At 45.4% G+C, this 115,343-nt stretch carries 98 protein-coding genes, 1 pseudogene, 1 CRISPR repeat array and 1 riboswitch (2 of these 101 running past the window's edge); of the genes and pseudogenes, 21 read left to right on the plus strand and 78 right to left on the minus strand.

What is annotated here, in order from left to right:
• From QP775_RS09430 to QP775_RS09465, 8 genes and pseudogenes are all read right to left on the minus strand, one after another.
• Positions 1-276: the beginning of a phosphoenolpyruvate hydrolase family protein gene (locus tag QP775_RS09430; protein ID WP_285105392.1), read on the minus strand. 945 nt of this gene lie to the left of the window's left edge; 276 of the gene's 1,221 nt are visible here — the first part of the coding sequence; it begins with the start codon at positions 274-276; its stop codon lies beyond the left edge, outside the window.
• 55 nt (positions 277-331) lie between these two features.
• Positions 332-706, minus strand: coding sequence for a hypothetical protein (locus QP775_RS09435; protein WP_285105786.1), 375 nt, complete (start codon positions 704-706; stop codon positions 332-334).
• A gap of 1,993 nt (positions 707-2,699) precedes the next feature.
• Positions 2,700-3,139: direct repeats of the CRISPR family, unit length 32 nt; unit sequence GTTTCTATCCACGCACTCGCATAGAGTGCGAC.
• A gap of 404 nt (positions 3,140-3,543) precedes the next feature.
• A pseudogene (locus tag QP775_RS09440) lies at positions 3,544-3,633 on the minus strand (helix-turn-helix domain-containing protein); the annotation flags it as partial.
• 242 nt (positions 3,634-3,875) lie between these two features.
• Positions 3,876-4,577, minus strand: a complete 702-nt coding sequence (gene sigK / locus QP775_RS09445) for an RNA polymerase sporulation sigma factor SigK (protein ID WP_028544861.1) — start codon at positions 4,575-4,577, stop codon at positions 3,876-3,878.
• A 448-nt stretch (positions 4,578-5,025) separates the two neighbouring features.
• Entirely contained in the window at positions 5,026-5,475 is a 450-nt protein-coding gene (locus QP775_RS09450) for a putative glycolipid-binding domain-containing protein (protein ID WP_285105788.1), read from the minus strand.
• A 109-nt stretch (positions 5,476-5,584) separates the two neighbouring features.
• Positions 5,585-6,316 carry a suppressor of fused domain protein gene (locus QP775_RS09455; RefSeq protein ID WP_285105395.1) on the minus strand — a complete coding sequence of 244 codons (732 nt, stop codon included), beginning with the start codon at positions 6,314-6,316 and terminating at the stop codon, positions 5,585-5,587.
• 180 nt (positions 6,317-6,496) lie between these two features.
• Positions 6,497-7,252, minus strand: a complete 756-nt coding sequence (locus QP775_RS09460; RefSeq protein ID WP_285105397.1) for a class I SAM-dependent methyltransferase — start codon at positions 7,250-7,252, stop codon at positions 6,497-6,499.
• 141 nt (positions 7,253-7,393) lie between these two features.
• Positions 7,394-8,440, minus strand: a complete 1,047-nt coding sequence (locus QP775_RS09465; RefSeq protein ID WP_285105399.1) for a lactonase family protein — start codon at positions 8,438-8,440, stop codon at positions 7,394-7,396.
• 523 nt (positions 8,441-8,963) lie between these two features.
• Between QP775_RS09465 and QP775_RS09470 the strand changes: the two genes are divergently transcribed.
• Together QP775_RS09470 and QP775_RS09475 are read left to right on the plus strand one after the other, a co-directional pair.
• Positions 8,964-9,425 carry a GreA/GreB family elongation factor gene (locus QP775_RS09470; RefSeq protein WP_239332810.1) on the plus strand — a complete coding sequence of 154 codons (462 nt, stop codon included), beginning with the start codon at positions 8,964-8,966 and terminating at the stop codon, positions 9,423-9,425.
• Entirely contained in the window at positions 9,415-9,630 is a 216-nt protein-coding gene (locus tag QP775_RS09475; protein WP_285105401.1) for a cation:proton antiporter regulatory subunit, read from the plus strand. The genes QP775_RS09470 and QP775_RS09475 overlap by 11 nt, the downstream gene beginning before the upstream one ends.
• Here QP775_RS09475 and QP775_RS09480 read toward each other — a convergent pair whose 3' ends face one another.
• Positions 9,631-9,771: a hypothetical protein gene (locus tag QP775_RS09480; RefSeq protein WP_285105403.1), complete on the minus strand. Its 141-nt coding sequence runs from the start codon at positions 9,769-9,771 to the stop codon at positions 9,631-9,633. It lies immediately after the preceding gene.
• A 44-nt stretch (positions 9,772-9,815) separates the two neighbouring features.
• On the opposite strand from QP775_RS09480, the gene QP775_RS09485 reads away from it, so the two are divergent.
• Both QP775_RS09485 and QP775_RS09490 read left to right on the plus strand, forming a co-directional pair.
• Positions 9,816-10,484 (plus strand): NAD-dependent epimerase/dehydratase family protein, encoded by a 669-nt coding sequence (locus QP775_RS09485; protein WP_285105405.1) that lies wholly within the window; start codon positions 9,816-9,818, stop codon positions 10,482-10,484.
• 331 nt (positions 10,485-10,815) lie between these two features.
• A riboswitch (cyclic di-AMP (ydaO/yuaA leader) is annotated at positions 10,816-10,971 on the plus strand.
• 63 nt (positions 10,972-11,034) lie between these two features.
• Entirely contained in the window at positions 11,035-11,451 is a 417-nt protein-coding gene (locus tag QP775_RS09490) for a hypothetical protein (protein WP_239332818.1), read from the plus strand.
• A gap of 108 nt (positions 11,452-11,559) precedes the next feature.
• Here QP775_RS09490 and QP775_RS09495 read toward each other — a convergent pair whose 3' ends face one another.
• The 3 genes from QP775_RS09495 to QP775_RS09505 form a co-directional block, all read right to left on the minus strand.
• Positions 11,560-12,204, minus strand: a complete 645-nt coding sequence (locus tag QP775_RS09495) for a DUF1796 family putative cysteine peptidase (RefSeq protein WP_239332820.1) — start codon at positions 12,202-12,204, stop codon at positions 11,560-11,562.
• Positions 12,205-12,288: 84 nt separating this feature from the next.
• Positions 12,289-12,711: a MarR family winged helix-turn-helix transcriptional regulator gene (locus tag QP775_RS09500; protein ID WP_285105409.1), complete on the minus strand. Its 423-nt coding sequence runs from the start codon at positions 12,709-12,711 to the stop codon at positions 12,289-12,291.
• 85 nt (positions 12,712-12,796) lie between these two features.
• Positions 12,797-13,720 (minus strand): GNAT family N-acetyltransferase, encoded by a 924-nt coding sequence (locus tag QP775_RS09505; RefSeq protein WP_239332824.1) that lies wholly within the window; start codon positions 13,718-13,720, stop codon positions 12,797-12,799.
• 487 nt (positions 13,721-14,207) lie between these two features.
• On the opposite strand from QP775_RS09505, the gene QP775_RS09510 reads away from it, so the two are divergent.
• The 5 genes from QP775_RS09510 (at position 14,208) to QP775_RS09530 (ending at position 20,510) form a co-directional block, all read left to right on the plus strand.
• The gene (locus QP775_RS09510; protein ID WP_285105412.1) at positions 14,208-16,439 is read left to right on the plus strand and encodes a M1 family metallopeptidase; all 2,232 of its coding nucleotides are present in this window, start codon (positions 14,208-14,210) and stop codon (positions 16,437-16,439) included.
• A 117-nt stretch (positions 16,440-16,556) separates the two neighbouring features.
• Positions 16,557-17,201, plus strand: coding sequence for a PAQR family membrane homeostasis protein TrhA (gene trhA, locus QP775_RS09515; protein WP_239332828.1), 645 nt, complete (start codon positions 16,557-16,559; stop codon positions 17,199-17,201).
• Between the two features lie 177 nt (positions 17,202-17,378).
• On the plus strand, positions 17,379-18,296 hold the full coding sequence (murB, locus tag QP775_RS09520) for a UDP-N-acetylmuramate dehydrogenase (protein WP_239332830.1): 918 nt from the start codon (positions 17,379-17,381) through the stop codon (positions 18,294-18,296).
• A 248-nt stretch (positions 18,297-18,544) separates the two neighbouring features.
• A complete protein-coding gene (locus QP775_RS09525) occupies positions 18,545-19,063 on the plus strand; it encodes a GrpB family protein (protein ID WP_285105415.1) in 519 nt (172 codons plus the stop codon).
• 346 nt (positions 19,064-19,409) lie between these two features.
• Positions 19,410-20,510, plus strand: coding sequence for an AI-2E family transporter (locus tag QP775_RS09530; protein WP_239332834.1), 1,101 nt, complete (start codon positions 19,410-19,412; stop codon positions 20,508-20,510).
• Between the two features lie 198 nt (positions 20,511-20,708).
• Here QP775_RS09530 and QP775_RS09535 read toward each other — a convergent pair whose 3' ends face one another.
• From QP775_RS09535 to pcp, 3 genes are read right to left on the minus strand one after another with little or no spacing between them, the layout of a single operon-like run.
• Positions 20,709-20,921 carry a hypothetical protein gene (locus QP775_RS09535; RefSeq protein WP_285105417.1) on the minus strand — a complete coding sequence of 71 codons (213 nt, stop codon included), beginning with the start codon at positions 20,919-20,921 and terminating at the stop codon, positions 20,709-20,711.
• Positions 20,922-20,964: 43 nt separating this feature from the next.
• A complete protein-coding gene (gene helD, locus QP775_RS09540) occupies positions 20,965-23,340 on the minus strand; it encodes an RNA polymerase recycling motor HelD (protein ID WP_285105419.1) in 2,376 nt (791 codons plus the stop codon).
• Positions 23,341-23,361: 21 nt separating this feature from the next.
• On the minus strand, positions 23,362-24,015 hold the full coding sequence (gene pcp, locus QP775_RS09545; protein ID WP_285105421.1) for a pyroglutamyl-peptidase I: 654 nt from the start codon (positions 24,013-24,015) through the stop codon (positions 23,362-23,364).
• A gap of 133 nt (positions 24,016-24,148) precedes the next feature.
• Between pcp and QP775_RS09550 the strand changes: the two genes are divergently transcribed.
• From QP775_RS09550 to QP775_RS09565, 4 genes are all read left to right on the plus strand, one after another.
• Positions 24,149-24,601 carry a DUF441 domain-containing protein gene (locus tag QP775_RS09550; protein ID WP_239332852.1) on the plus strand — a complete coding sequence of 151 codons (453 nt, stop codon included), beginning with the start codon at positions 24,149-24,151 and terminating at the stop codon, positions 24,599-24,601.
• A gap of 517 nt (positions 24,602-25,118) precedes the next feature.
• Complete coding sequence (locus QP775_RS09555) at positions 25,119-26,858, plus strand: ABC transporter ATP-binding protein (protein WP_285105424.1); 1,740 nt, start codon at positions 25,119-25,121, stop codon at positions 26,856-26,858.
• Positions 26,859-26,901: 43 nt separating this feature from the next.
• Positions 26,902-29,118 carry an ABC transporter ATP-binding protein gene (locus QP775_RS09560; protein ID WP_285105426.1) on the plus strand — a complete coding sequence of 739 codons (2,217 nt, stop codon included), beginning with the start codon at positions 26,902-26,904 and terminating at the stop codon, positions 29,116-29,118.
• A 155-nt stretch (positions 29,119-29,273) separates the two neighbouring features.
• Complete coding sequence (locus QP775_RS09565; protein WP_285105445.1) at positions 29,274-29,552, plus strand: hypothetical protein; 279 nt, start codon at positions 29,274-29,276, stop codon at positions 29,550-29,552.
• Between the two features lie 253 nt (positions 29,553-29,805).
• Here the strand turns inward: QP775_RS09565 and QP775_RS09570 are convergent, their stop codons facing one another.
• The 17 genes from QP775_RS09570 to QP775_RS09650 form a co-directional block, all read right to left on the minus strand.
• On the minus strand, positions 29,806-29,943 hold the full coding sequence (locus QP775_RS09570; protein WP_239332860.1) for a hypothetical protein: 138 nt from the start codon (positions 29,941-29,943) through the stop codon (positions 29,806-29,808).
• Between the two features lie 63 nt (positions 29,944-30,006).
• Positions 30,007-30,885 carry an SDR family oxidoreductase gene (locus QP775_RS09575; RefSeq protein WP_285105447.1) on the minus strand — a complete coding sequence of 293 codons (879 nt, stop codon included), beginning with the start codon at positions 30,883-30,885 and terminating at the stop codon, positions 30,007-30,009.
• A gap of 18 nt (positions 30,886-30,903) precedes the next feature.
• Entirely contained in the window at positions 30,904-32,709 is a 1,806-nt protein-coding gene (locus QP775_RS09580) for a methyl-accepting chemotaxis protein (RefSeq protein WP_285105449.1), read from the minus strand.
• Positions 32,710-33,038: 329 nt separating this feature from the next.
• Positions 33,039-33,815: an ABC transporter ATP-binding protein gene (locus QP775_RS09585; protein ID WP_285105451.1), complete on the minus strand. Its 777-nt coding sequence runs from the start codon at positions 33,813-33,815 to the stop codon at positions 33,039-33,041.
• Positions 33,812-34,828, minus strand: a complete 1,017-nt coding sequence (locus QP775_RS09590; RefSeq protein ID WP_285105453.1) for a FecCD family ABC transporter permease — start codon at positions 34,826-34,828, stop codon at positions 33,812-33,814. The genes QP775_RS09585 and QP775_RS09590 overlap by 4 nt, the downstream gene beginning before the upstream one ends.
• Positions 34,818-35,795, minus strand: a complete 978-nt coding sequence (locus QP775_RS09595) for an ABC transporter substrate-binding protein (protein ID WP_285105455.1) — start codon at positions 35,793-35,795, stop codon at positions 34,818-34,820. Before QP775_RS09595 ends, QP775_RS09590 begins: the two co-directional genes overlap by 11 nt.
• A gap of 172 nt (positions 35,796-35,967) precedes the next feature.
• On the minus strand, positions 35,968-36,570 hold the full coding sequence (locus tag QP775_RS09600; protein WP_239332872.1) for a DJ-1/PfpI family protein: 603 nt from the start codon (positions 36,568-36,570) through the stop codon (positions 35,968-35,970).
• Positions 36,571-36,769: 199 nt separating this feature from the next.
• On the minus strand, positions 36,770-37,567 hold the full coding sequence (locus QP775_RS09605) for an ABC transporter ATP-binding protein (protein ID WP_285105458.1): 798 nt from the start codon (positions 37,565-37,567) through the stop codon (positions 36,770-36,772).
• Positions 37,567-38,493: an ABC transporter permease gene (locus QP775_RS09610; protein WP_285105460.1), complete on the minus strand. Its 927-nt coding sequence runs from the start codon at positions 38,491-38,493 to the stop codon at positions 37,567-37,569. The genes QP775_RS09605 and QP775_RS09610 overlap by 1 nt, the downstream gene beginning before the upstream one ends.
• Positions 38,494-38,519: 26 nt before the next feature.
• Entirely contained in the window at positions 38,520-39,554 is a 1,035-nt protein-coding gene (locus QP775_RS09615) for an ABC transporter substrate-binding protein (RefSeq protein WP_285105462.1), read from the minus strand.
• Positions 39,555-39,944: 390 nt separating this feature from the next.
• Entirely contained in the window at positions 39,945-41,381 is a 1,437-nt protein-coding gene (locus QP775_RS09620) for an NAD-dependent malic enzyme (protein WP_239332880.1), read from the minus strand.
• A gap of 132 nt (positions 41,382-41,513) precedes the next feature.
• Positions 41,514-41,966, minus strand: a complete 453-nt coding sequence (locus QP775_RS09625) for a M20/M25/M40 family metallo-hydrolase (protein ID WP_285105465.1) — start codon at positions 41,964-41,966, stop codon at positions 41,514-41,516.
• A 263-nt stretch (positions 41,967-42,229) separates the two neighbouring features.
• A complete protein-coding gene (locus tag QP775_RS09630) occupies positions 42,230-43,768 on the minus strand; it encodes a copper amine oxidase N-terminal domain-containing protein (protein ID WP_285105467.1) in 1,539 nt (512 codons plus the stop codon).
• A 198-nt stretch (positions 43,769-43,966) separates the two neighbouring features.
• Positions 43,967-44,866, minus strand: coding sequence for a hypothetical protein (locus QP775_RS09635; RefSeq protein WP_285105468.1), 900 nt, complete (start codon positions 44,864-44,866; stop codon positions 43,967-43,969).
• A gap of 100 nt (positions 44,867-44,966) precedes the next feature.
• Positions 44,967-46,586 (minus strand): UDP-glucose--hexose-1-phosphate uridylyltransferase, encoded by a 1,620-nt coding sequence (locus QP775_RS09640; protein ID WP_285105470.1) that lies wholly within the window; start codon positions 46,584-46,586, stop codon positions 44,967-44,969.
• Between the two features lie 49 nt (positions 46,587-46,635).
• Positions 46,636-47,625: a UDP-glucose 4-epimerase GalE gene (gene galE, locus QP775_RS09645; protein WP_285105472.1), complete on the minus strand. Its 990-nt coding sequence runs from the start codon at positions 47,623-47,625 to the stop codon at positions 46,636-46,638.
• Positions 47,626-47,659: 34 nt separating this feature from the next.
• Positions 47,660-48,862, minus strand: coding sequence for a galactokinase (locus QP775_RS09650; protein ID WP_285105474.1), 1,203 nt, complete (start codon positions 48,860-48,862; stop codon positions 47,660-47,662).
• A gap of 302 nt (positions 48,863-49,164) precedes the next feature.
• Between QP775_RS09650 and QP775_RS09655 the strand changes: the two genes are divergently transcribed.
• Positions 49,165-50,139: an AraC family transcriptional regulator gene (locus QP775_RS09655; protein WP_239332894.1), complete on the plus strand. Its 975-nt coding sequence runs from the start codon at positions 49,165-49,167 to the stop codon at positions 50,137-50,139.
• Positions 50,140-50,203: 64 nt separating this feature from the next.
• On the opposite strand, the gene QP775_RS09660 is transcribed toward QP775_RS09655, so the two are convergent.
• The 6 genes from QP775_RS09660 to QP775_RS09685 form a co-directional block, all read right to left on the minus strand.
• The gene (locus tag QP775_RS09660; RefSeq protein ID WP_285105477.1) at positions 50,204-51,466 is read right to left on the minus strand and encodes an amidohydrolase family protein; all 1,263 of its coding nucleotides are present in this window, start codon (positions 51,464-51,466) and stop codon (positions 50,204-50,206) included.
• A 272-nt stretch (positions 51,467-51,738) separates the two neighbouring features.
• Positions 51,739-53,253, minus strand: coding sequence for an FGGY-family carbohydrate kinase (locus QP775_RS09665; protein ID WP_285105480.1), 1,515 nt, complete (start codon positions 53,251-53,253; stop codon positions 51,739-51,741).
• Between the two features lie 105 nt (positions 53,254-53,358).
• Positions 53,359-54,147: an NAD-dependent protein deacylase gene (locus QP775_RS09670; protein WP_285105482.1), complete on the minus strand. Its 789-nt coding sequence runs from the start codon at positions 54,145-54,147 to the stop codon at positions 53,359-53,361.
• A gap of 1,725 nt (positions 54,148-55,872) precedes the next feature.
• Positions 55,873-58,179: a thiamine pyrophosphate-dependent enzyme gene (locus QP775_RS09675; RefSeq protein WP_285105484.1), complete on the minus strand. Its 2,307-nt coding sequence runs from the start codon at positions 58,177-58,179 to the stop codon at positions 55,873-55,875.
• Positions 58,180-58,437: 258 nt separating this feature from the next.
• Positions 58,438-59,439 carry a 2-oxoacid:acceptor oxidoreductase family protein gene (locus QP775_RS09680; protein WP_285105487.1) on the minus strand — a complete coding sequence of 334 codons (1,002 nt, stop codon included), beginning with the start codon at positions 59,437-59,439 and terminating at the stop codon, positions 58,438-58,440.
• Between the two features lie 618 nt (positions 59,440-60,057).
• The gene (locus QP775_RS09685; RefSeq protein WP_285105489.1) at positions 60,058-60,255 is read right to left on the minus strand and encodes a hypothetical protein; all 198 of its coding nucleotides are present in this window, start codon (positions 60,253-60,255) and stop codon (positions 60,058-60,060) included.
• 368 nt (positions 60,256-60,623) lie between these two features.
• On the opposite strand from QP775_RS09685, the gene QP775_RS09690 reads away from it, so the two are divergent.
• The gene (locus QP775_RS09690) at positions 60,624-60,827 is read left to right on the plus strand and encodes a hypothetical protein (RefSeq protein ID WP_285105491.1); all 204 of its coding nucleotides are present in this window, start codon (positions 60,624-60,626) and stop codon (positions 60,825-60,827) included.
• Between the two features lie 112 nt (positions 60,828-60,939).
• Here the strand turns inward: QP775_RS09690 and QP775_RS09695 are convergent, their stop codons facing one another.
• From QP775_RS09695 to QP775_RS09705, 3 genes are all read right to left on the minus strand, one after another.
• Complete coding sequence (locus QP775_RS09695) at positions 60,940-61,635, minus strand: bifunctional 2-keto-4-hydroxyglutarate aldolase/2-keto-3-deoxy-6-phosphogluconate aldolase (RefSeq protein WP_285105493.1); 696 nt, start codon at positions 61,633-61,635, stop codon at positions 60,940-60,942.
• 208 nt (positions 61,636-61,843) lie between these two features.
• Positions 61,844-62,815: a sugar kinase gene (locus QP775_RS09700; protein ID WP_285105494.1), complete on the minus strand. Its 972-nt coding sequence runs from the start codon at positions 62,813-62,815 to the stop codon at positions 61,844-61,846.
• Positions 62,816-62,946: 131 nt separating this feature from the next.
• On the minus strand, positions 62,947-63,693 hold the full coding sequence (locus QP775_RS09705) for a YwiC-like family protein (protein WP_285105496.1): 747 nt from the start codon (positions 63,691-63,693) through the stop codon (positions 62,947-62,949).
• A gap of 261 nt (positions 63,694-63,954) precedes the next feature.
• Between QP775_RS09705 and QP775_RS09710 the strand changes: the two genes are divergently transcribed.
• Both QP775_RS09710 and ilvD read left to right on the plus strand, forming a co-directional pair.
• Positions 63,955-65,046, plus strand: a complete 1,092-nt coding sequence (locus QP775_RS09710) for an acyltransferase family protein (protein ID WP_285105498.1) — start codon at positions 63,955-63,957, stop codon at positions 65,044-65,046.
• Positions 65,047-65,424: 378 nt separating this feature from the next.
• Positions 65,425-67,110 (plus strand): dihydroxy-acid dehydratase, encoded by a 1,686-nt coding sequence (gene ilvD, locus QP775_RS09715; protein WP_239332919.1) that lies wholly within the window; start codon positions 65,425-65,427, stop codon positions 67,108-67,110.
• 317 nt (positions 67,111-67,427) lie between these two features.
• Here the strand turns inward: ilvD and QP775_RS09720 are convergent, their stop codons facing one another.
• From QP775_RS09720 to QP775_RS09745, 6 genes are all read right to left on the minus strand, one after another.
• The gene (locus QP775_RS09720) at positions 67,428-68,402 is read right to left on the minus strand and encodes an ABC transporter ATP-binding protein (RefSeq protein WP_239332921.1); all 975 of its coding nucleotides are present in this window, start codon (positions 68,400-68,402) and stop codon (positions 67,428-67,430) included.
• Positions 68,402-69,382 carry an ABC transporter ATP-binding protein gene (locus tag QP775_RS09725; RefSeq protein ID WP_239332923.1) on the minus strand — a complete coding sequence of 327 codons (981 nt, stop codon included), beginning with the start codon at positions 69,380-69,382 and terminating at the stop codon, positions 68,402-68,404. Before QP775_RS09725 ends, QP775_RS09720 begins: the two co-directional genes overlap by 1 nt.
• Positions 69,383-69,391: 9 nt before the next feature.
• Positions 69,392-70,273 (minus strand): oligopeptide ABC transporter permease, encoded by an 882-nt coding sequence (gene opp4C, locus QP775_RS09730; RefSeq protein WP_239333095.1) that lies wholly within the window; start codon positions 70,271-70,273, stop codon positions 69,392-69,394.
• A 54-nt stretch (positions 70,274-70,327) separates the two neighbouring features.
• Complete coding sequence (locus QP775_RS09735; RefSeq protein WP_239332925.1) at positions 70,328-71,284, minus strand: ABC transporter permease; 957 nt, start codon at positions 71,282-71,284, stop codon at positions 70,328-70,330.
• Positions 71,285-71,366: 82 nt separating this feature from the next.
• On the minus strand, positions 71,367-73,109 hold the full coding sequence (locus QP775_RS09740) for an ABC transporter substrate-binding protein (RefSeq protein ID WP_285105503.1): 1,743 nt from the start codon (positions 73,107-73,109) through the stop codon (positions 71,367-71,369).
• Positions 73,110-73,609: 500 nt separating this feature from the next.
• A complete protein-coding gene (locus QP775_RS09745; protein WP_285105505.1) occupies positions 73,610-74,974 on the minus strand; it encodes a polysaccharide deacetylase family protein in 1,365 nt (454 codons plus the stop codon).
• Positions 74,975-75,129: 155 nt separating this feature from the next.
• Here QP775_RS09745 and ytvI point away from each other — a divergent pair, with 155 nt between their 5' ends.
• The gene (gene ytvI, locus QP775_RS09750) at positions 75,130-76,254 is read left to right on the plus strand and encodes a sporulation integral membrane protein YtvI (protein ID WP_239332931.1); all 1,125 of its coding nucleotides are present in this window, start codon (positions 75,130-75,132) and stop codon (positions 76,252-76,254) included.
• Between the two features lie 72 nt (positions 76,255-76,326).
• Here ytvI and QP775_RS09755 read toward each other — a convergent pair whose 3' ends face one another.
• From QP775_RS09755 to QP775_RS09805, 11 genes are all read right to left on the minus strand, one after another.
• Positions 76,327-78,138 carry a peptidoglycan D,D-transpeptidase FtsI family protein gene (locus QP775_RS09755; protein WP_285105509.1) on the minus strand — a complete coding sequence of 604 codons (1,812 nt, stop codon included), beginning with the start codon at positions 78,136-78,138 and terminating at the stop codon, positions 76,327-76,329.
• A gap of 214 nt (positions 78,139-78,352) precedes the next feature.
• Positions 78,353-80,473, minus strand: a complete 2,121-nt coding sequence (locus QP775_RS09760; protein ID WP_285105511.1) for a methyl-accepting chemotaxis protein — start codon at positions 80,471-80,473, stop codon at positions 78,353-78,355.
• A 244-nt stretch (positions 80,474-80,717) separates the two neighbouring features.
• Entirely contained in the window at positions 80,718-82,061 is a 1,344-nt protein-coding gene (locus tag QP775_RS09765; protein WP_239332937.1) for a peptidase U32 family protein, read from the minus strand.
• Positions 82,062-82,079: 18 nt separating this feature from the next.
• Complete coding sequence (locus QP775_RS09770; protein WP_239333097.1) at positions 82,080-83,015, minus strand: peptidase U32 family protein; 936 nt, start codon at positions 83,013-83,015, stop codon at positions 82,080-82,082.
• A 13-nt stretch (positions 83,016-83,028) separates the two neighbouring features.
• Complete coding sequence (gene mltG / locus QP775_RS09775) at positions 83,029-84,078, minus strand: endolytic transglycosylase MltG (RefSeq protein WP_239332939.1); 1,050 nt, start codon at positions 84,076-84,078, stop codon at positions 83,029-83,031.
• 80 nt (positions 84,079-84,158) lie between these two features.
• Positions 84,159-84,461: a DUF1292 domain-containing protein gene (locus tag QP775_RS09780; protein ID WP_239332941.1), complete on the minus strand. Its 303-nt coding sequence runs from the start codon at positions 84,459-84,461 to the stop codon at positions 84,159-84,161.
• A 2-nt stretch (positions 84,462-84,463) separates the two neighbouring features.
• Complete coding sequence (locus tag QP775_RS09785; protein ID WP_028544811.1) at positions 84,464-84,757, minus strand: DUF1292 domain-containing protein; 294 nt, start codon at positions 84,755-84,757, stop codon at positions 84,464-84,466.
• 12 nt (positions 84,758-84,769) lie between these two features.
• The gene (gene ruvX, locus QP775_RS09790; RefSeq protein WP_239332943.1) at positions 84,770-85,186 is read right to left on the minus strand and encodes a Holliday junction resolvase RuvX; all 417 of its coding nucleotides are present in this window, start codon (positions 85,184-85,186) and stop codon (positions 84,770-84,772) included.
• 63 nt (positions 85,187-85,249) lie between these two features.
• Positions 85,250-85,510 (minus strand): IreB family regulatory phosphoprotein, encoded by a 261-nt coding sequence (locus QP775_RS09795; protein ID WP_239332945.1) that lies wholly within the window; start codon positions 85,508-85,510, stop codon positions 85,250-85,252.
• A 183-nt stretch (positions 85,511-85,693) separates the two neighbouring features.
• Complete coding sequence (alaS, locus tag QP775_RS09800; protein ID WP_285105517.1) at positions 85,694-88,324, minus strand: alanine--tRNA ligase; 2,631 nt, start codon at positions 88,322-88,324, stop codon at positions 85,694-85,696.
• Between the two features lie 533 nt (positions 88,325-88,857).
• The gene (locus tag QP775_RS09805) at positions 88,858-89,556 is read right to left on the minus strand and encodes a class I SAM-dependent methyltransferase (protein ID WP_285105519.1); all 699 of its coding nucleotides are present in this window, start codon (positions 89,554-89,556) and stop codon (positions 88,858-88,860) included.
• 477 nt (positions 89,557-90,033) lie between these two features.
• Here QP775_RS09805 and QP775_RS09810 point away from each other — a divergent pair, with 477 nt between their 5' ends.
• Positions 90,034-90,888: a transposase gene (locus QP775_RS09810; RefSeq protein WP_285105521.1), complete on the plus strand. Its 855-nt coding sequence runs from the start codon at positions 90,034-90,036 to the stop codon at positions 90,886-90,888.
• Positions 90,889-91,658: 770 nt separating this feature from the next.
• Here the strand turns inward: QP775_RS09810 and QP775_RS09815 are convergent.
• The 7 genes from QP775_RS09815 to cymR form a co-directional block, all read right to left on the minus strand.
• On the minus strand, positions 91,659-92,729 hold the full coding sequence (locus QP775_RS09815; RefSeq protein ID WP_239333099.1) for an AI-2E family transporter: 1,071 nt from the start codon (positions 92,727-92,729) through the stop codon (positions 91,659-91,661).
• A 52-nt stretch (positions 92,730-92,781) separates the two neighbouring features.
• Positions 92,782-93,264 carry an anaerobic ribonucleoside-triphosphate reductase activating protein gene (gene nrdG / locus QP775_RS09820; RefSeq protein WP_285105525.1) on the minus strand — a complete coding sequence of 161 codons (483 nt, stop codon included), beginning with the start codon at positions 93,262-93,264 and terminating at the stop codon, positions 92,782-92,784.
• Positions 93,261-95,111 carry an anaerobic ribonucleoside triphosphate reductase gene (locus tag QP775_RS09825; protein WP_285105791.1) on the minus strand — a complete coding sequence of 617 codons (1,851 nt, stop codon included), beginning with the start codon at positions 95,109-95,111 and terminating at the stop codon, positions 93,261-93,263. The genes nrdG and QP775_RS09825 overlap by 4 nt, the downstream gene beginning before the upstream one ends.
• Before the next feature lie 276 nt (positions 95,112-95,387).
• Entirely contained in the window at positions 95,388-95,603 is a 216-nt protein-coding gene (locus tag QP775_RS09830) for a hypothetical protein (RefSeq protein ID WP_239333103.1), read from the minus strand.
• A gap of 52 nt (positions 95,604-95,655) precedes the next feature.
• Positions 95,656-96,168, minus strand: a complete 513-nt coding sequence (locus QP775_RS09835) for a PRC-barrel domain-containing protein (protein WP_285105527.1) — start codon at positions 96,166-96,168, stop codon at positions 95,656-95,658.
• Between the two features lie 67 nt (positions 96,169-96,235).
• Positions 96,236-97,408, minus strand: coding sequence for a cysteine desulfurase family protein (locus tag QP775_RS09840; RefSeq protein WP_285105529.1), 1,173 nt, complete (start codon positions 97,406-97,408; stop codon positions 96,236-96,238).
• A gap of 44 nt (positions 97,409-97,452) precedes the next feature.
• A complete protein-coding gene (gene cymR, locus QP775_RS09845) occupies positions 97,453-97,872 on the minus strand; it encodes a cysteine metabolism transcriptional regulator CymR (protein ID WP_028544799.1) in 420 nt (139 codons plus the stop codon).
• A gap of 208 nt (positions 97,873-98,080) precedes the next feature.
• On the opposite strand from cymR, the gene mnmA reads away from it, so the two are divergent.
• The gene (mnmA, locus tag QP775_RS09850; RefSeq protein WP_285105532.1) at positions 98,081-99,196 is read left to right on the plus strand and encodes a tRNA 2-thiouridine(34) synthase MnmA; all 1,116 of its coding nucleotides are present in this window, start codon (positions 98,081-98,083) and stop codon (positions 99,194-99,196) included.
• 88 nt (positions 99,197-99,284) lie between these two features.
• On the opposite strand, the gene QP775_RS09855 is transcribed toward mnmA, so the two are convergent.
• The 13 genes from QP775_RS09855 to QP775_RS09915 form a co-directional block, all read right to left on the minus strand.
• Positions 99,285-100,616 carry a hemolysin family protein gene (locus QP775_RS09855; RefSeq protein WP_285105534.1) on the minus strand — a complete coding sequence of 444 codons (1,332 nt, stop codon included), beginning with the start codon at positions 100,614-100,616 and terminating at the stop codon, positions 99,285-99,287.
• 235 nt (positions 100,617-100,851) lie between these two features.
• Complete coding sequence (locus QP775_RS09860; protein ID WP_239332971.1) at positions 100,852-101,166, minus strand: ArsR/SmtB family transcription factor; 315 nt, start codon at positions 101,164-101,166, stop codon at positions 100,852-100,854.
• A gap of 279 nt (positions 101,167-101,445) precedes the next feature.
• On the minus strand, positions 101,446-101,994 hold the full coding sequence (locus QP775_RS09865; protein WP_285105537.1) for a PCYCGC motif-containing (lipo)protein: 549 nt from the start codon (positions 101,992-101,994) through the stop codon (positions 101,446-101,448).
• Positions 101,995-102,106: 112 nt separating this feature from the next.
• Positions 102,107-102,475 carry a fluoride efflux transporter CrcB gene (crcB, locus tag QP775_RS09870; RefSeq protein WP_285105539.1) on the minus strand — a complete coding sequence of 123 codons (369 nt, stop codon included), beginning with the start codon at positions 102,473-102,475 and terminating at the stop codon, positions 102,107-102,109.
• Entirely contained in the window at positions 102,472-102,894 is a 423-nt protein-coding gene (gene crcB, locus QP775_RS09875; RefSeq protein WP_239332985.1) for a fluoride efflux transporter CrcB, read from the minus strand. Before crcB (QP775_RS09875) ends, crcB (QP775_RS09870) begins: the two co-directional genes overlap by 4 nt.
• Before the next feature lie 70 nt (positions 102,895-102,964).
• Positions 102,965-104,278: a replication-associated recombination protein A gene (locus QP775_RS09880; protein WP_285105541.1), complete on the minus strand. Its 1,314-nt coding sequence runs from the start codon at positions 104,276-104,278 to the stop codon at positions 102,965-102,967.
• A gap of 327 nt (positions 104,279-104,605) precedes the next feature.
• A complete protein-coding gene (locus QP775_RS09885; RefSeq protein WP_285105543.1) occupies positions 104,606-105,358 on the minus strand; it encodes a tRNA threonylcarbamoyladenosine dehydratase in 753 nt (250 codons plus the stop codon).
• Between the two features lie 115 nt (positions 105,359-105,473).
• Entirely contained in the window at positions 105,474-107,261 is a 1,788-nt protein-coding gene (gene aspS / locus QP775_RS09890; protein ID WP_239333105.1) for an aspartate--tRNA ligase, read from the minus strand.
• A 60-nt stretch (positions 107,262-107,321) separates the two neighbouring features.
• The gene (gene hisS / locus QP775_RS09895) at positions 107,322-108,572 is read right to left on the minus strand and encodes a histidine--tRNA ligase (protein WP_285105545.1); all 1,251 of its coding nucleotides are present in this window, start codon (positions 108,570-108,572) and stop codon (positions 107,322-107,324) included.
• A gap of 677 nt (positions 108,573-109,249) precedes the next feature.
• Positions 109,250-110,836 carry a coproporphyrinogen III oxidase gene (locus tag QP775_RS09900; RefSeq protein WP_285105547.1) on the minus strand — a complete coding sequence of 529 codons (1,587 nt, stop codon included), beginning with the start codon at positions 110,834-110,836 and terminating at the stop codon, positions 109,250-109,252.
• Positions 110,837-110,983: 147 nt separating this feature from the next.
• A complete protein-coding gene (locus tag QP775_RS09905; RefSeq protein ID WP_239332995.1) occupies positions 110,984-111,127 on the minus strand; it encodes a hypothetical protein in 144 nt (47 codons plus the stop codon).
• 108 nt (positions 111,128-111,235) lie between these two features.
• A complete protein-coding gene (gene dtd, locus QP775_RS09910; protein ID WP_285105550.1) occupies positions 111,236-111,682 on the minus strand; it encodes a D-aminoacyl-tRNA deacylase in 447 nt (148 codons plus the stop codon).
• Positions 111,683-111,764: 82 nt separating this feature from the next.
• Positions 111,765-113,957: a RelA/SpoT family protein gene (locus QP775_RS09915; RefSeq protein ID WP_239332999.1), complete on the minus strand. Its 2,193-nt coding sequence runs from the start codon at positions 113,955-113,957 to the stop codon at positions 111,765-111,767.
• 285 nt (positions 113,958-114,242) lie between these two features.
• Here QP775_RS09915 and uraA point away from each other — a divergent pair, with 285 nt between their 5' ends.
• Positions 114,243-115,343, plus strand: the 5' portion of a protein-coding gene (gene uraA, locus QP775_RS09920) for a uracil permease (protein WP_285105553.1). Its footprint extends 177 nt past the window's final position; 1,101 of the gene's 1,278 nt are visible here — the first part of the coding sequence; the start codon lies at positions 114,243-114,245; its stop codon lies off the right edge, out of view.

Raw genomic sequence — 115,343 nt, forward strand, 5'->3', positions numbered from 1 at the left:
TAAACCAAACAGAATAGGCATATCCTTCACTAACGGGATAATCTCTCTAGGAGCAAAGTCCATGACCATATCATTGCTATTACAAAATGGCAAAAAACCAGCAAGTGAACTTCGCCCCATTTGGCGGAATTTCCCTGAGTTTAAGATCAGAATGAAATCTGCCCCACCCTGCTTCGCATACTTGGCCGTTATGCCTGCACCTGTTGCCACTCCAATAATATGATTGCCCATATTGATCTGGGAATGGAGATGTTCCAGAATTTCTGCTCTTTTCATACTTCCAAATCCCCTTATTCCGTTCCCCATTCAGATGATTGTAAAAAAATAGCTGCTATAGTTTCGCGGTTAATTTACTTAGCAATTTTTCTCCATCCGTTACGGATATTTTGTTCTTTTCGAGAAAGGGATAAACTTCATTTAAGTTAGCTGGTCGGTAGCCCGGACCATCACAGCCGCAAGAATGATATTTAAAACCATGTTGAAAGAGGATTTCAACCTTTCTCCACTGCTTGATATCGGATTGCTTCGGGGCTTTAAAATCATGTCCCATATCGTTCATAAGCTTTCCACATTGCGGGCAGCAATGCTTCATTTGATTTCTTTCTTCTTCCGTCAACTCATACCGAGAGGTTTGCTTATATACTTTCCGGCATGCAAAGCATGCATAAATATCTTTGTACGGACCATAAAGTCCATATCTGCACATAATCGTCAACTTCTTTCTATGGTTGTATGATAGGTAAAATAAAAGCCTGATCGGATCTGTCATTTGTGAGAGGAGTGCCAGATGCGGATCATATTCATCAGTGTAAATATCTCAATCCTTGACACATCGTGACGGGAATACCCCATACTTCACAATCTCGCGGCTCGTATACTCGTTCCCGCACCCACAATTTAGCCGTTCTCGGCTGGATCTCTGTGCAACACAATAGTTAGCGTACGATTTTCGCGTTTTGCTGTCTCCACTCATTTTTAATACTATCTTCAATCGGATGGGAATGGTTCGTTTCCATCTTTTTTTGTAGCAGCGCTTGTTTATGTTACCGATACGAATACCGTCGGGATACCTACAATAGGGTCAGTCCGTTTTTTTGAAAATATTTTTAATTAAAGAAAATAATTTATCAAAGAAGTCACTTAGATATTTGTTGACTAGAAAACCTACCCGAGCAAAGAATAGCTAAATAACTATTAAAAGCACAAATAGTGTAAGTCCTAGTTCTATAGATTCCATTTAGATACAGCGTCTCCTGTTCATTTATGATTATATACATACCATGCCCTTCAAAAGAAAGTCTTGTTTTATAGAAAGAAAAATTTACACTTTCGTATTATTAGGTCTGCTAGAATTACGTCTATTTACATTTATCAAAAATATGTTGGGAAATAAAAAAAGGAGGAGGTTAATCCAATGGTAAGAAAATCTAGGAAGATCCTAGATATCTAAAAAAAGCAGATGCTTTTTCAGATGATTCCGTTACTGTTAACCTTAATGGAATAGTTCTCTAGCTTCGTTTGGTTTATGTACTAGACTACAAATGTTATAGTATACAACTATTCTTGGTGGATCGTTTGAATTATCTTATGAAGTAAGTGCAAATTACTCGTGGAACAAATTACTTCTGCAAATAATGTAACCGTTTCAGTAATAGATAACGATAATAATTTATTAACAGCTTTCATAATAGCTAGTAAAAATGTTGGAGCTAAAGTTACTAGTGCCGGCGAAAAATTGAACTGAAAGCTACTGTTCAAGTAGATTCATGGCTATCAGTTGGAAACAAAGGGCTTGTTAAGGTACTGAAAACAACAGTTAATACAACAAAGGAATGGAATACTACACATATACCAGGCTGCATTTAGTAGAATATCAAGCCTTGGTTTGGCTCCAATTCTGGGTTACGATCTGTTAGATCGAGCCTTTTTATTGTTTGGAGAACCCACGCGAGTTATTTTACTAATTGGAGTCGATCCAACATTTTAACGGTTTTATATGGTAAGCATTAGTGGATATGTATTTACTGGGTTCTAGACGACATTAGCGGACATTGCTAGAGTAGAGAAAATCAACTGTTGAAGAGCTTAAATGTCCGTGGCTTATATTCCCTTTAAACTGTTGGCGGTCGCCCTTCAGGTATTCAAACCGAATATTCCCTCTAACAATACACAATTTAGCCGTTCTCAGCTGGATCACAATGAGACACAATTGTTAACGTACGTTTTTTTGCGTTTCGTTGTCTCTACCCCAACCATAGGGTGTGTTAGTCAAAGTCGGCCACATACCGACTTTTCTTTAAGTGCGCCTAGCATGGGCACTATATACACGCTTATAAATAATTTTGATGTTAAATATTCCCCCCGCCCTAAAGGGAATGGGCCATGCCATGAGGGACATGGCATGGCAAAGCTTCGGCAATATGAACCGCTCGTCAAGGTTACCATACAGCAGCTGCGCTGACCTCGACGACTCAATTTTCAGCACCGTGACCAGCGGCTAAGATAGGACCTAATTTTGATTTTGGGTAGTCAGTGACTTATTTTGTTCTGTCCTCATTCAGATTAAATTAGTAAATTTTCAGATTCAATGTTGAACGTAGAACGCTTGCTATGCAAAGCTCGCGACGCACGTTAAAGTTTCTATCCACACTCGCATAGAGTGCGACACTTGATGTTCTAGCAGTTATAGCCATAACAACGTTTCTATCCACGCACTCGCATAGAGTGCGACTACCTAACACTTAGGTGCGCGGGCGCAATCTGGCGTTTCTATCCACGCACTCGCATAGAGTGCGACAAGGATCGGTGTTTCTCGGATCTGACTTGTCTGCGATTGTTTCTATCCACGCACTCGCATAGAGTGCGACCTCGGCCGCGCTGCTGATCTGGAGCGCAAACAAAAAACGGTTTCTATCCACGCACTCGCATAGAGTGCGACCCGACATCCGCGACCATCTGTCATCATTTTATGTGGATGTTTCTATCCACGCACTCGCATAGAGTGCGACCACGCTCTTTGTTCGTCTTCATGACGTAGATCAGTTTCTATCCACGCACTCGCATAGAGTGCGACGCTCAGCAAATGCGACCAACTCATTATTGTTTTTGTTTCTATCCACGCACTCGCATAGAGTGCGACAGCGGACCTAAAGCGCCCTACTCCCACAAGGCTTCTCAGGCCCAAAAGTGCGAATCCCAAAAATCATAGTCAATCTTCGCTGACAAAAATGGTCAAAAAGCCTGCAAACCCTTATGTAGCAAGAGGTGCGGATCTCCCGGGGATTTCATGTGCACCTAGGATTCGCACTCGTATCTATTTTATCAAGGCTCAACTCTAGTATCTCCTATCAACATCAAAGAAACAAGTGCCGTCACCTTCTCTGCCGAGAATACAGTTAAGCTTCTATTTTTATTTCCATGTGCTGTTCCGCTCACCAACCTCTGTCGCAAACAACTAAAATAAAGCTGCTCCGATTTAACATCGTAACAGCTTTAGGTTTATTTCTTCACCTTATAAAATTCATGGTACAGCTTCATCAGCGCTCACTTCTCAATCCGAGATACATAACTGCGGGAGATCCCCAGTTCCTTTGCTATCACGCGCTGCGTCTGCTCTTTCTTCCCCGCCTCCATCCAATTCAAAGCGGCCGCGATTAGCCTCTTTCTCCGTAAATAGTTATATATTTTCACCCCGTGTTTTACTTTATTTTTTCCTACAAACTTGCCGTCTTTGTTAAAGCGAATTTCTTTCAAAATCCATCCCTTCTGAAGCCAGTTAATATGCTCCCATTAGGTCATGATGTCACAACGCAAATAGCCTGCAATCATGAGAGGCTTATCTCTCACTCTTACAGGCTTTTCCCCTTGAATGGCAATCACCGCTTCACCTTATAAAATTCATGGTACAGCTTCATCAGCGCTCGCTTCTCAATCCGAGATACATAACTGCGGGAGATCCCCAGTTCCTTTGCTATCTCGCGCTGCGTCCGCTCCTCTCCGCCTCCATCCAATCCAAAGCGGCCGCGAATAACCTCTTGCTCTCGCTCATCTAATATGTCGAGATTCCGATAAATCTTGCTCTTCTCGATCTTCAACTGCACCTTCTCAACGACATCGTCGCCATCAGTACCGAGAATATCGATCAGTGTAATTTCATTCCCTTCCTTATCCGTTCCGATCGGGTCATGTAGGGACACATCCTTGCGGGTCTTCTTCAGACTCCGAAGATGCATAAGTATTTCGTTCTCGATACAACGTGCGGCAAAGGTCGCCAACTTCGTTCCTTTGTTCGGCTGAAAGCTTTCAATCGCTTTAATCAAGCCGATCGTTCCGATCGAGATCAGATCCTCCAGATCCTCGCCGGTATTGTCAAACTTTTTGACAATATGAGCCACCAGACGGAGGTTATGTTCAATAAGCATATTACGCGAGTGAGCGTTACCTTCGGCCATGAGCAGCAAATGCTTCATCTCTTCGTCCTCTGCTAACGGCTGCGGAAAAGCATTGTTTTTAACATAAGACACGAGCAATGACAACTGTTTAATAAAAATTGCAATCGCTGCAAATAATCCCGTCATGTCTAGTCACCTCCAGAGTCTGACGACGTTGTGTAGTACAGCTTTGCCCTGCACGATCAGGGATTTCAGCCCGATCACGCCAAGCACAGTTATACATTGTATGTAGGCGGTGGCCCAGAAGTGCATGTACGGCAGGAATGAGCGGTTGCAAAATTGTTGAGCACTATCGTACCAAGGCACAAAGCATTTGCCGGATACCATTGACTAAAGCAAGAAGAGGAGAGAGTCTACCGCGTCTGGCCTTTTTGGCGTGTGACCCTAGAAAAACAAGCATTTTATCCCTGTTTTTTGACTCTACTATTAAAGTCTGACAATCTGGAATCATAACTGAATTTCCCCCTCTCCCGAGCTTCCGCCATCCATGAATACATTAAACTGCCTTTATCTCCAACTAAAAAACAAGGCTGCCGTATGTAAGCGGCAGCCTGTTCATAAAAATATCCTGTTGTTAGACTTGCTGCCACTCGCCTTCATAATCCGTGACAATTCCATTTTCATCCACGTATACTTTAGCAGTGTACCCGCTCTCTATTGACTTATAAATATAAGTATTAGCTCCCACTCGCTCATACTGCTGCTTCATCGGCTGAATCGTTAATTCAGGAAACCGAATCCTTGCCGCATCAAATTGGGCTGACTGCCCTACTTCCAGCTTCAAGCGTTGGATAGGCAGCAAGTTGGTAGCAGGAGTAACACCGATATCGATATCTTTGATGCCATTTAACTCAGAGAGCTCAAGGCCATTTAAGGTCCAACGGTTAAGGTGATCTCTTTCCACGTTTAACGTTGTATGCCCCTGCTCTTGCTGCACACGGACTTCAACTTGCCTCGTGCTGCCGTCCTGATCACAAAGCACTGTATATTGGACTGAGAACCTGCCATTATCATTGGCACAAATAAGATTGCCTTAGATCCTCATAGCCGCTCCAAAAGTTACCTCACAGTACTCCATCCCATGATCAGGGACCCGTTTCCATATGACATGATGTACCATGTATTATACCCTCTTAAAACAGACCGAATCTTTTTTTACATACATTTTTGCGGTCCACCTGTACAATCTCGTTTACCTCGATCTTGTTCAGCTTGTCAAACAAATCATCTACGCCATGCTTAAGCTTGAAATCCATTTCTTCTTTATACAAAGGTATGAGGCCGAAGAAATGAACTTCCTTTTCCTCTGACAATGGCAAACTAAAGAAAGCTTCCAACTCTTCAATTGTGGTAGGAATAGTCAGCATCATCCCCGCCAGCTTGGTGTTGTCCGCAAAAGGCTCAGCTGGATCACCGTTCGGGATCGTATGTCCGGCATACAGCCAAGTATCATACTCATGCGGCATTCTTGCCAGCGTCTTCAACCAGCGGACAGGCCAATAGTTGGCCTCATCTTGAAACGCCTCCTCAGATACTTTCCATGAAGCCGGCAAGCAGATCATCAATTCCGCATATTTAAAGTTCTCTGCTCCCTCTGGAACAGTCATCGGGAGATTACTCATCCCACATGTCACCAACGTATAGTAGTTACGTTCCGGTGTGGGCGACACAATAAGAATATCTAAGTGAACAAGATCCGAGATAATCTCATGAAATACACCCTCAACTGGACCAATATAAGTTTCCACATGCTGCGTGATCTTTTCAATCGCTTCTTCATTCCCTGCTGCCAACTGGAATTCATGCTGTCTGGTTTCATGACGGTAAATCGGTTGTCCTGACGCAGATAGTTCTTGGCTACTCATAGGAGCCTCCTAGTAGATATGTATTATGTAAGGGCAATCAAATGTGTAGAATAGGCCCAACTACTAATGTACTATGATTTCCCCGTCATGGAAATGATTTCTTTTATTTTTGTGCATCAGCTGCCTCATTCAACCCACAACCACCTGCGGCCATGAGAGCTTAGTCCTGTACATTTTACCCTACACTTTGCCCATATAACTGCGTGTTAAGTTAGGCATTGTCAGTACACCGTCTTTGTTATACTTGTAAAATAGTTCGGTGATCGATTGAACAAACCGCTCATAATGCACATCTTCCTGATGAGGTGCGTAAGAAGCGGACAAATTACGACCGATAAAGCCATTCAGGTCAAAGGTCAAGTGATTCTCAAATTGCTTATATTCATACAAACCATTTTTAAAAAATTGTCCATATCGCTCAGGAGTTTCCTCAATCCCTCCACTAAAACCTCGAAAAGGCGGACAAAGCCGCTTGCAAATTGCTGCATTTTCTTGCACAAGATCACTTGCTGCATCTCTGCTGTTCCAGACCAAAGCAACGTTCGCGTCTTGTGTTAAGATGCGTTGGCATTCCTCTCGAAATAACCTCACAGCAAACCAATGGAATGCTTGCGCTACTGTAATCAGATCCACGGAGAGATCTGGAAGCGTCGTTTGCTCGGCTGTACCTGGTACGGAAGTATATTTTGTGTAAGCATGCAATTGCAGTTCGGCTGTCTTTCTCATCTCTGCATTGGGCTCAACAGCAATGACATGTACATCGCGCTCTAGGAGCTGCTGCGTAAGAATTCCTGTACCCGAGCCGATATCAGCGATCGTATTATTACTTGTTAGCTCATTGATATCCATTAAATAATCAATATACGCCTTTGGATATCTCGATCGGTATTGGGCATAGATTGATGCTTTCCCAGTAAACTTATCAGCATTTTTCATGACTCACCCTCCTCTCTTCAACTCGCCCGACTCTTACGGTATGCTAACAAAATAAGCTGACCTGTTTACACAGCATCAGCTTATCGAATAACCCCTAGGAGACATATTAGAAAATATTTGCTACATTAGATGAACTATTGCCTACTTGCCAAGCAGCTTCAAGCAGACAGGCTTGTTTGGAATCTCTAAACGTACGCCAGTATATTCAGGTATACCCTCATTCAGCTTAAATAAGGTGACCGAATCTGAATTCTGATTAGCCGCGAGCAGGTAAGTGCCATCTGGTGCAAGTGCAAAGTTGCGCGGGTAAGCACCCTCTGTTCCCGTGTGAGCAGCAAGAGATACGGTCCCGTTTGCTTGAATGCGGAACACCGCGACACTGTCATGCCCACGATTCGAACCATATAGATACTGTCCTTCAGGATCAATATGAATGTCTGCGCAATACGATTCTCCGTCATATCCTTTAGGCAGTGTGCACACGGTCTGAAGCGCCGTCAATGACCCATCTTCTCGCGAGTACTGGTATGCAGCTATCTTGGAGTCTAATTCGCCAATCGCATACACCCATGGCTCCGTCGGATGGAATACAACGTGGCGAGGTCCCGCTCCACCTTCCGTTGGTGTCGTCGATTGCAGCTCCAACGTGCCGTTTATCGGATCGAGCTTGTACACAAACAATGCATCGCAGCCTAGGTCAGGTACGATCCAGAATGGAGATTGCGGCATTGGGAAAATGGAATGCGGATGTGGCGCTTCTTGGCGGTCAAGACGAACACTGCTGCCCGCATGCTGCACGTGATGGCTCATCTTCTCGATGGCACCCTGTTCATCAATCGGATATACACATACATTCCCGCTTGAATAGTTTACCGCAAGCAGCCATCTGCCAGACTCATCTACACTTAAGTGACAGGGATGATCCCCTTGGGTCTTCTGTCTGCTAATCTCCTCTAGCAGTCCGGTTGACGGGTCCAACCGATACGAGACAACGCTGCCGTCCACCGTCTCGCTGGCGGCATATAAGAAATGTCGCTTCGCGTCAATGGTCAAAAATGAAGGACTCTCAATACCTGCAAAGCCTTGCAGCAGATTCAAGCTGCCCTGCTCGGTGTCCAACGCCAATAGATGAATGCCATCCTGATCCTCAGGGGAATAAGTGCCAACATACGTATAATACATACTCATAACAGCTACCTCTCCTCTCTACTTCTCACTATGTACAACCAGTTCCAATACAGTCGTCCTCTTATATGTAGATTAGATAAGACGACAGGAATATGATCAATCCGTGGGACCTGTCTAATTGTCCCTGTTTCTCTATCATACTATAAAGTTAATGATTAGGAAGGATATTCATTCCATCACCGATATTGCCCCTTATGTATCCCACATAGCTACGTCAGCTGCTTAATAAAATTGTTACCCTACAGGACAAAAAATAGAGAAGGTAGTCTGTAAAATTATTATGTATGAAATAAATGAATAGTCTTTTCTAATGGCCACTTCACGTCTGCTTTCTATCGTATTTAAATATGATATTCCTCTCATAGAAACACACGTTGTAAGCCGTTTGCTTACCTACAAGATTTATATGTTAAACTATTGATAGGACCTCATAACGTGGAGGTTTTTATTATGTCTGGAGGAGATTAGATGAACATGCTCATTTTCAAATGTAACCGCAATCATATAGGAGGTGAAGTCTACTATGAACCATAGCGCCACTTCCACCCAAATTAGGCAGCATGTCCAACGTCAGCTCATTGCGTTAGAGGAAGAGAAGCAGGCATTTCTAGATGCGGTCTTTCCCGCATTTGGAGACAAGCGCACACAAGCAGAACAGATTGTGACACGTTATTCTTCGTGTATTCGAGAGCTGCTCAACCTGCCTGATGATCAATTGTGCAAAGTGATACTGATTGGCAGCCAGGTTAGAATCACCTATCTAGAAGATCACGATATGGATTCCTTTACCATCGTCTACCCGCAGCATGCGGAGCCCAATGAGAATCGAATTTCATTCCTGTCTCCTATGGGGAGACAACTGCTTACTGCGACTATCGGAAGCATACTGACAATTGATACACCAGCCGGAACAATTGATATTCGAATTGACAAGGTCACCTTTACTGCAGAGGACATCGAGGGAGGATGTCAACATGAACGTTAAAGCAGCAGACCTGCCAGGTATCGGCCGGAAATATAGTCTGCATACCGCAGTTGGAGACACACTGGTTATCATTGTGCATTTGGATGGTCGACGTGACCTCTTCCATATGAAAGCCGATGATCCTGATGAAATGCAATCCGTTGTTACGCTGGATGACAAAGAAGCAGGCACTGCAGCCGCCATTATTGCCGGCTTAATCGATTAGCTACAGAGGGGCCGCTGCGCTCGCCTTTTTTGGCAGAGCATAGTGGCTCTTTCCGTTATATTCTTCTAACGTCAGATATAAGTTGGATGAAGCAAGTTGAACAACCAGATCCAGCTTGTTCTCATTCCAAATGATCATCATGTTATAATGGACGAACGAATATTCATCTTGAAAGGGGCTAGCTGATGACCAAAGATACCGCCTTAGTGTTAGGTGCGACAGGGTTAGTAGGCAGCGAGCTTATGGCACGAATTCATGCGTATTATAAACGTGTCATTGTGTTAAGTCGCCGACCTGTCATCGTTCCCTTTCCTAATGTTGAAGTACACACGATAGATTTCGACCGTATGGACCAGTATGCTGCATTATTTCAAGCAGAAGACGTGTTCTGCTGTTTAGGAACTACAATCAAGCAAGCCAAGTCAAAGGAAGCATTTCGTAAGGTAGATTACATTTATCCCTTGCAAGCTGGGAAGCTTTCAGCTGCGGCACAGGTTCGTTCTTTTACAATCATTACAGCGATGGGGTCCAGCTCGAAGTCAGCATTTTTCTACAGTCGTGTCAAAGGGGATTTGGAAACTGGACTGCAAGCACTTCCCTTACGTGCGCTTCATATTGTACGGCCCTCGCTAATTATAGGTGCGCGTCAGGAGTTCCGACTCGGAGAGCGAGCTGCAGCTGCCATCAGTCCCCTCTTATCGCCTATCCTGCGCGGCCCACTATTAAAATATCGCCCGATTCAAGCTTCTATCATAGCAGAAGCAATGCTGTATGCAGCAAGCTCAGGTCTTGGCGGCACGCACATATATCCTTCTGACCAACTGTGCAGCATGGCTGCTCAAATAAATAAATAAGGATGATAAGCACTTCAGTATGCTGCTGTGAACAGGCGCAGCGGAAGTGCTTTTTGACGCGCGTACATCTCATCCAATTTCCCGGCAGTATGCCTTCGTCCATCTTTTTATTTCTCGTATGCCTTCGAGCAGCCTTCCGTCGCTGAACACGAAATATGCAACCTATCGATAGCTGCAGCAAGCACGGCGTAATTCGGATAAATATATTCAATCGTTGCTATAATCCATCCCCTATCGTTCAAAATCACCTTTAATTCGTCCTTATCGGTCTTTTATCGTTATACACCCCTGCTGCCACGCGCTATGATAGACAACATGAAGCATCGCTTCATTCTTTCAATCGCTGAGTGCTCTAGTTACAGAGCAGCGGGGGAACCATTCAGGGTCCACGATCCTACATTGGGGTGAATCCGGTAGTCTCTACTGGTAGGGCGACTCCATCGCCCGAATCCGTCAGCTAACCTCGTAAGCGTTACAGGAGAGACTTGCAGATAGCTGCTCTTGTTACAGACCACCTATTTGCATCATGACAAAGTCTGGAGGGATGAAGATGGACGAAATCCATACATCAGCACACACCATTAACCGCATTGAATTGTATCAATTAGCTAGTATGTCACGCTTGTCCGCAATTGAAACTGATACACAATGCAGGACCGCATTGCCGATCATGATTATTTTAAAAGTAGTAAGTGGGGAAGCTCAAGGCTGGGGAAAAGTTACCCTGATGCCTGATGATTCTCATTTTGATCTTCAGCGCTGGGCGCGACAATTAGAACGGTTAAAGGGCAAATCAGCAATAGGTGCTTTGCTGCTGTTGGAGCAAATGAGAACTTCATGGTGTGAGGAGAAGGTACAGTTAACCGAGCTAGCACTAGCGAATCTGTTGCAGCATTCATCCTATCGTTATTGTCCGCAGCAAAGCATGCTTATCACCCACTGCCAAGCCTATTACGGAACCATCTAAAGCAGCAAAAATGAATCTTTAAAATGTCTACTAGCAGATTCACGCATCAGCAGGACTGAAGCCCATAGCCGCAGTCCTGCAACTGTTATTTTAAATGACAGCGTCTTCCTATGGCTTATCCGGCTGCCCTGCATATTCCTCATACGCTACACTCGCCAGCAGTTCGTCCCACACCTCATCATTCAGCTGCTCTGTGTCTATAGAAACAACACACACATGTTCCAAGTTCCAATCTATCTCTACGATTCCAAGATGATCCCCATGTAAAACAAGCAAAATATGAAATTGATGTCTGACATAACTACGCAGCTGCCTTTCAAGCTCGACAACTTCCTCATACGTCCCATCAATACGAATAAATAACAACCATGGTAATACCGCTGTTTTCTCCAAAAAGCGCTGTATTCGGCGATCGTACATCGCTTTAACCTCGGGATAGGATACCAGATGCTCAGGTGAATTGAAGTCTTTCGGGTAATCATGAACAGAATAAATATCGTATACACGATCCCGTAACATAAGACATCGATCACCTTGGTCATAACCTGTAAATTCAAGGTTGTCTAGTTCCATATATCCTGCGAATCGATTGCGCAGCAACAAGTTAACGTTCGATAGGTGTACGGAGCGATTCCAATCTAGCATGCCTCCGAACTTTCTTAATCCGAGTCGATGCAACTGAATAGCTACTAAACATTTTCTCCCCATACTATATATTGCATGATAAGATCGTGCTAATTGTTCCCTCTTCATCGTCGTCACCTCTTGTCTCAATCCGTATACTATACTGTATGACGGCTTGGCTAAAAGGTACGGACTTCCGTCTCATTTGCTTTATTAACGGTCTCGAAGCGTCTGTGTTAATCGTTCCATACACCGCTCGAAAGAACGAAGCTCACTGCTGGTAAACTCTCCTTTTAACTCCATATAAATAGCTTCATGTATCTTGGCCTGCGTTTCATAGGCGATTCGCCCCTTGTCTGTTAAAGACACAAGAACAATTCGAGCGTCTGACGGATGTGTATTACGGACGACAAGCTCCTTTCGTTCCAAACGAACCATCATTTGCGAGACGGCTCCCTTCGTAACGCACAGCCGGTCAGATAACTCACCCATTGCCACACCTTCATGTTCCCCAATTGCTTCAATAGTATGAACTTCGCTGAGGGATAAATCGTTTAGATCTCCGAAAGACTTCGGATATCGCTCCAATCGTCGCAGTTGTAATATCAGCCGTCCAATAGCAAGATGTTCAGTCATAGTAACCACCTTTCCAGCCAAATAAATAATATGATGTTCTCTGCTTAGAAAATGGGGGGTGCCTCTTCCGCTTGGTTCATCCCTTTTACCTGCTGATGGGCATGATCTCACTATCTATGCTCAATTTGTAATGTGCGTAATCTCGTACCCTTACAAACTCGCATTTCTCATACAAAGAGAGAGCTCCCCTGTTAGAATGGGATACGCACAGTTGAATATCTTCTATTGAAGGATAATGAAATAAAAATGATAAGGCTTGACGCAGCAGCTTACTTCCGATCCCTTTGTGACGATAACGTTCATCAACCGCAATGTATTCAATTGTACCTTCACCGAACTCGGCATTGGCGCTCGCATAAATATAACCAGCCATCTCACTGTTCTCACGGCAAACAAATAAGGCATGTTGGTCATCTATACTCTTTATCAGGCTTTCAGCACTCATGTATGTACCCGGAAAACAACTCTCATGAAGAGACACAAAAGCAGCCTGATCTGTTGTCTTATATGGCGAGCTTGTCTGTTCTTCTTTAGCAGATAGCCACTGCGCCCGCTTCAATTGAAGAACGGAGTGAACCCCGGTACACTCTCCTCCAAGCCATTCAAAAATAGGAATACCAACCCTATTACGCGTATCATAGAACCCTTCTACCTGCGTAACTTTCTGCCCCTTTGCCCATATTAGCTTATTAATATCTTGCCATATTGCATGTAAGAGAGCCTGATTCGTTACATCGTCCTCTCTCACGAAGGGACCCCATAATTCTACTGCTCCATTGTCAGCTCCTATATCAAGCCCACAAATACCAATGATACTCCCTGCTTCCTCGTAAACGACAAAACGTTCATCAAGTGAACTATCAGCTGTAATTTCTACAATTGCTGCCGCTATTTCATCGCATTTGACACCACAATAACCGACATGCTGTTCCTGAATTTGGTTGCATGTCTCGATGAAGGCAGCCATTTCCTGAATGTCTTCCGCCTTGTACTTAGCAGTCTTCAGCAACAATATCACATCCTATTTTTATGTTGACGAACTCCACTCTTATTTACACAATTTGTATACCTATTCTTACATGGTCTACGTTACCTTGTTTGACTGCCAAAAGGGAACCCTCATTTCATAAACAATATGAACAAAATTGATGGAGGTCGATAAAACATATGAAAATCGTTAATTTGATGGGGATATCTCTTTAACGACACGTATTTCGGGAGATCTGGATTCTAACATGGACATGTAGTCTCAGATCCTTGTAATGGTAACTATGGTGAAAGGGATCACTATCATTGGGTGGATCTAAGGAGTCATTTTCAGTAGATAGAGCGTTGTTTATGGAAAAATACTATTAATTCGAGTCATATGGCTTTGGCCTTAGCTGTAAGGTTGCAATACTGTAAGGTTACAGTAAGGACAATCCCTCGACCTTGTCTGTCTTTTACATTAGGATGAGGAGTATAACAACATAAGAGACAACTTGGGAGTGTGACAAATGACAAGACTTACAGGCAAGAAACGATTACAAATGGTTCTGGCAGTGACAATGGCATTTAGCTTAATCGCTGGGACAATAACAAATGCAGGCATGACATACGCTGCCCCTGCTGCTGAATCTACTTCGACTATAAAGACCACGTTCCAGACACCAGAGCAAGTGCAATCGCACGTTAAATACGAGATTGATGCCAAGCTAGACACCGATAACATGACGATTACGGGCAAGCAGACGGTAACCTACCGCAATACCTCATCTGATAAATTAAACGACGTTGTGTTCCATCTATTCGCAGATGCGCATCGTTCCAAAGATACGCAAGCGCAAATGTTTGCCCGCACTAACGAAGAACTAGCCAAACAATTTCCAGACAAAAAACCAGCCGACTTTCTAGGCGGCATCGACATCACTGATGTCAAAGATTCCACTAGTGGCCGCACATTAACGTCAAAAAATGAACAGCAGGCCTTAACTGTACAACTGGAAAAACCCCTCCTGAAAGATGAAGAAGTGACGATCGTTATAACCTACAAGACCAAAATCCCATTTGGTGCACAGCGCCTTTCTTACCAGAAAGATATTATTAACGGCGCCCACTGGTTCCCTGTGATGTCCGTATATAATGAGCAGGCACATACATGGAACAAAGTACCGTACAGCACCACTTTTGAATCCGATTATTACGATGTTGCCGATTATAACGTTCATCTGAATGTTCCAGATAAGCTCCAGCTTGCCATGCCTGGACAAATGTCCGAGCAGCCTGCAGAAGCTGGACGCAAAATAGTCTCCACCAAGTCAGACAAGACACGGGAGTTTGTATTCTTTTCAAGCGAAAAGTATCATAAGGCCAGCAAGACCAAAAACGGACTTACGGTAGAATATGTATACTATAACGACAAGAATGATCCAGCCAAGACCGCCGTTATTAACCAATACATGGATCGCGCGTTTGCAGCAATCGAGTTTTTCAGCAGCAAATTCGGCAAATATGACTATCCCGATTTCCGTATTGTTGAATCTCATGTGGAGGGCGTAGCTGTTGAGTTCTCGCGGATGATTCAGATGGGTCTCGTATCCCCTAATGCCGTGCCTGCAAACGACTCTGCATTTGTTCATGAGATCGCTCATCAGTGGTTCCACTCTATCATCGGTAACAATTCTGAAAAAGAGTCATTTCTGGATGAGGGATTCGCTGACTTCGCCATGACTTACTTCTATAATGAGCAGGGCAACAAGAGCAGCGGCTTTGATGGCGTTCGCTTTGATGACTACCCAATGGACGTTGCCATTAATTCCGACAACCATCATGTGGGGGATTCACCAGATGCTGTGTATTACAAGAAGGGCCGTCTTGCCATTTATGAGCTGTATCGTATGGCTGGACCCGAGAAATTTGACACCTTTATGAAGGAATACTTCAATCGATATGCCTATCGCAACGCAACGGTTAGTGGATTGCTGCAGACGATAGAAGATCAATTGGGCAAGTCAATTCGCGATCGCATGGACGATAACCTGAACAAGCCTAACTTCGAGTTGAAGCCGGAATATCAGATGTCAGAGGCTGAAAAGCAAGCCTTTATGAAATCTTCCATTAAGCAAATGTACGACGGTGTGGATGAATCGAATCCGCAGCTGCCAAAAGAGACGATGTACAAGCTGATGAGCAAGACGCTTCGTGACGAGCCGCTTACGATCATCGTAGGTGATCCCGCCAGTAAGAAAGCTAAAGCGCAGCAGGACATGCTGGCTACTCAGCTGCAATCGATGTTCCAATCATTTGGCATGAAAGCAAATATAATCAACAATCGCCAGACGATTAAGAAGCAGTTGGAGACTACACTTGCCAAGAGCAACGTCATTGTAATTGGTAATCCCAAGCACAATGCCTTTACCCAAGCCTTGCAAGCTGGTATTATCACTAATTCTGCACACACTGGCTTCGCTTGGAAAGAAACGATGAGCAAATCGGGTCTTCAAGGTGCCTATGGCATACTGCACCCTTATAACAAAGAACGAATGGTCGTCCATTACTTCTGGACAGATGACCATATCTCCAAGGATTGGGAACAGCCTTTTATTATGGGCATCGGACATAAGACCCTAATGGTAACCAACCATTTCTATCAGTTTATTGTCCAAAAGTCAGATGGATCGATCTGGAAAGAGAAAAAGATTGAGAATCCTATCGCCAAACTATTTGAAAATACAGATGATTCGAATTAACACTTCCTTCATTTGCAGGACGGTCTACACTCCGATACAATAGAACCATAACGAGTTGTAACGGTGCCCTGTTGGTTGCACAGCAGGGCATACCGTCTGAAGAAGGAGTGATCCAAGTTGGCTAACACCCATACCTATTCCAGGGGGGAAGAGATTGCAAATGCCATCACGCATGGTATTGGCGTGGTAATGAGCATCGCGGCACTCACATTGCTCATCGTATTTGCAGCCCTGTATGGCGGACCGATTCATGTCGTCAGCTTTACGATATACGGCGTCACGATGCTGCTGCTTTATACAGCCTCAACGCTGGTACACAGTTTTCCCGAGGGGAAAGTCAAGGATTTGTTTGAGACGTTTGACCACTCGTCTATTTACCTCTTCATTGCCGGCACTTACACACCGTTAGTGCTCATAGCACTTCCGCCCAAGCTTGGGTGGACATTGTTTGGCATTGTCTGGGGGATTGCGGTCGGAGGTGTCATTTTTAAAGCCTTTTTTACGAAGAAATTCCTATTTGCCTCGACTGCTTTATATATTGTAATGGGCTGGATTATCGTTCTTGCTTGGGGACCGCTAGTAGCTACCATGCCTGCCCTCGGATTAAAGATGCTAATTACTGGAGGAATTCTGTATACGGTTGGTACGATCTTTTATGTATGGCGCGGATTCCCATTCCACCATATGATATGGCATTTGTTCGTATTGGCAGGATCTCTGGCACATTTCTTCTCCGTACTCACACTTGTACAAATTCCATAATGTATCAGTTCTGTCCTGCTTTCCTTACACGGTGCAGGGCTTTTTTGTGCCTTTTAATTGAATAAATCCATACAATTGACGCTTATTGCACACCATTCGCCTATATCTGTGCATAGCCTGTAGCGAGGGGATTGGTTATAATGGATATGCCAAAAAGATACGTAAGGATGGAAAAGCATGCATAACCTACTAGAACGTTATCGCCAGTTGCGTGAATTAATTTCGGAATCTTCCGTGAAGTTTGATGAAATGTTAAAGCAGCATACTTATACCCGTATGGGCGGCAGAGCCGATTTATATGTCACACCTGCTCACTACGAAGAACTGCAGCTTGTACTGTCGTTTGCCCAAACACATCAATTGCCACTAACGATACTCGGCTTTGGCTCTAACCTGATCGTTAAGGATGGCGGGATTCGTGGCATTGTCGTAAACTTGAACCACTTTAATGCCATTACCCGTGAAGCGGATACCATCACGGCCCAAAGCGGCGCAGCTATCATTGACGTGTCTCGCTCTGCCCTGACACATCACCTGTCCGGCTTGGAGTTTGCCTGCGGCATCCCTGGTTCCGTAGGCGGAGCCCTTTACATGAACGCCGGTGCTTACGGAGGCGAGATCGCTGATGTACTCGTTAGCGCGCTCGTACTCACTACGGAAGGCGAACTGCTGCGCTTGACAAAAGATGAGCTGGAATTAAGCTATCGACACAGCAACATCGGTACGAACGGCTACATCGTGCTGGAGGCAACGTTCCAGCTCGTTCCCGCCGCACACGATACAATTAAAGTCAAGATGGATGAATTGACAGAGCAGCGTGAATCCAAGCAACCATTGGAATACCCTTCTTGCGGGAGCGTATTTAAGCGCCCGCCAGGATACTTCGCAGGTAAGCTTATTCAGGATTGTGCGCTGCAAGGAGTACAGATCGGCGGAGCGCAAGTCTCGACGAAACACGCCGGCTTTATCGTGAACGTACAAGAAGCCACGGCAAGCGAATATATTGCGCTGATCCGTCATGTACAGCAAACCGTTAACGAACGGTTCGGTGTACAGCTTGAGACGGAAGTTCGAATTATCGGGGAAGACGAATAGATGGCGATTAGAAGGCAAGCCGCACAGTGATGTGATCATGGTGCGGCTTTCTTTTGCTTGTCAAAGCAGCAGCCAAACTATCTGCTCCCTATATATTCCGATGGAACAAAATGAATCGTTAACAAGTGAAAAACTTATTTGATCATCGAAGAAAACTATTCGGAAACTACTGAATTTATAAATTAAGTATCTAGTTTAACGCCTATTGTTAGATGCCTTATCCATATTTCATTTAGGAGGTCAATCGGATGATTGTTGTGGTATCTCAGTACAATAATAATTGGAAACAGAAGTTCAGTGAGGAATCTCAAATAATCAAGGATATTCTGGGAGACGAGTTAATAGACATTCATCATATAGGCAGCACTTCAGTCCCAGGATTAATATCCAAACCAATCATTGATATTATGCCAGTAGTAAAAGATATTACTAGAATAGATGCGATTAATAAACAGATGAAAGAAGCAAGATACGAATGTATGGGCGAATTCGGTATAAAAGGAAGACGATATTTCCGAAAAGGTGGAAATAATCGCACGCATCAAGTGCATATGTTTCAAGGGGATAACAAGGAAGATATTAACCGCCATTTGGCAGTAAGAGATTACCTCCAGACACATCCCGATGAAGCAAATCGTTATGGGGCTTTAAAAGAAAGCCTCGCTCAACAGTTTCCAAACGATATTCAAGCTTATATGGACGGGAAAGATGCATTTGTTAAAAATTTAGAGAAAAAAGCGCTAGCAGGGTACAAAACGGAAAATTAAGGTTTAGCAAATTTACACAATCGTAGAGGAGACCGCTGTGCAGCAGCTTCTCTTTTCTATTCAATCAGCGGGAAGTATTATGGAGTATCAATTGATCATAACATAAACCATACATGATAATTTCAAAATATAGCTACAATACAATACGAATCGTAAGAAGAATAAGGAACGCGCAGAACGCTTTACTTTCCTCTAATATCAAGTGCAGTGTGCTTTCTAAGGGTGTAAATTCCCCTTATTGTAACTCCCCAGCATTGCGTACACCTGTTGCCATCTACTATACTTAATAATATTTAGTACATCTTTAGCACAAGCCTACCGAAATAAGTCAACTAAGGAGCTTTACATGTTTAGAAATCGCAGAACGTTATATTACTTAGGTCTCTTTACCATTGCAGTGCTGTTATATAAATTTATCGATAACATAGATAGCGTGCTGCACGCTATAGGGTCGCTCTTCTCTATGATGACGCCATTTATTATCGCCTGCTTTATCGCATACTTACTGCGTCCGCTCGTAAATGTACTGGAAGCCAGACTGCTGAAGAAACAAAAGCGGAAACGACTATACAGCATTTTGATCGTCTACGCCTTGTTTATCTGCTTTATTATTCTCTTGATAACCGTGGTTACGCCTCGCGTTATTGAAAGTGTCAGCACACTGCTCGCCGGCCTGCCGACCTACATATCAGGCACGGAAGTATGGCTTCGTTCACACGTCATTGAACAAGAATGGTTTATCAAAACCGGTATCGATGTGCAGAACGGGACTTATTTAAGTTCGCTGCCTAGCCAGATCAGTGAGTTCCTAAAAATTATTTTAGACAACTTAATGTCGAGCCTCTATACGTTAACAACGGCCGTGCTTAATCTAGTCATCGGCTTTATCGTGTCTATCTATTTGCTTAAAGATAAAGAAAAGCTGGCAGAGGGGTCAAGTAAGTTGATCTACGCCTTGTTCCGCAAAGAATGGGCTGACAAATTTCTTTATTTGGTAAGACGTATAGATAACGTATTTTCGCAATACTTTGTAGGCGTTATTCTAGATGCGATTGTTGTAGGCACGATCGTATGTATCGGACTGCTTCTCATCGGGTCTCCGTATACCTTGCTGTCCAGCTTGATTGTAGCCATTACTAACGTTATCCCTTACTTCGGTCCGTTTATTGGCATGATTTTTGTTGGGTTGATCACGTTATTTGTCGCACCAGTCAAGGCATTGTGGATTACATTATTTATTTTATTAGTAAAACAGTTGGACGGATATATTATCGGTCCTCGGATTGTAGGTAACAAGGTGGGAATGGGACCGATCTGGATCATCTTTGCGATTATTATTGGCGGCGGATTCTTCGGCGTGATCGGCATGTTTATTGCTGTTCCTATTGTAGCCGTAATCAAGACAGCTATTGATTCCCTTATCGATACCAAGCTGGCGACACGTTAGCTGCCTGCATACGTTGGCATCCAGCTGTATATCAACCGTACGCAGCCAACATGCGATCAGGCACACGCAAATTCAAAAGCTAGTTATGCAAATAACCTCCAGACCCGCACAGTAGCGGTTGCTGGAGGTTATTTGTTGTATACAGCAGGTATTGGCTTGGCACCATTCTTCCACTAGTGGCAGCCTATCACCAGCCAGTTAACGCATGCAGCCTTGCAGCGTTAGGAGTTCTCCTACGATCCGAAATTTAGCATACTGGCAAATCTGGGCTGCGTCATAGGCGATACTCCAATCACACGGCAGCGGCGGGACATATGTTAAACATGTCAATCCCCCCACCGTTCTTCCTCCCCCGTTAGAACATCCTTCCCTCCCGCATCGCTTGCAGGCGTCCTTATGCTGTTTCTTCATCCACGCATACAGGGCTCCTGCCTCCTTAACGTTACGAAGGCTCTTAGGAGGAAGGCAGCAGTTTCGACGGTTCTTTCAGTGCAATCAAGCTAAGCTCATGCAGCGCCCGCGTGCATACTGTATACAGCAGCTTGCGGTCAGACTCTTTGCCATAAGAAGTTTGATCCGCATCATAGATAATGACCCCATCAAACTCCAGCCCTTTGGCCAAATACGAGGGCATGACCCAATAACCCGCCGCGAATTGCCGCGTAAACTTCGTCACCTGACGTATATCCGGGAACTGCTCACGCAGCAGTTCATATAAATAGGCGCTTGTCGACTCATCTTTCGTAATCAGCGCAGCAGATCCTGCGCCGGCTCGTTCCAACTCCCGCAGCAACCTAACTGCTGCAGCAAGCCGCTCTTCTTCCGTCTCCACTAGATATAAGCGTGGAGCTGATCCGGAGCGATTAAAGGCTTGCGCAGGTTCTCCATCCGGTATAATACGCTGTGCATATTCCGTAATGTTCCGTGTTGAACGATAACTTTTGGCAAGACGGACAATGTCGGTCTTTCGTTCTTTGAACATTTGCTGCACCATTTCAACTGAATTAACCCGATTAGCTTCATAAATAGCCTGATTCCAATCCCCCAGTATCGTAAATCGACTGCGAGGAAATAATCGATTCAGCAGCTCATACTGAAATGGAGAATAATCCTGTGCTTCATCAATGACGACATGGCGAATATGATTAAACGTATGGAATCCTTGTGTTCTTTCAATCAGATAGAGGAATGGAGACGTATCCTCGAATGGCAGTATCCCATACTCAGATAATCGCTTGGCCGTGTAGTGGCCGATCTGAGTAGCAAGCTTCGTATCAGGCAAAGAATTATCACCAACAACCCTTGTATGCTCAACCTCCGCTACCCAATGACCAAGCTGCTGCATGCAGCTTACGTACATGCCCTCCCAATCAACAAAACCAAATACTCGAGTTTGCCGACGCATACGCTGCACCCATTTGCGCACCTGCTTACGACTTATATCCCGCAGCTCCTGCTCCGTACCTAAATATTGATTTTTCTGCAGCAGTTTGTTGTATACACGTTTTTCCTCGGCTTTGGCCCAACTGTTCACATATTGTTTTACCCATTCCTGAAGCTTGTGCAACCGGCCCGTAAGCGACCAATCTGCCAACACAACGTAGAACTGTTCCGCCATCATTTCCTGTGTCACAATGGTCCGTTTTGGTGTTCCTAGCGCTACAAACTGCATGCCCTCTTGCGTAAGATGATCGATATAACAGTCCATAACCTGCATAAAGTCAAATGACGCTTTCCACCGAGCCGAAGCAAGCTCCAATAGTGTTGAATCGCTATCTTCCGCTGTCTCATTTACATCTGCCGTCTCATCTGTCTGCTTGGTAGATGTTTGGACCGATTGAGCAGCCGTTCCTATTGCCTCTTCACCTGTAGGCTTTCTCATTAAGCGCTCTGCTTGATCATACAGATCCTCAAGCTGCCAGCGTGTATGCAGTCGATGTTCCAGGTAATTCTGGAACGTGGTCTGTGACATATTTGCTTCCCCTAGCTCAGGCAAAATGTTGGACACATAATCGTTAAATAAGTCATTAGGGGAAAATAACACAACTTGTTCCGACCGAATGCTATTTCGATACTTATACAGCAAATAGGCGATTCGCTGCATCGCTGCTGATGTCTTGCCGCTGCCTGCTGCTCCTTGTACGATCAACACATCGTGACTATCATCTCGAATGATTGCATTTTGCTCCCGCTGGATCGTACTGACGATACTTCTCATCTTCGTATCACTACTCTTTGCCAGCATCTCCTGCAGCATGTCGTCCCCGATTTGGATGCCTGTATCAAATACTGCCTCCAGCCGACCTCGTCGTATAACGAATTGACGCTTCATCGGCATTTCGCCTGTGATCAAGCCAACTGGGGTCCGATACTGTACAGGACCTGCTGCATAATCATAAAACAAGCTGGCAATAGGCGTGCGCCAGTCGTACACAAGATGTGCATCTGCCTGATCGTCCGTTAACGACATCAGCCCGATGTAGATATCCAAAGTCTCGTCATCGCCGTCCTCACGAAACTGAATGCGACCAAAATAAGGGCTGCCCTTATGCTGATTCAGCTTCTGAAGCAGCTTTCCTGCGTGGGCCTGCACCCGTTCATGATTCGCCAGGTCTTGCGTCTGCTGCATCACGCTAACATACGATTCGAACATATCGTCTTGATCGAGCGTTACTTGATCCCAGAAATTCCGCTTCATCTCCACAATTTCGTTCTGCTGCTCTTCGCTTGTCTGCTGCAACTGATCAATATGACGTTCAATTACATCAAGCACATACCGCAGCTTACTTAACTCCTGTATTCGATCCGACTCTAACATGTCATTACTCACTGCTGTAATCCTCTCCTGTTCTTATTGCTCATGATGTAACGTTCCAGCACTCACCTGAACGATTTCTTCACTGTCTACAGCAGCAATTGCAGCGCGCAATCCACGTACCATATCGTCCAAAGACATACTTGCTTTACCCGCATGTTCGACCGATTGCTCAGGCAGAAACGGAATATGTATAAATCCGCCGCGGCAGTTCTGGCCAAATTGCTCAATAGTATGCATCAATGCGTAAAAAGTAGAATTGCACACATAAGTTCCCGCTGTATACGAAATGGAACACGGCACGCCTACCCCTTGAATAGCGGAACGCATTGCTTTAATAGGTAGATTCGTCCAATAGGCTGCAGGACTGTCTGCTTCAACGGGAACATCAATCGGCGACTCCCCGTCATTATCAGGGATACGAGCATCTATCAAGTTAATGGCAATTCGCTCCAATGTGATATCCGGTCTTCCTCCAGCTTGACCGATACAAATAACCACTTCTGGGCTCAGCTCGTGAAAATATGATTTAATTTGGGATTTAGCTGGGTAAAATGCGGTTGGCAAACATCTTGCCATCACCTCATAATTTCCAATAATTTGACCATCCAACTGTTTGACCGCTTCCCATGAAGGGTTGATACTCTCCTGTTGAAAGGGCTCGAATCCTGTAAGAAGTATACGTTTCATATGTAATTACACAATCCTTTCTCTAATGATAAATGAACACTAAACGATTGGGTGCACGGCGTGTTGTTGTTCATTTTGCAACGTCTGTCAATTGTGATATGGTTAATCGGATGGAAAGGAGCATAAAAAGATCATGACACAAGTAGATACCCCCTCCCTCATCCTGTTAGGATTAGCCGGGCTTGGGTTGCTTAGCGGCAACTCCACCGTAACCATTGCAATGGTCGTACTATTGCTAATGCGTGTAACTAACTTACAAAGTGTATTCCCATGGATTGAGAAATATGGGCTCACGATTGGCATAATTATATTGACGATTGGTGTAATGGCACCGATTGCAAGCGGTAAGTATACATTAGAAACATTAGCTGGTTCTTTTCTAAACTGGAAGTCCCTTCTAGCCATTGCTATCGGCATTTTTGTCTCTTATCTGGGCGGCCGGGGCGTCAATCTGATGAGCCAGTCTCCGACGATTGTTGCCGGGTTGCTGGTTGGCACAGTAATTGGCGTAGCTTTGTTTAAGGGTGTTCCTGTTGGTCCACTAATTGCCGCTGGCATCTTATCTTTGCTGCTCGGAAAGTCTTAATTCCGCAGCTCATCACTCATCATACGACGAATAAACTACGCAGGCAAATCATACAATAGGCTATGGATGAAAGACGCTGCAACCTTATTCTGCATAAAAAATGTACAAAAATGGATTGACAATAATTAAAAGGCAGTGCTAGAATCAACAAAGCAGGTACGACAACGTACATACATACTTTACAAGAGAGGCAGGTGAGTTCCATGTTGTTCATCAATACAAGTAAGCATCGCGATGACGCGATGATCATCACACAACAGCATATATGGAGCCCTGCTGATCGATTGCAGCACTAGGAAGAACAAGAACTTCAGATGATATTCAAGGTAATGATTAATGACCTGCCTTGACTCTCTGTACATTCTGTCTTTCTCTACACCAATCAATCATAATGTGCGGGCTCACACGCTCGTACGTCTATATAACCTGTTGCCCACAAGGTATATCGTATACGACGATATACCTTTTTTTATTCCATATTACCTGAATTTGTCAAAAGAAAAGGAAGTGAGAATCAATGTTAGGCGTATTACAAAAACTCGGATGGTTCTTCCGTGAGCACCGTGCCCGTTACATGGTAGGCATCACTCTACTGGTAGCCATAGGCGCACTTGAGCTCGTTCCCCCTCGGCTGCTGGGTCAGGCGATCGATGAGATCGTTTACGGAACGATTACTTGGGAATTACTTACTCGTTATCTGATATATATTTTAGTCTCGATGGTTATCATTTACGTAGTTACGTATGTATGGATGTATTTGCTTTTTGGCGGGGCCTTTCTCGTTGAACGAAAGCTCCGCTCTAAATTTATGCGTCAGCTCCTGAAGATGACGCCGCCGTTTTTTGAGAAATATCGTACGGGTGATTTGATGGCCCGTGCAACGAATGACCTGCGTTCGGTATCCCAAACTGCTGGATTCGGGATGCTGCTGCTGACGGATTCAACCGCATTCCTGCTTGTTGTTCTGTTTGCAATGGTGTTCTTAATCCATTGGAAACTGACTTTGATGGCGCTGCTGCCGCTCCCGATTATTGCGATCGCAATGAGAGTGTTCGGCAAGAAAATTCATGAGCGTTACACCATTGCGCAGGATGCATTCGGTGGCATGAACGACCAAGTGCTTGAATCCGTTGGAGGTGTCCGTGTAATTCGTGCTTACGTACAGGAACGCAACGACGAGAATCATTTCCGAAACATTACGCAGGACGTTTATCAGAAAAATGTAAATGTCGCCAAGGTGGATGCCTTGTTTGATCCGACGATCCGATTCTGCATCGGTCTTAGCTATATGATTGGTTTAGGGTATGGCGCATATTTGATCATTCATCAAGAAATATCAATTGGCGATTTACTCGCCTTTAATATGTATCTCGGCATGCTCATCTGGCCGATGTTTGCCATCGGTGAGCTGATCAATATTATGCAGCGAGGCAACGCCTCTCTTGATCGTGTCAACGAAACGCTGCATTACAAGCCTGACGTTGAGGACGCTGCTGAGACAGAAGCTGTTACTGTGCCAGACATTATAGAATGGCGAAATTATCGCTTCCAGTATCCTTCCTCCAAGTTCAGCAATCTTAACGATGTGACGCTGTCACTGCGTAAAGGGCAAACGCTCGGCATCGTCGGGCGCACAGGAAGCGGCAAGTCCACATTCGTGAAGCAATTGCTGCGTGAATATCCGATCGGCGATGGACAACTGCTCGTTAATGGAACGGCACTTGAACGTGTGCCGCTAGACCAGATTCGGAGCTGGATCGGCTACGTACCGCAAGAGCAAATCTTATTTTCCAAGACTGTCAGGGAAAATATCAAGTATGGCAATCCAAACGGCAGCGAGCAGGATGTGTATGATGCCATTGAGTTCGCCTCCTTTACACATGATATACCTACACTTGTTGATGGTATCGAGACCTTGGTCGGAGAGAAAGGGGTCGCTTTATCTGGTGGACAGAAACAGCGTGTTTCGCTTGCTCGTGCCTTTATTTCCGATTCGGAAGTACTCATATTGGACGATGCCTTGTCAGCCGTTGACGCACGTACAGAAGCCAATATTATTCAAAATATTCGTGAGCAGCGGGCAGGCAAAACCACTTTAATTACGACGCATCGTTTATCTGCTATTGAACATGCGGATAACATTATCGTGCTGGATGATGGACAGATCGTCGAGCAGGGTACTCACGAGCAATTAATGGCACAAGATGGCTGGTATAAGGAACAATACATGCGCCAGCAATTGGAATCATCACTATAATTCAAATTCACATTTTCAAAATAGACTGGAGGAACTACCTCTTATGCATATCGAACAGCAAGAAGAAGCCGTGAAGAAGCGCCCTGTCGGCAAACGGTTGTGGCAATACGCGCTGCACTTCAAAGGCAGCTTTATCCTTGCGCTGCTCATGCTGACTTTGGCGGTGGCAGCCGATTTGTCAGGACCATTCATCGCCAAAGCCATTATAGATCGTCATATCATTGGTATTGAGCAGCCCTACTACGTCACACAAACAGCATCTAAGGACAATGTATCCTTTAATGATGCTACTTATAAACGCGCCGACAGATTCGAGCCTGGTGAGACAAAGGGCAGCGCAATCCAGATCTTACAGGTTGGCAAATCGTTCTATTTAATATCTGGTGAAGCGCCTACTACTACAGGCGTTCGTGAGTATCAAGACGGCACCCTTAAGATCACCGCCAAGGGCCAGGTATGGGAGGCTGCTGCGCAGCCGCTGCCTTTATCCCAACTGCTTGTATTTTATGAGCCGGAGATTAGAGGCATCCTCTACTGGCTAGGAATTTATATACTCTTGCTAGCTGTCAGCATCGTGATGAGCTTCGGCAAGATTCTTGGCCTGCAGACAGCGGCCAACAAAGTCATTCGCAAGCTTCGTGGTGATGTGTACGCCCATGTACAGCGACTGCCTATTCCTTACTTTGACAACTTACCAGCAGGTAAAGTCGTATCTCGAATTACCAACGATACGGAAGCAGTCAAAGACTTGTTTGTTGCTGTACTATCTAACTTTACTTCCGGCATTATTACCATCGCCGGTATATATGTTGCATTATTTATTCTAGATACAAAGCTTGCCCTGTTCTGTATGGTGCTTGTGCCACTCATTCTAGTGTGGATCGTATTGTATCGCCGCATTGCAACAAAGTACAACATCGTGATTAGGTCCCGACTCAGTTCAATTAATGCCATCATTAACGAATCGATTCAAGGTATGCCAGTCATTCGCGCATTTCGTCGTGAGAAAGAAACGATGGATGAATTCGAGAAATTAAATGAGGACTATCTGACCTACTCCAACAAAATGTTATCTCTTAATGCCTACACCTCGCACAATCTTGTTAATGTGCTGCGCAATGTCGCCTTTGCCTTTGTGCTCTGGTATTTCGGAGGTGCATCTTTAAGTGCTTCTGGCATCGTTACACTTGGAGTGCTGTATGCCTTTACAGATTTGCTCAGTCGCTTGTTCCAACCCCTTACTGGTATGGTGAACCAGTTGGCTACGTTGGACCAATCCATCGTTTCGGCTGGACGTGTGTTTGAATTGATGGATGAACAAGGGGAAGAACGACATGACGGTTCAATGCCTCGCTATAAGGGACATGTGGAATTTGATCAAGTTTCCTTTGCGTATAAAGAAGATTTTGTGCTCAAAAACATTAATTTTGAAGCGAAACCAGGTCAGACCGTTGCTTTAGTCGGCCACACCGGATCAGGAAAGAGCTCCATTATGAACTTATTATTCCGTTTCTATGATCCGCAGCAAGGTGAAATTCGTATTGACGGCAATGTCATCCGTGACATTCCAAAGCAATGGCTGCGGCAGCACATGGGCATTGTTTTGCAGGACCCGTACTTGTTTACAGGAACCATTGAATCCAACGTAAGCTTGGGCGATCCTCGTATTTCCCGGAAAAAAGTCGAAGCTTCGCTGAATGCTGTCGGGGCAGATCGTGTCTTAAAAACATTAACTAAAGGCCTTGATGAGCCCGTTGTCGAAAAAGGCAGCACCTTATCAGCAGGTCAACGGCAATTAATTTCATTTGCTCGTGCCCTTGCCTTTGAGCCTTCCATACTCATTCTAGATGAAGCAACGGCGAATATCGATACGGAAACAGAGGCCATTATCCAAGAAGCGCTGGAGGTATTGAAGCGCGGCCGCACTACGTTTATTATTGCCCATCGGCTGTCAACGATAAGAAGTGCTGATCTTATTCTTGTACTCCATCGCGGAGAAATCGTAGAGCGTGGTTCACATGAAGAGCTCATGGCTATGGAAGGCCGATACTTCCGGATGTATCAGCTGCAATTTGGTGCTCAGGTGGAAAACCAAGCACAAAGTGGTCAGATTGGAGAGCCCTCGTTTGCTCCCTTGGAAGATGCGGGATTAGAGGGCGATGAATTCGAGCACAACACTGATGCGTCAAATGAAGAACATACCAAAAAGAAGCGTGCAGCTATAGCTCAAGCGAAACCTGCTTCAGCTGCATATAAATGAACAGTTGTTCGTTAATGGATTGTAATACAACATGAAACACAAACTTAATTCTGTTTGATGAAGTATCGTACAGGAGACAGAATTGTCCTCCTCCATAAAAAGTACCGCGAAAATAATCTTTACAGGTTACATGATTAAAGGAGTGAAATGCTATCATGCATTTGAATTGGTATACTGCGGAAAAACTGCAAAAAATGAATCAGACCCAGATCGAAAACTCAGCTCGAAGATACTGGATGTACGCTAGAATCAAGCCGATAAAGCAACCGGAAATGGCTTACTACCAAGATAACGACAGTTATTTATACGGAAAGGCCGTCCATGTGCTGGAAGAAATGATGGAATCAGAAAATGCCGAACTGCGATTGAGAGCTGCTGAGATTGTGATGAGTCACGGCCTGAAACGCTCGCGCGGAGTACGCATTTCAAGTTAAAAACCAACTTATTCGTCCATATTAATAACAAAGCCGTCATTCTGCTGCTAGTAGCAGAATGACGGCTTTTGATCATGAGAAGGCTGGCTTATTGCATCTGCTTTGCTTAGCACCTATTTACTTTACCGGTGCTTCCCTTTAGCATTATTGGCGTCAGAAGTACGTGTACTTTTGGTCTGGTTGGCATGTCCTTGCTGTTTGTGCGCCATGTCAGCTTGCCCCTTTCATTTAGAAAGAAAATAATAAATAAGTGCTACGATTCCTGCTTCGGAATGTTATTCAGACTTGGAGCACGTTGAGCCGCCTTATGTGGTTTTAAGGTTATGCTCGACTCGGCAAATCTGGACTTGTTCTGCAGCTGGTGAATACGGTCAGCTCTGTTGTAAGGCATTATGAACACCCCCTACCTCATATCCTGTCCATCCGCAAGAGCAATATGTAATGTGCCAGCATTTCATGAACCATGCCTATTTCTACGTATATCTACACCAATTACTTTCCATAACATCCGCTCAAATGCTTTCCAAGGAAGAAGCATTCGACTAAGCAATACAGTACGAGCTCCCTTGCCAATTGGATATCGAAGCTTCCGTTTGCCGCCTGCTGTATGGGCAATTCTTACTATTAGGTTCACAACGGGATCAGGCAGAGGCGCTGTAGCCCCATTATGCTGAATGCTGGCAAGTACCTTATCCACATAATAGTGGTTAGGGGAATCATCAGGTGCATGCAATTGTGCCAGACTGCGATCCCATATATTTGTGCGATAGCTTCCCGGCTCTACCAGTACAACATCTACACCATATGGCGACATTTCCAGCCGCAAGGCTTCACTGAAGCCTTCCAATGCAAATTTGGAGGCCACATAAGGTCCGAGGCCCGGGAAACCCATCCGTCCACTGATACTGCTGATCTGGATAATACAGCCACTCCGAGCCTTGCGCATATAGGGTATGGCAGCCTTAGTAACTTGCACAGCTCCAAATACGTTCGTATCAAACTGGTCGCGCCAAACTTGCATCGGCACATCCTCTGCATATCCACCTGCGGCATAACCAGCATTATTAATAACAATGTCGATCTTACCGTAAAGATCTATAATTTGTTGGGCTATAAGTTGAGCTTGCTCCTCGTGCCGAACATCCAGCTCCCACACGTGTACCGTTGCTTCTTGTGTATAGTGGCTTATGAATTGTATAATCTGTTCCCGCCGTGCATCTGCCTGCCTCGTCGTTGCAACAATAACATAACCGGATTGTGCCAGCTTGGCTGCTGTCAATAGGCCAAATCCACTGGCTGCTCCGGTAATCCATGCCGTCTTGGCTTGAGCCACTATACGTTCACTCCATTCCTATTTCTCGCCTTCCTTTTCAACTGCTTGTTCAGCCTCACTACTTTGATCATCAACTTTAAAGTGCGTCAAATGACGCTCCAACTGCTCGCTTAGTTGTTGTAGATTCGTCACGGAGGAACGCATCTGCTCGGTCATAGCAGATTGTTGCTCCGCTGCCGCGGCCACACGTTCAGTATAGGAATTGCTCTGCACGGCAATATCCGTCAGCTGCTCAAGTGATGCTGTAATTTCTTCACAGGCTGCCGACATCTGGGTAGCAACGACGCTGCCCTCTTTTACTTGTTCTGATATATGTTCGACGGCTGTCACAATATGCATAAATGCTTTATCCGCATCCCGTACGACATTTAAGCCGGCTTCAACTGCTCCCTGCTGTGATTGAGCCGCATGATCTGTTTTCAGTTTACGTGCATGAATCTGCTCAATAAGCTGCATAATATGGTTAAGTGAATGTTTTGAATGCTCTGCCAACTTTCGAACTTCAACAGCAACGACTTGGAACCCTTTACCATGCTCACCAGCACGTGCTGCTTCAATTGAAGCGTTAAGTGCCAACAGTTCTGTCTGCTTGACTACCCCTTGAATAAACTGCACAGCGTCTCCGATTTCCAGAACTTCTTTTGACAATTCATTAAGTGCTTGATAGGTATCCTGTGAAGCGTCTTGAATACGCTCCATCTGTTCCACTGTACGCGTAATGACTTGGCGCCCCGCCTGCGCTTGCTCTGCTGAAGCATTCATGTGCTCAAATACAACGGTTGAGGTTTCCGACAAGTTCTGTACGCCTAGCGTAATCTCAAGCATGGCTTGCTTCGTCTCGGCCGTGCTTTGCAGTTGAACTTGTACACCGGATGCAACCTGCTGCATGGAGGCACTCACCTCTATCGCAGACGCTGCGGTTTCTTGGGCTCCGCTGTTTAATTCAGAAGTGGATACCGCCACACCTTCAGAAGCTCGCTGCACATCTTTTAGCAAAGCGCTTAGACGCTCTATCATTTGATTAAAGACATGGGCAACTCTGCTGATCTCATCGTCGCCCTTTACATCCAACCGAACGGTAAGATCTCCTTCAGCTGCACGTTCAGCCAATTGATGCACACGACGAAGTGGATTCAATTGGAATCGGATATACCAGACAAGCACAGCTAGCCCCACGAATATAATGATCAATCCAATCCATAATGTCTCCATTAAAGTGCTCATTAGATTGGCTCTCACCTGTGTGTAATCAAAATCAATAGCAAATATAGCTAAAGTCTGACCTTGCTCGTTCTTGATTGGTGCAACGGCTGTAATGATCCAATTATCCCCTATTTTAAAGTCGCTCGTAATCGCAGTACCTTTTTTTAACATAGCTGCATAAGCATCATTTAATTCATCTGATAACGTAATCATCTTGCCAGGTGGATAGCCTCTTGATTCAAACTGCTTGCTCGCTTGAACCAGCTTCAGCTTTTTGTTGCTTAAGTCTTCTTTAGACGGTGGCATTACAATAAACGTATTATGTATATCTTCTTTAACCAGACTGTTCAATTTCTCTCGAATGAGACGAAAGGTAGGATTGGAAGCATAATCTTTGCTGGTATTGGCATCAGAAAAAGAATAAGAGACTTGTCTAACAGATGATTGAAGTTCCTGAATTTGCAGCGTCATCATCACTTTTAACCGCTGTTCAAGAAAGTCCATATACATCTCCTGCTGCTGCGAGTACTGCCTTACAAATAATACAGAGCAAAGCAGCAATACAATCACGATTATAACAGCGATCATCTTGGCAATAATGCTTCGTCTAATTATACCCATCCATCTCAGACCCCTTTTTATCTTCATAAAAATTCCATATTTTTGACTTGAAATCTGTCATATAATGAAAATCATTGTACCATAATGAGACGATTGTTTACCATATTTTAATCCGAATCCGTTGTAAATTTATCGGTTTTTGTCGAATTAACAAAAACGTGCCCATAGTGAATCTCATTTATATAAAAATAAATTTAATATCTCCAGAAAAATAAAGAAAGAGACTGGAAAAACCAGCCTCTTTGTTCATCTCTTGTATGTGTATTTCCTATTAGATATCGTTAGTTCGTGAATGCAAATTGTTCTAGCTATTACCCACATGGCAAGTCTTACAGCAGCTTCATCGATCGAATAAGCGGACGTCCTTGCTCCTCCTCCAATTCTACAGTTGCTTCTACTCGAAATACATCACGGAGCATCTGGGCGTTAATCACTTCACCTGGCATTCCACTCGCATAAACGGAACCTCTGTTCATCACCGTAATTCGATCCGAGTACGCCGATGCATGGTTCAGATCATGTAATACCATCACAACGGTCATTTGTTTATCTCGATTAAGCAGGACGACAAGCTCCATAATCTCAAGCTGATGACAAATGTCCAGATATGTTGTCGGTTCATCCAACAATAATACGCGAGGCTGCTGGGCTACTGCCATTGCAATCCGCGCCCGCTGTCGCTCGCCGCCTGACAACTCTTGTACGCTGCTGGTTGCTAGTGCTGACATTCCCGTAATATGGAGCGCCCATTGGATCACTTCTTTATCTTGCTCATCAAGCCGCTGCATCCATCCTTTATGCGGAAATCTGCCATATGACACTAGATCATACACACTTATGTCCGTCGGACGCTCTTGAGCTTGCGCCAGCATAGCCAGATGGCGTGAAAACGGTTTCGCAGCCCACTGCCCAATGTCTTTGCCATTCAGGTAAACAACTCCGCTCTCGCTTTGCAATTGGCGAGAAAGCACTTTCAACAGTGTACTCTTCCCACAACCGTTAGGTCCAAGAATGCTATGCACAAGACCCTCTTCGAATTGAACATTAACCCGATCAATAACGGTATGATTACGATATTTTACAACCAGCTGCTCTCCACGAATCACTCCTGCATCCCTCTTTTCCTGAGCAGATAAAGAAAGAATGGGGCGCCGATTGCCCCCATCATGATTCCAACAGGCAATTCAACAGGAGCAAACAGAATACGGCCAAGTGTATCAAATATCGTTAGCACAGCTATCGCGAGCAACACGGTTGCGGGCAGCAGCACCCGGTAATCATTGCCGATCAACATTCTAGCTGCATGTGGAACAATCATACCAACAAACCCGAGCAGTCCCACTACACTAACTGCACTAGCAGCGAGCAGTGCCGCAATTGCTGTGATCAGCAGTCTCATCTTCTCCACTTGCAAGCCTAAGCCTCTTGCATCCGAATCACCAAGCATCATAATGTTCATGCGCTGCGCTGACAAGAGCGCGACAAGGGTTCCGACAATCGTATAAGGAAGAAGCAGATACAGGTGCGGCCAGCTTTTAGCAGAAAGTCCGCCTACCAAAAACAGTAAAGCTCCATCTACTCGATCACTGTAAAACGTCAGTAAGCCAGATATACCTGAACTGAAGAAGGCTGACACTGCTACTCCTGCCAAAATAATGCGGCCAGGTCGTACTCCGTTCTGCCAGGCAAGCGCGTAAATAAGCATTGCCGCCCCTAATGCTCCGACAAAAGCAATCGGCGTCATCAGATACGCATACGATGGAAATATAACCAGTGTAGCGATGCCAAACAATCCAGCTCCCGAAGATACGCCGATAATATGGGGGTCCGCAAGAGGATTGCGCATAACACCTTGCAGCAGTGCGCCTGCGAGCGCAAGACTAATTCCTACGATTCCGGCAATTAAAGTGCGAGGCAGCCTGACATTCCAAATAATGTCCTTTATCATTCCTTGTTCATTACCTGTAAATACTCGGTAAATGGCTGTTGGACTTATGTTTACCGCTCCACTCACAAGACTAAATAAAATCCCTGCCGCTGCAAGCAGTATTAAAGCAGCAAAAACGACGATACGCCAGGTTGCTGATCTGCGGATATCCATACGCTGCTTAGTTCCCATATATTTCGGGATAGATCAGAATAGCCAAACGCATTAAGGTTTGATCAATCTTTAATCCAGGTGAATTTACAAAGTCAGCCGGCAAAATAAACAGTTTGTTCTCTTTTACCGCTCGTAATGAAGCCCACGCCGGATTATTTCCCAAATCTTCTTTGAGCTTTGCCTTGCCATATTCCTCTGTGCCATACGCAATCACAAACAAGTAATCAGGATCAGCTTCAATCAGCTTTTCGATACTGTACGGGACTGCGCTTGGCATCGCTCCCGCTTGCATGCCGGCAGCTACGTTAGTTAATTTCAGTTGATTGGCGATGTCTAGCGCGATACTGCCACTTTTCTGGAGAGAGACCCCCATAGACATAATCGTAATTAACGCAAATTTCGGAGATTGATTCGGCAGTTTATTTGTAATAGCTTGAATACGCTGCTTCGTGTCTTGTAGTGCAAGTTCGGTTTCTTGCTGTTTCTCCAGCATATGTCCAAGAAGCTTCGCGGTCTGTAAAATGTCTTCGTAGCTGTCCATCTTGATTAAGGCTAGCGGGGTGTTGGTTGTGGTTAGTGCCTCTTTTAAACTGGTGTGGAAAATAGGATGCCCAATAACCAGATCTGGTTCTAAGCTCGTTATTTTTTCGATGCTGACTTGATTAATGGGTCCAACGTCTGTCGATGACTGAGCCTGTTCCGGTACCGAAGTACCTGGGGCAGTAGTATGCCCAACCGTTTTACCTCCAAGCTGATAAAATAATTCCAGTACCTCTGTATTCAAAATAACGATGCGGGCAGGTTTATGAGGCAGGGAAACTTGCTGACCTGTTGAATCATGAAATGACATAAATAAGTCCTTGTCTGTTGTCGAAACGGGGTTGTCAGCAGATAGATTGCCAGTTGATAATGGGGACTCCTTCGTTGTTGCTGAATGAGCACTGCATCCGATCATGGATAGCATAACTATGATTCCAATCAACATGATTAGCCTCTTCTTTATCATGTTCATTCCTGCCTTTCTATTTTTCTACTCTTCGAACCCCCACTCTATATTTTCAGCGCTGCACCAAAGAGAACAGCTTCATCGGATTGCATTTTCAGCAACACCACCTAACTACTGTGTTCATTATTGGTCAAACGGTCCTTCCTCAATTTTATAACTCAATGTCATACTCCATGTGGTGTGCAGTATCCCGAGCAACTTCTCTGCCAAGCAGCCGAGAAACCATATGCAGTGCCATATGAATGCCTGCTGATATACCAGCAGAAGTGACAATCCGATCCATATCGACATATTTGACGTGTTCAACTACATTCACCTCTGGGTAGTCAGTTCGCAGCCTTTCAATGCTGGCCCAATGTGTCGTAGCTTGCAAACCATTTAACAAGCCAGCCTGGGCTAATAGCAATGCGCCTGTACATACAGATGTCAACCATTGTACAGACTCATATTGGTTACGAATCCATTCCACCAGTAGCGGATTATCAAGCTCAAGTCGAACCCCCTTCCCCCCTGGAATCACTAATAGATCATACCGTGGGGCCGTATCCAGACTGTAATCAGGCGTCACCTTTAATCCATTACGCGCGGTAATGCACTCACCAGTCTGCGAAATAGTCGTAACCTTAAACGGTTCGTGATGATCTGGCTGCCAGCGGTTCAATGCCGTTACGGCAAATACCTCAAATGGCCCAGCAAAATCAAGTACCTCTACATCATCAAACAATAATATGCCAACTTTCCATGTCTGCATCATATACCCTCCTCCAGTATAAATAGCTTACAAGTTCATTATACGAACTGGTATAAAGAGGTTAAATGACTAAAAGGAGCTATTTTTTTATGCACGACACTTATTACAAATTTGTTGTGCGTTCCCAATCAGATGGACATAAAGCAAAAAGGCCCACACAATGTGTGGACACTAAAATCTACGTATCTTAACTTCGATTCACCTATCCACCTAGCATTACCCTATCATCTACAAACTTCTCTCCACGCAGCCGCTCAAACTCCCGCAACAATTTTTCTACCGTCAGCTGCTTTTTTTGCTCCGCTCCTATATCTAATATAATTCTACCCTTATCCATCATGATCAACCGATTGCCGAGTCTTATCGCCTGCTCCATGTTGTGTGTCACCATTAACGTGGTCAATGACGTCTCTCTTACGATCTTATCGGTCAGTCTTGTAATCATTTCCGCCCGAGCGGGGTCCAAGGCAGCGGTATGCTCGTCCAGCAGCAGCAGGCTCGGCTGCGTAAATGTTGCCATCAGCAGGCTAAGTGCCTGTCTTTCGCCTCCAGACAGTAGGCCAACCTTCGCCGTCAGGCGATGTTCCAACCCAAGGCCTAGTATTTCCAGTTGTTCGCTAAACCAACTTTTTCGTTGGCGGCTCACACCGGCTCTTAGCCCCCTACGTCGTCCCCGCGCATATGCCAGCGCCAAATTCTCCTCAATGGTCATCGAGGGTGCTGTACCTGCCAGTGGATCTTGGAATACCCGGCCAATCCAACGGCTGCGCGCATGCTCTTGCTTAGAGCTCACGTCCTGTCCTTCAATATGGACACAACCGATATCCGGCAGCATCACACCTGATATCACGTTCATCAGTGTCGATTTACCTGCTCCATTACTACCGATTACCGTCACAAAGTCGCCCTGCTTCAAGTGAAGGTTAATGTGAACAAGCGCCAACTTCTCATCTGCTGTTCCTGGATTAAACAATTTACATACCTGCTGAATATCAAGCATTATACATCACCTCCAGACTGTATTAATTCTACAGCCCGTCTGCGGCTGTCAGCGCGCTGTCTCACTGCCCTTCGAATCATGGGCAGCGTAAGCGCAATAATGACGATAACGGCTGTCAACAGTTTTAAATCTGTGGAATTAAGCTCCATCTGGAGAGCAACTGCCACTATCAGGCGATACAATATCGCACCCAGCAATACAGCAAATGTCGCACGTACAATCGTTCGATGGCCAAAAACCGCCTCGCCAATAATAACCGATGCCAGACCAATAACGATCATACCGACACCCAACTGGATATCTGCGAACCCCTGATATTGGGCAATCAGCGCACCTGCCAGCGCCACCATTGCATTGGACAGGCCTACCCCAATAATAATCGTCGAATCCGTCCGAACGCCTAAGCTTCTGATCATGCGGGCATTATCACCAGTAGCTCGAAGCGCAAGTCCAATTTCTGTCTTCAAGAATAAATCCAGAAGCAGCTTAATAACTATAGCTGCAACACCCATGACAAGAACAAACTCATACTTAAATCCTTCTGATAGTGGCGACAATAGCGTCTCTGTATTTACTAATGTTATATTTGACCTGCCCATAATCCTCAAATTAATGGAGTGTAACGCAATCATCATTAATATACCGGACAACAACGCATTCACTTTACCTTTCGTATGGATTAGACCCGTCAATATCCCTGCTAGACCTCCCCCGATACAAGCCAGCATTGTAGCCACAAAGGGGTTCATGCCCGAAGAGATACTTAAAGCCGCAATACCCGCACCTGTCGTAAAGCTGCCATCCACAGTCAAATCAGGAAAATCCAAAATTCGAAATGTCAAATATACACCAAATGCCATAATCGCATACAACAGACCAATTTCGACAGACTTCAGCATGGCTTCCCAAAATCCTGCGTGAAACATGTTGCTTTACCTCCTCTACAGCTGTCTTATTCGAATAAGTTCTCTTGTTTCACTTCCGCTTTCATCGCAGCGGTTACATCAAAGCCTTGAGATGCAGCAGCCTTCAAATTAAGCGCCAAGTCTAGCGTTTCAGGATATTTCACTGCCAAATCTGCTGGTTTCTTGCCTTCTTTCAAAATTTCAATAGCCATCTTGCCTGTTGAATAGCCCAGGTCAAAATATTCAAAACCGTAACTGGCAACACCACCGTTCTTCACGGAATCCTTATCTGCTACAAAAGTCGGAATCTTAATGTCCGATGCCACACTTATAACCGTAGCTAACGCACTTACAACTGTATTGTCTGATGGCACATAAATCGCTTGTACTTTACCTGCCAGAGATTCAGTTGCCTGTTTGACCTCAGAACTATTCGCAACCGGGGCTTTTACAACCTCTACTCCGAGCTTGCTGAGTGCATCCACGGCTTGCTTCACATTGATATGCGTGTTTTGTTCTCCTTCATTCGCAATGATTCCTACCGCTTTTATGTCTTTCACATTACTTGCTATAAATTCCATTAACTTAGAAATTGCATCAGGGTGCAGATCAGCTGTACCTGTAACATTCGCACCTGGTTTCTCGATACTTTGAACCAGACCTGCTCCTATCGGATCTGTTACTGCCGTAAACAGAATAGGCTTATTTTTAATGTTCTGGGCTGCGGCTTGAGCTGTGGGCGTAGCAATAGCCAAGACCAAATCCTTCTTGTCGCTTGCAAATTTCTGCGTGATTGTCGCTGCGTTGCTTAGATCTCCTTGCGCGTTCTGAAAGTCAATTTCAAGCGTCTCACCCTCTACATAACCAGCATCCTTAAGCGCTTGCACAAACCCTCTGCGTGCTTCATCAAGGGAAAGATGCTCTACAATTTGAGTAATTCCAATCTTAATCTTCTTGCTGCTCATTCCCTCTGTATTGCCCGTGCTTACAGGACCAGAATCCGTTCCCTTTGCACCGCATGCGCTTACAACTATCAAAGCAGCTAATAAAAAGATAAGTACAACTTGACGACTGAATTTCATACATCCAAATCCCCTTTCTCAGTTTAAAAACAAATATACTAACTTATGTTTTGAAACCTCTGTGGAATCATCGTGCTGTTTCATCTCTGCCAGTTGCTGAAAGCACATTTAAATGAACATTAAATTAACGCAATAACTTTTTAATGCATAAAAGCAATATATCAGCAGTGTGTTATAGCGATAATGCACTACCTCAGTTAAGTACGTCAATAATAACTGTTGATATTTTTGTTATAATATGGGAGTTTGTGTGTAAAATAAATTGTCGACAACTCTTTACTTTGTTACTCTATCGCATTAAACTGTTGCTATAGTAAAAAACCGAGCATGGGTCGGATAAACACAACACTATGCTCGGCAGTATAATCAACAATATGAATTAGTCACATATTACTTATTAGATTGCGATTTATCGCGGTAATCACGTCTGCGAGCGACACCAGCTTCAAACGCGGCATCCACTACGGCGTCTCTGACACGTGGGACAACCTTATCGTTAAATACCGATGGAATAATGTACACTTCGCTCAGTTCATCATCAGATACGACTTCTGCGATTGCTTTGGCTGCAGCAAGTTTCATACTTTCGGTCACATGGGAAGCACGGCAATCCAACAGGCCACGGAACAAGCCAGGGAAGCACAACACATTGTTAATCTGATTCGGATAATCCGAGCGTCCTGTCGCAATAATACGCGCAATGCCCTCTATCTCATCCGGATCAATTTCTGGTGTTGGGTTAGCCATTGCAAATACGATAGCATCATGTGCCATTGATTCAACGTCTGCTTTCTTAAGCACACCTGGGCCAGATACACCGATAAAGATATCGGCACCGCGGATAACTTCCGATAACGAGCCCGTTTCTTCATTCGGGTTCGTCTTGGCAGCATAAGTGTTCCAAGACTCATTCTCGTATGTGGTCGAACGTACCAGTGCCCCTTGGCGATCGACACCAATGACGTTTGCTGCACCTGCTGACTGCAGCATTTCTGTACATGCCATACCAGCGGCACCAATTCCACAGAGTACGATCTTGCAGTCTTCCAGCTTTTTCTCCACGATCCGCAGAGCGTTAAGGATACCGGCCAACAGTACAACAGACGTACCGTGCTGATCATCATGGAAGACAGGGATGTCGAGCTTTTCCGTTAATCTACGCTCAATGTCGAAGCAGCGTGGAGCAGATATATCCTCTAAGTTAATACCCCCGAATCCTGGCGCAATAGCAAGAATCGTCTGCACAATCTCATCCGGATCCTGCGTGTCGAGACAGATCGGGAACGCATCAACGCCTGCAAACTGCTTGAACAGCATCGCTTTGCCTTCCATAACAGGCATTGCCGCTCGTGGTCCAATATTGCCAAGTCCCAGTACGGCCGTGCCATCCGAAATAACAGCAACAGTATCACGCTTGATCGTCAACGTAAAGGCACGATTAGGGTCCTCATGAATCGCCATACATACACGTGCCACACCTGGCGTATACACACGTGACAAATCGTCACGGTTCCGAATCGGAACTTTAGGCTGCATCTCGATCTTGCCGCCCAAATGAAGCAAGAAAGTCTGGTCTGAGATATTTACAATACGTACACCTTCCAGCGGCTTCAGACGCTGAACGATTCGGTCTCCGACACTCCCATCGTACACATTTACCGTAATGTCCCTTACGGTTGTTGTGGCTGCGCTTCGAATGACGTCGATTGCGACGATATCTCCGCCGCCCTCGCCAATTGCCGCTGCCACCTGGGCAAAGGTACACTTGCTCTTGTCAATTTCCATTCGGATAATAATGTTAGTGCTTGAGCCTAACGATTTGGCCATTGGTGCTACACTCCTTTAAGCGGTTGTTTAGATGTCCGTACTGTTTTGCGTGTGTAACTTAGCGTGTTCCTGCTGCCGCCCTATGCAAGCCACATCTTACGCAGTCTAAGTTCTTCGGACTCGTAAACATCGTTATAAGCGTTCCATGATACCCGCGAGCAGCACTGCTCGTCTTTGCATTTCTTCCACACGAACATGTTCGTGTACAGCATGGGCACCGTCTCCTCGTGCGCCAAGCCCGTCCAGTGTTGGCGTGCCGCAAGCCGCTATGAAATTGCCGTCGCTGACTCCACCTGTGCCTGTCTCTTCAAGATGCAAGTCAAGCTCCTCATGCGCCACAAGCTGAGCCAAGTGATATAAGCTTCCGATAGCATCGGTTCTCTCCATCGGCGGACGATTCATATACCCTTTCATATGCAGGCGAATTTCGGGATGGAACGGTGTTACCTCTTTCATCTTCGTCATCATCCGTCCAAAATCCTCCATTGTTCGCACACGAATATCAATTTCCACTTCCATTAGTTCAGGAACAACGTTAACTCCAATACCACCACTAATATTCCAACGATCACATACAGACCACATTCATCATCCGATCACCCATTCAGTCTTACAATCTGATGTGCAATTTCCTCAATTGCGGATATACCCGCTTTCAGGAACGCAAGAAACCCAGCCTCTAAGTAAAACTGCTTAGGGACTGGGTTTCATATGAATCAAGCACATATTCGTTGGTTTAAAAGTTATTCACGCCTATAAGTCCAGTACAACGTAATTCTGATCCTTTGTCCTTAAAGATGGCTTAATTTCATCTGTGGACTCAAGGTCACTAAACTTCAATAACTCGTCTATTCTCGGGTCACTGTCGCATAGTTCATGTATTCGCCCTTCTCGTACCCTACTTTTGCGCCAAGCAGAAGCGCGATATCGCGCAGCGGCACGTACACGGTGGAATCCTTCATGACAGGCGCGGCATCCAGCTTCTTAGCCACATTGCTGCCATCAACCGTCACTTGCTTGCTGTTTAGCTTTATTATAATCACTTTCCCTGTGAGGTCCTCTACGATGCGAGCCTGCGACGCTTTGTTGTCCCACTTAACATCCGCATCCAAATGTTCAGCCACATAACGAAGCGGAACCATAGTAACCCCATTCTTAACGAAAGGAGCAGGGCCATCAATCAACCAATCGTCATACTTGCCTTGCGAAATCGGAAGGGTAACATACTTCCGTGAAATACCTGCGTCCTTCAACAACTGATGAACCGCAGAATCCGGACTAAAATGGCGCAACCATTGACCTGGCGTCAACGACTGTTCCAGTACGTTTACAGCATTTGTCGCATTGATTTTGTCGATTGTTATCGGCTGATTGTGGTTTTTGACTTCTGTAGATGCTTTAAACGTAATTCCTGAGAGAGGAACATCTTCAGATTTAGGCAGTGCCACGTTTAATTCGATATTGGTCTTGTTCAGGTTTAATGCTGCATCAGCATAAAGATCCAACTTCAGCTTCGTCTTATTGCCAAGGACGACCGCCATGTCAGCATCTTCTTTAACCACTTGAGTCCAAGCCTTATCCAGCTCATCAAGCGACTTCTCTCCATTTTCCTTCAACCATTTAAATGCTATGAGTGCAAATACTTCCCCATCTTTTACCATGTTCGTTGATTTATCGCTTACGCCGTATGCTTCCATCGACTGTCCAACCAACGGCCCATATAATTTGCCTACTTCAGTTAACCAAGCTTTGGTTCCTTGCTCATCTGCCAGTATTGACTTCAAGAAACTGCGCACCCAGCCAATCGTTTCGTCAGCTCCAAATTCCATATGTATTTGGCTCAAGGATTGGGATTGGCCAAAAATTTGCTCCGTAACTGGAGTAACCGTTGTTACTTTAGGGTTAGGGGCATGCTTAGTGAAGAATTTTACCATCGATTTGCGGAACTGCTTTAGTTGTTCCACATCCAATTGCGGAATGTCCAGTTCTTCCATTTCTTTTGTTGTTGCCGGGATAACAAGCGGCGTCTTGCCACCTTCTACATGGACCACTACCTGCTTGTCATCTACCGCAAGTTGAAACAGCACACTCTTGCCTGCAATCTTGATCGTACCGCTTGATGATACACGATCAGGCGATTCCATCTTCGTTGACAGATCGAGCTGAAGCCCGTTAATAATGTTAATGAACTGGCTTTCCTCCGTCGTTAGCTCGGCATCCTTACTTACGTCAAGCTTAATGCTTACCGTTTCCTTCGTCTCCGCCGACTTCAAATCAGAAGTTCTGTTTACGACTTCCCCAATATCTACACCGCCTACTGCCTGACAACCCGTAAGCACGATAAGTAATGCCGCCAGCATAGCAGCTAGGCTTGTTCGTATACGCATGTACTCATTCCTCCCTTTCAAATAGGTAAAACCATTAAAAAGATCATGATTCCACTCTATTATGTATTCATTTAGTGGGGTTGTAAAGAACCGATTACGGGCACGGGAAAGGCTTGTTCTCACGAGACAGTTAAGTTTAGAACAGAGAAATAGACTTCCAAATCGGAAGTCTATGCTCTCAGCTGCCTGGATCAGGCTTTATTGTTGTTTACTTGCCAAAAATGACTCTTTATCTAACGCTGCCGTGAGGCGCCAGCACTCCCGATGCGATGCGGTCTGTCCAGGCCCCAGCATGGACAAAGGGCCAAGTGTCTCCAGTTCCAGCATATGCTCATTGGTATAACATTCGAATGAACAGCTGCCATCTGGATATTCGGCATCTGATTGATGCTCATGGCTAATCTCAAATGCAGTTCCATTATTAAGATAAGCAGCCCATCCGGGTTCATTTCCCGTTCCCAGTTTAAATGCCCGATCCGCATCAGGGGACTGACGAATCGTAATATGATTTTCTCCCCAAACTACTCGGTCATCATTCATTCGCGAATATGGCCATAATACAACAGCCCGGTTGGGCAGCAGGCCGGTTTCTCGTTTTGTCTGCGGAATAATAGCGGTTCCACCCTGCGCCATGACATTAATCGACCAGGGCGCTACCTGTATCGGATAAGCCCCCTCATTTGTAATGCGATGGGTAAGGACAACCTGATCCTCTGTAAATACAATCTCAATCTGCTTCTTAATGAGCGACCATTGCTCAACTGGAGACGTCAGCACAACCCCCTGCCCTGTGGGGCTCCAGTCAATAGGCTGGTCGTCTGGAGAGTACGTGCGCGGATACGCTTCAGGGCTAACCCAGAGACGGTGTCCACCTCGGAGCAGCCAACCGTCGCTGCCCATTTTACGGAACGCCTCGCCTTGCTGAGCAACAACCCCCTCTGCATCGTGGAACAATACATTTTCGCCTCCACGCAGGCTAAAATGCATAATCCGAATACCATAGTCCAACGGAATAATCATCGTGTAGCGTTCATTGTCCAGTCGAAGACTACGGCCGAATCGTGGGTCCTCCACCCTATTTGTCATGATAAGCGTCATCTAATCGCCTCTTTTCCCGACCTGTCTACACTCTACACTGCCTCTGCTACCGGCATTCAAAGCGAACTGCCTTGCCTTGATCAGTGTATATGTGAATCAATCACGCCCTGCCAAGATGGTTGATAAATCGCTCAAACGCGGCTTGCCCCTCTGCATTTCGTTTGAACACACCAGCTTGCCCTAAAATTTCGACAAATGTATGGCCAATCTCCTGCTTGATCAAACGCTGTGCATTCTCCAAACTGTTATCGATACCGTAACGTTCTATCAAGCTTTCAATCCATGCACGGTGTACGGCCAGCGGATCATGAGCTTGCATGTTTGCCTTGTGCTGTTCCCACGATTGCTGACCCGTCAGGAACGTGGCAATCAGCATACTGGACTGCTGCAGCCGCGCTGGCAAAATCGCAAGTCCCATCACCTCGATTAATCCGACGTTTTCTTGCTTGATGTGATGCATCTCACGGTGCGGATGGAATATGCCTTCTGGATGTTCGCTGCTCGTGCGATTGTTGCGAAGCACCATATCCACTTCATATGCAGTCCCACGGCGTCTGACGATCGGAGTGACTGTATTATGAGGAATGCGGCTGTCCCCCTCATCCGAAAACGCGATTATGCCAACTTCGGGATCGGTGTATACTTGCCAAGCTTTAAATATCGCGTATACAACTTCAATCAGCCTTTCCCGATCTTGACCAGAAACACGCAGCACCGACATCGGCCAACGCACAATACTGACCTGAATATCCTCATCCTGCGGATAAACAAATGTCCGATCAGCTGTAGCTCTTTCAATAGGAAACGTATGTTGCCCAGCTTGAAAGTGATCATGACTTAGGATCGAGCCGCCGACAATCGGCAAATCCGCATTGGTACCGATAAAATAGTGCGGAAACTGCTCTGTAAATTCCAGTAATCTATGGAAAGTGGATTTCGTCAGCTTCATCGGCACGTGATCGTGCCGAAGCACGATACTGTGCTCGTTGTAATATACATAAGGTGAGTATTGGAAATGCCACGCTTCTTCATGCAGCGTTAACGGGATGACCCGCAAGTTCTGGCGGGCCGGGTGATTGGCACGACCTGCATATCCAACATTATCCACACAGAGCAAACACTGCGGATAATGAGAGGCTGCTGTCTGCCTCGCCTCAGCAATCTCCTGCGGACTTTTCTCAGGCTTCGAGACATTAATCGTCATTTCGATTATGCCGTATTTGCTCTCATACAGCCAATGATCGTTGTGTTGCACACGATCCATTCGAATGTAATTGCTGTCTACGCTTAACTGATAGAACTCACGCGTAGCCTGCATGATGCCGTTCTCTTGTTCCGTTCTTCTGAAAGCTGCCACTGTCTCAGAAGGTCGGGGCATTAGTACTCCCATAATACGTGCATCGAGCAGGTCACGCTGTGTCGTTGTATGATCAGGAATCAAACCGATCACTTGACCATAATCCAGCAGCAGGTTCAAGATGTAATGAGGCGTATCCGCCGCTTCGACATCTGACGAATATGTCGCTTCGTAACCAGCCCACGGCTCTGCCAATTGAAACATATCCAGCAATATGTTGCGTACATACGGACAATCCATTTCACCAATTAATCGTTTGGATAGGGCATATCGGATTAACTCCTCGATGCCCCATTGCGCCTGCTCTGTTTGTGTCAATCTATTCGCCTCAATCGTCACCCGATCTAATTGCATAGCTCCCATAAAAGCAACCTCCCACGTTCCCCTAATTGGCGTTCCAACCCTTCCGCAATTACGATTCCACGTAACCATTCGGACGTGTGGTGTGCCAACGCCATGCACTGTCAACGATCTGCTCCAGCTTGTCACGGCTAGGCGACCATCCCAGCACTCGACGCGCCTTATCTGCCGAAGCGATCAGAATCGCCGGGTCGCCTGCGCGACGCTCACGAATCGCTGTTGGAATCGATCTGCCTGTCACTTGCTCCGCGGTACGTATCACCTCAAGCACTGAGAATCCCTGTCCATTGCCGAGGTTAAAAATATCGCTCTTGCCGCCGTCTCTCAAATAATGAAGCGCAAGCACATGCGCATCAGCCAAGTCGCTCACATGGATATAATCGCGAACACAAGTGCCATCGGCTGTCGGATAATCACTGCCGAACACGGTGATCTCCTCCCGCTGGCCAAGTGCTGTCTGCAGCACAATCGGGACCAAGTGGGATTCTGGCCGGTGATCTTCACCAATTTGGCCGCTCTCGTGAGCTCCAGCCGCATTAAAATAGCGTAATGAAACATATTGGATGCCGTGCGCCTGATCGAACCAGCGCATCATACGCTCCATCGTCAGCTTTGTTTCACCATATACACTTGTCGGCTCTGTACGATCTGTCTCCACAATTGGGACACGCTCTGGCTCACCGTAGGTAGCCGCAGTGGAGGAAAATACAATTCGCTTAACTCCATGATCCTTCATGGCATCGAGTAGTACGCCAGTCCCGCTAACATTATTGTCATAATATTTGCCCGGCTTGATCATGCTCTCCCCTACAAGGGAATATGCCGCAAAATGAATCACCGCATCAATCTTATGCTTTGCAAATACATCTTGTAGAAACGCCTTATCGCGTATATCTCCGATTTCAAGGGTACCCGCTGTGACAGCTTCACGGTGACCTGTCTCCAAATTATCCACAATAACAACTTCTTCTCCACGAGCAATCAGTTCTGCAACGGTATGGGAACCAATGTATCCCGCTCCACCTGTAACTAATACTGCCATTTACATTACCTCCTGAGATATAAAAGAGTTTCTATCAAATAGATACATCTGTAGCAATAAATGCTGGCCATTCTAACTCTATCACGCCATCCCCTACGTCACACACGTAAAAATCAGGCTTAAGACCGGTATGTCTTTCATAGTTCGCACCAACTGTATTAACAAAGTCTTCTACGGCTGCTTGCGCCACCAGTGATACCGTACAGCCTCCAAATCCGGCTCCTGTCATCCGTGAACCAATCGTGCCATTGACCGCGCGGGCTTCTTGAACCATTACGTCCAATTCCTCGCAACTGACTTCGTAGAGATCGCGTAACGACTCGTGGGATGCATTCATTAATTGTCCAAACGCAAGCAGGTCTCCCTCCCGCAGTGCCTTCATCGATTGTTTCACACGCTCATTTTCAAATACGACATGTTCTGCACGTTGACACACAACACGATCTGTCAATACATGCTTGGCTTGTTGGAATTGTTCACTGGTCAAATGCGCCAAATAGGTCAGATCCGGATACACCTGCTTCAGCTTCTCTACAGCTTCATCACATTGTGTACGACGCTCATTGTATTTGGAATCTACTAATCCACGACGCTTGTTCGTATTACCTATAATAAGCTTATATCCTTGGATTTGGAAAGGTACATGTTCATACTGCAGTGAATCACAATCAAGTAATATCGCATGATCCTGCTTCCCGTGCGAAACGGCGAACTGGTCCATGATACCGCTGTTCACCCCAACAAATTGGTTCTCTGCTCGCTGTGACAGCCGCGCAAGCGCTGTGCGATCAATCGGATAGCCTTCCAATGTCAAAAGGGCGTAACCAATCACTACCTCCAATGAGGCCGACGAGGACAATCCCGCTCCATTTGGTATGTTGCCGGCTACCAAGAGGTCATACCCCTGCGTAATCGGATGGCCCACCTTGTTCATCTCATGGACCACACCAAGAGGATAATCCGTCCACATGTCTGACTTAACGGTTGGTAGTTCATCGATCGAAAAGCTCGCTGATTCTTCAAACTGGACACTGGCAAGCCGGAGCATACGATCAGCGTTCGATCTGATAAGCAGATAAGTACCAATCTGAAGGGCTGCCGGCAGTACGTACCCGCCGTTGTAATCAAGATGTTCACCAATCAGATTGACACGTCCAGGAGCATGGAACAATCGTACTTCCCCCTGATTGATACCATAATGCTGTTCAAATAAATGCAGTAATCTTTTCGTATCCATATCTGGCCAACCTCCTAAGATCATAAGCAGAAAGTATACTGTTTGTTACCATTAATCATACTTCGAACTTTCCTGTCTTGTAATAGCTGGATGTGAACTTCATATGGATAAATGTGATATAGTAACTAGAAATGGCGCATTAATTACGATCTACAAGTTGCACAAAGACCGCATCTATTATAGTTGGTGTGCTCCTGATCGCTTTGTTCATCCCTTTAAGCACGATGACATAATAGACCCTATAGACACAACTCGCATGTCTACTTCGCATACTCTGCACACTTTTTGAAGGGGGACTGGTAATGAGCACAACATCAGACGGACTAAATACTATTCCTTTGGATGAGAGCTTGAACGCGTCACTTGATGAAGACAGAGGTAGATCCACAGTTCTTGATACCTATGAAGTAGCCACAAATCCGACGGCATCGGAGCAGGACAGCCTTCACGTGCTGTTCGCCGGCGAAAGCCAGACAAAGCCCGGGCATAAGCTGGGGCCTAAGTTCTACGATTATTATTTGCTGCATCACGTTATAGAGGGCTGTGGTGAATTCTCAACAGAGTCACGGACCTATAGGCTGGGACCGGGAGATGCGTTTCTGATCACGCCCAATCAATTGGTCAGCTACATGTCCGATGCTGATAATCCATGGCGTTATCAGTGGATCGCCGTCAAGGGCAATCAAGCGGAAGCTCTCTTTCGGCAAGGCGGACTGACGACGGAACAGCCTGTCGTGCACTGCCCTGGCACTCAGGCTGCAGCTTGGATGCAGCCCATACGTGCTGCGTTTCAAGCTAGAGAGCATACATGCAACCTGACCGCTGCTGGGTGCATGCATCTTATGATCGCAGCCTATGCAAGCCAACAACAGCGCGTAGATGAGTCAGTCCCTCTCAAGCCGGAAAACGAAGCTCAGCAGATCGTACGACAGATGATACGCATGATGTCTACCCAATACGCTCATCCGTTCACAATGGAACAAATGGCTTCAAGCCTAGGATACAACAGAGCTTATTTGTCCAGATTATTTAAACAGGCTGCTGGAATGTCACCCGTGACGTTTCTTTTAAAGTTAAGGATTGACAAGGGCAGACTACTGCTTCGTGAACGTCCCGAGCTTACGATTGAGCAGATTGCAGCTTCTGTAGGCATACCAGACGCCTTATATTTCTCCAAACAATTTCGCAGGTTCTATCAGCAAGCTCCATCACAATACCGCAAGCAAGCTTTGTTTCATAAGCAGGATCGTTCAAATGAATTGCCCTCTAATAGATAAAACAAGTTCAGGCGGCAGTTGGGAAGATGACTAGTGCACACTAGTAAGAAACAACCAGACAGCTTCATTTTAGTGGTTCTCTAGTGTGCCTTTTGCTTTCCTCAATCAGCAATCTACCTGCATCCACTTTGTTCAATTTTTTGAGATCGTATTGTTTACCGGTCCGACTCTCCAACTGCCGAAGCGCAGCCAACTGTGTTTGTGTCGCGGGCTGCTTCCGAATTAACCTTTCCATGTTGCCTGCTGTAATTTGGAGTGCTAATTCACGATTGTCCAACATGTCGATGAGGATGTAAATCGCTTCAATGGCTTTTTTTTCGCTGACAAGTCCATAGCCTGAATCCGTACTTAACAGAAATCGCTCCGGAAATTCCTTCATCAGCGGTACAAAGTCCTCCAATTTATATGTGCTGCTCGGATCAAATACCGTATACCCTGCGTAGAAATCCGCATACACATTCGAGTGCTTTTTCATTAGCGCCCTTATCTTGCTGGGAGAATTATAGGCATTTATATGCGCAAAAATAAATATCGTTTCTGGATTTTGCTTCACAGCATCTTCTAGCTTCAGCATAGGCATACCTTCAGGTGGATCAATGTGCATTAGAATTGGAACCTTATACTGCGCACACAAGGCGTAAATATCGGGTAGTACACCATCCATCGGATGTTTCGTTTTCCAGATAGATCCACCTAACACCTCCGAATATGTAGAGGCTATCGCTAACTCTCCTATACCAAAGTAACCTTGCTCCAAATTATGTTTGACAGTTTTCAAACCCGAACGAGCTAACAGATTGATGCCAGATGAAAAAGGAATAAACCGATCTGGATATTGTTCATACGCTTCCCACGCGTATTTATCGGTCTGCACAGCGCTAGGCTTGGACACATCACCAAATATGACAACCTTATCAACGCCATAAGGATCCCACATCATTTCCAAGTTCCACTTATAAGCTTGGTTTGCAGCACTATGATTATGAGCATCAATTAGGGGCATGTTCTTATAAAGCTTTGTCCATTCCACTAACGTCCTAGAGGCTTTCTGCATCACTGGCTTGCTTTTATGGCTTTCGGCAGCAGTTGCTGTGGTTGATGTCCGCATGGGCTGCGTGGTGCGCATAGGCTGCATGAGCTGCATGGGCCGCGTGGTACGCATAGGCTGCGTGAGCTGCGTGGTACGCATGGGCTGCATGAGCTGCGTGGTACGCATGGGCTGCATGAGCTGCATGGGCTGCACATGCTGTTCTGTGGAAACAGTCGTCCGGTACAGGATACAAGCCATTGTTACAATACCTAATGAAATTGTAAGAACAGTGCTCACACATAAGCTGCGCTTTTTTATAAGATTCACCTTCTATTAATGTCATGTTCATTTACTCATTATAATGGTATCGACCAACCTTGCCGCTGCTAAACCTTGTAGTTGAACAGCTTAGTTCCTTCTCCAGTTCAGCCTCTCCTGAATTCGACCAATGAACAAAATGTATTTATCCTTCTAATTTCTTCGCCAACTGCTTACCTGATGCAAATCGGATTGTATCACGCAAAAAAGGGGCTGAACGCTGACTTGAAAGCGCCCTGCCCCATATCCTCTTATAGTTCCATCTGTCTGAGTGCAGCGGCCATTGGAGCATATACCTGCTCGTACCTGGCTGCATACAGCATATGACGCGCTGCGTCAGGGTCAATCCGCGCAACTCCTCGTTGCTCGATCAAGCCCTGAAGCTCTGTCGCGCTGCCAATATGCCCCGTGCCGATTAACGCGGCATAAGCCGCCCCTAAAAGGGTCGCTTCATCAACTGGAGGAACAATGAGTGTAGCGTTCCCTACGTCAGCCTTCATTTGCAGCCAAGTTCGGATACGCGTTCCACCCCCAACAGCACGAATTTCCCGAATCGTCTCGCCCGATACCTGTTCTGCACTTCTGCGAATCATTTCTAGCTGATACGCCGTGCCCTCGCATACGGCCCGTACCAGTTCTGCCTTACCGCTAGCATAGGACAATCCAATAAAAGCAGCACGTGTCTTAGAGTTCGGATAAGGCGCTCCACTGCCTGAAAGATAAGGGAAAAACAAGGCTTGACCAGGTCCATCAGGCACGTCAGCCATCAGAGCTTTCATTTGATCATATGTCAGTGCATCGTCCGCCAACTGCTTGCGAATCCACTCCAGAGCCCCACCAGAAGCCGCATTCCCTCCCATCCAAAACTGATAACCGGGTACGACATGAAAACCGTAGGATAACCCAGTATCAAATTCCGCTTGCCCCAGATGACGGGGCTTCATTAAGCCCACCAAAGTCTCAGCCGTTCCCATGGAAGCAAATACGTCGCCTGGATGCACCGCGCCTACTGCCAAAGATGCGCACACATGATCGTGGCCGCCAATCGCCACTGTCGTTCCTTCCCCTAGCCCAAGCACGTTTGCCAGCTCAGTCGTAACTGTGCCAAGCGGGCTGCCACTTGGCAGCACTTGAGGGAACAGGCCCTCTGGTAGACCAAACTCTTTCAGCCATTCCATATCCCAGCATTCATGACGGATATCATAGGCAAAAGTACGTGTTGCCAATGTTGGATCACATGCCATTACACCACTGAGTCGATAAGCGATAAAGCCAGACATCGTCAGCCATACCGCGTCGGTGAACATGCTTGCGTCTTGATCATGCAGCCACATCAGTTTAGGTAGGCCATGCTTAAATGATAAATGCAACCCTGAACGCTGGAATAATGCAAGTGGGGCATCTGACTGCCGGATTCGTTCCGCTTGTGGTGTCGAGCATGTCTCGAACCATGGCAGACAAGGTGATTGAACTTTTCCAGTTGACCGATTGACAAGTAATCCGCTCTCCGCCATACTGGCGATGCCGATCGCCGCCACCTGGGAAACACCCGTCTGTGCAAGTACTTCCTTTATCATCGCTGCGACGTCATTCCACAATTGCTCCGGATCATAGACAGAATATCCTTGCCCAGTCTCGATGACAGTCGTTGGACGGCTAGAGATTGCCAGTACACGTCCTTCCTCATCAAATAATCCTACTTTGCGATTGCTTGTTCCTAAGTCTATTCCCATCATGTGCACCACTTGCCAACTCCTCCGTTTCATAAATCCACTTGAAATTAAGTATTGGTTACACTATTCATTAATTTGATAAAGAAATAATCCTTCCATAAGAACTGTTGTCGGTTCACTATGGCCTGAAATTACCCCTTAAGATTTGCTCATGTAAGCATATGCATCTTCAAGCAGTTGTCCCATCGGATCGCGAAATATAGCGACTGCCTCATGATCCATAGCTGTAGGAGTTCGATTCATAAGTACGATCCCTGCACGTCTCCCCATCTGCGCAAAGCTTGCAGCCGGTTGGACCGACAACGACGTTCCTCCGATTATCAGCAGGTCCGCTTGCTGTACATGATGGATAGCACGTTCAACGACAGCATCATTTAACGTTTCCCCATAGAGAACAACATCCGGCTTTAAGACGCCGCCGCAATCCGGGCAATTCGGTATAACTGAGGCGGAATCCAATACGACAGATAGATCAAAACGTCTATGGCAGCTTAAGCAGTCGTTCCGGTGGACGGAACCGTGCAGTTCGAGCACTTCAGTGCTGCCAGCAGCCTGATGCAGACCATCGATATTTTGCGTTATAATCGCCTTTAGCTTGCCAGCTTGTTCTAGCCGAGCCAGTGTACGATGTGCTCCGTTAGGCTTGGCATGCGGATGGAGCAGCTTTACGCGATAGAATGTATAGAACATCTGGAGGTCCCGCTCAAAAAATGGACGGCTCACCATCACTTCCGGAGGATGAGGAAAGTCTGATTTCTCTTCAAATACGCCTCCTGCAGAACGAAAATCCGGTATACCGCTCTCCGTAGAAGTTCCAGCTCCCCCGAAAAAAACGATCCGCTTGCTTCCACTTATCAAGTCAGCCAACTTGCGGACCTGCGCTTCGTAAGTTCGCGCTTGGTTGGAAGAATGATCCTGTTGGGTCACATCATGACCTCCTTATGACAAATATACTCCTCTAAGTATACATGGGATTATTATATTGCGAAAATAGCGGGGCAGCTTATCGTAGGCCTGGGGATAGACTTAATACGCAGCAGTATCAACTTGTTTGACTGGTGTTCTTACACTGAATCGTGGAAAAAATGCGACTAAAGTGTTAGATCAAGTGTTAATTATGACAATTGTTTCCATTTGTTCGATCGCGGGTGAAGCTTGCCATGTCAGCTGATCAGTAAACTCCGATACACACGCAGCTCTTACCTTGCTCACCTTTCCTGCACTTCTTGCACTTCTTGTACTTCTTGCACTTCTTGCACTTCTTGCACTTCTCACTTTACTTTACTTTACTTTACTTTACTTACTTTGCTTACCTTGCTCACTCTTTTTACCGTTCTCCCTTCTCATCGCACGCCCGCATCTGTTAAGCCCGTTTTGCCTGCTTATATCGGGGATTCGAACTCTCTTTCTACTCGTTAAGGCTGATTTTGAGGCTTATTCGCTTATTCGCTGCACACGCATTTACTTCCCATTCCTCCCGTTCTTACCGTTCTTACCGTTCTTGCCCTTCTTGCCCTCCTCACCTTGCTCAACTTGCTCATTTTTCTAACCTTTCTCATCCCTCATCGCATGCACTCCATCTGTTAAGCCCGTTTTGCATGCTTATATTGGCGTTTCGAACTCTCTTTCTACTCGTTAAGGCTGATTTAGCGGCTTATTTGCTTATACGCTGCACACGCATTTACTTCCCATTCCTCCCGCTCTTGCCCTTCCCACTTTCCTCACTTCTCATCGCGCGCCCCCCATCTGTTAAGCTCGTTTTGCATGCTTATATTGGCGATCCGAGCTCTCTTTCTACTCTTTAAGGCTCTTTTTGCTGCTTATTTGCTTACATGCCGCACATGCATTTACTTCCTGTGCCTACCCGCACTTACTATTTCTTGCCCATCTTGCCCTTCTCACCTTGCTCAACTTCCTCACTTCTCATCGCACGCACCCCATCTGTTAAGCCCCTTTTTCCTGCTTATATTGGCGTTTCGAACTCTCTTTCTACTCTTTAAGGCTGATTTTGCGGCATATTCGTTTACACGTCCATACGCATTTACTCCTGTGCTTATCCGCGCTTACCATTTCCAGTACTTCTTGCACTTCTCACCTTGCTCAATCTCATCACACACTCCCAATCTGTTAAACCCGTTTTACCTGCTTATATCGACGATTCGAACTCTCTTTCTACTCGTTAAGACTGTTTTTACGGCTTATTCGTTTATATGCCAATCGTATTTACCTCCTGCGCTTACACATATTTATCATTTCTGATGTTTATTTCATCAACCTGCTGACCTCTATTACTTTTTCTTTCTCTTACTTTTCTACTTTTATTACCTTTCTCGCCTCCCCCACCTTGCTTACCTTTCTCATTTTCCTTACCTTTTTCTAACTTTTCCTATCTTGATTATATTTTTAACTTTACTTACTTTTCTTACTTCACTTACCCTGCTCACCAATTTTTCTTACCGTTCTCACTTCTCATCGCACACTCCCCATCTGTTAAGCCCGTTTTGCCTGCTTATATCAGCGTTTCCAACTCTCTTTTTGCTCGTTAAGATTGATTTCGTGGCTTATTCACCTACCCCTGTACGCAAAATAACCTCATCCCAATCAGCAAAGTAATACTGCTGTCGTAACGAGGTTATTTCTGTAGTTTATCGACTACAAGTTAGGGTTGTCATGTTTAGCTTTAAGTGCATTCCAGCGTCGCTCCACTTCCTGCTCAAACGACAGCAGTGCTGCGGCATTTTCAGACTTGGCCATGTGGCGAGTCTTGCCCATCTTATTTAACCACTCCAAAAGAGGCACTTTCTTATTCTTATCTTCAGGATTGTACGTAATATTAGTAATACCGTGCTCCACTTCATACAATGGGAAGAAGCAAGAATCTACGGCTGAATTGACAATATCTGTGCCAAGCTTGTCATCAGAAAGCCAGTTTAACGGACAAGCAATTAGAATCTTGCCATAGACAAGCCCTTCATGCTGCGCGTACCACTGCGCCTTTGCTGCCTTTTTCACCAAGTCCTGCGGAAACGATTCGCTTCCCGTAAACACGTATGGAATATGAGTCGCAGCCATAATTTGCGCTGTATCCTTATGATGGAACAGCTTGCCTTTCTGAACCGAGCCGACGTTGGACGTAGACGTCCGATGTCCAAGCGGAGTCGAGTACGACTGCTGCGCGCCCGTGTTCATATAACCTTCGTTATCATACTCTAAAATAATCATCTTATGATTACGCAGCGCAGCACCTATTGCAGGCCCCATCCCGATGTCCATACCACCATCGCCAGTTACCATAACAAATGTAAAATCGTCAGCCAAATTGAGATGATCCAGTTCACCACGCCGTTTCCGCTCCCAGAACATCTCGACTACACCAGACAACGTGGCCGCCCCATTCTGGAACAAATTGTGGATATAAGTAGCTTTGTGAGCTGAATACGGATAGCCTGTCGTAACAACCATTGCACACCCAGTATGGAATAAAGTTACGATATCGCCTTCAATTCCCTTAAAGAACAATTCCAAACCAGAGAATATGCCACAGCCAGGGCAAGCGCCATGTCCAGGGGCAATACGTTTTGGCTTCCGTGTAAGATTACGCAGCGGCGGAATACGAACGTTAAGCTTGCCGCTGGTCTCGTCCGGCGTGACCGTAATCAGCCCTGTGTTCAGATCCTCATATTTCATCGGCTCCAGCACGCGCTGTGGTGCTTTGGATGCCTCACCCGGTGTATGGCCGTGATAGTCAAATGGTTTTTCCACCACGCCAGTGTCCGCCGCAGCAATAGCCGCTTCAAACAATGCATGCCCATCCTCGGCATAAAAGTCCTTGCCCCCGAGGCCATAAATACGTCCCACTACGAGCGTATCGCGGTTATTATACGTCATCAGGGCTGACTTAATCTCCAGCAGCATATTGCCCCCATGTCCGCCGTAAGCGTCAGCACGATCCCCTACAGTGATCGCCTTAACATGCTTCAGTGCCTCAGCAATCTCTTTGGCAGGAAACGGCCGGATCATGTTCGGCGAGATGGAGCCTGCCTTAATTCCGCGTCCACGCAATTCATCCACGACATCCTTGATGATTTCTGCGGATGAGTTCAGCAGGAACACAGCAACTTCGGCGTCCTCCATCCGGTATAGATCAAGCATAGGGTAATCGCGCCCTGTTAATGCGTAGTATTCCTTGCGAATACGTTCAAATACTTCACCTGCTTTATACATTGCCATCGACTGCTGATAGCAGTTATTAATATAATCAGGTTCGTTCATGTACGGTCCAACCGTAATCGGATTGTTGCGATCCAATGTATCAGCAAAGCCAGCCATCGGCTTCTCGCCTACAAACGTAGCCACATCCTCGCGTTTCGCAAACGTCTGCACTCGACGCTTCTGGTGCGACGTAAAGTATCCGTCGAATGCCACCAGCACAGGCAAGCGAACCTCTGGGTCCTCCGCTAGCTTCAACGCCATAATGTTCATATCATATACGGCTTGTGGATCTCTGCACAATAAAGTAGGCCAGCCTGTATTAAGGGAGAAATACAAGTCGGAATGATCTCCGTGAATATTAAGCGGGCCTGACACCGAGCGGCATACCAAGTTCATCACCATCGGGAACCGGGTACCTGACTGGACGGGCATCTGCTCTAACATGTACATGTACCCGTTCGCACTTGTTGCATTAAATACTCTTCCGCCTGCCGTGGAAGCGCCATAGCATATACCAGCTGAGCCATGTTCGCCGTCAGCAGGAATTAACTTGATGTCATGCTGTCCGTTAGCCTTCATCAGATCCAGAAATTGCGCCACCTCGGTTGATGGCGAAATTGGATAGTAACCCATGATGTGATAATTGATTTGATGTGCTGCATAAGCCGCCATCTCGTTGCCGGATTCGTACACCATCCGTTGTTCCACGGTCCCTATCTTAACTTCTTTATCATATTCGATTGCCATGGGTCCTCATCCCCCTTTAATCGTTCTGCTGTATGCTTCTATTTCCAATTCATATCGTCCAATCATCATCCTGAGTAGTTGTCCGCTACATAAAATAGGTGCCGTCTGTTCACCTAAAAGATCTTCATCGTTCTTTTTTGTTCTGTTCTTATTCTGTTCTTAGTTCTGTTCTTTGTTCTGTACTAAGTTCTGTTCTTTGTTCTGTACTAAGTTCTGTTAATCTATATGTGTAATATATTCATCAATATGTGAAATCGTCTAGATTAGCGTAAAATGGTGCGGCATCCGATGCTCGTCAGCGTAACCGTCCTCTTCACGCGCATCTGAAAGCGCTTCCGTAGGACAGGCATATACACATTTCAAGCAGCCCTTGCAGTATTGATAGTCGATGCCTTGCAGAAACATCTGTGGGCGTCCCTTCTTGTCTGGCTTCTCTTCCCATACAAAGCAGAAATCAGGACATACATTGTCACAAGCTGCACAGTGAATACATTTATCATCTGCAAAATGCGGCATCATGCCCGCGCGAGAAATGCTCAAGTCTTTTAATATCGAGTTGCCCGGGTTCACAACCACACCGCCGATCGGCTGCGTCTCGTATCCCAATACAGGCGTATCCCAGCGCACGGCCTTTGGCAGCACAATACCTGCTGCTATCGGAAAAGCACTGAACTTTACTTCATCATAGCCGCGTTGGAAGGTGTTCAATGCTGGTTGGACCGACTGAGGATACTTCTTCTCCAGCGACTTGCGGATTACACTTTTCATCTGTTCCGCATCCAAAAAGTCACACAAGCGGAACATGGCGCCTAGCATCGCCATATTGGCCCGATTCTTCTCCTCAAGTGCAATGCCAGTTGCATCAATAACGGCGATATTGCCCCCAGGCAAGCGCAGCATTTCCAATAATCGTTCTGGTGTTTTTGCAGAGTTGACCAGTACAAGACTGTCCTCTGTTACGCCGCTTGTTACGTTTACCGTCTTGTAAAGCGCTTCATGAAATATACCAACAATATGCGGGCGTTCAACCGGCGTCGTATCTCGAATAAGTGTGTCTGGCATACAAAAACGAATGTGTGCTTTCACCGGGGAGCCCTTCTTCTCCGAACCATATGACGAGAAGCTGACACCATTTAATCCGCTGCCGGTAACCCCTGCCTCCGCCAGCATCTTGCCAGCCAGATTGGCACCTAACCCTCCTATGGATTCAAGTCGAATCTCGAAGAAGCCAAGCTCATTCACTTTGGGCAATGTGACCATGTGGTGGATCTCCTTTCCGATCTCCTATGCCTAAATAGGCCAGGAATATTAATATCTTATATCATTATCTGTCTGCTGCATGAGTTTCCGAACTTCTGCACACGTGCCAGGAGACGCTCCGCAACGAGGACAGGTCAAACCAAATTGTAATAGACTGACAAAATGGTAACCCAAATACGCATTTGGTAGTGTGATTCAAGTCACGTGTTGACGATTACACTATGTCGGTAATGTGAAAATGAAGAAGTCAAATTTTGAAATTCCTAATTGAAGAAGACTGGGACGATGCTATTTTGCGTTAACATAGAGGCTTTAGATGGGGTGGAGGACTACGTGCTCATGCCTAATATTCAAAAAGACGCTCAAATTTCCACCTGTGTTGGATCATCGAAGCGTCTTGCAATGTAGTAGAACGATAGATGGACTGCTACATTCCTTATAATTATTAGTTATTACTCTTATGCATTATTCGACGTAGTGAATCGAATTCCTGCTCCGTTTCTCTTTATATTACCGAGTTCAGCTTCCTCACCAAATCTACCGCGAAGCGCTTCAGCTCATCTGGCGGGTAATGGCGGGTCACTGCTTCATGCAGCAGTTGATATACCTCTGCCATTACTACAACCCATTGCGACTGCCTCCCAGATTACAGCATACGCGATTAAACCTTTGATCTGGACATGCCATTCCACACCGCTTACTGGATGCTCCCGTAATCATGGATCCGACGCACACAAGTCGTGTAAGCTCGCTTGACGTGTCCTCATGACCCAAACTGTCCAGCGTATTATCCATGCCTGATACATTACCATCCATATAAAAGCTCATGTCTGCCACTTAGCTGCCCCTTTGGAACAATGGGCTTAAGTCCTATAGCCTATGATATGCTTTGCTATATACGATGGTCACTAGTATATTTAAATACACGCTTAAAGTCCGTAAAATACGCTTTGGCCAAAAGGGATACGGAAAGTATGGAGGGTACACCCGTATCTATAGAATGCAGCTAGATTATAAACTCTTTCTTGCTCATCTGATCCAATCGTGGCATTTGTCATCCCAAATCAGATCACCAGCCATAATTCGAATAGAAAGGCAAGCACTGCTTATCTAATTTTCCCGCTTTGCATCATTTTCTCATAACGATCTACCGTTATCACCAGCATAACGCGCTCTGTATCGTCATGATTAATCCCGAGCCGCTGTCTGCATCCATATCTACAACGCAGCCGCTCGCAGAACGTGATCGTCCTACAGCACTCCTCCGCAACTCATTGTGCTCAAGCATTTTCTGCGTTTTCAAGACTAGTCGCAATTTGACGTTCACGTTTCTGTGCCCGCAGTATCTGAATGCCATCGTTAACTTTATGGAGCAGTATTGGACATAGTTGAAGACACCTACGATCACATAAGTAAGGACAATAAAGCTGACCCCCCGATAATCGACGAGTCAGCTTATGGACATTGCAGTCTAATTATAGAAGAAACTGATCCCTGATCCTATCCGGAGATCGTTCCGGCAAGTGGGGCTTCAACGCCGATCGCTTGGCGATAAGCTTCCATATAACGTTCAGCTTGACGTCGGACATGAGACATGTCGCCAGTAGCTACGGCGTCTTTGGTCAGATCTGAGCCAATTCCTACCGCAACCGCTCCCGCACGAATCCAGTCTGCCAAGTTCTGCACATTAACGCCGCCAGTCGGCATAAAGTTGGCTTGCGGCAAAGGTCCTTTCATCGTCTTAATGATGGACGGCTCGTACAGATTACCCGGGAACAGCTTCACAATATCAACTCCCAGTTCCAAAGCTTGCTGAACATCAGAGATTGTCATAACACCAGGGAGAACTGGCACACGATACAGATTGCATATTTTCACTGTGTCTGCTTGCAGGGAGGGACCAACCACGAATTCCGCACCTGCCAATATGCTAGCACGGGCCGTAGATGCATCAAGTACAGTGCCTGCTCCTATGATGGCAAATGAAAGTTGGCTATTCGGATCGCTCGAATATCGGGTGCGTAATTGCTCGATCGCTTGTAATGCACGAGGAACCGTCAGTGTGATTTCAATGACTTTGATCCCCCCCGCAATCGCCTCCTCTGCCATCTCTACAACTTGCTCTGCCGAATCCGCACGTAACACCGCAACTACACCACATGCTTGAATTTGCTGCAGCAAACGAATTTTGTTCATCTCTGACACTCCTCTTCCCATGAGTTATTAGTCTGTCTGTATAACCGGTATACGCTTAACCAAACCGTGTAAATCCCATGATGATCTTGTGTGACGAATATGAGCCCACGCATTCGTCACACAATTATTCTAGTTGTAGTGTACAAATGACCATACACGAACGTGTAGCAGCAAAGTCTGCAGTAGAAAGCCATTCCTCAGTGATTGCTTAACGCTCGATATGTACAGCGTGGTTCAGCTTATCCTGCACTTGCGCCCATGTAGGCAGCGCTTCCCAGTCGCCAAATGCCTGCACGACCATCGCACCCATGACATTGCCTAATTGAACTGCCTCCACAATGTCATAACCCCGAACGATTCCTGACAGCAGCCCTGAGCAGAACGCATCACCCGCTCCGACCGTATCCACCACGTGCTGCACAGGTGTATAGGGAACACGGCTCACTTGTGAGCCACGTACGACATAGTTCGTGCCGAGTCCGCCCTTCACAATACAAGTCGCAGATAACTGACCCAAACGATTAAAAATCGCTTGCTCATCCTCAGTGCCGTAGAGCAGTTTCAGTTCATCCAGGCCGGGCAGAAAATAATCCACCTCATCCGCCAGCGGAAGCAGTTCCGCCCGTGCCTGCTCAATCGGCCACAATTTCAAGCGCAGGTTCGGGTCAAAGCTTACTTTAACACCTGCGTCCTTGGCGATTCGAACTGCCGCTTGGACCGTGTCAGCACAACTGCTGCTCAGCGCGCACGTAATGCCTGTCACGTGAAGCAGCTTAGCCGAACGAATGTAGTCCTGATCCAAATCATCAGGCTTCATACGGCTTGCAGCCGAATGCTTGCGGTAATAGTATACCGAGGAATGTCCGGCTACCGCCTCACGCATCATGACACCTGTTGCTTCATCCATGCATAATTGAACACGGGACACGTCCACACCTTCTCCGCGTACCGCTTTCATAATATAGCGCCCTAGCGGATCGAGCCCTAGCCGACTAAACCATCCAACGCGGTGGCCAAGCCTTGACAAGCCGATCGCCACATTGCTTTCTGCTCCACCAAAAGACTTCATAACCGTCTGCGCATATTCCAGACCCCGCGTATCTGCGGAACTGAACAATGCCATCGATTCCCCAAACGTAACGACGTCAGGCGTTACGACTTGATCTGACAACGCTTCCATCCCGATGTGCCCTCCCCACAGCCGTTGTTATGCCCTCTAGTTTAAACGTGCTTCCAAATATCGTCAATCCAGATCTTCTACAACATTCTGACAATTTGCTGCTTATCCCCAGTTCTCCTGAACCTCGTTCCTTATATACATAAGGCAAGCGAGAATGCAGTCATCACACTAAATGCAATCTCCGAGATGCCAACCTGCTTAATCGTTACACGCTGATTGGGCATCCATACGGCTCTGAAAAATAGAAGCCCAAAGGGAAGCGCCAGCCATGGCGACAATAACAATCCAACGGTAGTACCTGCCACAATATGTACCGTAACAGACCCTACATAGTAGTTCTTGTTTCCCTTTTCACGTATCATCGTTTTAACATAAAATATAGTCCCCACAAAATAAAGTACACAAGCCGCACACAAACGCCATGCCAAGCTCCATGCTGTACCTCCACCAACTTCAAAAGCTATGATCAGCATCCAGCAAAATTGCAATACGGCAACTGCATCATTTAGAAAGTGACGTTCATTTTTGCGTTTCGCAAACCAGATATGAACCAAATAACACGGCAGCATAACTGCTCCCATCCACCAAATGTCCAAACGGCAGCTTAACAAGATGACGCCGGACACAAGCAGCACAGTGCCCCATACGAGATATGCTCTCTTATACGCTGCATATTTACTAGTCTTTACTCCTTGCAGGAAAGCAAATGAACCACAATAAGCCGAGAACCAGGCTGCAGCAAGCCAGAGATGCGTCCAATTCGGCTTTGCTGCAAGCATCCCCAGTAGGAATGGAATGATCAACATCGCCCATGCACCATGCTGGTTTGGAATGATAGGCATAGAACCCCGTTTGTTTTTCTTTGCTTGTAATGCCATTTCGTCTCCCCTTGCACCATATTTTTCCGATGGATAACTATATATTAATAGAAGTACCCGCTTCTGTCTAAGTGAATAAGGGAACGTTCAAACTTCTGTCAACTGTCATTTGTCAAACTCGCATTTTCTTGTGATGAATATCACAATCCATCACAAGAACATATGCTATCTTTTGGGTAGATAAAATATACCTCAAATGAGGAACGAAAAAATAGAGAAATCCTGCGCGTGGCCTGGGCTCATCATGAGGAGGATACGAACATGTGGGAACGCAAGTTGCAGCATCCCATGCTTAGCAACGCGTCGATAAAGTCCCCTTGGAGTGGAGAGACTTTCGGCTTGAACTTAAGATTCTTGCTTATCGTTACTGTATTTGTAGCTAACGCAATTGAACCTTTAATCCATGCAATGCCTGAAATGAAAGCTTTGTTTCTGTGGATTTTTACGTTCCACATGCCTTTATTTGTAGGTGTTACCGGTTATTTCGCACGGTCCAATTTGTTTAGCGAGAAGGGTAATCGGATTTTGCGGCAGATCGCTTTGCAATATGTAGTGTTTCAATCGATCTACTCGCTATTGGATTATTTGCTGTTCCGTGTGCCTGGTGTTACACACTCCTTCTTTGTCCCTTATTTGCTCTTATGGTTTCTAATCGGACATTTAGTCTGGAGAATAGTACTAAGAGTATTTATTCACAAAGGTGTCAAGCACCCTGTGTTGTGGTCGATTGCACTTGGCGTTTTGGTTGGCTTTATTCCTTTTGGCGGTGCTTGGTTTGCGATTTCTCGAACCTTCGTGTATTTGCCATTTTTCGTTATCGGTTACTCTTGCAGCTTGGAGTCCCTTCGCAAACGTGTGACCATACCTATTCGAATTATTGGAGCCCTTGTTTCTGCTGGACTGCTGGTAGGCTTATACTTATTAGCACCACAGATTGAACCAATTTGGCTCATGAACAATATGACCTTTAATGAACTAGGCTGGATTCATGATGGCTTGTCGGCAATTATGCTTCGATTTGCAATATATTTGATTGAATTTATCGCCTCAATCGCCTTTCTTGCTTGGGTGCCGCAGCGTATTTGCGCCATCACAGACTTGGGCCGACGGACATTGTACGTCTTTCTACTGCATGGCCTAATCGTGAGGTTTGCAGAATATTTTGGCCTTTATCAACATGTCACAAGCGGAATTGCAGTATCTTTGCTCATTATATTTTCGATCGGTTGCACTGTTCTTCTCGCACAGCCTATCGTACGTAATATCGCTCACCCGTTGATCGAACCTAACGGAGAAGCTGTATTCGGCTGGGTACGACGCGACGCTTGGCGTCAGCGCATGAAGCATAGTTAGCTCCCCCGCTAACACTTCACCCTCGATGCGTGACTCAGACGAATGCTTCACATACACCATACGCTTCACTCCTGCACAAGAGGCACAGCACACGCTGTGCCTCTTGTGTCATTTACATTTGAAGTATGCATTCGTAATCAGCGCAACCTTACCGGTACAAGACTCCCGTCGTAATTATTAAATAATCATCTGTAGTTCAATCCTCTCTAGAAATACAGCAGCAACCCTGCGTGAAAAATGTGAGGTTATAGCTATGAGAATTTCTTTCTATTTTACATGTGCAAGTCGCTAGAAAAAGCCCGTTAGTTATGATAGACTCATCATAATATACACAATTCATACGTTAATGCTATGAAGTAGAGAAGTGGAGGAATAACAATGTCAGCCCCTAAGATGCGTTCAGACATGATTAAGAAAGGCTTCGACCGTGCACCACACCGCAGCCTGCTCCGTGCAGCTGGTGTAAAGGAAGAAGACTTTGATAAGCCGTTTATTGCCGTATGCAACTCTTATATCGATATCGTTCCTGGGCATGTCCACCTTCAAGAATTCGGCAAGATCGTTAAAGATGCGATTCGCGAAGCTGGCGGTGTTCCGTTTGAATTTAACACAATCGGTGTAGACGACGGCATCGCCATGGGTCACATTGGCATGCGTTATTCACTTCCAAGCCGTGATATTATTGCAGATTCAGTAGAAACAGTCGTATCTGCGCATTGGTTCGACGGTATGGTCTGCATCCCGAACTGCGACAAGATTACTCCGGGTATGATTATGGGCGCACTGCGCTGCAACATTCCGACTGTATTTGTAAGTGGCGGCCCAATGAAAGCCGGTAAAGACTCCAATGGCCGTTCCATCTCCTTGTCAAGCGTATTTGAAGGGGTGGGCGCTTATCAAGCCGGCAAGATCGATGACAAAGGTCTGCTCGAGCTGGAGCAATATGGATGTCCAACATGTGGCTCTTGTTCCGGCATGTTTACAGCAAATTCGATGAACTGCTTGGCAGAAGCGCTCGGTATCGCACTCCCTGGAAATGGTACCATTTTAGCTGTCTCCGCGGAACGTCGAGAGTTTGTAAAACGTTCTGCAAAACAGTTAATGGAAATCATCAAACTGGACATCAAGCCGCGTGATATCGTCACCCTTGAAGCGATCGACAATGCATTTGCACTAGATATGGCAATGGGTGGGTCCACGAATACAGTGCTGCATACACTAGCAATCGCACATGAAGCAGGCTTTGAATATCCTGTTGCCCGTATCAATGAGGTTGCTTCGCGCGTTCCTCATCTGTCCAAAGTAGCACCAGCATCCGATTATCATATTGAGGATATTCACGAAGCTGGCGGCGTTAGCGCTGTCCTGAATGAGCTGTTTAATAAAGAAGGGGCTCTGCATGGTGATTGTATTACTGTAACAGGCAAGACACTGCGTGAGAACGTAGCTGGCTGTGAGATTCAAAATACGGAAGTAATCCATAGACTCGACAACCCACATTCCGAGCAAGGCGGACTTGCCGTATTGTTTGGTAATTTGGCACCTGAAGGCGCCATTATTAAAGTGGGTGCGGTTGATAAAGCTGTTGGAGGTCGCCACGTAGGTCCTGCAATCTGCTTTGATTCACAAGATGAGGCTCTTGAAGGCATTGCAAATGGCAAGGTTAAAGAAGGTCATGTCGTCGTTATCCGCTACGAAGGTCCTAAAGGTGGCCCAGGCATGCCAGAAATGCTTGCCCCGACATCACAGATTGTCGGCATGGGGCTAGGTGCCAAGGTAGGACTAATTACAGACGGACGCTTCTCCGGCGCGTCTCGCGGCATTAGCATTGGCCATATTTCACCCGAAGCAGCTGAAGGGGGTCCTATCGCCTTTGTTGAGGATGGAGACATCATCGATCTAGACTTGATTAACCGTAAGATTGAGCTGCAAGTATCGGATGAAGTTCTGGAACAACGTAGAGCGAACTGGAAAGGTTTTGAGCCTAAGGTTAAGACTGGTTTGTTGGCCCGCTATTCCAAGCTAGTAACAAACGCCAGCCAAGGCGGTGTGTTAAAGGTATAAGACGGAGTAACGCAGTTCGAGCCAGCTAAATATCGTTCTTCGGCATCATTATCATAATATTATCGTTTGTATATAGAGTGTCCTTGATTACTCCAACCGTGAGTGAATCAAGGGCATTTTTATATTCGTTCTGGTTCAGTCTCCTGTTCAACAGTAGCGCTGCGGCATCTTAATTCGTCTTACAGCCGCTATCCATTATAGGTGTGTAATTGTAATCTAGTCGAGGGATTCTTGTGACAATATACCTTAAAGCTGTAAAAAAACACTCCTCTTCGTCATCAATAACGAAAAGGAGTGTTCATTAATAAGCATTAGTATTAAAATTCACCAGCAAAGTGACAAGCTACGAAATGGTTTGACGCCATTTCCTCATACTTTGGTACCTGCTGCTTGCAGATTTCTTTAGCAAACGGACACCGTGTATGGAACTTACAGCCGCTAGGCGGGTTCGCCGGGCTTGGAATGTCTCCTTGAAGTACAATACGTTCAGACTTACGTGTCGGGTCCGGTACTGGGATTGCAGAGAGCAGCGCCTTCGTATAAGGATGAAGAGGTCTAGCAAACAACTCTTCACGCGGTGCCATCTCTACCATTGAGCCTAAGTACATAACACCAATCCGATTGCATAAGTGCTCAACGACCGACAGGTCATGAGAGATAAACAAATAAGTCAGGTTTTTTTGTTCTTGCAAATCACTCAACAAGTTGATGATCTGTGCCTGAATCGAAACGTCCAACGCAGATACAGGTTCATCAGCCACAATAAACTCTGGATTCATAATAAGTGCACGTGCAATACCAATCCGCTGACGCTGTCCCCCTGAGAATTCATGAGGATAACGATCAATATGATAAGGAGCAAGACCACAAATCGACAATATTTCTTTTACACGATCACGAATTTCATGTTTGGACACAAGACCGTGATCAACAAGAGCCTCACCGATTGCTGTACCAACGTTAATTCGAGGGTTCAAGGAACTGTAAGGATCCTGGAAAACCAATTGCATCTTAGGTCGCATCGCACGAAGTTCCTTGCGAGATAATTCATGCAGGTCGGTACCTTTGAACTTAACCGTGCCTTCCGTCTTTTCAAGCAGACGTAAGATGGTACGACCAGTGGTCGATTTTCCACAACCAGACTCGCCTACTAACCCAAGGGCTTCCCCTTTGTTCAGCGTAAACGAGATGTCGTCTACTGCACGGACGTGGCCCACTGTACGCTGCATAATACCGCCTTGAATAGGGAAGTATTTCTTAAGATGATTAACTTCTAATAATGGCTCTGTCATTAAGCTTCCCCACCTTTCTCATAAAGCCAACAAGCAGCTTTGTGGCGATTCTCATACGTGTTAAGTGGTGGCTGTTTGTCCACACAGATCGACATGCAGTGTTCGCAGCGATCATTAAAGTAACAGTTGTTTCCTAAAGATACTGGGTTAGGAACTTGACCCGGAATGGTGTACAACCGGGATTGGCGTTGATTAATAATCGGCTTAGCCCGAAGCAAGCCCTGTGTATAAGGATGCTTAGGATTTTTGAACAGCTCATGAACGGGAGCTTCTTCAATCACCTTGCCCGCATACATAACGACTACATGGTCAGCCATTTCCGCTACGACACCCAGGTCATGCGTAATCAGCATAATTGCCGTCTTAAATTCGCTCTTAATATTACGCATCAAGTCAAGAATCTGAGCTTGAATCGTTACATCAAGCGCTGTAGTTGGCTCATCCGCGATCAACAGCTTCGGATCACAGCTTAGTGCAATCGCGATCATGATCCGCTGACGCATACCGCCCGACAATTCATGCGGATAAGAATTGAAGATTTCAGCGGCACGTGGAATGCCTACCAATTCGATCAGCTCGATAGAACGTTTCTTCGCTTCTTTTTTCGACATACCTTTATGAATAATAAGCGGTTCTGAAATTTGTTCACCGATCTTGAACACCGGGTTAAGCGATGTCATCGGCTCTTGGAAAATCATCGCAATCTCATTACCACGAATATTACGCATCTGACGTTCTTTTAATTGCAGTAAGTCTTCACCATTATATAAAATCTGCCCGCCTTCTGTCTTACCTGGAGGCGATACAAGGCGCATGAGGGACATCGCGGTAACACTTTTACCGCAGCCGGACTCGCCGACTACACAAAGTGTTTCCCCTTCTTTAATCGCGAAGCTGACATCATTTACGGCCTTGACCACACCACCACTCGTGTAGAAGTTCGTACGCAGATTACGGAATTCAACTAAGTTGTTAGCCATAACGTCCTCCTACTTCTTCATTTTCGGATCGAGTGCGTCACGCAAGCCGTCACCAATAACGTTTATTGCTATAACCGTCATAAAGATACACACACCAGGTGGAATCCATAACCAAGGTCTTTTCTTAAAGTCTATCAAGTTGTTGGCTGCAGAGATCATATTCCCCCATGATGGTGTAGGTGGCACAACCCCAATACCGAGGTAGCTAAGAACCGACTCCATCAAAATCGCACCGGCAACAGATAATGTCGCTACAACTATTATAATCGGAATTGTATTTGGAATCAGGTGACGGAAAATTTTACGTTTATCACGTAACCCAAGAACTTCTGCTGCCTGCATAAACTCTTGCTCCCGAAGGGTCAGTATTTGTCCCCTTACAAGGCGGGCCAAGCCTGGCCAGCTCATAAATCCGAGCAAGAACATAACTAAATATATCCGTTGGTCTGGCGGAACCTGAATATCCGACAATACAGCTCCAAGTATAATCAGGAGCGGCAAAGCAGGAATAGACAACATAATATCCGCAAACCGCATTATGATCGTATCGACCCACCCGCGGTAATACCCCGCCAATGCTCCAAGTGTACTGCCGATAGCCACCGATACCATCATTGCCACAAGGCCCACTAACAATGAAATCCGACCTGCAAGCATTACACGAAGTAAGATATCGCGTCCTAGCTTATCTGTACCTAACCAATGCGAAGCGGAAGGCCCCTTGTTGCTAGCCCCTGACATCGTCTCCAAAGAATACGGAGAAAAAAACGGACCGATAAAACAAATTAAGAACATCAATATAATAACGATGAGTCCAGACATTGCAGTCTTATTTCTGCGCAGCTGCCGAAATGCTAGCGTCCACGGGGAAGCTGGTTTTGTCTTTGGCATTTCTGCGTTAGTCGATGTTGAATCTACTGCTTGAGCCACTATTCATTCCCCTTTCTATTTCATGCGGACACGCGGGTCAGCAATACGGTACAGCATATCGGACACGAAGTTGCCGACAAGCGTCAACGCTGCCAAGAACATCGTAAAGCCCATCAACAAGAAGTAATCACGTGACTGAAGTGCGGCTAAGTTAATCTTACCAATACCAGGCCAGTTAAATACTTGTTCCGTAATCATCGCACCCGAGAATAGAGCAGGAATCTCCATCCCAAGAAGAGTGATCGCTGGAAGCAACGCGTTTCGAAGCGCATGCTTAAATATTACTGTACTTGGCTTAACACCTTTGGCACGAGCAGTACGAATGTAATCCTGACGTACAACCTCCAGCATGCTTGTCCGGAAGTAACGTGTCAGACCACCAACGCTAAGGGCAGTAAGCACGGAGATAGGCAGCCACATATGCTGAACCAAATCCCATACTTTAGCTAATCCTGTTGCATTGCTACCTGTTGTATACATTCCACCTACTGGCGCCCACTTCATATCAACGGCAAAGAACTTGATCGCTAATAGTCCGATAAAGAAGGAAGGTAAGGACATCAAGGCAAAGACAAGAAACGTAATGATACCATCAAAGAATGAATATTGCCTGATCGCTGAGTACACGCCGACAAATATGGCAATCGTCCAGCTTAGCACGAGTACAATTGCAGCGATAATAAAGGAATTCCACATATAACGATTCATAACCGTTGTTACCGGCTGTTGATGCTGAGTGGACATCCCCAAGTCACCTTGGATCGTATTTTTAGCCCAAATAAAATATCTTTCATGAACCGGCTTATCCAAGCCGAACTTTTCTTTTAGCTCTGCTTTACGCGCGTCTGAAATGGTCTGTTTGGAGTCAATGAAGTTACCTGGCGCCATAGCAAACACACCAAACAATACGATTGATACGCCGATGATCGTCGGAATAATCTGCAAAATGCGCCGTATTGCGTACTGTTTCATAAATATTCCTCCTTGCTTTATATAAACCCAAATGCCCAGCCGTGGCGTGGCTGAGCATTAGGTATCCTAACTTGTACCAATTTTATTGAATTTGGATCGTCGCCAAATCGTTAGTAAAGCGACGGTAAGGAGAAATATCGAAACCTTGGATACGGTGGTTAATTGTGTGCAAGTCACGACGTTGGTACACGAACATCATCGGCAAATCTTCGTTAATTTGTTGGTAAATTTCTTTAAAGATGCCTTTACGTTCTTCAACGTTTAAAGTAGAGCCTGATTTTTTGAGCAATTCATCAACTTTAGGGTTGCTGTAACCAGTTTTGTTTTGGGAACCGCCTGTACGGAACGTTCCTTCGCTATCCTGCGGATCAGGTGTTAAGCCTGCTGCCAAGAACAACATGTCGTAGTTCTTTTTATTGTACTTGTCAAGCATTGCGTTAAAGTCCATTTGGTCAGCTACAAATTCGATGCCCAAATCTTTGTAGTTCTTTTGAGCGATTGGAATGATCGCTTCGTTTACTACGTTAGGTGTAGTAGCGGAGAAGTTAATTTTGAACTTCTTACCGTCTTTTTCACGGATGCCGTCAGCGCCAACTTTCCAACCAGCTTCGTCAAGCAACGTTTTTGCTTTATCAAGATTAAATTCATACTTTTCAACTTCGTCTGTGTAAGCCCATGATACTTTAGATTGTGGAATGTTAACCACATCTGCATATCCTTGGTATACAGTGTCGACGATTTGCTTACGATCCAAGCCGAAAGTCAACGCCTGACGGACTTTTTTGTCAGCAAATTTAGGATCTGTATTGTTAAATGCGATATAACCATAACCGTTTGTTGGGTTCAACACGGAATCCAAGAATCCGATGTTTTTGATTTCTTCCATTTGATCTTTGGATACGGAAGGATCATCATAGTCTGTTTCACCTGTTTGCAGCAATTGCATTCTTGTTTCTTCTGTCGTTGTTTTGTAGATCAAGTTTTTGATCTTAGGTGCGCCCATGAAGTAGTTCTCATTGGCTACCAAACGAACTTCTTGACCTGGGAGATACTTATCAAGCTTGTACGCACCAGCGCCTACAGGTTTCGCGAACAAATCTTTCATTCCGCTCATGTTACCTTGTTTGTAAGCTGCGCCATATACGTGCTTAGGCATAATACCTGTAGCACCGAATACATTCAAAGCGGTTACTCTAACTTCTGTATTTGTGAATTCAATCGTCTTCGGATCGATAACTTTGATACCAGTGATTGAATTCGCTTTGCCTTCTTTATATTCTTTCGCTCCAACCAATGGTGCGTATTGCATAACATCTTGAGGACCGTCGTAGTCTTTGTCATACATAGCTGTAATTGTAAACGCTACGTCTTCAGCAGTAACTGGTTTGCCATCGCTGAATTTCGCATCTTTTAATGTAAAAGTAAATGTTTTGTTGTCGTCAGATACTTTATAATCCGCCAAGAATGGTGAGAATGTACCATCCTTATTAATAGTAAGCAACTGAGCAAAAATGGATTCTACAAGGTATACATCATAAGTTGATTCAGCGTACAACGGGTTGAAGATACCAGATGGATCTGTAATACCAAGAATAGCTGTATCCTTACGGTTCACAGCAGCTTCTGGGTTCAAGCTTGCGTCTGGAGCAGGAATAACGCCTTCTGTTACCAATTCGCCTTCGCCTGTTGTTTCTTTTCCGGAATCAGTCGTTTGACCGGAATCAGGAGTCTTGTTGCCCTCAGCAGAATCGCCGCCGCCGCATGCAGTCAATACGAGCGAGAATGCCAGTACAAGGCTCAATACAGTGAGTAATCTTTTCTTCACAACAATTGCCCCCTAATCGCTTTATTTATATTTACTTACAAACATGCATACCTATAATCTCTAACAAGATTAAAGGGATCGTTCGTTTATTACTTATAGAACACTGGTCAAAACGAGATATTCGACAGGTGGGACATAAGTAGGAAACGAATATTTTTCATAATACTACTTTATAATTATGTATTTGTAAATCCCTTTGTCAGCTTTATATTAAAATAAATTCATAATGATTCGATAAGTTTTTTTTATCATCGACAATATTAACATATCCAGATCCAACCAAATTATGATGGCAATATCTAACTTTTCCTTACTTATACGGACATTTGTCCTCCATACAAGTACATAATTACAATGTTGTCCTCATTGTATGTGCATATGAAAACTACTCATTCGCTTGCATACTTTTTGCATATCGACATTTAAAAATAAAAACAGCCCCGCAATTCCTTTAATTTACAGATTGCAGGACTGTATGAAAATAATTATATAAACTCTTTTCACATAACATGAGGTGCTTTGTTTACTGCATGCTCACCCCGATGAATTCCTGATTCACTCGTTTCATATGCAAAACAATGTCCATATCGGGTCAATAAAGTTTCTTTTGACATAATAATGGTCTTTGGTACTAGTTGATTGGATTGCTGCTTTAATCTACTCTGACCAAGAGGATGAATAACTCTCATCAGTACCCTTAGATATTTCTGCGTAATCCATGAGAACAAACCTCTTGGCAGTTCTCTTATCGTAAATCCGAATTGTTCAGGTCCACGGTGCATAAAGCTCACTCCATACAGAGCCTTGACCTCGTGACAGAGTTCTTCTCTAGCTTGCAAATACTCCGCAATCTCCGGCAAAGTACGTTCAACATCTCGAATCATATGAATAGCGAGCTGCATCGAACTTCGTGAACGCTTCCCGATGTCGTACAAACGCTTGTTATCAAAGTGAAGTTCCAAAATCATGTCGTCATGGTTCAAAACTAAACCGTCATCCAATTGCAGCGCTTCGCCATGGTAAGGACGTGTTCGGAAATGAAACACAGGACTTTTCTCATTGGTTGTCTTAAGACCAAAGAATATGTGGAACAATTTCTCGTATCCTAACCACAACTTCACAACCATTTGTTTCATCCAAGATGGATTCCTCGTCTTTTCTATATCAGTGGCACGCATTAATTCATCTACGCGTACGCAACGAAGTTCCTTTGCCTTAGCATCTTCTAAGAAGCGTTGCAGTGCAATCAGCATCTCGGCAGGAGCTTCCCGATCCGCTCCAAAAGTCAGTCCACAATCGTGCAGCAGTAGTACTTCTCCACCGCGACAGCGCTTGGACATCCGCTTGTACAGACGTTCTGCCCCCAACTTCTTCCGCCAATCTCCAAATAATACAGACCATAATATAATCTGAATATGGCCGAGGTTACCGAAGTCAAATAAATTAACAATGCCCCATGGGGGGCGATAATAAATGGCGGGTTTCCCTGTGATTGCCTCGATAATATCCGAGGTCTTCTTGATGTGACGTTTTACCGTTGCGGGTCGCATCAGCCAATTGGTCTTATGAATATAATTATGAATACCGATAAGATGCCCTTCATCATGCATACGCTTAATGAGCTCGGGTTGCTGCTCTGCATGGATACCAACGACAAAAAAAGTGGCTTTCGCCTGGTATTCCTTCAGCAGATCGAGTAACTGTGCCGTATACACGGGATCAGGACCATCGTCAAAAGTGAGAGCTAAATCTCGATCCGACTTCCCTTTCTGAAATACACGGAATCCAAAAAGACGGCTGAACACGCCTGGGAGAAACGCATAAAACGTCAGGATATAAAATGTCCATAACAATAAGACTTCCATCCGTATTTCCCCGTTTCGTGATAACGTTTTGTTTATTTATATTGTAACATATCCCCCAAAAGAATAGGCATATGATTTCGATATCGTGTACAATGATGAATAAACTGTGCCTGTCTTTTACAGAAAATTCCCATAAGGAAAAGGAGTCACCCACTATGCTCGCCTTTTATCGCAAATACTGGCGCACTGCTTTTGACATCGGGCTTATTGTGCTAACAGTATACTTGATCATGCTCGCCTTCAGTAATCTGTACGCCATTGCGGCTCCCATCTTTCTCGCTTTTGTAATCTATTTGATCATTGAGCCGTTTGCAGCTTTTCTACATCGGCGCGGAATGAAGAAATCGATTGCATCTGCTCTATCTGTTATGTTATTTGTCCTTGTTATTCTAGGGACAATGCTCGGAGCCGGAATTATATTTACACAGCAGATCAGCGACCTGATCGGTCAATTGCCTAAGTACCGCGACATGATTATTAAAGAGTCAGGCAAGTTGATCATTTTCTTACAACATAAATATGAATCATTGCCACCAGATGTGAGTGCGCGTATAAGTACCTATATATCCGACTTTGCCAAGACGGGTGAAGAATGGGCAACTTCATTCTTAAGCTGGGTTGTCCGCCATGTTGCGTCGTTGTCTACATTTATTGTTAATTTCGGCATTGCTATCGTGCTTGCCTACTTCCTCAGTACCGAAATCGACTCATGGAAACGTTTGGCTAGTGATAAGACACCTCGAACGTTTAAAGAAGCTTTTAATTTTTTAAAGGACAATGTGTTTCACGGGATCGGCAGCTACCTTAAATCACAGTTCAAGTTGATCTCGATCTCGTTCTGCACGATTTTTATTTCATTAATTCTGCTGAATGTCAGCAATGCATTCTCCATTTCCCTGTTATCGGCATTCTTTGATATCTTGCCTATACTTGGTGTGCCTGTCATATTTGTACCTTGGATCGTCTACTTGTTTGTGATTGGCAACACGTCACTTGCGATCTGGCTCACAGTAGTCTTAGGCATCGTTCTGCTGACGCGTCAAATTTTAGAGCCTAAGATCACAGGAGATTCATTAGGTGTCTCGGCCTTTACGATGCTGTCGTTTATGATTATTTCCTTATCTTTGTTTGGCGTAGCTGGTTTAATTTTGTCACCTGTGCTGTTGATTTTAATCAAAGCTTTGATGGATCAAGGATACTTAACACGCTGGATCCGCTTTCCAGCCGAAGAAATTCAAACACACCCATTAGCCCCAACAGTTGATGAGGATAAATCCTGATCTGCACAAAGGCCTATTCTGGATATGTAGACAAACTTAAAGGGCGATTACCTCTCACAAGTAAATCGCCCTTTATTTCTCTTTTCTCGCGAGTTCGTCCATAATATCGCCAAAAATTTGAGTTGCACGATGCCCTTCCTGCTTTTTCTCTCCGATAGATACAACTGCAACAGCAAATTTAGGATTATCTGCTGGCCCATACCCTACAAACCATGAATTCAATTCATTCAGCCCGTATGCAGTTGCCTGCGCCGTCCCACTTTTCCCAGCCAGTACCCAACTGTGTTGCTGCAGAGCTTTTCCTGTTCCAGTTGCAACCGTCTGTTTCATCCATTGCAGCAGCCTATAGGCTGTTGAGGATTGAATGGTTCGTTCCAGCCGCGCTTCACTCGCAAAAGATACAAGCGCACTGCCCTTGGCATCTTCAACCCGCTCCACGAGGCGGGGATGCCCGTATATTCCACCTTTCAGCAAGGTGACCATCATGTTAGCGGCAGCCAACGGCGTTATTCTAACATCACGCTGACCGATTCCTGTCTGCGCCCGAATGCCGCCATCTGTCTTATATACACCTCCCGCTTGTTTCACAAATACGCGGCCAGGATGCTCACCTTCAAATTGCTTCAACGGTTCGTGTCCCAAGCCGTCACTCGACCGCATTCCAACGGGGTCTATCAAGCCTAGCTTCTCTGCATATCGTTGAATCTGTTTGCCTTGTAATCTTTCGCCTAATTCGGCAAAGACAACGTTGCACGAATCTGCAACAGCTTCCGCCAGCGTAAGTGTGCCATGCCCCTCATGTTTCCAGCATGACAGCCCGTATTTAGGATAAGTACCATCACAATGAAATTGTTCATGCAGATCCGTTATACCTTCTTCAAGTGCTGCTGCCGCTATAACAAGCTTGAACACAGAACCTGGTGAAATGGCTTGGATCGCTTGATTGTTCCATTGCTCTCCTGCGGGATATATATGGTTTGGATCATAACTGGGCAAGGACACCATTGCCACTACATCTCGCGTCTTAACATCAAGCACAACTGCCGCGCCTTTTGTGATCCCTCGCTGCAGCATGATGTCCTGTATGGATCGCTGAAGTCCCATCTCAACTGTTGTCACCACTTGCAGCGGATAGTAAGGATTGCTTGGTTTGCGGACCCTTATATCCAGTCCATGCAGCGGCCTGCTTGCAGCATCCATATAATGGACGTACGTTACAGGTCCGAGACCAGCTAGCAGCGGTTCTAACGATCGTTCGAGACCAGCCATGCCCTTCCGCTTTACATAGGACCATGCAGGTTGCGAACCCTTGGTCAATGATGCTCCACTTGGACGCGCTGCTTCGCTTGTATATCCTATCCAATGCGGTGTTTGCTCATGCCAAGGATAGGGCTCTACGTAAGGAAGAACACGCACTCCGTTCCAATTTTGCCGGGTAATCATTTTTTGTTCCTCTGCGCTTATTGGATAGGGGCGTTTGGTGTCTTTAGGATCTTTCCATATAATGGGTTCAGTTGTATTCGACCACCGTTCAGCAAAATCTGATTCTTCTATTTTTAACATTTGGGCAAGCGTATGCACTGCACCTATGGACAAAGACTCTGCCTTGAGCGGGAACAAGACAAGTGCATGTGTAGGGCGCCCCGTAATTATCACACCATTACGGTCTACAATGCGCCCTCTGCCATCATCAAGCACTATTCCCCTCTCACGCTGAATAACAGACTGGGTCATAAGAGTATGTGGGTCATGTGGCAGTGGCCTATTGGGACCGATAAATTGCAGCCAAGCTAATCGCAGACTATAAAGAAGTAATACGCCAGAAATCAGCAGGGTGACCACACTGATTCGTTTCCATCTCTGTGATTCTGCCTTAAGCCGCATATCTATCACATCCCTGCTCTATTATTGGAAACAATTACTCACTTAGTAGTATCGTCGCCTTGATTCGCTTTTAATCATCTTTATGTTAATCATCTAGACTCGCCCCCACCATTTGCAGGATAAAAATCTACTGCGCTCCAACAAAAAAAGCACTCCCCACATGGAGGAATGCTTTTACCAGATTATTATATTTATTAATAGTAAATATATCGTCTCATGATTCCATCGTAAACTGATCCAATTGCCGCTTCAATTGATCGGACACCTGCTCCAGCTCAGTTGAAAGATCCACCAGTCTTGCAGAGACGGTCATCTGCTCATTGCTTAACGATGCCACCTCTTCTGAGGTTGCAGATGCTTCTTCCGCTACTGCACTTACATTAGACATCGCTTCTGTCAGCACACGCTGGGATTCATCCAGTTCATTCACGCCGGCAGTTGCATAATCGAGCTTCGTAAATAACTGAACCATCTGATCCTCCACTGTATGGAAAATATGGTCTGCTTCCTTCACGGCTTCTAATTGCTCCTTAAATATTGGATATGCATCACCAAGCATCACCACAGTCTCATTCACTTCCTTCTGGATGCTCTCCAGAATCTGTCCGACCACCTCTATCGACTGTTTAGATTGGTCCGCGAGACTGCGTATTTCGTCTGCTACCACCATAAAGCCCTTACCTGCCGCACCGGCACGCGCCGCTTCAATGGCTGCATTTAGTGACAGGATGTTCGTCTGCTTGGTCATTTGTGTTAACAACTCAAGAATTTTACGGACCGAGAGTGTGCTTTCCTTCAACGCATCCACTTTAGAAACAAGCGAGCGAATCATCGTCTCGGTCGTCCCCGTCTTATGGTTAAGTTCAACCATATAGTGTGTACCGCGTTGGCTCGCGGCTTGAACCTCTGTTGCGGCAGAATACATATCCACGTTCATTTCAATAACGTTCAACATTTTCTGTGAAGTACTCTCTGTCCAATGGTTGCTGCGCTCAGCTTCAACTGCCAGGCTTGTCGCGCCGTTCGCAATCTCTTCGGTTGCAACTGCTATCTCCTTCGCCGAGCTCGCAGTCAAGCGCGAGGCTTCCCCTAAACGCGAAGCTGTGACCAACACTGCTTGTGCAGATTCTTCTGTACGCTGCACAAGCTCCGAAATACGTGACATCATTGTATTAAAACTGATCGATAATTGTCCGATCTCGTCCTTTGAGCGATGAGTCATCTGAAGGCCCAACTTACCCTGAGCCCCTTCTTCCATCAGATCGCGGAGCTGTTGCAGCGGCTTGCCAATACGCCTCATTACGTACCAACCCAGTAACAGGGCCACAATGATTGCAATAACGATTGAGATTATCGTCACGTTACGAATAGAGGCCGTACCCTTAAGCAGTTCCCCCATAGGTGTAAAACCATTTATCGTCCAACCCGTAACAGACGAGACATAATAGGTGCCAAGCTGCTCTTCCCCTGAGGTGTTAGACACAATCCGGTAATCAACCCTCTTGTCTCCCGCTACATCTAGACGAAGTTGCGGCTCTTGACCTATTAACTTGAGATCGTTAGCAAGAACAACTTTCCCTGCTCTATCCACAATCTGAGCAAATCCTCCACTACCATTATCCCATTTCAACTGTTCTTGCAAAGTCTGTACATATACTTCCATGACCATCACATACATGGACTGACTCGTATTAATATTCTTAACCACTCTGGTCAGTGCATATGTTTCTTTCGGACTTTGGCCAGATAATCCGCGCTCAGACGACGGAATCCAGTTGACGTTACCTGCGAGTTTAAGAGTTGCATCAAACCATGGCTTGTTGCGTTCATCTGCCATTGCTGTAGTGGATACACCTGAAGAATAGATCGTAGCATGTTCCTTATCAATTGGAATCAAATAAATACCAAATAATGCATTGTTCGCGAAAACGTAAGAACGCAGCTTATTTTCGATTTCTTTCGAGATTTGAAATAATTCATACTGATTACTCTCTTTGGTGTTATACGCTTCTGTTAGCAATTTCTGCGTATCCTGGTCAAATAAAATCTGATTGGTTAACTCCATGTTGTTCTGGAATACGAGATCCAACTTTTCCCCTGCTTGCTGCACCGTTTGAACTTGAGATAAGGATACCTGCTCTTGAATCGTTGCTTGCGAGCGGTCATAGGAGAATCCCCCGATTCCCCCTACAAGAACCGTTATACTGACGAGGAACAGTGCAAATAACTTCATTCCCACCGAATGGAACGGACTTCTTGCAGCTTGCGCTGGCGGTTGCTGCGGGACACCGTTAGATGGAGTTACAGTTGTCTCTTTTCTCTTTCTCCAATTCATTGCCACACACCACCCTATATGTATAAATATTTAAAAACTTATGTCATTAGGCCTAGGTATATAGTTCGACAAACCTTATTTTAAATCCTTTTATACGCTTATACTTTCTTTTCAGCAATTAAAAATCATATTTTGGAAAAAGGTATGACTTTATACTAAAAACCCCTCGCCTATAAGGCAAGGGGAAAAACATCTATACGATGTGCAAATATCTATGCTACGTTGGTCAGCGCTGACTTCTTGTTTATCTGTTTTTCTTACGCATCATGTCAAAATAATGAACAGGCTGTTCCACTTTCATGCGAATAAGCTGCAATGGATGTCTGGCTGCATCAAGCTCGTTGCCATCCGTATCCCAGATATGTCCCACCGTCTGTTTAAAGAAAGTTCCGTTAGGACCGAAAAATTCAATCTCTGCCCCTGGCTTAAAATGATTGCGCTGCTGAATGGTAGCCATTCCAGTATCGGCATCATAATCAACTACTAATCCAGCAAAATCATACGGTGCAGCCTTTTCTTCTGGTTCGTAAATATGGTCTTCATGATCCGGTTCTTCATAGAAAAATCCTGTATTGACAGGCCGGTTTGCTGCCTTGTTCATTTCATCAATCCACTCAGGCTTCAATTGATAATGATCAGGGTCTGCCATATACGAATCAATCGCTTGTCTGTACACATTTACAACAGTAGCCACGTAATGAATAGACTTCATGCGACCTTCTACCTTGAAGCTGTCCACCCCCACGTCAACTAAATCCGGAAGATGCCCAATCATACATAAATCTTTCGAGCTCATTGTAAATTGGTTCTGTTCTTCCTGGAACAACGGAAGCTGCGTAACTCCTAGCTTAAATGGCTGCAAGGCAGGCTCCTGAGCCGCCTCCTCTTCACTGACTAACTGTGTCAGGTCAGGTCGATCATCCTCGAACAGATCATACTTCCAACGGCATGACTGACAGCATCCGCCTCGATTCGAGTCACGGTCCGTGAAGTGGTTAGACAGTGTACAGCGGCCTGAATACGACGAACACATCGCACCATGAATAAAGGCTTCGATCTCGACATCTACGTGCGCTTTCATCTCTGCGATCTCGTCCATACTCGTCTCACGTGCCAGCACGACACGTGGCGCGCCTTCTTCTTTCCAGAACTGCACTGTCTGCCAGTTCGCAATTGATTGCTGCGTACTGACGTGAACTTCAAGGAGCGGGGCGACACGCTGTGCTGTCTCAATGATGACAGGGTCCGCTACGATAATCGCAGCAATACCGGCTTCTTGCAGTTGAAGCAAGTAAGCTTCAATACCTTCGATATCTTCATTATGAGCATAGATGTTCGTGGCTACGAATACTTTAGCTCCATATTTTTTAGCAAATTCTACGCCTTCACGCATTTCCTCAAACGTAAAGTTATCTGCATTTGAACGCAGGCCATATTTCTGGCCGCCGATATATACGGCATCTGCTCCGTAGTGAACCGCAAATTTCAGTTTTTCCAAGTTACCGGCGGGTGCGAGCAGCTCAGGCTTGTCAAGACGATTTCGTTTGCCGTTATATTTACGTATTCTAGTGTTGGTTGTGGTTGTCATCTGCTTCACGCCCCCCTCTTAATACATCTGTTCTTTATAGAAAAAGCCAAACGACAGCTCCCGCTCAGGATCTTGTACAAGACGAATACGCTCCATCCATTCTGGACGGAACTCATATCCTGTTGGGTCTGCCGCGTATGCATCAATTGCTTCGCGGTACACACGAATGACCTCTTCATTGTAAGCAGCGGATTTAAATAAACCTTCGATTTTGAAGCTGTCCAGTCCTGCATCCAACAGCAGCTTCAGATCCTCAAGGATGCACATATCATCAGAACTCATAATATGAGTCCCGTTCTCATCCTCATAGACAGGGAATTTCTCCTCCTGACGCTCTTGCTCAATAAGGAACAATTTACGATCCCGTCCAACTTTTGCTGTCTCTTCTTCCTGACCGATATGGCGTAAATAGTGCTGAACAAGATGGCGTTTCGAATGATAAATATTGGTCATGCCGTGCACCTGAACTTCTACTTCCATGTCTGGAAGATACCGTTTCATTTCCTGCACTTGTTCCATATTCAGTTCACGAGCCAATACGATACGGCTGGAACCACGTTTTTGCCAATAACGGGCCGTCGCATAATTCGTAGATGTCATCTCTGCATTCCAGTGCAGCCTTAAGCTTGGTGCTGAGCTCCTAATCGTCATCAATACGGCAGGATCTCCATAAATAACCGCATCAACTCCAATACGTTCAATGGCTGTCAGGTATGCGGGAAGGTCTTTTAAGGCATCATTATGCAAAATATTGTTCACTGCAACGTACAATTTGGCGTGATACTTACGCACGATTGGCATGGCCAATTCAATATCAGCAAGTGTCATCTGACCTGGCATACGCATGCCATATATCGATTCACCAACAATAACCGCCGTTGCGCCAGCCTTAAGAAATCGTTCAACTTCCTCCAGCGAGCCTGCAGTTATCAGCAGTTCAGGTTTTGTTGTCATCATACTCACCACTTTACTGTTTACTTTTCTCGATGTTACGCAGATGTTCTGCATAAGTCTTTGCAAATAAATGAGACTGCGTTCCGTCCTTTTTCGTTACATAATAGAGAAAATCAGTTGTCTCTGGATGAAGCGCCGCTTCAATCGAAGCGATGCTCGGACTTGCAATAGGACCTGGCGGCAGCCCATCTATTTTATAGGTGTTATAGGGACTGTCAATTTCCAAATCCTTATAAAACAGCCGCTCCTTTGGCTTGTCCAGCGCGTATTGAACGGTAGCATCGATCTGGAGAGGCATTTTCTCCGTGAAAATGCGATTATAAATAACACCCGCAACGATCGGCCTTTCTTCATCCACGACGACCTCACGTTCCACGAGAGAAGCCACAGTGAGCAATTCATGAAGCGTTAACCCTTTCTTCTTCAGATCAGCTTCCCAGTTGGCCAGTTGCGCAATCTTTTTCTCCGTCTCCTGAAGCATACGGTCTACAATTTCTTGAGCCGAGCTTCCTTTTTTCATCTCGTAAGTTTCCGGGAACAAATAGCCTTCAAGTGAATGCTTGATATTTGTATCCTTTGGGAGCTTGATTTGGAAAGGCAGTCCCTCAACGTCAGCTGCCGCGTCATCTATTGCCTTCATAAAAGCAGACTGTTCAACGATCCCTTTGCTGCTTAGCTCCGAAGCAATCTGTTCTACTGTGTAGCCCTCTGGAATCGTAAAACGAACCATTTCTTCTTTAACGACGTCACCACTATTTAAGCTTGCGATGATAGCATCATAGTCAACACCTGGCCGAAATACATATTTCCCTGCCATAAACTTTGAGCCTTCACCGTTCATTTTCAAATACACTTTAAATAATGCAGCGTTCTTAATGATTCCGTTTTTCTCTAACTGTTCAGCAATGGCACCCGTGCCTGATCCGCGTTCAATCAAAACCTGAACATCTGTATCCTGCTTAGCAGTTGGCTGCATGCCGTTCCAAACGTACCATACGCCTCCTCCTGCAAGAAGCATTAACAAAATGAAGACCACAAGTGTAACTTTAATCCCTTTCCTCATGACATCACTCTCCCACATGGAAAAAAGAGCGGTTGCTGCCGCTCTCTTTTGTAAGTTATTGAATTGTACAGAGACAGCTGTTATCCGTCAAGCTCTTCGGAATAGGCAAGCTCGTCAAATTGCTCCATAGCATCTTCCCATTCCTCGTCGCTCTCGATCGTTTCCAGCTGCCAACCGCCTGCTGCATCTTCTGTAATACGAAGTACATCAGCATCCTCGTCGCCGTCCACTGCTTGAACAACAGCGTACGCTTTATCGCTCATCTCAAATTCTGCTAACAAATCAAATACACGGCTCTTGCCGGATTCATCTGTCATCTCTAACGAATTGCCGTATGTTTGCGACAAACGATCAATAAGTGTAACCTCATGCTGTTCGCTCACCGTTAATTCTCCTCTTCGTTGTCCACTAACGTATTAAATGTCTCTTCTACGATATTCCACTCTTCTTCATCTTCGATAATGAAGAGCTTCAAATCTTCGCCGTCTTCTTCGTAACGGAAAGCGTATACTTCATCCGCCTCTTCGTCCGCAGCGTCCACGGGCACAACCATCATGTACTTATTGTCAGAACCATCAACCTCAAATTTCATGATGACTTCAAATTCTTCTTCATTTCCCTCATCATCCGGGATATAAATGATTTCTGGTTCTTCATGTTCATGTTTGTCCTGTGTCATGTTCTAAACCCCTCACCTTCTAGATTGATAGTCGAGATATGTTTGTAAAATGATTGTAGCTGCCATCTTATCGACAACTTGTCTGCGCTTCTTGCGACTTACATCAGCTTCAATTAATGTTCGTTCCGCTGACACGGTGCTTAAGCGCTCATCCCATAGGTGAACGGGCAAGCCAAACGACTGCTTTAACGTCTCGGCGAATGACATACTGATCTCGCCACGCGGGCCGATCGAGCCATTCATATTTTTCGGCAGGCCAAGGACAATTTCCTCTACCTCATGTTCCTTCACAAGGGTTTCCAGACGACGCATATCATCTTCGTCATTCCGACGTACGATAACTTCTAGTCCTTGTGCAGTCCAACCGAAGGCATCGCTTACGGCTACACCGATTTTGCGATCCCCATAATCCAAACCAAGAATCCTCATCTTTGTCTCCTACAACTCATGTTTGCCAGTGAATACCAGCATTCCGGCAAACAACCAGCCGGTCTAGCGATGATGGTTCAAATAAAAACGAACCAATTCCTCAATCAACTCATCCCGCTCTTTCTTGCGCACAAGACTTCGAGCGTTATTATGACGTGGAATATAAGCGGGATCTCCAGACAGCAGGTAACCGACGATTTGGTTGATGGGGTTGTATTCCTTCTCTTGCAGCGCATCATACACTGACAACAAGATGTCTTGACTAGATACTTCCTGCTCATCCGCTTTGACATTAAACTTCATCGTCTTATCCATTGAATTCATCGTCGACACCTCGCTTTACTCTTATCATAACACATACCCCAATAAACAAGAAAATATTCCATCTAAACCTTGTTTCTTTAAAAACAGTTTGTGGCAAATTGATGAAACCTGGACTACACCTGCGTCCATCAACATATGTCAGGTATAGTCCATCGCCGCAGCTTTAGGTAATCAATTTCGGACTTAAACGCCCGCTTGACTGCTGACAAGCTGTTCCACAAGCGCTAATGCATCCTGCAGCTTATCAGCGTTCTTGCCACCAGCTTGCGCCATGTCCGGTCGACCGCCCCCGCCTCCGCCAGCGACTGCAGCAATTTCTTTAATCATTTTGCCAGCGTGGAACCCTTGCTTCACTAACTCAGGAGCTACCGACACAACAAAGTTAACTTTGTCTTCATGAACTGCGCCTAATACCACGATTGCACTAGGGAGCTTGGACTTTAATTCATCTGCTGTTGTCCGCAGCGCATCCATGCTATTAGCATTAACAGCTGCTGTCAATACAGAGACACCAGCAATTGTGCGAATCTGATCCGTCAATTGGCCTGCTTCAATACTTGACAGTTTGGCATTCAAAGATTCATTCTCGCGTGCCAATTCTTTCTCGCGTGCAAACATCGCTTCCACGCGTTTAGGTACATCATTGATGTTGGATTTCAACAGTCCTGCCGCTTGCTTGAGCACATCTAATTGCTGCTCCATATATTCATACGCATGACGACCGGTAACGGCTTCAATTCTTCTTACGCCAGAACCGATTCCGCTTTCGCTAATCAATTTGAACAGTCCAATCTCGGATGTGTTGGACACATGACATCCGCCGCAAAGTTCAATGCTATATCGACCTACTTGCACGACACGCACCACATCGCCGTATTTCTCGCCGAAGAGAGCCATCGCTCCCATCGCCTTAGCATCGTCAATAGACTTTTGCTCAATAACGACAGGCGTACCTTTCCAGATCTGCTCATTTACACGGCGCTCAATCTCCGCCAATTCCTCTGGTTGTATGCTGCCAAGCTGTGTAAAGTCAAAACGCAAGCGCTCAGACTCTACGAGAGAACCCGCTTGGTTAACATGCTCTCCCAGGACGTCTTTCAACGCACGGTGCAGCAAATGAGTTGCCGTATGGTTCTTGATGAGTTCCTCGCGCTCAGAACGATCTACAGTAGCTTCAAGTGTGCTGCCTGAACGGAGTGTCCCTGCTTCTACTTTAACCATGTGAACATGCTGCCCATGAGGCGCTTTCTTCACACCCGTCACGACCGTCTTTAAATCGGACGCCGTTAATGTGCCGTTGTCACTTACTTGTCCGCCGCTTTCCGCATAAAAAGGAGTGCGGTCTAGAATGACCTGAACCGTTGCACCAGCAGCAGCTTCCTCAACTAGCTCATCATCCAAAATGATGGCCAATACATTGGCATTGGTCACCAACTCATTGTATCCAACAAACTCACTTTTAGTCGTAAATTCTGCCAACGGTCCGCCTTGCACCTTCATGCTCTCCGACTCTTGTCGAGCTGCACGAGCACGGTCACGCTGCTCCTGCATCGAAGCATCAAAACCCTCACGGTCTACGGTCAGGCCATGCTCACTTGCATAGTCTTCCGTCAGATCAAATGGGAAACCATACGTATCATACAATTTAAACGCTTCAGGTCCACTAATTTGGGAGCGGCCTTCTTTCTTCGCCGCAGCAGCCATCTCTGACAAAATCGCTAGACCATCTGTTAACGTCTCATGAAAACGTTCTTCTTCATTTTTAATCACTTTCTCGATAAATTCACGTTTTTCAACGACTTCAGGGTAGTATACACCCATCACATCGCCAACCGTTTTTACGAGTTCTACCATAAATGGGCGCTCTACGCCAAGCATTTTACCATATCGCACTGCGCGGCGAAGTAAACGGCGAATAACATACCCACGTCCTTCATTAGACGGCAGCACGCCATCTCCTACTGCAAATGCAACCGTACGAACATGATCCGCGATAACTTTAAACGCAACGTCCAGTTCTGGATTTGATTTGTATGGAATACCTGCAATTCGGCTTGTTTCTTCAATTATCGGCATAAAAAGATCGGTATCAAAGTTCGATTCTACATTTTGCAAAATCGAGGCAAAGCGCTCCAAGCCCGCACCTGTATCTATATTTTTGTTCGGAAGCGGTGTATAACTTCCATCTTTATTATGATTATATTGCGAGAATACTAAATTCCACACTTCCAGATAGCGTTCGTTCTCACCGCTCGGATAATTCTCAGGGTCGTTAGGATCACCATACGACTCTCCACGATCATAGAAAATTTCTGTACAAGGTCCGCATGGGCCTTCACCGATATCCCAGAAATTATCCTCTGTTTTTACGATATGATCAGCGGGAACGCCAATCTTCTCATTCCAAAGGCGGTATGCTTCTTCATCATCAGGATGTACAGTTACATACAACAGACTTGGATCAAATCCGATCCATTCTTTGCTCGTTAAAAATTCCCATGCCCATGTAATAACCTCTTCTTTAAAATAATCACCAATTGAGAAATTACCCAGCATCTCGAAAAATGTATGGTGACGTCTTGTCTTGCCCACATTTTCGATATCATTGGTACGGATGCACTTCTGTGAATTCGCAATCCGAGGATTATCTGGTTTAACACGTCCGTCAAAATAAGGCTTCAACGGAGCCATTCCGGCATTAATCCAGAGCAAGGAAGGATCATTATGGGGAACAAGCGACGCACTTGGTTCAACATGATGTCCCTTACTTTCAAAAAACGCTAACCATTTAGCACGAATTTCACTAGCTTTCATTTGGGATTCCTCCTATGTGAGCAAAAAATAAAAAACGCCCCTGTATATACAGGGACGATGTGTAATCGCGGTACCACCCTGGTTATCGCTGCAACTCACCATGAACGGTGTGTCTCTTCCTGTCAATGCAGTAAGGTCCCCCACATCGAATCTGACAGGAGAATAATTAGCGATCGCCTCAGCGTTAATAACGGAACGACCCGGTGAAGTCCATTCACTCTCCGAAACTAGCCTTCGGCTGCTCTTCATGGCAAGGATTCTCTCAGCCTGGCAGTTGAAGACGTTCCACTTGCTCGCACGCCTAGATACGCATTGATACGTATTTACTGCTTAGGAATCCTCTCTCTGATCTCAGGGCTGCTGCCTACTCGGTTTCTTCAACGATTTTGCATGTTGTATTCAAAATAATAGTATATCCAATCACATTAGCTTGTCAAATATTCTGTGCACTTTTCGAATACTTTCACGCCATGTTGTTAGCAGCATATGTAAGCCATTACAATATACATATATTTAACAGCATATGAGTATTGTCAATTAGGAAGGGTCAACCACCAAATGCCCGCGCATTCGGGCACTTGTTTTAATTGTTTCTTCGCAATCTCATCTGCCAATGCATCCCCAAAAAACCATCGTACAAGCTGCTCTGCCTGTACCGCATTCTCAAATTCATAGTCTAATCGTATCCATTTATGAGAGAAACCATACTTCCCTACTAACTGCTCATAATAAGCTGTCAAAAATGTAGGCGGAGAAGGTACTTCTTTGCCTGTACCCATCGTTTCCATAATTATTACCGTACCTCCTGGACGCACGACACGCCTTAGTTCTTTCATCACCTGCTGCAGGCTGTCCTCCCAAGGACTCGTTAAACAGCTAGAATTCACAATATAACATAGACTCCAACCTGCTACGACAAGATCAGCGCTATTAGCCTCAAGTGGGATCGATAAGTAATCCGATTGTACAACACGCCAGTTGGACAATCCTGATTCGCTCAGTTTAGCTGATGTAATTTGCAGCATGGCTTCAGAAGCATCAAGCGCCACAATTGACTTCGCTTCAGGTGCCAACACCGTCGTCAATCTTCCTGTACCTGCTCCTACATCAATCACATCAAGACCTGCATATGATCTAATTTCACGAATAAACGAACCTACCTCTGGCTGCTTAGAAATCATTTCGTCATATTGAGTTGCATCAAATTTATAAATATAATCATGCTCTGCCACTTCCTCTTCCCCCTCATCATGATCACGGTTTGAACATAATGAGCATAAAGGTTTACGCTGCGTAAAGGTCAAGTGATGAATATAAAATAATTACTATTGATGTTTTATATATCAGTATCATTATTTACTTATTAGGTATTATGTATATATGTATTAGTACAAGTATTGTGCAAAATGTATATTTTATTTCTTCTCAACATCAACAGACCTTCTCTTTTGTATTCCTTAGCAGCACTATCCCGTTGACTCAGAAAATCCCACTAAGACTTATACACTCTGTTTTCATCATTAAAGATTCCATCGGGCATGTTCTGTTTCCCCACCAAACAGTGCCTGTTATTGGAGAGTTGATTGGCAAGACATCTTATTAGGAATAATCTAACTTATCACTGGACAAAAGAACGTATGTTCTCTATAATAAAAGAGAACACTAGTTCCTGTTATTATTTCTTTATTTGGCAAGGAGGCGGCATTCAGTTGAAGGCACTCCATACATATGCTTCATTAGAGCATTTCCAGCAGCACTTTCATAGTGAAGATACTTGCATTCAGTACTTATTTCATCAGAAATGGCCTGATGGTTATTCTTGTCCGAATTGTCAGCATACACGTTGTTACACCATTCGCTCGCGGCGAATCCCTCTTTATGAATGTCAATTATGTTCTCATCAGACTTCTCTCACCGTATCAACAGTTATGGAGCGCAGCAGAACAACCTTGCGCAAGTGGTTTACTGCTATCTGGTTCGTTTCCCGCAACGATAAAGGCATTAATGCTGTACAGTTAAGCTCACTCATCCAAGTGACTTACAAAACCGCGTGGTCTATATTACACAAGATTAGACGTGTGATTTCCAATTATGACGCCCAATCTACTCTGGACGGACACATAGATGCTGCGCTCACCTTATATGGCCATTCACATCGGTATTTATCCAGCACTACCATTTCCTCTGAGCAGCATCCCTTTATTACTGCCATCAGTCATCCATCAGATCAGCATAGCCGCCTGGTCAAAATGAAGTTAGTGTATCGCGAATTGATCACAGGGAGGCGGTTACAGCCCTTTGCTTATGAGCAGTTCAACACTCAGCACTCTTCACCCAATAAGAGCCGATTGATTCCATTTACATCTTACGATCAGCGCGCTCAAGCCGTTCCCATTCAGAACTTAGCTAAGCAGATGTCAACTTGGCTTAACAACACTTTTCATGGTGTTGGTGTATTACATCTGCAAATGTACCTAGATGAGTATTGCTACCGTTTGAACATCGAAGCTCAGAATATTTCCACCTGGAGACACCTTTCTAATCTGTGTTGCCAAGTTTATTAAGTCAGATTTTAACAGCATTTCAATATAATCTATAGCTAGCCCGAACAGTTAGTTTTGTGCTTACACGTTTTCAGATATTCTCTGTTGGATCCGTGGTTAGAGTAACTCCTATAAGCAGTTCTGTCAGCAGTTCTTTTGAGTAACTTAGTTCATTCAATTTTGTTTGATCAGTTGTTGTATGATTCGACCCTGTTGGATCAATTTTCATTCAGATTTGTTTGATCTGTTCTGTTAGTTCAGCTCTTTTAGCTCAGTTCGTTCAGTTCTGTTAGTTCAGTTCATTTAGCTCAGTTCTGATAGAGCAGTTTTGGTAGAGCAGTTTTGGTAGAGCAGTTCTGCTAGTTCAACTCTGTTGATTCAGCTTTGTTAGTGCAGTTCTGTTAGTTCAACTCTGTACCTCAACTCTGCTGGTTCAGCTTTGTTAGTGCAGTTCTGCTAGTTCAACTCTGTACCTCAACTCTGCTGGTTCAGCTTTGTTAGTGCAGTTCTGTTAGTTCAATTTGTGTTTACCTTGGTTAGAACATCATTTTATAGCTCTATTGTAGCATTCGCTGTCATAGATATACTCCCTGATCTAGAAGTGAAGCCGTCAATAAATTCCTGAGCAACTGGGATAGTGGAACTAAGAACACTAAACGAAACACTTCTATCTGGAAAATGCACGAAAGAATACAATTCGGGTATCCAATCCTAGTAAATAACTTGTTGCCCTTATGAAGATCACAACAGAAAAAGCCCTGATTGTAATCATCAGAGCTTCTTCCATAACTCTATGTCGTCTTTCGCCTCACATAATAAGTAAACACATGTTGGAGCACTACCTTCAAAGCAGCAAAGAACGGAACCGCCAATATTAATCCTGCTACTCCCGCTACCTCACCCCCCACCAGCAACGCAAATATAATAGCCAATGGGTGCATATGCAGTGTACGTCCAACAACCTGTGGTGAAATAATATTGCCTTCAAGGATTTGACATATGGTGTTTACAACAGCAACCATAATCATCATCTTGATAGATATCGTGGATGCCGCAATTAGCGCTGGAGCAGCGCCAAAATATGGCCCTAAATATGGAATAATGTTAAATATCGCAACAAATAGCGCCAACAGCAGAGCGTACGGCATTCCTATAATCAGATAACCGATATATGCTAGCACACCAATAATGACACATACGATAAATTGTCCTCGTATATAGTTTCCAAGCGCTGTATCAATATCCTTAAACATCATTACCATGTGCTTCCGATGGCTTTTTGGTACATAAGCGATAACTGTTCGCTCAAACACATCAAAATCCTTTAATATATAAAAAATTAGGAAAGGTACAATCAGCGCTATAAAAAGCATGTTTAGCGTAGCGCCAATGTTATCCATAAATTCAGATATCCCCTTAGCCAATCTCTCCTCCAGTGCGTACATCCAAGTGTTAACTCCCGAACGCACGGACGGTGGAAGAAGCGATGAACGATTCAAGCCGTTCATTAAGTTTTCAGCCTTGGCATTAATATGAGGCATCTGGGTATTTAATTCTTCCAGCTGCTTCAACAGCATCGGAATAACATTCATGAGAATAACGGTCACTGAAATAATAAACACCGCATATATAAGCAGTACAGCCATCGTACGTGGCACTTTGCGTTCATTTAACAGTGTAACAACCGGATTTAACACATATGCTATAATCATCGCCAGAAAGAAAGGCGCAAGTATCGCCTTCAGAAAGTCATAAACTTCCCCGATCATTGGTCTTAACAAATAGAGCATATATAAGATGATAAGACCAAGCAGCACATATATACCGCTGACAAACAATTTATTTTTCCATAATCGCTCCACTGCGCTTTCACACCCCGCTTCGGACATGCTCATACAGTAGAGTATATGTAGACTAGGGAAAAATTAACCCGATTGGTTCCCCATTCTTCATCTGCCAGATGCGTTGGTTGTCGCTGCCTCTATACATAAGTCCTGGCCGCTTATTCTCAAGTTCAAACGGGCCATCCACAAGCACATCAATCTCACGAAGCAATTCAATTTTATCACGGCTTGATACTTGCAGCTGTTCAAGGGTATACCCCGTATACGCCCAAATATGCTTACCTGCCGCCCGCAGCTTCCGTGCCAACAGCTTCACTTCCTTCGCCTGTACAAACGGCTCTCCTCCAGATAAAGTTACGTCTGTAATAGGGTTAGAAAGTAATTCATCGGCTATTTCGTCAACAGACATCGGGGTCCCTCCCCTTAAGGCCCATGATTGAGGATTATGACATCCTAGACATTGGTGGGGACAGCCACTAAAAAATACTACAGACCTTAATCCTTCTCCGTCCACGACACTGTCATGAATAATATTCATCACATATAAGCTCATCTGTGCTTCACCCGCTCCGATTCCTCAGCACGTTTGGCAGAATTCCATTTATTCATATCTCCAACCAAATACCCAGTAATACGGCGTATTCGTTCAATATCATAATCTGGCGCACCACATACTGGGCAATCCATTTCAATGATGGCTTGATGACCACAGGATCGGCAACGGTCAATTGGGTGGTTAATTGAACCATACCCTACACCGTTTTCAGCCATTGCTCGTACCAGCTTATCTAAGGCTTTCGGATTTGCACGTGCACTTCCGTCGAGTTCAACGTAAGTGATATGGCCTGCATTACACAACTCGTGAAAAGGCCCTTCAATAGCGATCTTGTCATACGCCTTCATTGCATAATAAACAGGAACATGAAACGAGTTCGTATAATAATCACGATCTGTAATTCCAGGAATTAGACCGTAATCTAGACGATCTTTACGTGTAAATTTCCCAGACAGACCTTCAGCAGGTGTGGCTATCAATGAAAAATTGTATCCCGTGCGCAGAATAGCCTCATCCATACGTTGACGCATATGATGAACAATTCGCATTCCCAACTGACGTGATTCCTCTGATTCACCATGATGTTTACCCGTTAAATGGACGAGGGCTTCAGCAAGTCCGATAAAACCAATGCTAAGCGTCCCTTGTTTTAATATTTCATGAAGTTTGTCATGTGGAGCAAGTTCATCACTTCCTCGCCACACCCCTTGTTGCATCAAGAAGGTAAAGTCTTCTGCCAGCTTTTCACCTTGGTAGTGTAGACGATCCAAAAGCTGTCGTTCAGCAATATCAATCAACTCGTCCAAGTGATTCATAAATTCAGTTATACTATTCGACATCAAGCTTATACGCACAAGATTAATAGATGTAAAAGAAAGGTTACCTCTGCCTATAGCTGTTTCTTGACCATTTACATTCCCCATCACACGTGTGCGGCATCCCATATAGCAAGCCTCACTCTCGGGAGTACCATCCTGATACTGGGCGTTAAACGGCGCGTCTAAGAACGCAAAGTTGGGAAATAAGCGCTGAGCTGTCGTTTCCAATGCAAGCTCATAAAGATCATAGTTCGGATCATTCGGTTGGAAATTAACACCCGACTTCACTTTAAAAATTTGAATCGGGAATATCGGCGTTTCTCCCCTCCCTAAACCTGCTTGCGTAGCAAGCAGCAGTTGCCGTACTAGCATCCTGCCTGCACGACTGGTATCAGTCCCGTAATTAATCGAAATAAAAGGAACTTGCCCGCCACCACGAGAATGCATGGAGTTGGCGTTATGAATAAATGCCTCACAAGCTTGATACGTATCTCGTTCCGTTAACTGCCACGCCTCCTGATCAATATCAAACCCCGTTTGGAACGGAAGCGTATTTAAATACTTTATATGTCTAACGTGTGTTCGCATAATGTATGGAGCAAGGTCGTAATCAAATAAAGGATACGCTTGACCTCCATGCTGCTGATTCTGATTGGCTTGAAGTATGATAGAAGCCAGTGCCAAGGCACTCTTAATGTCTTGAGGTTCCCGCATATGCCCATGCCCAGTATTAAAACCACCTTTAAGCAGCTTCCCTAAAGGCACCTGGCAGCACGTTGTTGTACCTGTCGAATAAAAATCCAGATCATGGGGATACAATAGATTGGCTGCGATTGCTTCTTTTGTCTCGTCACTCAGAAGATGCTGCATGACGTACCATCTCGAGCTTTCACTTGCCATTTTCCCCATAACCCCCATTGGAGAACGACCATCCACATTTGCATTTTCCTGCATCAAGTCTCGGTCTGAGCCTTCCAATATACGATCAATCGAAGATACAAGATCCAGCTCAGTCTCTGTAAACATTGCCATGTTCTGATTACGTTGTCTGGAATTTGATTGTATATGTACGGTTCTTTGTTTGTCATGTGAAGTTTTAATAGGAGCTAATGTCATGTTTTTCGCCATCCTTTCGTTATAAACACAATATATAGTATGCATAATATTTAAAACATACAATATGTGCAATGTCACACTTTTATTTTAAACCTCATCACAACAAAAAAAGCGCCTTATCCGGGCAAAAACACCCCAGATAGACGCTAAAACAATCTTACTATTAATCGACAATAATGTGACCGTTTATGATGATGCCTGTGTCTCCGGATAAGCAGAAACACCCCATTCATCACCAAAAAACAAATCATCCAGTGAGCTTAATGTACCATCTTCTTCTACCTGATACACATTCATCTTATCACCGTTCACCGTTAATTCAATAAAACAACCCCAACAATAAAATTGATGGGAGCCGATCTTGCCTATATCCTTGGAATTGCAGTTCGGGCATCGCAACATATTATTCACCATTCCGTCCATTAACAGATTTGATATACCGATCCAAGTAACCTTAAAGGTGACTTCCTGTGGGGTTAACCAGATCAGACACTACAACTGTGTCTTGTCCTAATCGCATATGACGGTTTGCCTCGTCCAACTGCCGTCTGCCTTCAAGCAGGTCTGCAAGCAATCCGTCTGAAATTTCCAGTCCTGTTATTGTATTGCCCAAATTTGGCTGAAAATAAACATCTGCTACCCATCCAAGTTGATTTCCTTCTTGTGTTACGACCGGTAAATCTTTAACCCGTTCTGGACCCGTAAGAAAAGCGCGTGCCCGTTCTATATGGACAGCTTCCGCTTCGCGGACCGCAAGACTATTCTCAATCATAATCGCGTCTTCACCGCATGCCTTGATGTCATGCCAAGGAATAATGTGTCTAACACGTGTAAAACGCGTAGGTTCTTCTAGTTCCACATGTGTCATGAGCCATTCATCTGTAATCCAAACATCTTTGATCTTCGATACACGCTTGCCTGTGGCGATGTCATAAACAGGTAGTCCTATCAATTCAAGCACTTTCATGAAAGAGCCTCCTTCGAGCGTCAGGCACTGCATCGCTCTCGGTTCTCTTTCCCGTTCGTCTCAGACCCTACTGTCTATTACGGACACGGTGAACGATGGTTGCAATTCGTGTGACAACTTCCTGCGCTTCATTGATAGTATTGCCCAATCCGAAACTAAATCGAACAGCAGTCTGTTGTCTTTCCTCCGAAAGTTGCATGGCACGTAGCACATGTGATACTTCCAATGAACCTGAAGTACAGGCAGAACCACTTGCCGCCATAACACCAAGCATATCTAAATTCATGAGCAGCTTTTCAGTAGGTATATCCAAGAAGCTCACATTTAAAATATGCGGAAGCCTGACGTCAGGGTGTCCATTCACAACCACCCGTTCACCTAATTCACGCTGCAGTCCTTCCAACAGTATAGATCTTACTTCATGTATTTGCTGCAACTTTGCTTCACGATGTTGTGATGCCTGCATTAATGCTTCGCAGAATCCGACAATACCCGCTATATTCTCCGTTCCAGCTCGACGCTTACGCTCTTGATTGCCGCCATAGATTAACGGTTCCCATGCACTTCCATGTCTTGCATACAAAACACCCACACCTTTAGGACCATTTATCTTATGAGCTGTAAAGCTTGCCAAGTCTAAAGGGAGCTCCTGTAGCTTTATATCTATCATACCCAAGGCTTGAACTGCGTCGGTATGCATTAATATGCCACGTTCACGAGCTAAATGGCCGATCTCTTCAATCGGTTGCAGGGTTCCAACCTCGTTATTACCGTACATCACACTGATAAGACAAGTGTTAGGCTGAATCGCTTGTTCTATCTGAGCGGCTGACACCCTCCCATACTCATCAGGTTGGACAATTGTGACTCCAAATCCAAGCGACTGCAAATGCTCTGCAGCATGGAGAACAGCATGATGCTCAATTGCAGTGGTAACAAGATGTGGCATACCTGACTGCCCTTGCTTATCCATTCGCTGCTTCGCCGCCCACATCGCTCCAAATAATGCTGTATTATCGCTCTCACTGCCTCCACTAGTAAATATTAACTCTTGCGGCAAACAGCCTAGTTCCTCGGCTATCTTATCCCTTGCTTGCTGAACAACCGCCTTGGACTCACGTCCAAATGCATGGATGCTGGAAGGATTGCCGTACACCGCTTGCATATTGGCAGACATTACTTCCCATACTGCCGGATGCAACGGAGTTGTAGCAGCATGGTCCATATAGATTCGTTCCATATATGTCCCTCGTCTCTTCTCTGGATGATCCCCTACACGCCATATTAGATGTAGAACATATAGCTGTCTTGGCTTCCTTCATCCTTGTATTGAATAAGATCGTGTAATGTTGTAGAGTCCAATACGGATGCGATGCTGTCTCTAATACGTATCCATAAATCTCGTTTTGCGGGATCATCCTCTTCCGTAAAGTCAACCGGAGAGATAGGCCCTTCAAGCACACGGATAATTTCACCAGCGCTTAGCGTCTCTGGTTCACGGGACAATACATAGCCACCATATGCGCCACGAACACTTTTAACAAGTCCAGCGTTACGCAAAGGAGCAATAAGCTGCTCTAAATAATGTTCGGACAGTTGATTCTTCTCCGCGATGCTTTTTAAGGATGTCGGCCCCTCACCAAAGCTTCGTCCGAGCTCCATCATAATTGTTAGGCCATAACGCCCTTTTGTAGATATCTTCATATAAGCACCTCTAAATGTTTGTTTTCATAAATTCATTGTATTCCTATATGCCACCCTGTATATCGTATCACAACTATCCACGTTATGGACAATTTTCTCCTTATCTATTCATAGATAACCTTGACAAGATTCGTATATTTCGCTATAAAAGGGCCATGTGTTACAATAAGGGTAATTTTCAACGAAGAAAGGTACAACGGTGATGATGATGACAACAACTCCAGCTTCGACACGTGTCGTTGTCGGTATGTCCGGAGGTGTCGATTCGTCAGTGACAGCTTTGCTATTAAAGCAGCAGGGCTATGACGTAGTCGGCATCTTTATGAAGAATTGGGATGACACGGATGAATTCGGACAATGTACAGCAGAAGATGACGCCGAGGATGTCCGCCGTGTCTGTGAACATATTGGCATTCCCTACTACACTGTCAACTTTGAAAAACAATATTTTGATAAAGTATTTACTTATTTTCTTGACGAATACCGAAATGGGCGCACACCAAACCCCGATGTAATGTGCAATCGTGAGATTAAGTTTGGTGAGTTCTTACAAACAGCTCTTGACCTCGGTGCAGATTATGTCGCTACAGGGCACTATGCAAGAGTCGTGCATGACGGAGGTCAATTTAAGCTGCTTCGCGGTGTGGACAATAACAAAGATCAGACTTACTTCCTTAATGCACTTAGTCAGCAGCAATTATCCCGGGCGATGTTCCCGATCGGTCACCTGCCGAAGCCTGAAGTGCGTCGCATAGCAGAAGAAGCTGGGCTAGCAACTGCCAAAAAGAAAGACAGCACGGGTGTCTGCTTTATCGGCGAGCGTAACTTCAAGCAATTTTTAAGTCAATTTCTACCAGCACAACCGGGTGACATGATTGACATACGCACAGGCGAAGTTAAAGGCAAACATGATGGCCTCATGTACTATACACTTGGCCAGCGGCAAGGACTTGGGATCGGCGGTTCTGGTTCAGGCGAACCTTGGTTCGTAGCTGATAAAGACTTAACAACTAACGTCTTGTACGTTGTCCAAGGCGATGCCCACCCAAGTCTCTATTCTACAGGCCTGACAGCAACAGGTGTTAATTGGATCGCTGGTAACATCCCGGAAGGTTCCATCAGGTGTAAGGCGAAGTTCCGTTATCGTCAGCCTGATCAAGGCGTTACTTTGACATACTTACCAGACGGACAAGTGGACGTTCAATTCGACGCTCACCAACGTGCAATTACGCCAGGACAAGCCGTAGTCTTCTACGACGGGGAAGTATGTCTCGGTGGAGGAACTATTGATAAGATACACAAACTGCAAGCTATTCACCAATAAATCTACACGACTAAATAAAGGGGCCCTGCTACCAGATAGCGGGCCCCTTATACTGTGTATGAGTGCTGTGTAATGATATTAATAATTATTAGGAAGCTTCAACTGGAAATTCTTCAGACATCGTCAACTTACGGACAAGCAAGCGAGTAATACGAAGCTGCTGCGCTTCTTCTACAATAAATTCCAATTGATTGTCATAATCAATGCGTTGGCCTTTCTTAGGTGGAATCTCAACTTGTGAGTACACCCAGCCGCCAATTGTATCAAAGTCTTCTGATGAAATATCACTGCCAAAATGATCGTTAATCTCTTCAATCAGCATTTTTCCATCTACAGAGAATGAATAGTCGTCATGCTTCACGATCTCAGGCAGTTCTTCATCGAATTCATCCTGGATCTCGCCCACGATCTCCTCCATGATGTCCTCAAGCGTTACGAGACCAGCGGTACCTCCATACTCATCAATCAGCAGTGCAATCTGCGTCTTGTTCTTCTGCAGCATCTTCATAAGTGCACTAATGGACATCGATTCGGGCACACTTAAGATTGGCCGCAGTACATCACGCAAATCAGCATCGTCCGTCTTGATCTTGACCAAATCTTTAATGTGCACAAATCCTAGTATGTTATCTTTATCGGGATCACATACAGGATAACGGGTATGCATCTCACTATAGGCGGTCTGCCTATTATCCGCAAAGGAATCGTTCGTATAAAGGCAAACCATCTCTGTACGAGGTATCATAATCTCACGCGCATGTGTCTCTGAAAATTCAAATATGTTGTCCATCAATGTCAATTCTGTATTATCTATTAGACCACTCTTATGGCTTTCCTTCATCAGAATCCGAATTTCTTCTTCCGTATGAGCCGAATCATGTTCAGAGGCTGGTTCCACACGAAACCACTTCAACAACGTATTCGCCATACCATTAAGGAGCCAAATAAACGGATACATCACCTTATGAAAAGCCATTAAAGGCATTGCTGTCAGTAATGTAACACTTTCCGCCTTACGAATCGCTACTGTCTTAGGTGCTAACTCACCTAATACAATATGCATCATCGTAATCACGATAAAAGCTACAACTGTTGCAATCGTATGAATAAGAGCTGGTCCAGCCCCAAGTGCCGCCAATGGATCATGGAGCAGTTGAGCAATCGTAGACTCTCCAATCCAACCTAGGCCAAGCGATGCTAATGTAATACCTAGCTGACATGCCGATAAATAAGCATCTAAGTTGTTGGTCAAATTCCTCGCGAATTTGGCTTTGGCGTTCCCTTCCTGTACGAGTGTGTCAATCCGACTGCCTCGTACTTTAACCATGGCAAACTCTGCCGCCACAAAGAACCCATTCAAAAACACCAGCAAAATGACTAACAACAATCCCCATACTATCGGTAACGGATCACTATCCAATAGAATCCCTATCCGCCTCCCATAAAGCGGACAGGTACACCTCCCCATTGTTCAATTTAAACTTAAAAAGAATGACGCTTAATAATCATTATATACCTTCTTACATAACCGTCAAATCCTAGCCTAGGAAATCGCTCTTCGCAGGCGGCAGCACCTCCGGTATCGGGGATTGACATTATATATATTCCAGCACGTCATCGTCCTATCACCATGGGTGATGCCTAAAATATACGAATTATGATTGCTCGCTGGAAGCGTAGCGAACCGCTTCATTCAGGAGGCCTATAATGTGGGCATCATCGCAGGAATACAGCATATTTTGTCCCTCACGGCGATAACGCACAAATCTGTATGCACGCAGCGTTTTTAACTGATGGGACACAGCCGATTGCGATAGCTGGAGCGCATCTGCGATCTGATTGACCGCACATTCCTCCCGCGCCAACAATGTCAAAATTCGAATTCGTGTCGGGTCTCCTAAAGCTTTAAATGTCTGGGACACACGTTCCAGCACATCCGGTTCCCACTCTTTTCCTTCTAATACATCCATTGCATCCGACTCCTTATCGTACATTCCATACGCCTTGTCACTATGCTTAGCTGAGACAGTGGTTCGTAACGAGTATGCTCCTTACGTACATGCTTCCCCCTTAGCTTGTCCTCCACCGTCTGAACATAACCACATATGAGGGGAGGATTTATTCAAGTAGGATGCAACATTGGCCCGAAAAATAAACATCCTTCATCAGGAAAAAAGTCTCACCTGATTGCTTGCAGGACAGAATCGGATTGGGATTACTAATCGCCTCCAGTTACACACCTGCCGAATCTAAATTGTCGGCATTGGTGTTGGTGTCGGCGCTGCATATCCTTCACGATATTTATCATCTATTATTTTCCGTACGGCATCAAGCGAGTTCCCCTCTTGCTCCAGCTTTACCGCCTCCACAGCGATCTGAAGACATACACCGCATCGTGTCCCGTGATCATCCCATTGAATACTGCCATCCTCCAGCCTCTCATGTACGAAGCAATCCAAATTGCTTCGATGATTTGAGCTGTCCCCACAGCCACAATAACAAGGCATCCATTGCAATAATTGTGCGTTTTCAGCAGCAAGCTTATATACAAGTCGAAGCTCCTCTTCTCCATCCTTCAGGAATGGAGGCGATTCATTCACAGATGAGGTCCATTGGCGCAAATCCCCATTTGGCAACAAATGATCCTGCTTTGAATGATGCGCTGCTCCTTGCTCGTCACTTACTGTTGTAGCGCCGCATGCAGTTAACAGCATCATAATGATAAGTGCAGCAGCTTTCACCAGCCATATACTACGTCGGCGCTCGCTTGCCATTCCGCTTTCTTTTGCATGTAACATGTTATCACAGTCCCCTCTGCTCACCTTTAACATGTATACCATTACTAGTCATTCGGAATCACTTACTTTATTGAGAAGGATAACAAATCATATTTCCGAATCATTATTACCCTTATCCCTGTAATATTAAACGGATCACATATAGCCCAATTACGGCTGCCGCTAAATTAAACAATGCGGTACTACCTATGTAAGTAAGCGCCGTTTTGATACGCCGCTGCTGAATAAGCAGCCATGACTCAATCGTAAACGTAGAAAAAGTTGTAAATGCACCACAAAATCCAATCCCTAACCATGCATAGATATAATCAGGCATCGTCTGATGAAGCCCAGCCAAAATTCCGAGCAGCATCGATCCCGCCAAATTAATAACCCATGTACCCCATGGAAAAGATGTGGAATGCTTGGCCATCACACCAGTGATAACATACCTTAACCACGCACCAACAGCTCCCCCAAAACTGACTAACCAGATATTCATTGCGAGATGCCCCTCTCAGTTCGTGTAGGTCGCTGTCCAAGCTTATAACCAGCGTATGCGCTTACGAGACCTCCCACAAGGCTAAGAAGTTGATAACTTAATGCAGTTCCAACCCGATTGACTTCCAACAATTGAACCGTTTCCATGGCAAATGTAGAGTAGGTCGTCAACGCCCCAGCCATACCCGTGCCAAATGTCAACTTCCATAAGGGTGAGCAGTTCACCCTAGTCGCTACAAATGAAGTCAGCCAGCCTAAGAAACAGGCGCCCGCTATATTAACGAAAAGCGTAGCCATTGGGAAGCCGCCTACGATGTCAAACGGAAAGATTAGACTGCATCCATATCTGATGTTGGCGCCAATAATTCCTCCGATCGCTACGGCGAGTCCATTCCTTGGATTCCAACAACTGCTTGACATCACCACTCTACCTCTCCGCATGAAAAATTGATACTTGTTGCTGCATAAGATGTTCGGGACAAGGGCAATATTAACGCCCCTTCTGCCTACGAAGCTCCTGATTAACCTTCATTTTCGCTTCCATGCCCTGCTCACTTGCCATAAAGAATACCCGGTTCTGGATAGTATCCGGCAAATACTGCTGCGTTACATAATGGCCAGGATAATCATGAGGATACTGGTAGCCCTTATGCCCCAACTTGTCCGCACCTTTGTAATGCGTATCCCTCAGATGGAGCGGCACTTCAGCAGATCGAATATCATCCATCGCCTGCATCGCCCGTTGAATGGCCATCGGTATCGAATTAGACTTCGGACTCTCTACCGCAAATAAAATTGCCTGGGCAATAATGTATTGCGATTCCGGCCATCCGATGCGATGATACGCTTCAAGCGCACTGACTGCCTGTACCATTGCTTGCGGATTCGCCAAGCCAATATCTTCACTGCAAGCAACAGTTAGACGGCGTATAAACGTCATGGGATCCATCCCAAGCTTATCTACGGCATAAAAAAACCAGAACAGCGCTGCGTCACTTGATCCACGGATACTCTTATGAAAGGCGGATAATACGTCGTATTGGGTCGATTCATCTGCACGAACGATTGGTCTGCGAACAGATTCTTCTGCTTCTGCCATGGTGACGATTACCCTGCCGTCCGACTGCGGCATGGTGGTCATCGCAGCAAGCTCCAGCGCATTAAGCGCACGTCGGATATCACCATTTGCCATCTCGGCTATATGCTGGAGCGCATCCTCATTCACTTCAAGCGGCATAAAACCCAGTCCGCGCTCCTTGTCGACCATCGCACGCTGCATAGCAATCAGGCAATGTTCTGACGTCAATGCCTTTAACTGAAATAAGGTCGAGCGGCTAATTAATGCTCCATTCACATGATGGAATGGATTCTCAGTAGTTGCGCCGATAAAAATAATCGTGCCTTTCTCAACCGCAGGCAGCAGAGCATCCTGCTGTGACTTGTTAAAACGATGAACCTCATCCAAGAACAAGATCGTCTTAGCAGCGTACATATTTTTGCGGTTCTCCGCTTGCTCAATGACAGCCCGAACATCCTTAACGGACGCATCCACCGCATTTAGCCGTACGAATTCCCCTTGCGTGCGCTCCGCAATAATATTGGCAAGCGTAGTCTTGCCGCATCCAGGTGGTCCGTACAGCAAAATCGAGGATACACGGTCAGACTCTATCGCCCTCCTTAATAGACGCTGCGGACCCACAATATGTTCCTGTCCCACATATTCATCCAGCGTACGCGGACGTATGCGATCAGCGAGCAGCCTCATCTCAGGCCCTTGATCCGATTGATACGAAAATAAATCCATTTCTTATCACCACTCTAGTTGATTCGAACTTTCTTTACTCTATTCTAGCTGACACCCCTAGTTAGCTACATCCAGCATGTCCTCGTGAACGACATTCAATTGCTCTTATTTGTCATCTTATCATCATGTCTTGTCATTTATAAAGATAACGTAACGTCATACTTCTTTTGGCGTTTCAATTATCTTTTTATTATTTCAATCATTTTACCATACGTATATACAACCTGCATATCCACCAAGAACGTACGTTCTTTTTCTTATCAAAAAAAGCTGCCCAAACCATCAGGTTTAGCAGCTAATTATTATATATTATGACTAACTAGATCTCTATTTCTGCTCCAACTGCTTTAACAGATCCTTCACTGCTACACTAACCATAATGAGTCCCACTACAGGTGGAACAAATGCGTTACTCGCAGGAGGCTGCTGTGCTTTACGCCGATCTGGTGCATTCTCTGGCACAATCTTCTCGGTTACATCTACACGCGGCTTCATTGGCTCCTCAGTGGAGAACACCACTTTAACACCTTTTTTGATCCCTTGCTTGCGCAGTTTCTGTCGAATTACACGGGCAATCGGATCTACAGTAGTCTTAGAAATATCAGCGACCTGAAAGCGAGTTGGGTCCATCTTATTAGCTGCTCCCATACTGGATATCATCGGGATGCCTCGCTTTAGACACTCTTTGATAAGATGAATCTTATAAGAGACGGTATCTGATGCATCCAGTACATAATCAAGCTCATATTTGAACAGCTCTTCATACGTCTCCTCTGTGTAAAACATATTCAGTGTAATAGCATCACACTCAGGATTGATGAGCTTGATTCGCTCTTTCATCAATTCTGTTTTCTCCTGGCCTACCGTTGTGATTAAGGCATGAATCTGACGGTTCACATTTGTAATGTCAACAACGTCCTTATCGATCAAAATGATTCGTCCGACTCCTGTTCTTGCCAGCGCCTCGGCAGCAATCGAGCCCACTCCTCCAATGCCAAGCACAGCAACTGTACTCTTCTTCATCAACTCCATGCCTTCTGGCCCAATGGCAAGCTCTGTTCTAGAAAATTGATTGAGCATAAGGTGCCTCCTTCATAGATAGCTACTTTGTATAACCATAAAACACCCTCGCCCCAAAGCCAGCTGGCTGAGACGAGGGATGCAATTACCTTTGAAAGTGAAGAAAGTCTTCGGCTTATTCGCCTTGCTTTTCTTCTTTCTTTTCTTTTTTCTTCGTTTTAATGTGCAGTTGATCCAGTTGAGCTGTATCCACCAGATTCGGCGCGCCAACCATCAGGTCTGTTGCACTTGCTGTTTTAGGGAATGCAATCGTTTCGCGCAAGTTGGTGCTGCCTGCAAGCAGCATCACAAGTCTGTCGAAGCCAAATGCGATCCCGCCATGCGGAGGCGTGCCGTATTCAAATGCGTTTAACAGGAAGCCGAATTTCTCTTGTGCTTCTTCAGGGGAGAATCCAAGTGCGTTGAACATCTTCTCCTGTACTTCACGCTTGTAAATACGCATGGAACCTCCGCCTACTTCGTAGCCGTTAAGCACGATGTCGTAGGCTTGTGCACGGATCTGACCAGGATCCGTATCGAACAATGCCAGATCCTCGTCTTTCGGGCGTGTGAACGGATGGTGCTCCGCTACATAACGTTTTGCTTCTTCATCATATCCAAGCAATGGGAAGTCAACCACCCATGCAAACTTATATTCATTATCGTTAATCAGGTTCAAGCGGCGTCCAACGAGTAAACGCAGATTGCCGAGTACATCAGCCACAACTTTCTTCGTGTCTGCCGAGAACAACAGAAGATCGCCTTCTTCAGCTCCGAGACGATCACGCAGAGCCGCAATTTCTTCCTCGTTGAAGAATTTCACGATCGGTCCTTTAAACTCGCCATCCTTCACTTGAATCCATGCCAATCCTTTAGCTCCGTAACGTGCAGCGAATGGTGCAAGATCGTCGATCTCTTTACGGCTCCACGTGCCACAGCCTTTTGCATTTAAGCATTTTACGACGCCACCCTTTTCGATGACCGATGCAAATACTTTAACTCCAGAGGAAGATACAATATCACATACGTCAACTAGTTCCAGACCAAAGCGAAGATCTGGCTTGTCAGAACCATACTTGTTCATTGCATCCTGGTAAGTGATGCGTTGGAACGGTGTAGGGAGCTCGATTCCTTTTGTTTCTTGGAACAATCGAACCATTAGCTCTTCCATCATACCAAACAAATCCTCTTGAGATACGAAGGATGTCTCGATATCGACTTGGGTAAATTCAGGCTGTCTGTCAGCGCGCAAATCTTCGTCACGGAAACAACGTGCAATTTGATAATAACGCTCCATACCGGATACCATGAGCAATTGCTTAAAGATTTGCGGCGATTGCGGCAACGCATAAAATTCACCTGGATGCACACGGCTAGGCACAAGATAATCACGAGCACCTTCCGGCGTGCTATTTACCAAAATAGGCGTTTCCACCTCGATGAACTCGTTGTTGTCCAGATAATCACGGAACACTTTGGCTGCTTTAGAACGCATCATCAATGTTTGCTGCATCTCTGGACGACGAAGGTCCAGATAACGGTACTTAAGACGAAGAGTTTCGTCAATCTCAATACCATCCTCAATGAAGAATGGAGGGTTTTTTGCTGCGTTCAGCACATCAATCTCAGTCACACGAACTTCGATCTGGCCTGTAGGCAAATTCGGGTTAACCGTCTCCGCATCACGTTCGACTACTGTACCGCGTACAGCAATTACGTACTCGTTGCGCACACGATCCGCTATGTCATGTGCTGCTTGCGAGAACTCCGGATTAAATACGGCTTGCATAAGTCCACTGCGGTCACGCAGGTCAACGAACAATACTCCACCCAAGTCACGGCGTCGTTGTACCCAACCATTTAATGTCACCGTTTCACCAATATTGGCCGTTGTAAGCTTTCCACAGTGATGCGTCTTGTACATCATAAAAGGCACTCCCCATCTTCTATTAGATCTTTTAAGCTCGTATTTAAGCTCAATTTATTACGACTGTTGAATCGTTTGGATCAGCTCATCAAGCTTCACCATACGCTGTTCACCAGTTGATAATTGCTTCAATGCGATTTCACCGCGAGACAATTCATCCTCGCCCAAGATAGCTGCAAATCGTGCCTGCATCCGTTCAGCCGACTTCATCTGCGCCTTCATTTTCCGGCCCTGATAGTCCTTCTCGGCTGCGATACCGGCAACCCGCAGTTGATTAAGCAGCTTAGCCACTTCATCCTCAGCTTGCTCGCCCAAACCAACTAGATACACATCCAGCGGAGATTGCTCATTGCATTGAACACCTTGGTGCTCCAGCAACAAGGCAATCCGCTCCATCCCCAAGCCGAAGCCGATCCCCGGCTGATCCGGTCCGCCTATACTTGCAACAAGACCGTTATATCGGCCGCCGCCGCCAACTGTATCAATGGCGCCAATACCTTGCGCTTTGTACTCAAATGCCGTGTGCGTGTAATAATCGAGTCCACGTACAAGTCGGTGGTTAATTCGATACTCTACGCCCATTGCACTTAAGAGCTGCTTCACCTTTTCAAAATGAGTCGCACATTCTTCATCCAAGCTATCTAGGATGGACGGCGCATCACCAAACTTGTCTTGGTCTACCTTACAATCCAGCACGCGCAGCGGATTACGCTCCATGCGTGATTGACAATCTTTGCACAATGTCTCTTTCATAGGCGTCAAGAAATCAAGCAAGGTTTGACGGTATGCCGCGCGACTATCTGCATTGCCTACAGAGTTAATCTCCACAAGAACACCAGACAATCCGATTTCTTTCATAAAATGATACCCGAGTGAAATAATTTCTGCATCCAAGCTTGGGTCCACTGCACCTAACGCCTCTACACCGAATTGGTGGAATTGACGGTAGCGTCCTGCTTGTGGACGCTCATAGCGGAACATAGGTCCAATGTAATACAGCTTCGTGACGTCAGGATCACCATACAGCTTGTTCTCTACATAAGAACGAACGGCACCTGCTGTCCCTTCTGGGCGTAAAGTCATGCTGCGATTTCCTTTGTCGCTGAAGGTGTACATTTCTTTTTCCACTACATCCGTTGTCTCGCCCACTCCACGCTCAAACAATTCAGTTGCTTCGAAAATAGGAGTACGAATTTCCTTGTAATTAAATCTGCGGCACATCTCGCGCGCTTTCTGCTCAACGGTCTGCCAAATTTCGACCGTTCCTGGCAAAAAGTCTTGTGTACCCTTCGGCTTCTGGAATGCCATTTACGCAACCTCCTATACTTATGAGACAAGCCTTGATTCACAAGCTCGGTCATCCCAAGCTGAGGCACAGGCTGAAATTCTCGTCTTCATCTCTCGCCATAAATATTTGAAAACAAAAAAACTCCCGTCCCGCGTTAAAATAACGCAAAGGGACGAGAGATTGGTTGTTCCATTCACCCGTGGTGCCACCCACATTCCGGATCCATGTCAGCATATTGCTTGACTACAGGTATCAGAGGATAAAATATCCTACCGAATACCATACATGTTCCGCTTCATTCGCGTATAACGTCCGCGCTACGCCTAACGTCTACTGCTATAAGCAATTAATGCCCAGCCTCGCCGCAGGTTCTCGGGGGTGTCATTCGTTCGTCCTTCATTAAGACCCTTCCAGCCTTGGGGTCTCTCTCTGAATAAGAGGGTTCGAAGTACTTGTTCCCGTCATCAAATCAAATATCATAAAGAGATTATATGAAGAACATTGTAATAATTTACTCCATTAAAGTCAAGAGGCATTACAAAAAAAGAAAAAAACCTACATCATCAAATGTAGGTTTGTCAAAAGTATATATTCTTAAAAGGGGGTCATGTCACTTATTATAGGGACTGATTGTTAAAGGAACATGAAACGCAGGTTACAGAAAGATTACAAATAAGAAAACGCTTCATTTTCCTGTTTACGATTGCGTGTAGAGTGGAAACAATTGATCCATCATTTCGATCTTCTTTCGTGTCACTTCTACGTAATTGTCATTGTACACTTTAGGCTCTTTAGGATTGGCAAATCGGGAGATAGCCCCTGTCTCAGGATGCACCCACTTTGTAGTCGCCCCACAGCCAAGCCCCAAAATAGACTGGATTTCTTCAATAATTAAAATGTTGTATAAACTTTCAGTACCCGGAATGGAATAACCAACATTCTCAAGGTTGCCTAAAATATTTTTCTGCCGGTACAAATAATACGGAACGTATCCATGGGCATCTGTCCATTCGCTCGCCGCAGTCATCATCTGTGCGATCTCATGTCGGTCTGCAACCTTAAATTTCTCTTCGCCACGGTGCTGTGTCATTTCAGAGGCTCTCTTAAAAGACAAGGTATGTACCGTTAACGACTCTGGCATCAATTTCTCGGTCTCGCACAAAGTGTGATCGAACTCCTCGACGCCTTCACCCGGCAATCCAATAATGAGATCCATATTGATATTGTTCATGCCCATTTCACGTGCCAGCTTATACTTTTCGATCGTTTCTTCAACACTATGATGTCTGCCGATAATATCCAAAGTTTCTTGAATGTAAGATTGCGGATTAATACTAATTCGGTCAATATTCCATTTGCGCAGCACATCCAGCTTCTCTGGCGTAATGGTGTCAGGACGACCCGCTTCAACTGTAATTTCTCGCACATTCCCTACATCTGGGAAGGATTCATACATCTCCTCATACAACATATCCATTTCTTCCGCTGTAATACTTGTTGGTGTGCCGCCACCATAATAAATGGTAGTAATTCGCACCCCTCGCTCCTTCAGGAAGCGACCGATCTCGCGAATCTCATAATGAAGTCCACCCAAAAATGAGTTCACAGACCCTTGGCGCCCATTAATATCGTAAGCAGGGAACGTGCAGTACGCACACTTCGTCGGACAGAAAGGAATACCAATATAGATACTAATCTCCTTTTGCAGGTTATCCAGGTCGGGCAATGCCGTTAACTGACGTTCAACGATACGCTCCATTAGAGCTACTTTTTGATCCGTTACCAAGTAGTCTTCCTTTAACTCCTTACGTGCCGCATCCGAAGCCAGTCCCCGTCTACGCGCATCATGCATCAGCTTAGTCGGTCGCACTCCAGTCAATATCCCCCATGGCTGCTCGATACCTGTCCAATCCGTCAATACTCGAAGCAGCGCATGGCAGAGACTGTTCTTAACCTGCTTCCGAAATTGCTCGTGTGTCGCCTCAGCCGTCACGTCTCTTGTATGTTCAGCTTCATACAATCTTACACTGCCGTCCTGAAGCTTAATCCGCAGTGAGCCATAGGCCCGTAAACAGCGCGAAGCAGCGTGATGATCTACTAAACCTGAGCTGTCTTCCGTATGCAGCCTTAAGACAGCATCGAACTCTCCCCAATCCGGTTCCCCGTCGCCAACAAGGCCGTCTGTAACCACATACGTCACTTCTGGTTGTTCGACATATAATTGAATAATATGAACAAGCGAGCGCTCAAACGCTGCTTCATTAGCTGTTAATCGAATACGCATTGGTAAATCCTCCCACTATTACACCTGACAGTAAAATAAACAAAAATAAAAGCCCCTAATCGGAGCTTCAACACTTCTTGATGAATTGTAACATAGGTCACAGGGAGAATAAAGAAATCAGTTATTACCCCAACTAAGCGACACCGTTTATCTGCGGTGACTAGGGTACGGTCGTCTCATACTGCGCTCCTCCGCATGCTCCTGACTCATATTGGCTGATGTTTCACGCATAGACTGCGTCATGGCCATGTGTCCGTACTGAATAGCTAGCTGCTGCAACGATTGACGCATAGTTGGCGCTCCTTCATCTTGAGATGCCAATAGTATGCGTGATATCTATCCCTATCTATTCGTCCTCTTTAATTACTCAAATCCACAGCAAATCAACTCATGCATGACTTAGCGTGACTGGCTGTCCAGTATTAACGTCACTGGTCCCCAATTTGTAAACTGCACATCCATCATCGCACCAAAAATGCCTGTTGACACGGGCAGGTCATGTTTGCGCAAGCATTCATTAAAGAACTCATACAACTGCTCTGCCTGTTCAGGACGCGCAGCCGCCATAAAGTTAGGACGTCTCCCCTTCCTACAATCTCCAAACAATGTAAACTGTGATACTGACAAGATAGCACCACCAATATCTTGAACAGAGAAATTCATTTTCTCTTGTTCATCCTCAAATATGCGCAGTCCCGCAATCTTGTCCGCCAACCACTGTGCATCCTGCTCCGTATCTTCATGTGTGACGCCAACCAACAGCACCAGTCCTTTATCAATTTCACCTACTGTATCCTGATTGACAATGACTTTTGCAGCTTTAGAACGCTGTACGACTATTTTCACGTGCGTAACTCCTCTCCGAATTGAGCATCTGATTATTGCCATACTCATATAAGAACAGCCGCCCCGTGGGCGGCTGCTTTGACTATTGCATAATACGCTGTACCGTGTATACATCCTTCACACGCTTAATCTTCTCCACTACCGAATGCAAATGTTCAGTATTCCGGATAAGTACCGTCATATGAATAAGCGCAAGCTTGTTTTTATCGGAACGCCCTGATACAGCCGCGATGTTCGTCTTGCTCTCTGATACGACCTGCAGCACTTCATTCAAAAATCCGCGTCGATCCATGCCTGTAATCTCGATATCTACGCTGTAGTTGGCCTCGATCGACTCTTCCCACTCGACTTCGATGATACGCTCGGCTTCTTCGCCTTCGATCTCCTTCGGCAGGTTCAGACAATCCGCACGGTGCACGGACACACCCCGACCCCGGGTGACGTATCCAACGATATCATCTCCTGGCACCGGATTACAACAACGAGCAAAACGCACGAGTAAATTATCGATTCCTTTGACACGGACACCATTTGTCGGACGAGACTTCCGCTCATTGGAATCTTTCTTCATCTCTTTGATCTCGTGTGTAAGCTCAAGATGCGCTGCTTGCGCCTCTTCTGCTTCCTTACGAAGCTTCTCAGTCAAGCGAGTACAGACTTGTGCTGCCGTAAGACCTCCGAAGCCAATCGCGGACATCATATCCTCAACATCGTTAAAGTTAAACTTCTTGGCCACTTCCATCAGCTTGTCTTCCGACATCCAGCCTTGCGGATCAATGCCCAGTCGTTTTAACTCACGCTCAATGGAGTCACGGCCCTTCTGAACATTCTCTTCCCGCTTCTCCTTCTTGAACCACTGTTTAATCTTGGAGCGAGCATGCGAAGACTGAGCAATCTTAATCCAGTCTGCACTAGGACCGTACGAATGTTTGGATGTTAATATTTCAACAATATCGCCTGTCTTCAACTTATGATCAAGCGGCACGATGCGACCGTTCACTTTAGCCCCAATGGTACGGTTTCCAACCTCCGTATGGATGCGGTACGCAAAGTCAAGCGGTACGGAGCCTGCCGGAAGCTCGATCACTTCCCCTTTTGGCGTAAACACGAATACGAGATCCGAGAAGAAATCCATTTTAAGCGATTCGACAAATTCGCTAGCATCTTTTGTCTCCTGCTGCAGATCCAGAATCTCACGCAAAAATGTCATCTTCTCTTCAAAACTCCCGCCTATAAGGCTCTGGTTGCCCTCCTTATAAGCCCAATGCGCGGCAATACCATACTCAGCCGTTCGATGCATATCCCATGTGCGGATCTGCACCTCTGTCGGCTCGCCTGTCGGACCGATAACCGTCGTATGAAGCGACTGGTACATATTGGCCTTCGGCATGGCGATATAATCTTTAAACCTGCCAGGCATCGGTTTCCATAAGGTATGAATGATGCCCAAGGTGGCATAACAATCTTTAATATTGTCGACCAAAATGCGGATCGCAAGCAGATCGTAAATCTCATTAAACTGCTTATTTTTCACCGTCATCTTCTTATACACGCTGTAAATATGCTTAGGTCTGCCGGATAAGTCAGCTTCAATGCCCATCTCGTCCAGCTTCTCGTTAATCCGCAGGATGACGTCGGAAATAAATTGCTCCCGTTCAGCCCGCTTCTTATGCATCAAATTAGCTATGCGATAATACTGCTGCGGGTTCAAGTAACGAAGCGCAATGTCCTCCATCTCCCACTTGATTGCGGAAATACCTAGACGATGCGCAATCGGACAGAATATCTCCAGCGTCTCATAGGCAATACGGCGCTGACTCTCTTCCGATTGAAACTTCAGTGTGCGCATATTGTGCAGGCGGTCCGCAAGCTTGATCACGATAACACGTATGTCATTCGCCATCGCGACAAACATTTTGCGATAATTCTCATTCTGCTGCTCTTCCTTTGAGCGAAACTGGATACGTTCAAGCTTCGTTAAGCCATCCACCAGCATTGCACATGTCTCGCCGAACTTCGCACGAATCTCATCAAGAGAAACAGAGGTGTCCTCCACGACATCATGAAGCAGAGCTGCGACGATAGATGTTGGATCCATCTGCATGCCCACTACGATATCCGCTACAGCCAAGGGATGTAAGATATAAGGTTCTCCAGACTTCCTAATCTGCCCATAATGGGCTTTGTCCGCGAATTCATAAGCTTCACGTATGCGGATCAAGTCTGGCTCTTTCATATAAGTAGAAGCTTTAGTTATCAATTGGTCGATGCCCATTGGACTCGTCTCGATTCCTTTCTATCCGGGTCGTTCGTCGTCCCTGTTTACAGATTATCCTATAATTATGCCTTTGAACCGTATTGCCGTCAATGGCTATCGCTGTTATTCCACGGATATGTATGTCGGTTGTTGTCGAATATAAGAGAATAATTACAAAAACAGGGGTTCATGTCACCTTTTTTAACACGAATATTAAAAAAGTTGTTGTAATTCGACGCCAATTCGATGTAGATTATATAGTTAGGTTTACAATTAAATACGAAATAAAGGAGTGCATCCGCATTGCAACGCGAAATTCAAGTGCTTGAAAAGCCCGCTCTTATGCCGGGTCTGCTGCTGAGCATTCAACATCTGTTCGCCATGTTCGGCTCCACGGTACTCGTACCGAATCTGTTCGAGGTTGATCCAGGTATCGTCCTATTGATGAACGGAATCGGAACCTTATTCTACCTCATCTTATGCCGAGGATTGATTCCAGCGTACCTAGGTTCCAGCTTCGCATTTATTTCACCCGTACTAGTTGTACTCGCTGGCAAGACGGAGAATTATCCGCAGGCATTAGGTGCTTTTATCATATGCGGTGTTGTCTTTATTCTAGTAGCTCTGATCGTAAAGTGGGCAGGCACACGTTGGCTTGATGCGTTATTTCCACCTGCCGCAATGGGCGCGATCGTTGCCGTTATCGGTCTAGAGCTTGTTCCTGTTGCTTCTAACATGTCGGGATTTATACCTGATGCTGCTGGCAATTTGAATTATACGAACATCACACTGGCTGTTATTACTTTAGCAGTTACAGTTATCGGTAATGTCATGTTTCGTGGGTTCTTTAAAATTATACCCATACTTATCGGAATTGTTGTCGGTTATGTGTCCGCCTACTTTATGGATGCGGTTGATATGAGCAAAGTAACGTCAGCAGCATTCCTGAAGCTGCCAACGATTACATATCCAGAATTTAATTGGACGGCGATCTCCATAATCATACCTGCAGCATTGGTTGTCGTTGTAGAACACGTTGGTCATTTGATGGTAACGAGCAATATTGTGGGCAGAGACCTGTCCAAAGATCCTGGACTTCACCGCTCCTTGCTCGGCAACGGAATCTCGACTATTTTTTCCGGCTTCTTCGGCTCAACGCCAAACACGACATATGGAGAAAACATTGGTGTAATGGCACTTACTCGTGTGTATTCTGTATACGTCATTGGCGGAGCAGCAGTGATTGCCATTATCATGTCGTTCTTTGGCAATGTGTCTGCCCTTATCGCTAACATCCCAGTGCCAGTGATGGGTGGCGTCTCGTTACTCCTGTTCGGGGTAATCGCGGCGTCTGGTCTGCGTATTCTGGTTGATTCAAAGGTAGACTTCAGCAAGCCTAAAAAC

This window comes from Paenibacillus sp. UMB4589-SE434, from assembly GCF_030226685.1.
GTDB lineage: Bacteria > Bacillota > Bacilli > Paenibacillales > Paenibacillaceae > Paenibacillus_B.

Excerpts from the sequence above, each read along its gene's own strand:
- QP775_RS09435 (WP_285105786.1), bottom strand. The coding sequence starts at position 706 with ATGTGCAGATATGGACTTTATGGTCCGTACAAAGATATTTATGCATGC.
- sigK (WP_028544861.1), bottom strand. The coding sequence starts at position 4,577 with ATGACGGGATTATTTGCAGCGATTGCAATTTTTATTAAACAGTTGTCA.
- QP775_RS09455 (WP_285105395.1), bottom strand. The coding sequence starts at position 6,316 with ATGAGTAGCCAAGAACTATCTGCGTCAGGACAACCGATTTACCGTCAT.
- QP775_RS09460 (WP_285105397.1), bottom strand. The coding sequence starts at position 7,252 with ATGAAAAATGCTGATAAGTTTACTGGGAAAGCATCAATCTATGCCCAA.
- QP775_RS09465 (WP_285105399.1), bottom strand. The coding sequence starts at position 8,440 with ATGAGTATGTATTATACGTATGTTGGCACTTATTCCCCTGAGGATCAG.
- QP775_RS09470 (WP_239332810.1), top strand. The coding sequence starts at position 8,964 with ATGAACCATAGCGCCACTTCCACCCAAATTAGGCAGCATGTCCAACGT.
- QP775_RS09475 (WP_285105401.1), top strand. The coding sequence starts at position 9,415 with ATGAACGTTAAAGCAGCAGACCTGCCAGGTATCGGCCGGAAATATAGT.
- QP775_RS09480 (WP_285105403.1), bottom strand. The coding sequence starts at position 9,771 with ATGATGATCATTTGGAATGAGAACAAGCTGGATCTGGTTGTTCAACTT.
- QP775_RS09485 (WP_285105405.1), top strand. The coding sequence starts at position 9,816 with ATGACCAAAGATACCGCCTTAGTGTTAGGTGCGACAGGGTTAGTAGGC.
- QP775_RS09490 (WP_239332818.1), top strand. The coding sequence starts at position 11,035 with ATGGACGAAATCCATACATCAGCACACACCATTAACCGCATTGAATTG.
- QP775_RS09495 (WP_239332820.1), bottom strand. The coding sequence starts at position 12,204 with ATGAAGAGGGAACAATTAGCACGATCTTATCATGCAATATATAGTATG.
- QP775_RS09500 (WP_285105409.1), bottom strand. The coding sequence starts at position 12,711 with ATGACTGAACATCTTGCTATTGGACGGCTGATATTACAACTGCGACGA.
- QP775_RS09510 (WP_285105412.1), top strand. The coding sequence starts at position 14,208 with ATGACAAGACTTACAGGCAAGAAACGATTACAAATGGTTCTGGCAGTG.
- murB (WP_239332830.1), top strand. The coding sequence starts at position 17,379 with ATGCATAACCTACTAGAACGTTATCGCCAGTTGCGTGAATTAATTTCG.
- QP775_RS09525 (WP_285105415.1), top strand. The coding sequence starts at position 18,545 with ATGATTGTTGTGGTATCTCAGTACAATAATAATTGGAAACAGAAGTTC.
- QP775_RS09530 (WP_239332834.1), top strand. The coding sequence starts at position 19,410 with ATGTTTAGAAATCGCAGAACGTTATATTACTTAGGTCTCTTTACCATT.
- QP775_RS09535 (WP_285105417.1), bottom strand. The coding sequence starts at position 20,921 with ATGAAGAAACAGCATAAGGACGCCTGCAAGCGATGCGGGAGGGAAGGA.
- pcp (WP_285105421.1), bottom strand. The coding sequence starts at position 24,015 with ATGAAACGTATACTTCTTACAGGATTCGAGCCCTTTCAACAGGAGAGT.
- QP775_RS09550 (WP_239332852.1), top strand. The coding sequence starts at position 24,149 with ATGACACAAGTAGATACCCCCTCCCTCATCCTGTTAGGATTAGCCGGG.
- QP775_RS09555 (WP_285105424.1), top strand. The coding sequence starts at position 25,119 with ATGTTAGGCGTATTACAAAAACTCGGATGGTTCTTCCGTGAGCACCGT.
- QP775_RS09560 (WP_285105426.1), top strand. The coding sequence starts at position 26,902 with ATGCATATCGAACAGCAAGAAGAAGCCGTGAAGAAGCGCCCTGTCGGC.
- QP775_RS09565 (WP_285105445.1), top strand. The coding sequence starts at position 29,274 with ATGCATTTGAATTGGTATACTGCGGAAAAACTGCAAAAAATGAATCAG.
- QP775_RS09570 (WP_239332860.1), bottom strand. The coding sequence starts at position 29,943 with ATGCCTTACAACAGAGCTGACCGTATTCACCAGCTGCAGAACAAGTCC.
- QP775_RS09580 (WP_285105449.1), bottom strand. The coding sequence starts at position 32,709 with ATGGGTATAATTAGACGAAGCATTATTGCCAAGATGATCGCTGTTATA.
- QP775_RS09590 (WP_285105453.1), bottom strand. The coding sequence starts at position 34,828 with ATGGGAACTAAGCAGCGTATGGATATCCGCAGATCAGCAACCTGGCGT.
- QP775_RS09595 (WP_285105455.1), bottom strand. The coding sequence starts at position 35,795 with ATGTTGATTGGAATCATAGTTATGCTATCCATGATCGGATGCAGTGCT.
- QP775_RS09600 (WP_239332872.1), bottom strand. The coding sequence starts at position 36,570 with ATGATGCAGACATGGAAAGTTGGCATATTATTGTTTGATGATGTAGAG.
- QP775_RS09605 (WP_285105458.1), bottom strand. The coding sequence starts at position 37,567 with ATGCTTGATATTCAGCAGGTATGTAAATTGTTTAATCCAGGAACAGCA.
- QP775_RS09610 (WP_285105460.1), bottom strand. The coding sequence starts at position 38,493 with ATGTTTCACGCAGGATTTTGGGAAGCCATGCTGAAGTCTGTCGAAATT.
- QP775_RS09615 (WP_285105462.1), bottom strand. The coding sequence starts at position 39,554 with ATGAAATTCAGTCGTCAAGTTGTACTTATCTTTTTATTAGCTGCTTTG.
- QP775_RS09620 (WP_239332880.1), bottom strand. The coding sequence starts at position 41,381 with ATGGCCAAATCGTTAGGCTCAAGCACTAACATTATTATCCGAATGGAA.
- QP775_RS09625 (WP_285105465.1), bottom strand. The coding sequence starts at position 41,966 with ATGTGGTCTGTATGTGATCGTTGGAATATTAGTGGTGGTATTGGAGTT.
- QP775_RS09630 (WP_285105467.1), bottom strand. The coding sequence starts at position 43,768 with ATGCGTATACGAACAAGCCTAGCTGCTATGCTGGCGGCATTACTTATC.
- QP775_RS09635 (WP_285105468.1), bottom strand. The coding sequence starts at position 44,866 with ATGACGCTTATCATGACAAATAGGGTGGAGGACCCACGATTCGGCCGT.
- QP775_RS09640 (WP_285105470.1), bottom strand. The coding sequence starts at position 46,586 with ATGGGAGCTATGCAATTAGATCGGGTGACGATTGAGGCGAATAGATTG.
- galE (WP_285105472.1), bottom strand. The coding sequence starts at position 47,625 with ATGGCAGTATTAGTTACAGGTGGAGCGGGATACATTGGTTCCCATACC.
- QP775_RS09650 (WP_285105474.1), bottom strand. The coding sequence starts at position 48,862 with ATGGATACGAAAAGATTACTGCATTTATTTGAACAGCATTATGGTATC.
- QP775_RS09655 (WP_239332894.1), top strand. The coding sequence starts at position 49,165 with ATGAGCACAACATCAGACGGACTAAATACTATTCCTTTGGATGAGAGC.
- QP775_RS09665 (WP_285105480.1), bottom strand. The coding sequence starts at position 53,253 with ATGAAACGGAGGAGTTGGCAAGTGGTGCACATGATGGGAATAGACTTA.
- QP775_RS09675 (WP_285105484.1), bottom strand. The coding sequence starts at position 58,179 with ATGGCAATCGAATATGATAAAGAAGTTAAGATAGGGACCGTGGAACAA.
- QP775_RS09680 (WP_285105487.1), bottom strand. The coding sequence starts at position 59,439 with ATGGTCACATTGCCCAAAGTGAATGAGCTTGGCTTCTTCGAGATTCGA.
- QP775_RS09685 (WP_285105489.1), bottom strand. The coding sequence starts at position 60,255 with ATGGATGGTAATGTATCAGGCATGGATAATACGCTGGACAGTTTGGGT.
- QP775_RS09690 (WP_285105491.1), top strand. The coding sequence starts at position 60,624 with ATGATTAATCCCGAGCCGCTGTCTGCATCCATATCTACAACGCAGCCG.
- QP775_RS09695 (WP_285105493.1), bottom strand. The coding sequence starts at position 61,635 with ATGAACAAAATTCGTTTGCTGCAGCAAATTCAAGCATGTGGTGTAGTT.
- QP775_RS09700 (WP_285105494.1), bottom strand. The coding sequence starts at position 62,815 with ATGGAAGCGTTGTCAGATCAAGTCGTAACGCCTGACGTCGTTACGTTT.
- QP775_RS09705 (WP_285105496.1), bottom strand. The coding sequence starts at position 63,693 with ATGGCATTACAAGCAAAGAAAAACAAACGGGGTTCTATGCCTATCATT.
- QP775_RS09710 (WP_285105498.1), top strand. The coding sequence starts at position 63,955 with ATGTGGGAACGCAAGTTGCAGCATCCCATGCTTAGCAACGCGTCGATA.
- ilvD (WP_239332919.1), top strand. The coding sequence starts at position 65,425 with ATGTCAGCCCCTAAGATGCGTTCAGACATGATTAAGAAAGGCTTCGAC.
- QP775_RS09720 (WP_239332921.1), bottom strand. The coding sequence starts at position 68,402 with ATGACAGAGCCATTATTAGAAGTTAATCATCTTAAGAAATACTTCCCT.
- QP775_RS09725 (WP_239332923.1), bottom strand. The coding sequence starts at position 69,382 with ATGGCTAACAACTTAGTTGAATTCCGTAATCTGCGTACGAACTTCTAC.
- opp4C (WP_239333095.1), bottom strand. The coding sequence starts at position 70,273 with ATGCCAAAGACAAAACCAGCTTCCCCGTGGACGCTAGCATTTCGGCAG.
- QP775_RS09735 (WP_239332925.1), bottom strand. The coding sequence starts at position 71,284 with ATGAAACAGTACGCAATACGGCGCATTTTGCAGATTATTCCGACGATC.
- QP775_RS09745 (WP_285105505.1), bottom strand. The coding sequence starts at position 74,974 with ATGGAAGTCTTATTGTTATGGACATTTTATATCCTGACGTTTTATGCG.
- ytvI (WP_239332931.1), top strand. The coding sequence starts at position 75,130 with ATGCTCGCCTTTTATCGCAAATACTGGCGCACTGCTTTTGACATCGGG.
- QP775_RS09755 (WP_285105509.1), bottom strand. The coding sequence starts at position 78,138 with ATGCGGCTTAAGGCAGAATCACAGAGATGGAAACGAATCAGTGTGGTC.
- QP775_RS09760 (WP_285105511.1), bottom strand. The coding sequence starts at position 80,473 with ATGAATTGGAGAAAGAGAAAAGAGACAACTGTAACTCCATCTAACGGT.
- QP775_RS09765 (WP_239332937.1), bottom strand. The coding sequence starts at position 82,061 with ATGACAACCACAACCAACACTAGAATACGTAAATATAACGGCAAACGA.
- QP775_RS09770 (WP_239333097.1), bottom strand. The coding sequence starts at position 83,015 with ATGACAACAAAACCTGAACTGCTGATAACTGCAGGCTCGCTGGAGGAA.
- mltG (WP_239332939.1), bottom strand. The coding sequence starts at position 84,078 with ATGAGGAAAGGGATTAAAGTTACACTTGTGGTCTTCATTTTGTTAATG.
- QP775_RS09785 (WP_028544811.1), bottom strand. The coding sequence starts at position 84,757 with ATGACACAGGACAAACATGAACATGAAGAACCAGAAATCATTTATATC.
- ruvX (WP_239332943.1), bottom strand. The coding sequence starts at position 85,186 with ATGAGGATTCTTGGTTTGGATTATGGGGATCGCAAAATCGGTGTAGCC.
- QP775_RS09795 (WP_239332945.1), bottom strand. The coding sequence starts at position 85,510 with ATGAATTCAATGGATAAGACGATGAAGTTTAATGTCAAAGCGGATGAG.
- alaS (WP_285105517.1), bottom strand. The coding sequence starts at position 88,324 with ATGAAAGCTAGTGAAATTCGTGCTAAATGGTTAGCGTTTTTTGAAAGT.
- nrdG (WP_285105525.1), bottom strand. The coding sequence starts at position 93,264 with ATGAGCTTATATGTGATGAATATTATTCATGACAGTGTCGTGGACGGA.
- QP775_RS09825 (WP_285105791.1), bottom strand. The coding sequence starts at position 95,111 with ATGTTTACAGAGACTGAGCTGGATCTTGTATCTTCGATTGATCGTATA.
- QP775_RS09830 (WP_239333103.1), bottom strand. The coding sequence starts at position 95,603 with ATGTTGCGATGCCCGAACTGCAATTCCAAGGATATAGGCAAGATCGGC.
- QP775_RS09835 (WP_285105527.1), bottom strand. The coding sequence starts at position 96,168 with ATGAAAGTGCTTGAATTGATAGGACTACCTGTTTATGACATCGCCACA.
- QP775_RS09840 (WP_285105529.1), bottom strand. The coding sequence starts at position 97,408 with ATGGAACGAATCTATATGGACCATGCTGCTACAACTCCGTTGCATCCG.
- cymR (WP_028544799.1), bottom strand. The coding sequence starts at position 97,872 with ATGAAGATATCTACAAAAGGGCGTTATGGCCTAACAATTATGATGGAG.
- mnmA (WP_285105532.1), top strand. The coding sequence starts at position 98,081 with ATGACAACAACTCCAGCTTCGACACGTGTCGTTGTCGGTATGTCCGGA.
- QP775_RS09860 (WP_239332971.1), bottom strand. The coding sequence starts at position 101,166 with ATGGATGTATTAGAAGGAAAAGAGTGGGAACCGGATGTGCTGGAACGT.
- QP775_RS09865 (WP_285105537.1), bottom strand. The coding sequence starts at position 101,994 with ATGTTACATGCAAAAGAAAGCGGAATGGCAAGCGAGCGCCGACGTAGT.
- crcB (WP_285105539.1), bottom strand. The coding sequence starts at position 102,475 with ATGAATATCTGGTTAGTCAGTTTTGGGGGAGCTGTTGGTGCGTGGTTA.
- crcB (WP_239332985.1), bottom strand. The coding sequence starts at position 102,894 with ATGTCAAGCAGTTGTTGGAATCCAAGGAATGGACTCGCCGTAGCGATC.
- QP775_RS09880 (WP_285105541.1), bottom strand. The coding sequence starts at position 104,278 with ATGGATTTATTTTCGTATCAATCGGATCAAGGGCCTGAGATGAGGCTG.
- QP775_RS09885 (WP_285105543.1), bottom strand. The coding sequence starts at position 105,358 with ATGCTCAATCAATTTTCTAGAACAGAGCTTGCCATTGGGCCAGAAGGC.
- aspS (WP_239333105.1), bottom strand. The coding sequence starts at position 107,261 with ATGTACAAGACGCATCACTGTGGAAAGCTTACAACGGCCAATATTGGT.
- hisS (WP_285105545.1), bottom strand. The coding sequence starts at position 108,572 with ATGGCATTCCAGAAGCCGAAGGGTACACAAGACTTTTTGCCAGGAACG.
- QP775_RS09900 (WP_285105547.1), bottom strand. The coding sequence starts at position 110,836 with ATGCGTATTCGATTAACAGCTAATGAAGCAGCGTTTGAGCGCTCGCTT.
- QP775_RS09905 (WP_239332995.1), bottom strand. The coding sequence starts at position 111,127 with ATGCGTCAATCGTTGCAGCAGCTAGCTATTCAGTACGGACACATGGCC.
- QP775_RS09915 (WP_239332999.1), bottom strand. The coding sequence starts at position 113,957 with ATGGGCATCGACCAATTGATAACTAAAGCTTCTACTTATATGAAAGAG.